The sequence below is a fragment of the Phycisphaerae bacterium genome (assembly GCA_018003015.1).
GTDB lineage: Bacteria > Planctomycetota > Phycisphaerae > UBA1845 > PWPN01 > JAGNEZ01.
Map to the genome: position 1 here is coordinate 57672 of JAGNEZ010000001.1, position 115343 is coordinate 173014.

Here is a 115343-nt window from a genome sequence, read left to right on the forward strand (position 1 = left end):
CTGCCCCGGTCGCGTCCGGGGGGTTCTGGGTGATGTCGAGCGGCTGATCGCCAAGGTACACCTCCAATCCGAGCCCCGTCGGCTTGTAGAAGGTCAAGCCCATACACGCCTCCGAAGTCAGCGACACCACTCCCAGAACGCCATCCGTGAAGGTCGGATCGATGGTGACGCGGTAGATGCTGGCTCGGGGCTGGGTGAGGCGGTATGTCACCTGGTTCTGGACCAGGCTATAACGCAGCATCCGCGAAAGCCCGGCCACGAAAATGCGCCCGGAGTGGTGGCGATCGGCCAGGCGGCGGAATCCTGCGTAGGAAGCCGCCAGCCGAGCGGGCGTGAAGCCAATGTAGCTCTCCATGCTCGGGTTGTAGGCATAGTACTCGAGGTGCGCATAGGCGATGGCCAGTGCCCCCCGAGCCTCCAGGTTCTCGAGGATTCGCTCGTCGAAGTAGTCGGCCATGTTCCAGAAACAAGAGGCGGAATCATAGCCGCACCGAATCAGGTAAAAGTGAACGTTCTGGGCGCTCTGGGTAATCCGGAACTGATTCTGAGGCCCAAGGGTCAGCGTCCAGACACCGCCAACATGCTTGGCATCAGCCAGGCAGGCATGGCCGACCTCATGTGTGCTGCTGGACCAGATCAGCACGCTATCGGCGGCTGACCAGGCATAGCCGGGCATCGCGGCATCGGACACCGTCAGTGTGGCGTAGGTGCCGGGCACAACGGCCGCGAGGCCATCGTCCGCGACCCTGCACAGAATCCGTGCGGCGAATCGAGGGAAGACGTAACCTCGTTGCCCGTCGTCATAGGTGTAAGGTTTGCACGGCGGGTTGCGGCTCTCCGACCAGTCTGGCACGGCGAAAAGATAGGCGGAGTTGAGTCCGCTGGGGTTGCCGGCGAACCAGCTCCAGATCCCGCTTCCAACCTGCCTGGTGAGGTGCCAATGATACTCCGGTGCGGGCGTCGTCCCTCCGTTGTCGCCCGCCTGAATCGTCGCGGGTCCGACGTTGTGGGTGTTCTCTCCGTCGCCGTGATTCACCCAGACCGGGGGCAGACTCAGGCCGTGCTGGGTCAGGTCCCCGATGAACGCGGAGGCGTACTCCGGCCGAAAGATGGGGCGATAGTCCGAAGTGCTCCCGAAATCGCCGTATCCATGCAGGCTGTCAATGAGGCCGTCCCAAATCAACTGGCGAATGACGGCGGCGTCGGCTGTCTTCTCCTTCAGCACGGGGGAGAAACGATCCAAAGGTTCGTAGTATGAGAAGGCATTCTCTTGTCCCCAGCCGGCCCGATAGCCCTTGCCCACGAAGGCCCAGATGCTGAATGTTGTTTCCATATCCAGCCCTGCTCCATGGACCGGATCGGTTTGGTCGGTGTTGAACCAGCGCAGTAAACGGATGTACTCCTCGCGGTTCAGCAGGCTATGGTTATCGTGAGCAATGGCGAAGGCCGCGGAATAAGGAAACGGCCAGGAGCGAGGAACAGGCCTGGACGCGCTGGTTCGCGGCGCCGAGAACGATATGGGCAGCCACGGGGCAAGATCGAAGACCGGATACCGGCCGGTGGAAGACTTGCACGCGGTCGCGGTCAGCAGTCGGCCGGAAGTGTCAGTGATTGCCACCGCGTTGTCTGCCCATTGATTGACTGATCGTCCGCTGAAGGCGAACCAGAACTGCAGATCGCCCGGAAGACCCAGGTCGGAGGGTATCCTGCCAACGTCTGACATGCCGGGCAGTAGTCCTTGGAAGTCGGTGGCGGTCACAAGGTAGTTGTGCCACAGGCACGGTGCCGCAATCCCGCCATCCCACATGTAGGTGCTGGCCGCGTTGGAGCCATGCCCGATCCTGGCTTCGTCACCGCCGGTCACCGGATTCGCCGCGGTTGTCAGGGTCTTTGTCTGGAGAGGGTAACTACTCGGTTGATAGGTGACCCCGTCCGGCCCGGTGAGCCGTTGATGAAAAAACGTCGCCCGGTGGGCCGTCGCGTCATAGGCAACTGCGACCGCGATCCAAGCGTTGTCCTCGACCGGGATGCCCGAATCAAGCGCGGTGACCGAGTCGAGCCAGAAAGTCAGTCGCCGCGTGGAACTGGATTGGCCCATCGCATAGCGATAGCAACTGGGACCGCCGGTGGACAGTACATAGCTTCCGCTGCCGCTGTTGGCGAACCGCCGCACGATAGCGAACATGCTCACGTTGGTGTACGGACTCGAGGGTCCCTGTGGGCCCAACGACAGATAGTTGCAGTTCGAATTGCTCAGCAGGATGGACGCGTCGGCTGGCTCCACCGGGTCACCCTGTGCCGGTGAGACCACGGTCATGGCGAACGCTAGCCAGGTGCCCAGGACTGCAGCCCGCAAGCGACACCGGAGGTGGCCAAGATCGCGAGTAGGAATCACCGCGCAGGTACAGAATGCCATAGAGGGTACCCCTCATGCCTATCTCACTAAGATGTGGCGCAGGACAGCCACTTGAATGAGATGTGTCGCGAGATGCTGTCCGGCGTCGACCCGCCAAGCCTCGTTCATTGTACGAACTCTCCCCCTATCGCGTCTAGTGTCCAGTGCCCAAACCACATGCCCAACGAACCGCCGGGTGTCCTCCTCAAACGAGGCGTTCTCTGCAACGCTGCCCCAGCGCCCGAGAGTGTGATGCTAGTGTTCGCGAGCCCCTCGAGTTCGTTTCCGGCAACGAGCCTGGTGGAGTTGGGATGGGCCAGGCTGGCTGCCCGTTTCCGGGAGGATTCAGCGCGTGCCTGTCACGGCATCTCCGAACAGTCTGATCAGCCGCCGAGAGTTGGACGCGCGGCGAAGGGCCTGGGGACGGCCCCAATGGTCACAGGGCGCCGGGATATCCGTGCGGCCCCTTCTTCTCCCAGGTGGCCAGATAGAGGCGGATGAAGTCCCGGTCGCCTCGCAGGGGGCCGGGATCAGTGCATTGTTCCCAGGTCTCACCCGCGGCGGCTCTCATCTTCTTGGTTGTCCATCGCCAGTACTCGGAGTGGCCGTCGGCAAAAGCCATGACCGTGCCTTTGGTGTGGCGACCGGGGATCGGGTTCCACAGTTGAGGAGCATCATAGTAGATCGCCCAGAGGAAGTCGGCATCCTCGGGGAAATGGTCCAGAAAGACGATGCGCGACGACGGCCTCGCGATGTGGCCGATATTGCGGGGAATCCGCCCGTCAGCGTATGCCCCCGTCCAGGCGGTCCAGTTCTCAAAGGTGTTGGTCGGCGTCGACGGGTTCATCGCGATGGTCGTGCTGTAGGTGAGGGTCTCATAGCCCTTCTTGACGGCCGGGCAATGATAGGAGTCTACGTTGCGGACGTACTTGAACAGGGCGCCTTCCCTGATGCCCTTCGTGAAAGCAGCCGCCGAAAAGGTGGCGGGATTGCGCTGGTCCCAATTCCCGTATTGCTTGACCCAGCCCTGGTTGTCCACCCAGTAGGCGGCCACCCCACTCACCAGGTTACCCCTGAAATCCGCAGCATAGATCGTCCAACCCAGGCCTAACTGGTGCGTGTTACTCTGGCAGACGGCACGCATGGAGAGCTCTCGGGCACGAGCCAAGGACGGTATCAGGACGGCGATCAACAAAGCGATGATCGTGACCACCACCAGTACCTCGATGAGAGTGAAAGCCCGGCGTCTCATGGTATGCACCTCCAAGACCGGATATCGGCTATCATAAGGCGGAGGCGGAGGATCTGAAACCCCCCACCTCCCGAAGGGCATAAAGCCAACACCGCGTTTTTCACAACTCCTTCCAGATCCTGCACTTACGAAGCCGCGGCGGCGGAGTTCGCGGCGAGAACGGGAATCGGCCAACCCCCAGCAGCCGAAGGAGGCCAAGGGTGGCTCATCTGGCCCCGTGGCGGAGCCAAACCAGGGCTCAGATGGGCGACCGCACTGTGCTCGGCCGCGCCTGTTCGCCGAAAACCACTGAAGGTGAGCTTCCGTTTCCCCATCAACGACCGGCCGAGTCCGTGCATGTCGCGATGGGCGGCAAGCGCTTCCAAGGCACGGCCCGAGGCGACAGGCCAAGACGACCGGAATGGCTGGGCATACCCATACAGCAGCGGCCTGATCGTCGGTGAGCCGGTCAAGACGAGCCGGGAATCGGCTGAGCCTGCATCTCGAGCATCTGCCGGTATCGACCGCTCCGATGCATCAGATCCTGGTGGGTACCCTGCTCGACCACCCGGCCGTGATCGAGGACGACGATCCGGTCGGCGTGCACGATCGTGCTGAGACGGTGGGCAATCACAAAGCTCGTCCGGTCGGCCAGCAAAGTCTCCAGCCCTGTCTGGATCAGACGCTCGCTGTGCGTGTCGAGGTTGCTGGTGGCTTCGTCGAGGATGAGAATGCGCGGGTCGGCCAGCAGGGCCCGGGCGATGGCAATCCGCTGGCGCTGCCCGCCGCTGAGTTTCACACCGCGCTCCCCGATCAGTGTCTGGTAGGAATCCTTCATCGCCGTAATGAACTCGTGGGCATTCGCGAGCCGGGCCGCCTCCTCAATCCCTGCAGGACCGGCGCCGCGGCGACCGTAGCCGATGTTGTCCGCAATGGTCCCGTCAAACAGGAACGTGTCTTGTTCGACAATGCCGAGCAAGCGACGGTAGCTCTCCACCTCGATCTCGCGGAGGTCCACACCGTCCAATTCGATCGCTCCGTTCACCGGATCGTAGAACCGGGCAATGAGATTGCACAGCGTGGTCTTGCCGGCACCGCTGGGACCGATCAGGGCGACGATTTCCCCTGGAGCCGCATCCAGACTCACGTCACTGAGCACCAGCTTGGCCTGGCCGGGGTAGGCGAAGCAGACCCGGCGCAGCGTGAGGCGTCCTCGCACCCTGTCCCGCGGCACCAGGATGGCGCCGGGACGAGCGGGCATCTCGGTCGGTTCGGCCATGAGATCCAGGACCCGATCGAGTCCAGCGAGATTGTTCTGGATACCGGTGGCGCTTTCGGCCAGCGTCTCCAGCGGCGAGAGCAGGGCAACGAGGTAGCCGAGAAACATGACCAGATCGCCCACCGTGAAGGCGTCCACCAGGGCCAGCGTGCTGGCCTGGACACGCTCCATGTCGTCCAGGATTCGCATGCCGCCGTACCACAGCAGAACCGCGGAAGCGGCCGGGATGAGCATCGCCCACACCAGCTGGACGCCGCGCATCCACCACCACGCCAGCAGCTCCTGCCGGATCATCATGTTGGTGTTGCGAACGAAGTGGCCCGACTCGGTTCGTTGGCGGGAGAAACTGCGCACCACACGCATGCCGCCGAACGTCTCCGTGGCGTGGCTGTCGATGTGCTGGCGCGCAGCCCGGACCCCGCGGTAAAGCGGCCGGATGCGGTTGAGCCACGCACTTTGCGTCGCCAGCACGATGGGGATAAGGGTCATGGACCCGAGCAGCAACCGCCAATCCACCCACACCAGAATGACCAGACTTCCGAGCAGCTGAATGACCGCCCGCCAGGGATTGTAGAGCATGGCGAAGATGAGATCGGCAACCCCCCCGGCGTCCTCGCGGAGCATGCTGGCCACGCCTCCGGATTTGAGTTCGTAAACGCGATGCAGGGGCAGGCGGGCGGCGTGATCGAACACCCTGCGGCGAACGGACACCTGCACGCGCTTGGTGACCCGTGTCGCTTGCCACCGGCTCCAGGTGTTGATGACCAGCGCCAGCACGGAAATGACCACCGTGGCGATCGCGACCACGGTCAGCAACATCCGGCGATCAGCAGGCAACTGCAGCCAGGACGGCCACGTCGGCGGGAGAGGATGACCCGCCAGGACATTGTCCAGCACGATCTTCGTGCTGTACAACGGGATCAGCTTGAGCAGGGTCCCCGCCGTCAGGGCGGCCACGGCCAGCCCGATGGTCAGCCTGTGCCCGCGCAGCAGAGAAAGGAACTCGGCGAACAACCGGCCGAAAGACCGATTCCTCTGGTTCGAGCCCCTGCCCGAGAGAAGGACCCTGCGGCTCCGGCGGGATTCCTTGAGCTGCCGGGTGTACTCCTGGTAGCGTCGTCGGCTGGAGTCCATCGCCTCATCATAGCACCGCGCGAACCGAAACCGAACCCGTGCAGCGTCACCACGATCTGGATACCTCTGACACCGCTTCGCGGATGACTCATCTCCAGGGTCTTCACCGCCAAGGCGGAGGGCTTGAACGCGCCCACCGGCGACCACCAGTGGATTAGGTCACATCGCCTTCAAGAGGCCAAGGGTCCGCGAGCCAGACAATGAACGGCCTGGAAACGGTTCTTCCACCGGCGGGCTGCTTCACGGACGCAGTCTCGCCATGGGCGGTCACCGGCCCGTCCTTTCCATTGCCCCATGGCCAGGCCGCCTGACCGCCCCCCACAGAAAACGCACTCCGCCCTGTCGGACCGAGTGCGTGATGGTTCAAACCGCGGCCACGGACACGCTGGGTTGCGGCCCCAGGCAGCGGAGTCGCCACGACCGTCGCCCATGTTCAGCGCCGACGAACCATGGCGCACCACGAGGCCCCGCTCGATGGTCAACGCTCCTTCTGTCAGACGATGTGGGCCGATAGCTCGGAACCATCCCGACGTGACCGGACTAGCCCCCGGCGACGATGGATCTCGTATGCCTCCCGGTCCCAGCCTGTTCAAGGCCGAGACTCAGATCGTCTCGTTTAAAGGTCAGGTTTCCACCGGCCCGACTGGGCCAGCCCAGGTCCTCAAAGACAGCACATTGACAGCCCCACCCATCGACAGCTAGCATGGTGCGGGTACGAACTTCGTGACCGGAGACGGCCGGACACGTGCGTGCGGTTCTGCCCTGATCCGACGGACGTACCGGCCGAGGCGAGCGGCAGTCCACACCGTAGGGGTCCCGCAGGGGTTGGCCCGCCGATGGGTAGCCGTCAGGGGTAACGTCGCTATTGAAGTGCCGGGCGATCGCGCCTGCGTCGACGCGCGACCGGTCGCGCTGTATTCGCAGCCGACGATCTGTACCTAGGAGATACTGTCATGGGCACCGGGGCATTGGGGAGCAAGCTTGACGCCATCTTCTGTCCGAAGTCGATCGCCGTGGTCGGAGCATCGACCCGGCCGGGCACGGTGGGCAACGACATCTTCCGGAACCTGCTTCTGAGCGGTTTCGACGGTTCGGTGTACCCGGTGAACCCGAAGAGCCCGCACGTGTTGGGCGTCCACGCCTACAGGTCGCTGAGCGAAATCCCAGGTGGTGTGGACCTGGCCGTCATGATTGTCCCCTCCAAGGCGGTGATGGACACGACCGAGGAAGCCATCTCCCTGGGCATCAAGGGACTGGTGGTTATCTCCGCAGGTTTCAAGGAAGTCGGCGCCAAGGGCGCGGCGTTGGAGGCCAAACTGACCGAGCGGGTACGTCGGGCGGATGTCCCGCTGGTCGGACCGAACTGCCTGGGCGTGATCAACACCGATCCGAGGATCAAGATGAATGCCGCCTTCGGGCGGAAGATGCCCGCGCACGGCAACCTGGCCTTCGTGTCCCAGAGCGGGGCTCTCTGCTGTTCGGTGCTGGACTACGCCGAGGAACGGCACATGGGCTTCAGCAAGTTCATCAGCTTCGGCAACAAGGCCGACGTGAACGAGATTGACCTCCTCGCTTACTTGGCGAACGATCCTCAGACCGCGGTCATCGCCATGTACCTGGAGGACATCACCCACGGTCGGCCGTTCATCGAAACCGCCCGGGACATCTTCTGGGAGACACGCAAGCCGATGCTGTGCCTCAAGTCCGGTCGTTCACCGGAAGGGGCCAAGGCGGCCAGCAGTCACACCGGCTCCTTGGCCGGCTCCGACTCGGTTTACGACGCGCTGCTCGCTCAGAGCGGTGTGCAGCGGGTCGATACCATCGCGGAGCTGTTCGACTACGCGGCCCTCTACACCACCCAGCCGCTGCCCAAGGGCAAGCGGATTGCGATCATCACCAACGCGGGCGGGCCCGGCATCATGGCCACAGACGCGGCCGTCAAGTGCGGACTCAAGCTCGCCGAAATCACCGAGGAGACCCGCGAGAAGCTCAAGGGCGCCCTGCCCGACTCCGCCTCGCTGCGAAACCCGATCGACGTGATCGGAGACGCCCGCTCCGACCGCTACAAGACTGCGGCTCACGAGGTCCTCAATGACCCCGGGGTAGACATGGGCCTCGTCATCCTGACCCCGCAGTCGGTCACCGAGGTCGAGGAGACCGCGTCGGTCCTCCCGGGCATCCTCAAGGGTATCGACAAGCCAGTGGTCTGCTCGTTCATGGGCGCCCGCGACGTCGCCCCGGGCGTGGCGATCCTGCGGGCGGCGGGTGTACCCAATTACGCCTTCCCCGAAGATGGAGTGAAGAGCCTGGCGGCGGCCGTGCGGCTGGTCGAAAACATGGATATCCCGCGGCGCGAGATGCCCACCTTCACCAACCTCAAGGTGGAGAAGGCCAGGGAACTGGTCGCCGGATGCCTCGATGGCCACCAGGAGCGCTACCTGACTCAGGCCGAATGCCGCCCAATCCTGGAGTGCTACGGACTGCCTCTGCTCAAGAGCGGGACGGCCCGGTCGTCGAGGGAAGCGGCCACGATCGCCACCAGCATCGGCAAGCCGGTAGTCATGAAGGTCATGTCCGCCGACGTGGTCCACAAGTTCGACGCGGGCGGCGTGATCCTGAACGTCAACGGGCCGGACGAGGCCAGGACCACCTACGATAAGATCCACGCCAACGTGAAAAAGGCCGTGCCGAACGCCAGGATCGACGGCGTCCTCGTCGAGGAGATGGCCGGCAAGGGCGTCGAGGTCATCCTGGGTGCCAGCCGGGACGCTCGGTTCGGCCCCCTGATGATGTTCGGCCTGGGCGGCACGATGGTCGAGGTGCTCAAGGACGTCTCCTTCCGGCTGGCTCCGATGTGGCGAATCTCCGCCGAACGCATGGTCCATCACATCCGCTCGTTCCAGGTCCTGGACGGCTTCCGCGGCCAGCCGAAGGCGGACATCGAAGGCATCGTGGACACACTGCTGAGGCTCTCAACCCTGGTGTGCAACCATCCGGAGATCTCGGAAATGGACATCAACCCGCTCATCGTCCATCCCAAGGGCTGCGGCTGCTCGGTAGCCGACAGCCGTATCATGCTCCGCAAGCCGGCGTGAGCCTTGACGAGCCCGTGACGCCACCAGCCTTCCGGCCTCCGACGGGTCGGAAGGCTCTTCCTTGCGCTCGACCGGCCGGTGACCGGATGCTAACATCCGCTTGACGCATGACCCACAAAGACCGGCAGGCGCTGGATTCAACGACATCCGGAGCGAGGCATGAAGAACACGCCGAGTCATTCGCCATCAGCCCTCTGGGATTACCTGATCGTCACCGCCTCGAACGAAATGCAGGCGGCGGCCTACCGGACACAGTTGGCCCTGCGCGGGAGACTGGGCCTGCTCGCCGGCGTCCGAGAAGTCTTGGTCGTTCCGGACCCCGGCGGCAAGCGGGTCGGAAGCGGCGGTAGCACCTTGTACTGCCTCCTTGAGGTGCTGAACCGGTCCATTCCAGGCCCGGCGAGCGGACCTGGAACTTCGCTGTGCGGAGCAGGCACCGAGGATCCGTGCCGCGTGTTCGAGCGGCTGCGGGTGTTGATCGTCCACGCGGGGGGTGATTCCCGCCGGCTGCCGGCCTACGGAGTCTGCGGAAAACTGTTCATCCCCGTGCCGGCAGGCAGCGACTCGTGCCTGCCCGCAACCCTGTTCGACCGGCAGCTGTCGACCTACCTGGCTCTGCCCACGGCGGTCGACGAGGCCGGGCAGATCGTCATCACCTCCGGGGACGTGCTGTTGCGGTTCGATCCCAGCGAAGTCACCCTCGCCGCATCGGGAATGACCGGCCTGGGCTGCTTCACCACGCCGGAGCAGGCGACCGGGCACGGCGTCTTCTGCCGGGACGAGGGCAATGGCGTACGACGATTCCTGCAGAAACCCTCGCTCGCCGAGCAGCAGGCCGAAGGGGCCATCGATACCTACGGTCAAACCGTGCTCGACATCGGCGTCACCCATCTTGACGCCCGAACGGCCGTGAGACTCCTGTCGGTTTTCGGACTGGCCGTCGCCGGCGGTCGGGCACACCTCGCAGCCGACCTGACCGAGATCATCGAGAACCACGGGCTGGACTTCTACCGAGAGATCTGCTGCGCATTGGGCCAGGCAACCCGCTGCGAACAGTACCTGGATTCCGTCCGCCGAGCGGGATCGACCTGGGACATCGAGAGCCTGAAACGGATCTTCGAAGGGCTGCACGAAGTGCCCTTCCGCGTCAACGTCCTGCCGCGATGCGGATTCCTGCACTTCGGGACCAGCCGCCAGATCATCTACAGTGGACAGGCCCTCCTGCAGCATGACCAGGGTACACCCGTCCCCCACACGATTCTCGATGTCACCACCGAGACCGTCGCTGACGGGCAAATGATCGGCGGGAATGCCTGGGTCGAGGGCTGCCGCATCCGGGCCCCGCTGACTCTCGGCGGCGACAACCTGGTCACCGGCGTGGACGTCGACACTCCGCTCTCGCTGCCAGCCGGAGCGTGCCTGGACGTGCTCAGCGGACGCAACGCCGAAGGCCGGGTCGGGTGGTTCGTCCGCTGCTACGGCATCGCGGACACGTTCAAGGAATCGATGGCCGCCGGAGCCACGTTCTGCGGGCGTCCGGCATCGGAATGGCTGGCGGCCGTCGGGACCGGCGCTGACGAGGTCTGGGAGCCCGGCTTGCCGGACAGCCAGCGAACGTTGTGGAACGCGCGCGTCTTTCCCGCCGAGACCGACCCGCAGGGCTGGCAAAACTGGCTGTGGATGTTCGAACCGACCCGAGCGTCCGCCGAACAGAAGGCTCGATGGCGAACAGCGGATCGCTACAGCCTGACCCAGATGGCAAATCTGGCCGACCCGGAAGCGTTCCTCCAACGGCGACTCGACATCCGGGCGGCGCGAATTCGCGGCTCGCTGCGCAGGACGTTCCGCCTGGACAGCGGTTTCTCCGCATCGGACCTGGCCGCCATCCTGCGGAAATCACGCGATCCGGCGGCGTGGGTTGCGGCCGTGCTGGCCGAGGCCCAATGGCATCACGACGGGGCCTCACGCGGGTCGGGCGGCCTCGAGTCGCTCGTCTTCCCGCGCGTCGTTCACACCCTGGGCAGCGCCCTGGAGCAAGCGACCGCCGACCCTGGAATCCCGCTGGCGACCGCCCTCCCTTCCCTCGAACAGCAGCTGACGCCTTACCAGCAGGCATGGCTGCAGTCCGTCGGGATGGAGCCGGGGCCGCAGCAGCCGGTTCGCGCGTGGTCCGAGCGCCTGCAGGCCGCGGCGTTCAGGGGTCTGGGCCGGACCATCCTCGCCAGCGGAGGCGAACTGCCACCCCCTCCGCGCCAGGCACTACGCAGCGATGAGATCGTCTGGGGCCGCGTGCCCGCAAGGCTGGACGTCGCCGGCGGCTGGAGCGATACTCCCCCCTACTCGCTCGAACACGGCGGGTGCGTGGTCAACACGGCCGTCAACCTGAACGGACAGCCGCCAATCCAGGCGTATGCCCGCGTGATCCCACGGCCGATGATCCGCATCTCGTCCATCGATCTGGGGGTCACCCTCGAGGTCAGCGACTTGGCGACCCTGCTGGACTACCGCCAGCCGGGCAGCGAGTTCGCCCTGGCGAAGGCGGCCCTGGCCCTCTCCGGATTCTCGCCGGACGCGGCGGCCTGGCCGCCGGGCATCACCCTGCCGGAGATGCTGCGGCAATTCGGCGGCGGGATCGAATTGACCACCCTGGCCGCTATCCCCAAGGGCAGTGGGCTGGGGACATCGAGCATCATGGGAGCAGTGACGCTCGCCGTCATCCAACGCGTGCTGGGCAAGACGCCCACCGAGCGTAACCTGTTCCACGACGTCCTTCGACTGGAGCAGGCTCTGACTACCGGCGGCGGCTGGCAGGACCAGATCGGCGGCTCCGTGGGCGGAGCCAAGATCATCCGCAGCCGAGCCGGCCTGATCCCCGACGCCGCCATCCACTTCCTGCCGCCCGATGTGCTCGACCCGCATCTCAACGGCCGAACCACCCTCCTGTACTACACCGGGATCACCCGCCTGGCCAAGAACATCCTCGAGCAGGTCGTCGGCCGGTATCTGGACCGCAACCGCCACGCCATGGCCACGCTGCACCGGATCCACGCCCTGGCTCCGAGCATGGCCGACGCCGTGTCACGCAAGGACCGGGCGGCGTTCGGCCGGCTGGTCACGACCGCATGGGAGCTGAACAAGGAACTCGACCCGAACTCGACGAATGCCGAGGTCGAGTCCCTGATGGCCCGCGTTCGAAACCACGTGCACGGGGCGAAACTGATCGGAGCGGGCGGCGGCGGATTCATGCTCCTGGTCTGCCGCTCGGCGGGAGACGCGGTCCATCTGCGTCGCGATCTCGAGGACGCGCCCCCTAACCCCCGTGCCCGGTTCTTCGACTTCGCGGTCAATCCCGAGGGCTTGGTCGTGACCGTCTGCTGACCGGCTACAGCCATCTCCGCCGCCGAAAAACGGCAAGCAGAATCACGCTCAGCACGATCATCCCCCCAATGACGATCCAGAACCCGAAAGGATGGTCGACGGGCGGCCAGAGCCGCTTGAAGTTCATCCCGTAGATCCCGGATACCAGCGTCAACGGCAACATGATCGACGCAAAGATGGTCATCAGCTTCACCGTCTCGTTGGTTCTTTGGGACATCGAGGACATGAACAGTTCGCGGGCGCTGACGATCTGCTCGCGGTAGAGATCGATTTCCTCCGCCAGCCGTGTCAGGTGGTCGAGCACATCGCGGAAATACGGCCGGATGTTCTTGCCGATGAAGGAGTATTCACCCCGAGCCAGCTGACCAACGGCCTCGCGCTGGGGGGAGAGGTAACGGCGAACCTGCATGAGCTGCCCGCGAAAATCGGAGATCCGTTCGAGGATGTCGTCCTGGGGATCGAACAGGGCCTCGTCCTCCAGCTTGCCGGCCTCGCTCTCCAGCCGCTCCAGCAGGGGTTGATAGCCGTCAATCAGGCCATCCACGATCATGTGGAGCAAATGGTCCATACCGCGCCCGAGGACGTTCTCCGGATCACGCTGGCAGCGGCTTTGAACAACCTTCAGGGCTTCGAGAGCCTCATGGTGAATCGTGACCACGAAGAGCGAAGATGCGAACAGGGCCAGTTCCCGCGTGCCCAGGAACTCCTTGTCCTCGTTGAGAATCGGGGCGTGCACGACCATGAATATGTAGCCGTCGTAGGGATCGATGTGCGGCCGCTGCTCGCCGTGGAGGCAGTCTTCAATGGCCAGGGGGTGGAGGGAGAAGGCCTCGCCCAGCAGGGCCAGAGTCCACTCATCCGGCTCCTCGATATCCAGCCAGATCTGAGCCTCGGCTTCGCGCAGGGACCTCGCTGCCTCGATCAGCGAGTTGTAAACGTCCGAGGTACCGTCGACATGTCGCACGTGGGCGACGATCATGGTCCCATTGTAGAAAACCCCGGCCGTCCGTAAAGGGCCGACGCGCAGCTTTGACGACCTTGCCCCCCCTGGTTAGAATCGAGCCAACGAGTGTCCATTTCCCTCAAGACAAGGAAGTAGTATGGCTGCCGAATCCGCGTCACGATCGCCGGAAAATGACTCCGGCCCCATCTCCCCCGGGGGATCCGATTTTTCCGCATCCGCGGACGCCAGGAGCGGCGACACCGCTGCCGGCCAGGGCGGAACCGATCTCCGAATCACCGAGCAGAACGCCCGCGCGGTCTTCGAGATGCTCCTCCGCAATATGGAGGCCGCCCCCGGCCGCCCCAAGGCCACCGACCTGCACCTGAACCCCGGCCGTCCCCCAGACTACCGCATCGAGCGGGTCATCCGGAGTGTGAAGTCCAAGCCACTGACCCCCAACGACCTCGGCCTCATCACGACCGCGATGATGAACGAGAACCAGCGGCAACGGTTCAACCGCAACCATTGTATCGACATGTCCTACCACCTGGACCGTAACCGCTTCCGCGTCAACATCGTCGAGTCATTCATCGGACGCAGCATCTCGCTCCGCCGGTTCGACGAGATCAAGGACTTCTCGGCCTACAACCTGCCCAACAACTACATCGATATCGCCGAGGGCCACCGCGGCTTCGTGGTCATGTCCGGATCGACCGGCAGCGGCAAGACCACCTCGATCGCGGCCATGCTCGACCACATCAACCGCAACTTCCACCGCAAGGTGGTCACGATCGAAGACCCCATCGAGTACGTCTACACCGCGAAGAAATCGATTGTGGTTCAAATCGAGATCGGCGAGGACGGCATCCCCAACGAGGATATCGCCCTGCGTAACCTGGTCCGCATGGACCCCGACGTGGGCTTGGCCGGCGAAATGCGCGACCGGGCCTCGCTCGAGGCCGCTCTCAAGACCGCCCAGGCCGGTCACCTGATCTACGGCACCCTCCACTGCGAAGGCGCCGGACAGGCCTTCGACCGCATCCTGGCCTATTACGATGTGACCGAACAGCAGCGAATCCTCGGCACCCTGGCCGACAACCTGGCCGCGATCATTAACCAGCGGCTTCTGCCTTGCCTCAAGCCTGGGATCGACGTCGTTCCGGCCTACGAGATCTTCATGCCGAACCCCCTGACCCGGCGGTACATCCGCGAACGCCGTTACGTCGACGCGATCGCCGAGATGGACAAACCGGCGATGAAGGAAATCGGCTGTGTCACATATGTGGACTCACTCCACCGGCTGGTCACGGAGGAGTGGGTTGACTTCCATCTCGCCCTCGAGCACGCCGGCGACCAGGCCGAGAAGCTCAAGAGCCGGCTCAAGGGAATCGAACTCAAGTAAACCTTCGAGGCCTCATGCAAGCATCGTGCATACTGACTCTGGTGTGGGCGGTCGCCGCTCCGATGCCGGGCGATCGGCTCCCCCCCGCCTCTGCGCCGTCGACTCCGGCCGACGTCCGGATCATGACCTTCAACATCCGCTACGGCACGGCAAATGACGGTGAGAACCGCTGGGAGAATCGCCGAGAGATGGCGTTCGAGATCATCCGCAGGCACAAGCCGGACATCCTCGGCCTGCAGGAGGCCCTGCGGTTCCAGATCGACGAGATTCGCGAGGCGGTACCGGGCCTCGAGGAGGTCGGCGTCGGCCGGGACGACGGCAAGGCGAAGGGCGAGTTCAGCGTCATTCTCTACCGGCGAGACCGCTTCAAGCTAGGCGAGCACGGCACGTTCTGGCTGTCGGATACGCCCGAGGTGCCCGGTTCCAAGCATTGGGGCAACAGCATCACCCGCGTCTGTACCTGGGCCAGATTCCTCGAGGCGAAGGGCGAGAACGCCGACCGGGCCGCCTTGCCCCCGGGACCGGGCTTCTACGTGTTCAACACCCACCTCGACCACCAATCACAACCGGCCCGCGAAAAAGGAATCCGGCTGATCCTGAAGCGAATCGGGGCCCGCTCTCATCCCGAACCGTTCGTTCTGACGGGCGACTTCAACGCGGGCGAGGACAATCCAACCCTCGCCTTTGCCAAGGGCATGATGACCAGCACCGCCCCCGCGGCAGGGCTCTCCGCAACGAGCGCCCAGGCTCGGCTCTGGCCACGACTGGTCGACACGTTTCGCGTCGCCTACCCCGACGAGAAGGTCGTCGGCACGTTCAACGGTTTCGAGGGTCGTACCACCGGAGATAAGATCGACTACATCCTGGTGCCGCCCGGCATCAAAGTCCGCGAGGCAGAAATCATCCGCGACCATCGCGGGGACCGGTATCCATCGGACCATTTCCCGCTCATTGCGACGCTGGAGCTGCGTCCATCCGCCACCCAGCCGGGTGGACGCTAACCGCAAGGCCATTTAGAATCCCGAGGCACGAGTGGGCCTCCGTGCCACCCGATCGAAGCGCCACCCCAACCAGGGGAGACCGTGGCCGCGCCATGCTGAGGCCCCCGGACCGTCGTTTCCTCATAGAGGTCTTCATGCCAGAGAAACTCGTCATCATCGGATCCGGACCCGCGGGTTGGACGGCGGCCATCTATGCCGCCCGGGCCAATCTCGAGCCCCTGGTCTTCGCCGGACGTCCCAAACAGGACCCCGCCACCATCCTGCCGGGCGGGCAACTCATGCTCACCACCGAGGTGGACAACTTCCCGGGTTTCCCAAGAGGCGTCACCGGCCCCACACTCATGAGCTCCCTCGAGCAGCAAGCGGTCCGTTTCGGTACCCGCATCCAGACGGACGAAGGGCAGACGCCGGATGTCTCCAACCCCGACGACGGACATACCTACAAGTACCATGACTGCAAGCGGGTGGATCTGTTCCGCCGGCCGTTCAAGGTCATCGGCGAGGACAACTCCGTCATCGAGACGCACACCCTCATCGTGGCCACCGGGGCAACCGCCAACTGGCTGGGGCTCGAGAATGAGATGCGGCTCGCCCGGACCGGCGGCGGCGTCAGCGCCTGCGCCATCTGCGACGGAGCCCTGCCAATCTTTCGCGGCAAGGAGGTTGCTGTCGTTGGCGGCGGCGACTCGGCCGTCGAGGAGGCGAGCTACCTCACCAAGTTCGCCGGCAAGGTCTACATGATCCATCGCCGTGATCAGCTCCGGGCCAGCAAGATCATGGCCCAGCGCGCATTGAGCAACCCCAAGATCCAGATCCTCTGGAACAAGATCCCGATCGATGTCCTCGGGCAGGACCGGATCAGGGCCCTCAAACTCAAGGACACCGTCACCGGCCAAGTGAGCGATCTGCCCGTCGGCGGCCTGTTCATGGCCATCGGGCACACCCCGGCTACGGCGTTTCTCGAGGGACAACTCGAGCTGGACAAGAAGGGCTACATCAAGCTGGCGGACTCGTACCGCACGACGACCAGCGTCGACGGCGTGTTCGCGGCGGGCGATGTCGTGGACAGCGTCTATCGCCAGGCGATCACCGCGGCCGGCATGGGCTGCAAGGCCGCAATCGACGCGGAGCGATGGCTGGTCGAACACGAGATCGAGTGAAACCCGCAACCATGGACGAACAACTTCCGAATACTGGCCTGAGCCGAACAGTCGACCGCGATAGGGGCAAGCGGTTCCTGCTCGTGGTCGGGCTAATCCTCGAACTGATCATGATGGCGGCCGGCTTGTGGCCGGCCATCTGGCTGATCCTTCGGTTCGGGGTCGGCAGCTCGTCAGTAGCCGTCTGGATCCTGGTTCTCCTGGCGGCCGTCTTCGCCTTCAACTATGGCTATCTCCTGGCACTGCTGGGGTTTCGCATCATCATCCCGTACCCGACCCCCGGACTGCACCAACTGGGTCCGGACGGTCGTCCGCCTCTGGTCTTGCTGGTGTTCTTGCTCAACACCCTGCTGTCAAAAGCCCGATTCGATCCGCCGTGGGCGGCCATGTTCTCATCCGTACTCACCAGGGTCTGGCCCCTCCGCCCTCTCTTCCGCCGGTACTTCGGACCGCATACCTCCTCGACCACGCTCGGCGATACGGTGAAGTTGCTCGATCCCTACCTCGTCGAAGCAGGCAGCAATGTGCAGTTCGGCTTCGACTGCATGATCGCCTGTCACCATTTCGACCATCGCGGCTTCTATCTCGCCAAGGTCACGATCGGCGACAACGCCGTGATCGGGGGGCAGGCCCTGCTGACCGCCGGCGTGGAGGTCGGCCCTCATGCGGTCATCGCGGCCAGATCCTTTGTCCTGCCGGACACGAAGATCGGCGCTCACGAATACTGGGGAGGTTCGCCCGCCCGGAGAGTCCGCGATGTGACCGCCAAGAGCAGTTCCGGCGTCCGGCCACCCGCTCGGCCGGATTCAACTCCACCGTCACCCTGAGCTTCTTCGAGGAGATCATCAATGATCCCGAGAATCGGCGGCTGGCACACCATTCGCAATCTGGCCACGATCGCCACTCTGGCGTGGGTGGCTACCGGCTGCACCGAGCCATTCATCAACAACCTGGACTGGCAAAACAGCCGGCTTCGAGCCACGTGGACGCGCGGCGAGTCCGCCCTGACCCTGTCCAACCGGCAAACCGGCCAGAGACTGGCCATCCCCATCGGCCCTACAGAGCTGGAAATCGACTCGGGCAAGGTCTCGGGATTCGACGGCTCCTCCGCTCGCCCGATGGTGATCCCCGCGATCGTCGGCGAGGTCTGGCGGTTCAGCTGGCCGGCCAAGCCGCTCCCGGGCTCGGGTGCGGCCGTGCGCTGCCGGACCAGCATCGAGCTCGACCGCTCCTCACCCCGGATCGGCAAGCGCGTGGTCATCGAGATCGAACGATCCGACCGGCCGGTCTTGCTGAAGGAGGTCGTAATCGATGCCCTGAGTCTCAAGGGGCTGAATGCCCGCCAGCCGTTCGAGGGCTGGCAAAGCTATCCAGTACTGTGTGATTCGTTCTACGCGGGCGTCGAGTTCCCCGCTGCCCAGGCCGTGGTGCGGAACGACATCGCGAGCCTGTCCTGTAAGCCAGGTGTCCGATTGGCGGCCGGACAGAGCTATCACGCCAAGCCCACCGTCTATGGCGTCTGCCCCTCCGGCCGGAGCCGCGAAGCATTCGAATCCTACATCGCCTCCTTGCGCCCGCTGTCGCCACCCATGCACATCCAGTACAACAGCTGGTGGTCGGCGCCGTATCCCTTCACCGAGCAGCACATGCTGGACATCATCCGTGTGTTCCAGCAACAGTACTACGGACCCCATGGCGGCCCGCTGGACAGCTTCTGCCTGGACATGGGCTGGGCACGCAGTCAGTCGATGTGGCAGATCGACAGCGCCAACTTCCCGCAAGGCTTCCGACCGCTGGCCCGCGAGTTGGGCAGGATGGGAGCCTCCGTAGCCCTCTGGACATCGCCCAGCAGCTGCTACCCCCACGCCGGCGGCCTGGACAGCGAGTGGGCCATGCGAAACGGGTACGAGACGTTCAAGACCGCCAAGGTCGGCGGTATTCGCTATGCCTGCCTGGCCGGCCCAAAATACGCCGCAGGATTCCGCGACGCCCTTGTCAGACACGTTCGCAAGTACCGGATCGCCCACTACAAATTCGACGGCTACCAGCCGATGTGTCCCGAGCGTGACCACGGCCACGAGCCAGGCGAGCTGTCCGCTGAGAAGATGGCCGAGGGCTTCATCGCCACCTGCCAGGCCCTGCGAAAGAGCAACCCGAGCATCTGGATGGAAGCCACGTGCTTCGGATTCAAGCCCAGCCCCTGGTGGCTGGCCCACGTCAACACCGTCATTGGCACCTTCGGCGACGACGCCCCGGGTGGCCGGGTCGCCTGCCCGGTCTACCGCGAGAGCTACACCACCGCCCGCGACTTCTTCAACCTCCAGGGCGCCCGCGACATCCTCATGCCCATCTACGCCCAGGAAGTGCTGGGCATCATCCACCAGACCGCCGAGCCGCTCCAGAACGACGCCGTGGTCTCCGTCCTGCGCGGGCACAGTTTTATCCCACTCTACATCAATCCGAAGCACATGACGCCCAGGCGATGGCGATTCCTTGCCCATTTGATGACCTGGTCCCGCCGAAACGCCGACCTCCTGGCCCACACCAAACCCATCCTGACCGGCGACTGGAACGACGAGAGGAAAACCCGGGTCTGGGAGCAGGATATCCCTCGCGATCCCTACGGCTACGCTCATTTCGATCGTGGTCGGGGCCTGCTCATGGTACGCAATCCCTGGGCCAAACCTCGCCAGGTGGAACTCAAACTGGACGAGTCGCTCGGCGTCGACAAGAACCTCGCCAACGCTCCCATGGCGTGCCTCTATCCCCAATTCGGCCGCTTGGCGGGCTACTTCTCATACGGCCACACCCTGACACTCGAACTGCGACCGTACGAGACTCGCTTGATCGCTCTCGGCGGCTACCAGGAAGCACCGGCCCTGCCGGAAGCCCGCTCGAAGGTGACCGCGGATGCCCTTCAGTCCGAGATCTCCCCGGATCACAGAGTACGCCTGGCGTTCACCGCCGGTGGCCATGCGCCGGACAAACAACTCTGGCTGCTCTGCGAGGCCAAGACGCCTTTCCAGATGCCTGAGTCTCGGGTCACAGCCGGGGGCAGGACGATCGAGGCTCAAGTCAGCGAGTCAGCCGCCGGATGGCGAGCCGGGCGTTCGGCGCCGGGGGGATGGACTTGGGCGATCTTCGATCTGCCCGCCGGCACCACCCGGGTGGAGGCCGAGTTCCAGCCGCAGGATGATGTGCGCGCCTCCGCCTGGCTGATCGGCAAGGAAGCCGTGGACGACGAGCCCAAGACATCCGGACCAATCCCGCCCCCCGAAGAGCGGATTCTTGACGCCGTGGAGATCCTGGCCCCGGTCGCCCTCAGCTGGAACGAGCCAGCCAACAAGGTCAACGTCGCCCTCACGGCAGAGGGCGCCAAGGCCACCGCTTCATCCGTGTGGGCGGCGGAACACACCCCGGACAAGGCGATCGACGGCAACCCAGAAACGAGATGGAACAGCGCCAAGGGGGAGACGGCCGGTGCATGGCTGTCCGTGGACTTCGGCAAACCATTTACCATCAGCACGATCAACTTCAAGGAAGCAGCCGGCGGCCGAATCACCAGCTACAAACTGCAAGTCGGAAGCGGCAATGAATGGAAAGACCTGATCACCGCGGTCAAACCGGCAAAGAGGACGATCGTTCGCCATCGCTTCCCTGCGGTCGAGACAAGCAGAATCCGCCTGCTGGTCGTCGCCGCCACCGAAGTGCCTACCATCTACGAGATCGAAGCGAAATAGCCCGCCCTGGAAGCATCTTGACGCTCAGACCTTTTCCTCCCCGTCTCCAGGAAGGAAACAAAGAGGGCGTCATTCCACCTTTCGGCGTTTCGGCTTTGTCCTTGCTGATTGATGACCACTACCCCTCAGCTCCCGCAGTCTGAATCAACCAAGACGTTCGGGCCGCCAAAACAGCGCTGGAGGAAGCCGAAATCGGATTGATCGACGTCGCCGTCGTTGTCGAAATCTCTGTGCATGCAGCCAGATGCCGCCGGGACTGCCGGACCACTCAGGCACGCCACAAAGTGCTCCACATCATTCCGGTCCACCCGGCCGTCGCAGTCGATATCCCACGGCGGGCAAATCCGCGTAACTGCCAGCCTAGCGACGCCCTCATTGCCGGCCGCATCTCGGGCGGTGATCGTAATCATGTTGCGTCCCGGTTGCAGAGGAATACCTGCGGCGGACCAATCCGTCGTCCCCACGCATGCTCCGCCAAGCGGCCCGCTGGCCCACTCGACCCACGCCGCGCCGACGTCGTCCAAGGCTGTGCCTGACAAATCCACGGCGGCCAAACCGGTCGTGTATTCCGAGTAGACCGTCGGGCTGTCGATGGCGACGGTCGGCGAGATCTGATCCCCGCCCGGATCGATCACCGTCAGAACCACGCGAGCCGGCTCGTACGTGAGCGAGTAACTGCCCGGCCCGGTAACTTGGTCAAATTGACCCGAAATGCCGGCCGCACTCACCACAATGTACCGCTCGCCGGCCAGCTGCGGGGCGGTATGGATCACGTTCAGCGTTCCCGCCAGAACGGCCTGGCCGGTCACCACGACTTGGTCGGCCTGCTGCGTCGGATACAGAATCTCCCCATCGCCCTGCAGCAGATGAATTTGGATCGTGCCATTGCTCCCCTGAGTGAGACTGCCGACAACCAGTCGGCCGATCGAGCTGCCAAACCACCACCCACCGGGGAAGCCGGGGGCAACAATGCCGCCGCTGTTGTTGACATGCCCGGTGATGGGCCCTTCGCCGCAGACCATACCGCCCTGGATATCGAGCGGCTGGAAGTTGCTCAGGCTCGTGGAGTAGCTGGAACCGTTAACTAGTAGCGTCCCGGCCTTCTGGGTGAAGGTGTTTCGCAAGGTAACGCTGGAGGCCATGCTCCAGAGCGATCCGGCGTTGGTGACCGGCAGATCGGTATCGAAAGACTCCGAATCGATGAAGCCCGCGCCGGAATTCGTCAGGCCCTCGCTTCCAGCCCCGCCGTGCCAGATGCCGCTGATGTACATGCGGCCGGTGTTCTTGATGGATCCGGTGAACGCGATCGCCTCGTCCGGGTTCATGTAACCGTCGAGCTCGCCCTGATTGATGACGGTCGCGTTGAGACTGCATCCTGCGTAGAGGCTGAGCATGCAGCTGACCGGAACGACCACGGGAGCCGCAACACTCAAGTCGGCGTACACACCCAGGTGACCCTTCCAGCCCATGTCTAGCGTGGCGATGGAGACGTTGCAGTCTGGATACCCACAACCCCGGTACAGGTTCACGTTGTAGCCGCTCCCCAGGAAAGCCTGATCGGACGGCCCATGGGGGTACGGCAGGTACGTGCAGCCGCAACAGCTCCGCTGCCAGTAGTTGGCCTTCGTGTAAATGGAATATCCTTTGGAATCACGCCCGCATGGCCGGTCGGGAAAGCCATCGACGTAGTCGCCGCCGACCCAGGGGCCCTCGTTATAGGGCTGGACCGCGTTCCAGAAGAAGTCCTCCCCCCGTGCGGGGCCCGCGAGGAGCGAACTCAGAATCAGAAGACCAACTGCCAATGGCGTGCGAAAGGCAAATCGAGCCCGGCATGCGAAGAGCTTGCCCTCGAACGAATACCCCGCCCTTCCCCCCAATGTGCTTCTCATCGACCTCTCCTGTGCTACACCGCTCGCCCCCCGCGCAAGCGTCCTCTCCCACCTATTGTAGTAATTTCCATAGCGAAAAGAAACAAGCCCAGGCTTCGACTTCGACCGACCACATGAAGTACGGCATCGGCAAAACGTGCGTCCAGCGACAGCGGGCTGAATGCTAAACACTAGTCGCTGCCCAGCTCAGCGGAGGCTTCGGAAGAAACGGCTCGACCGGCCGTGGACTGCCGGCACGGTCACGAACTGAGCCGCCATGTTGCCGATCTCGATTACCGAGGCAATGGTGAAAGGCAGAGCGTGGTGCCGTGTGGGTTTGCAGAACCCTCTATCCTCACGCGAGGTGGCCGAGAACGCAGAAGCCAGACGAGGCCGACTCCCATCACGAGGCCATACGCGGTTGCATCCTCACCAGAGTTAACGCGGAAGCAGATCCAAGCCGCGTCGGTCAGCATCCATCCCACAACGCTGAGCAAGATCCAGAGGCTTGCGTGGTGTAGGCGCCGACGGAAAAACCACCACTGCGGCACGCCTATGGACAGCCCGAATCCGCTCAGCCTCACGTTCACACGCCTGTCATCTGAAACCGGCCACCCGCCGCCACATGCGACCGGCAAAGCGCTCGCGCAACGTCGTCTCGTACTTGTCCTGGCGGTACGACTCCGAATCCGGATCGTCCAGCACATACGGAGCATGCCGCAACGGGAACGCCATCGGTTCGGTCGCCATGTCCGCAAACGGTGACGAGGGATCGGCGGTATGCGTCGATCGGCTGCAGTACCCGATGTTGCTGATCAGGTTCACATTCGGCACTGCCGAGAGCCCGTTCTGAACCATGCAGCAAAACGACCACTGGTAGTCCCATGTGTGCGGCACCGGTTCTCTGCACAGCCGATCCATGTGCTCGGCGAAAACGCCATAGGCCCGCCCGGTACGAAAACAGCTCTCCACCAGCCCCAGCCGGCGCATCTCCGGCCATAGCGAAGGGCGAAGATCATAGTGCTGCCACGCCCGCTTCCAAGTCGCCCAACCATGGATCCGGATATTCCGCGAGAAGTGATAGCTGTAGTCGCGGCGCCCGCGACCGAACTGGTAATTGCTGCCTGCGATCTGCATCACCCGGGAATCGTCGGCGTATCTCGACAAGAGCTCGTCACAGAACGGGAAGAAGGAAGGATCCGGTAGGCAATCGTCCTCCAAGATGATCCCCTGCTCGGTGTGGCTGAAGAAGCTCGAGATCGCCCGCCCGATCTTGGGGCCGCATCCGACATTCTCCTCGGCGAAGTCGCGCACCAGATCGCATTTCCAGTCGATTGCCTCCACGACCTTCCGCGTCTCGCGGCAGGCCTCGGCTTCGCCGGCCACGCCGGCCCTCGGACCATCGGCCGAGACGCACAGCATCGGCGGGCGGGCGGCGCGGATTCGGTCGAATACCCTCGCCGCCAGATCCGGGCGATTGAAAACCAGGAACAGGACCGGAGTCCGAGTGGTCATTGCACACCTCATCCACGAACCACACGGCCGATTACCGGGATGTCGCCCGGCTCGGGTGCTCCGACCGGGACACGACGTCCTCATACCAGCCCAGGTAGTCACCCACCTGCCGGTCCAGGGAGAACCGTCGCCGGGCATCGGCCACAGCCTCGGACCCCATCCGAAAACGCAGGCTCTCATCGGCGAGCAACCGGCGCGCCGCCGCGGCCATCGCATCGGCATCACCCGGCGGGGTGAGCAAACCGGTGCGATTCTCGATAATCTGCTCCGGAATCCCGCCGACGGCGGTTGCGGCGACCGGGGTTCCACAGGCCAAGGCCTCCAGGACGACATTCGGAAAGGTATCGACCTTGGCCGCGTGAAGATACACGTCGGCCGCCTGGTAATAGCAGGCCACTCTGGCGGGATCCGACTCAAAAGGCACGAAGCGGATTTCCGCTTGCCCGACCCGGTCGCCGGGTGCCGTCTCACCCAGGGCAACGAACAGAAGGTCTTCGCCCCGATGCCGTTCGGCGAGGGCGGCGACCGCGGCTCGCATCGTGCGGTAGTCCTTCCACGGGTTGGCCCGGATGCCATTGGCCGCAAACAGCAGCATCTTGGCGTCACGTGGCAGGCCGACAGCCGCCCGAGCAGCAGCCCGGTCCGCGGGATGGAAGTGGCGAAGATCCACACCGTTGGGAATGACCCGGGCCTCCACGACAGCCGGAGCCAGCATCGAAACCGACACTCTGTCCATCAGCCAGCGGCTCGGCGTCGCCACGTATACATGGCTGCGCCCGTAAATCTCGCGTTTGACGGCCCAGTTATGCGCCGTGGCGTCGCGCCGGACCGTCGGGTAGATACTGAGGTCGGGGCACTGCCCGCATCCTGCCTTCCACCGATCACAGGCAAAGGAATGGGCACAGTGTCCGGCCAGTAGCCAGGGATCGTGCAACGTCAGAAACGTCGGAACCTGACCGCTCAGCCAGGACAGGGCCCGCAGGTCGAAGTAATAGCCGTGGAGGTTGTGCAGGTGGAGAATGTCCGGGCGAGCCGGCGGGAGATCGAGCAGCCGCCACGTGGCCGGATGCTCGAAGCTCTCATACCCCCGAGCATCGTCCCGGATCGTCCTCGCCCAGCGAATCAGCCGCCGGGCGACCGGCCAGCGCTCCCGGCCGGCACGCGGACCTCCTGACATGGCCAGTACCGACGCGTCGCCGGTCAACTTGCGGCCGACGGCCAGCCACGCCTCCAGCCCCCGCTGGAGATAGGCCCGGTGCAAATCGAACCCCACCTTCTCGGCACCCCCGACCGAGTCCGCACTGTTAACCTGCAGTACCCGAAGCGCCATGCCCATGCCGTCCGGTCTCGTTTCGTCAGCCTCAGACCTCAGAAGTACGGGTGCGTCGACCACCGGAACCGATCGAAGCCATACAGCGGCCCCAGGCCGACCAGCAGGATCGTACGCATCATGTCGGTGCACGGAAGGCGAGACGGTCGGTGTACCCGCGAATCACGTCGACCGTGCCGTCGGAGGAACCGCCGTCCACGAGAATGGACTCGATTCCAGCCTCGGCCGGATCGAGCCCCGACCGCATCGCCCGCTCAATGGTTCCCGCGGAGTTGTAGCTCGGCGTCAGCAGGGACATTCGCGGTTCGTCCGTCATCCCTCTATCATACCGGGATGAGTGCCGACGCCAGCCCGCTACCGACCGTCAGCATCGTCATGGCCACCTACGCCCGCCTCGACCAGCTCAAACAGTGCCTCGGCGCGGTGCACACCAACGTGACCCTTCCCCACGAGACCATCGTGGTCGGCGGGGCCGCCAACGACGGCACCACCGAGTGGCTCCGCGAGCAGAGCGACGTCCGCTTCATCCCCGAAACAACCCGCGAGGGAGCCACGAAAGCCTACAACAAGGGCTTCAGGGCCGCCAGAGGCACCTACGTCATGTGGCTCAACGACGATTCGTACCCCCTTCCCGGCTCGGTCGAGGCCGCAGTGCGAACCATCGAGCGTCCCGACCTGACCGATGTGGGCATGATCGCCTTCTATCACATCATGGAGCAGCCACCCAACCAGCTGGACGAGGTCCGCCGAGAAGGTGTCGCCTACCGCATCTTCCACAGCCGCCTCCTGCCGTACGCCAACTTCGGCCTGCTTCGCCGGTCGTTGCTGGAGAGGGTCGGCTTCCTCGATGAACGATTCTACTTCTGCGGATGGGATCCCGACCTTTCGCTGACCATCCAACTCCGCGAGGGGCTCCGGGTCGTGGGCTGCCCGGACGCGCTCATCCACCATGAGGAACTCATGGACGATCGCAAGAAGGAGGATCTGGCCGTCTTCAAGGAAGACAACAAACGTCTGCATGCCAAGTGGCCGCTATGGCCCTGCCGGATTCGCCGGCGGCGCTGGCAGTGGAAGTATCGAGGCGGACCGCCGTATTGGAGAGCCTCCTGAGCCCGCCACCCGCCCCCGGGCCCCGCCTACCAGCACATCCTGGCAAACCGGGGGCTGCGGGGAACCAGCATACGACTCAGTTGGCGCAGCTCTCCTGGCTGCAGCTTTCACCGGCCACCCAGCCTCCTCGATAAACGCACTCCGCCGCAGACATCTCCTCGCACACTTCGTCGCACAGACAGCAGGCCACGAGCTGCTCGAAGACGCAATGGGCTTCGGCACAGGTCGAGCCGGCACCTTGAGGAACACCCTCCAGCGAAATGCACACCGAAAGCGGCAGCTCAGCGCACTCCCCAAACGTGCTGCAGCAGGCCTGGATATCGCACTCGTCGGGCCGACCGTTGCCGTCCAGATCCGAGCTCGTCGAGGCCTGAAGATCCTCGCAATCGTGGATGCCATTGCCATTGCAGTCCCGGAACGCGGGGATGGCCTCGCCGCTGAGGTAGCACCAGAACAGGGCAAGGTCCGCACCGTCGGTGAAGCCGTTCTGATCAAGGTCGGTCAACAGACAGCTGGGGTACTGCTGGGGCACACTTTCCTGCCCCAGGCAGCTCTGCAGCTTGGCAAAATCGCTCTGATCCACGTCCCCGTCGCCGTCGAAGTCGGCCTTTACCCGCGGCGTGGAGCATCCGTACTCGTCCACCTGCACGCCGGAGATGGTGTCCGGACAGTAGTCGACACAGTCGAAGACGCCGTCCCTGTCACTGTCGATGGCCACATCCGGCACACCGCAGCCGCAGACGCCCGGCTCGGTCTTATAGGGGTCTTCGGGGCAGTAATCGAACTCATCGCAGCCCGGGGTGTCAACCTTGCCACAGCCGCACAGGCCGGGCGAGGTCTTGTTCCGATCGCTCGGGCATCCGTCATGGCAGTCGCGAACGCCGTCACCATCCGAATCACGATCCGAGACGCCGCAGCCACAACTGCCAGGCGCGGTCTTCTTGGGATCATCCGGGCAGCCATCCAGGCAATCCAGAGTGCCGTCCCGGTCGCGATCGAGATCTGAAACGCCGCAGCCGCACGCGCCGGGCGCCGTCTTGTCCTTGTCGAGCGGACAACCGTCCAGGCAGTCGAGGATGCCGTCCCCGTCGGTGTCGATGTCCGCGAGGCCACAGCCGCAGACGCCAGGCGCCGTCTTGCCCGAGTCCTGCAGACATGCGTCGATGCAGTCGGGAGTCCCATCGGCATCGGTGTCGGTATCGGCCACACCACAGCCGCAGATCCCCGCCTCGCGCTTGTCGGGATCGTCCGGACAGGTATCGAGCGCATCCGGAATGATGTACTCCTTGACCTGGCCGGACTCGAAATCCCGGCCGGCAAGGAAATCCGCACTCGGCGTCGGACCGCCCTCGACGTACGATCCTTCGACGGTGATCCGGGTCGCCAGGTCCGGCCCGATGGCCCGCATCGTGGACCGAGCCGGCACACGGAGATCCGTGCGGTGGACCTCGACCGGGCCGACGAAGAAGAGCACATGCACGTCCGCGTCCACGTAGCTCTCGCTGATGATGGACACGCTGACCGGCGTACCAAGCTCGGGCACGGGCGAGCCCGTGCTCCAATCGCCGACCGGGTTGGAATCGTCGGGTAGGCTGCCGACACAGCCTGCCCAAGCCGCAACCACCACAACCATTACGCCGACTGTCAAACCAAGCTTCATGTGACTTCAGTCCCCGTTGCTCCCGCCGGGAGCCGATACGCGATCCTCAGACCGTGAAGTCCACCTTGAACACTCCATTATATCGCCAGATCGCCCGGATAGCGCGTCCATCATCCCACGATCCGAGACTACCGATCCCCGCTGCACTCACCCGCGAGGCAGACCGCCCGCCGCCACTCGCCCGTCCCGGGCCACCCGGCCCCGCCGGCGCTTCAGAAAAGCCCCATAACCTTGCCGTCCGGATCGACGTCCATGTCCAGGGCGGCCGGATGACGCCCGAAGGCCGGCATGGTCTGGATCGTCCCGACCAGGGGAGTGAGAAAACCCGCGCCACCGGCCAGACGAATGTCGCGAACCGGCAACGTGAAGCCGGTCGGCCGCCCGTGCAGCAACGGGTTGTGGGAGAAGGAGTACTGCGTCTTGGCCATGCAGATCGGCAGCTTGGCGAAACCGAGGCGGGTCAGGGACTCGGCGGCCGCGTTCGCCGCCGCTTCATAGGAAACGCCGGCCGCTCCGTACACCTCCGTGGCAATGGTCTCAATCTTCTTCTTGATCGGCCACTCCAGGTCGTAGAGGAACCGGAAGCCCTCGGCCAGGCCGGACTCGGCCGCACGAACCACGCCGTCGGCCAGGGCCTCGCCGCCTGCACCGCCCCGGGTGTGAACCTCGCTGATCGCGACGTCGAAAGCCCCCGCCGCCCGGGCGGCCTCGGCCACAGCCCTCAGTTCATCCTCCGTGTCGGTCGGAAACCGGTTGATTGCCACCACGCAGGGCAGGCCGAACTTGGACACATTCTCCAGGTGCTTGAGCAGGTTGGGCAGACCGGACCGGACCGCACCAAGGTCCGGTTGGTGGATCCGCGAGTCGATCGGCCAGCCGGGCACGACCCTGAATTGCCCGCTGTGGGCCTTGAGAGCCCGCACCGTGACCACCAGGACGGCCGCGTCCGGGCGTCGACCGGAGGTACGACACTTGATGTGGCAGAACTTCTCGAAGCCCATGTCCGCCCCGAAACCGGCTTCGGTCACCACGTAATCGCAGCAGCGCAGGGCGATTTCGTCCGCCAGAACGGAGCTGTTGCCGTGGGCGATGTTGGCGAACGGACCCGCGTGCACGAACGCCGGCACACCCTCCAACGTCTGGAGCAGGTTGGGCATCAGCGCTTCCTTGAGCAGGACGGTCATGGCCCCGGCTCCGCGAATCGCCTCGGCGAAAACCGGCATCTCCTGGTGGGTGTAGCCAATGACGATCCTGCCCAGCCGCTGGCGAAGATCCTTGAGCGAGATGGCCAAGGCAAGAACGGCCATGACCTCGCTGGCAGAGGTCAGGTCAAAGCCAGTCTCCCGCGGGAAGCCGTGCCCCCCCAGGCCGATCACGATGTCACGCAAGGCGGCGTCGTTCATGTCCACGCACCGGCGCCAGACGACTTTCATCGGATCGAGCCGGCCGGGGTTGCCCTTGACCATCAGCGTGTCAATCAGGGCGCTGAGCAAGGCATGAGCGCTGGACACCGCGTGCATGTCGCCGGTCAGGTGGAGGTTGAGATCCTCCATCGGCAGGACCTGCGAGTACCCTCCCCCGGACGCACCCCCCTTGATGCCGAAAACCGGACCCATCGACGGCTGGCGAATGCAGCACGCCGCCCGCTTGCCGATCCGGGCGAGACCCTGGGACAGCCCCACCGTCGTCACCGTCTTGCCTTCGCCAAGCGGAGTCGGCGTCATACCGGTCACGACGATGTACCTGCCGAAACAGGCATCGCCGAGGCGCTGGATGGCCTCCAGACGAACCTTGGCCTTGTGCCTGCCGTGCAGTTCGATCTCGTCAGCCGCAAGCCCCAGCCGATCAGCGATCTCCTGGATGGGCCGCAAGGCCACCTGCTGGGCTATTTGAAGGTCGGAAAGCATAGCCACAATCGAAACGCCCAATCGCACACCGAAAGCCGAAACGCTGCTCCGCTACCTTCGGCAACTCAGGTCGGAACCGGCCGAAGCGAACCCCCCGAGGTCACTTGAGCCGCCCCAGCGGCCGGGCCCTTCGGCACCCTGCCCATGACTCACCCACGGCTCGGTGCCGACACGGTGATCACCTTCGTCCGGGGCTGGTAGCCGAGCTTGAGCACACGCCAGTACTCGCTGCCGTCGACGCCCTTCTCCCGGGCCATCTCGATAACCAGCGTCACGCTCTGAGCCTTGGCCGGATCCTCCTCCTGCGAATCGTGAGCCACATCCACATAGACCCTGCCGGTTCGGCCGTCCGCAGCCAGAACCTCGGTCATCTTGGTCATCGCCGCCTGCTCATCGGCTTCGAAGCTGCGGATGTAGTGCCCGACAATCGGCGCCCAGTGGTCGACGGCATCATAGATGTGGCGGGCTGCGACGTCGGCCTCGCCGCCCTTCCGGGCGGTCAGGATCGCCGGGTTGTCCATCAGGCGACGGCTCATGGCCTGAAACGCGGCCAGAGCGAAGCTGGTCTGAAAAGCCCGCTTCTTCTTGGCCTTGTCCCAGGCCTGGGAGGCCTCCACGTCGTCCCGCAACGATCGGAGCAGAACATACACGACCTGCTTCGGCGACGCGGCGGCGTCGAGCTTCACCCCGTACGCCTCCACCACCTTGACTTCCATCGGCGGAATATCGAGATCGCGGCGGCAACCTCCCAGCATGACAAGGGCCAGACCCACCAGGCCGACCATGCAGGCTCTCCACGATGGTCCCGCCAGGACGATGATGCCTCCGTAGCTCATATGGGCAAAGGAGTCTAAAGCACCCAGCCGGTTCGTGCAACCGGCGACTGCTTGCCGGGAAACCGACCGGCCAGTAGACTCCGCGATACAACACCCATGGCAGAAACCAACAAGAACCTGTGGGCACCTTGGCGTATGGTCTACATCCGCAGCCTGTCCGACCAGGACCAGGGCGGCTGCTTCCTGTGCCGCTACGCCGCCTGCCCCGAACAGGACGCGACCAACCACGTCATCTGGCGCGGCCCGTCCTGCCTGACCACATTCAACACCTTCCCGTACAGCAGCGGCCATCTCCTGGTCACCCCCCAGACCCATCTGGCCGACATCGATGACCTCGACGAGAGAACCCTCCACGAACTGATGGGCCAGGTGAAAGACGCCAAGCGACTGCTCAAGGAAGTCGTCAAGGCCCAGGGTTTCAATATCGGCATGAACTTCGGGCGCTGCGCCGGTGCCGGCCTGCCCGGCCACCTCCACGTCCACGTCGTGCCCCGATGGGAGGGAGACAACAACTTCATGGCCGTGGTCGGCGACGTCCGGGTCGTCTCCCAGAGCATCGACGACTTGCGCGCGGAGATGAAGCGAACCGCTGCGGAGCTGGGCCTGCCTGAAATAAGAGGATAAAAGTGGTATATGCGCGGCGAGCCACGAGCAAAGGAGGATGGGTGAAGGTGATGAATTGACCGTGCCGGGTGCCCCGTGCAGACGATCCCGGGCCTGCCTCCACCTTTCAGTTCTCCGCGTTCCGGCTTTCGGCTTGTTCTCCCCATGTCAGCCAGCCAACCCAGTTTGAAGCCCTACGCCACGACGGCAGCCAATTCACGCGGCCGCGAGCACGCCGAGTCCTTCCCCAGGAACGCCGACCCGTTCGCCATCGACCGGCAACGCGTGCTACACTCCGCGGCCTTTCGCCGGCTGGAGCGCAAGACCCAGGTCTTCGTCACCAGCGAGCACGACCACTTCCGGACCCGCCTGACCCACACCCTCGAAGTGGCCAGCATCGCCCGGCGCCTCTGCACCGCCCTGCAGGTCAACGGCAGGGTCGGCGAGCTCATCGCCCTGACCCACGACCTCGGCCACCCACCCTTCGGCCACGCCGGAGAAAAGGCCCTCGCGGAACTGATGGCCGACCACGGCGGCTTCGAACACAACAGCCAGTCCCTCCGGGTCATCGAGTACCTCGAACACCCCTACCCCCCCTTCCGCGGCCTGAACGCCAGTTACGAGGTCCGCGAGTCCCTCGCCAAGCACTGCACGCTCTATGACCAACCCGGCCGGCACCCGCTGGCAGACGGCACCCACGCACCAATCGAAGGCCAGATCGCCAATCTGGCCGACCGGCTCGCCTACGACTGCCACGATCTCGAGGACGCCCTCGGAGCCGGACTCATCGACGAGGACCGGCTGGCCACGGTGACCCTCTGGGCGGAGGCCGCGACCGGACCCCGACATCACTATCCCGATCTGCCGCTCGCCGCCATCCGCCGCCCCATCCTGGACAACCTCGAGGGGACCATGCTCGACGACATCGTGGCCTACTCACGCCGCCAGATCGCCTCCGGCATCCAGACCCTCGACCAGGTTCGCACTTGCGGCCGGCTCCTGGTCGACTTCTCCCCGGCCATGGAATCACGCGTGGCCGAGCTCGAGGCGTTCCTCAAGGAACACGTCTACCGCCACCCTCGACTGGTCCGCATGGACCACAAGGCCAAGAGGTTCGTCCACACCCTGTTCGAGGCCTACTTGGCCGAACCCAGACTGCTCCCGCCGCGCTTCGTCGACCGGATCGCCGAATCGGGTGCCCACCGCGTGATCTGCGACTATGTGGCCGGTATGACCGACCGGTTCGCCCAGAACGAGCACAAGCGGCTCTTCGAGCCCTTTGAGCCCGCGTAAACCACCGCCCACGGCCACCTTCCCGAAAGTCGCCCTCGAGCGGTCCACCCAGGATCCCCTGGGGCCTCTTGGCCAAGTGTCGGCGGCGGCGATAAGGTATGCCGTCCGCCCGAGGAGCCAGGAGAATGCCCGGACAGACGCGGCTGAACAGGAGTACCCCGCACATGTGCCTGAAGATGGCCTTCGTTGCTCGTCCGGCTCGCGGCTGGCGCCGGCCCGGGAATTGGAAAGGGATTGCCCTCCTGGCAATACTCTATGCCTCTTGTTCCCGGCCGGTGAGCAGCCCACCCGTGGCCGAGGATATCCGCGAGCCCTTCACCATCGCAGTCCTGCCGGATACCCAGCATTACAGCCGCAAGTACCCGGACCGCTTCTACGCCCAGACTGCCTGGATACACGAACACGCCCGAACCGAGAACATCGTCTTCGCGACCCAACTGGGCGACATCGTGAACGACGGGGCCAAGGACATGAAGCAGTGGCAGGTGGCCGCCAACGCCATGTCCCTGCTGGACGGCGTCGTACCCTGGGGTGTGGCCATCGGCAATCACGATTTCGACAAGCCCAGCGATCGGTCCGACGGAGCATCCACCTTCATCAAGCACTTCGGCCCCGACCGGTTCAAGAACGCGCCCTGGTACGTCGGCGCCGCACCCAGCCAACTCAGCAGCTGCCAACTGTTCAGCGGTGCCGGCCGATCGTTCATCTTCCTACACCTGCAACTCGATGCCCCCAAGAAGGACCTCGCCTGGGCGGAGGAAATGCTCCGTCGCTACCCGGACCGGCCCGCAATCGTCAGTACCCACTCGTATCTCAAGGGCCGGGACGGCATCGCCCGCAATCCGGAGCCGGTCCTCAAACACGGCAACTCCGGAGAGGACCTCTGGAACAAGCTCATCCGCAAGAACCCCCAGATCTTCATGGTTCTCTGCGGCCACCAAGGGCGAACCGTACACTACCGGCAGATCTCGACCAACGACGCGGGCAAGCCCGTCCTCGAACTGCTGGCCGACTACCAGAGACAGCCTCTGGGAGGAGACGCCACCCTGCGCCTGCTTCGCTTCGAGCCGACGCGGCAGCGCATCCACGTCCGCACCTACTCGCCATTCCGCAACGCCTACGATCCCGACGACGACAGCGATTTCACCCTGCCCTGGTCGCCACCCGCCCCGCGATGAGCAGCCCGCGAGCGCGACCGCCGCCAACCTCGCCGCGGCAACCGATCTCCCGCGCCTCGCCCCACCCCCCCCTCGGCCGCTGACACCGCATTGCCGCCCTCCGCTGCCAGGCATAGAATCACCCCTCGGAATCGACCCCGTACTCGACAAGCGAAAAGGACCCTCGTATGGCGGCATTCAACGGCCTGGGCATGAACATGGGCACCCTCTCCTGGTGCTCACGGGCTCAAACCCGCTCGATCAGCCCGGAAAACTTCGCCGGCGAGAAGGGCAGAGGCGGCATGGCTGCCGAAGGCATCGCGGCCAAGGCGGCTCGCGATCTCGGCCGGACCTGGAAGATCTCACCGGCCATCACCATCGCTCCAGGCGAGTGCCGCGAACTCGCCAATATCTCCGGCCAAGGCGCAATCCAGCAGATCTGGATGACGCCAACCGGACACTGGCGGTTCAGCATCCTGCGGATCTACTGGGACGATCAGACCACCCCCTCGGTCGAATGCCCGGTGGGCGATTTCTTCGGTTGCGGCTGGAACAAGCACGCCCAGATCAGCTCTCTGCCGGTCTGTGTCAACCCGGGCAGCGCATTCAACTGCTACTGGGAAATGCCCTTCCGCAAACGCTGCCGGATCACCTTCACCAACATCGCCGAGCAGGAGATGACGCTGTTCTACCAGATCAACTACACCCTGACCGAGGTGCCCGAGCAGGCGGCCTACTTCCATGCCCAGTTCCGCCGAACTAACCCCCTGCCCTACAAGCAGGACTTCGTGATCCTCGACGGTGTCCGCGGCTGGGGCCAGTATGTCGGCACCTACATGGCCTGGGGTACCAACAACAACGGCTGGTGGGGCGAGGGCGAGATCAAGTTCTTCATGGATGGAGACGACGCCTACCCCACCATCTGTGGCACCGGAACCGAAGACTACTTCTGCGGCTCGTATTGCTTCACCGACGGCGAGGGCGGTAAGGGCACTTATCGCGAATTCACCACCCCTTACTCCGGCCTGCCCCAGGTCATCCGCCCGGACGGCACGTACCTCTCCCAGACCCGCTTCGGCATGTACCGCTGGCACATCGCTGACCCGATCCGCTTTGAGACCGAACTCCGGGTCACCCTGCAGGCCCTCGGCTGGCGAAGCGGCGGGCGATATCTGCCGTTGCAGGACGACATCGCCTCGGTAGCCTATTGGTACCAGACGCTGCCCACCACCCCGTTTCCACCACTGCCGGACAAGGACTACCTGGAAGTGATTTAGCGCCCCTCGTCACCCCATCCGTGTCTTCCGGCGTGGCCCCGGCAAGCACGCCTTGGGCGAGCCCCCCATCGTCGCCGCTTACCGTCCGGCCGGTGGGGGCCGAACGTCTTGCCCGACCTGCCGGCTCGGACACGAGAGGAGTGGCCGGCAATACCGGAGGACCTCCAATTCCGTCAATCGATGATCTTCCGCTCCTTCAACAGCGAGAGGATGACGTCGATCGCCTCACGACTCGACACCCGCTCGATGTTGATCAGCAAGTCGAACCGGGCGGGATCATTGATCTCCCTGTGGAAGTGCTTCTGGATGAACCTGGCTCTGGCCCGTTCAATGACGCCCACATCCCTGGCCGCGACCTTCAGGGTCAGTCCGTTCGCTCGTGCGAAGTTGGCGATCCGGTGCTCCAGCGAGGCGACGATCTTGACCCGCACCCCCTTGGTCGTCGGGAGTATCAGGTCCGAGGCCCGCCCGACAAAGACCGCCGGTCCCTTGCGAGCGAGGAAGAGAATCGTCTCGGTCAGGCGATGGAAGTAGTCCTCCCGCTTGAGGTCGCTGTGAAGGAAGGACCGCATCGCACTCTCGAACCAGTTCAGGTCCCGCTCGTCCATGGCCTTGTAGAGACGCGACCGGAGTTCGTCGTTGCCGGCCATTTCCGTGAGAATGTCGCGGTCGAACAGCGGCCAGTGGAGTCTTTTCGCCAGTTGTGCGGCCAGCTCGCCACCGCCTCCACCGACATTGTTGGCGACGGTCACGAAGTCGAACACGGTCGCGCCGGAACCGGAGGACCGTAAGGGCTGCTGGGACTGGGTGAGCTCCCAATTGCGAAGCTGCCGCTCCGCGAGCTTGGCCGCCGCCGGTTTCTGGGACGCAGGTTTCTCGATCATGGTCGACCTCCTTGCTGGAATTGCCGGAAAGAGCCAGTCCATTGCACCGTCGGATGCTTCGATCGGTCCGCCACGACCCGTCACAGCTTTGCCACGAACGGCACTCTCCATTCTATCACGGCGAGAGGAAACCAGGGAGTGTGCCCAAAACGCCCGCGAGTATAATCGGCCCGATGGGCTACAACGAGATCATCTTCCTGAGCCATCTGACGGTCGCCGGCGCGGTCCTGCTGGCCGCAGCCCGACTCGGACGAATGTGGGTCACGGGCCTGATCGTCACCTACACCCTGCTCATGAACATCACCGTGATGAAGAACATGACCATCCTCGGTATGCCCGTAACCGACGGCAACGTCCAATTCGCCACCGTCTTCCTGGCCAGCAACGTTCTCAACGAACACTACGGCCGGCCGGCCGCCAGGGAAGCAGTCTGGATCGCATTCTTCTGCGGCTTCGCGGCCGTGGCCATCATGCACTTCGATCTCTGGTACGCACCCAATGCCGACGATACCGCCCAGACGCACCTGGAGTACTTCTTCAACGTGTGGGCCTTCCCGCGCATCATGATCGTCTCAATGATCAGCTACCTGCTCTCCCAGTTGCTCGATGTCCAACTCTACCATCTTATACGCCGCCGCACCGGCCTGAAACTCATGTGGCTGCGTAGCAACGGTTCCACCTGGATCTCCCAGGCCTTTGACACCGTCTTCTTCACCACCGCCGCCCTGGTCGGCACAACAATCAACACCTGGCCGGACTGGGCGGGGGCCGTGGTTTTCGCCTACCTGGTCAAAATCCTGACCGCAGCCCTCAACACCCCTTTCCTCTACCTGACCACGTGGCGTCCACTCGTGCCCATCGGGTCCCAGCGCTCGCCCACGCCGGGCGGCTTGCCCGATTCACCCCCCGCATCCCTGGTTGTGCCGGTCGAATCGAAGCGAGCGGCTACCGCATCCGGCCAACCCGACCCGACCCAGCAGTGAAGAACCCGCCTGCACCCAAGCCGCAAAACGCCGCGGGGACCAGCGACACACCGCCCGGTCCAATAACGCTGGTATCAGGATCAAAGCACCATTGACGAATCCCGCCCCCACCAGGCCCATCTCCGCCCCGCACGCACCATCGGGCCACCCGCACACATTGGTCCCGAACATCGGGGCAGCCTTTTGTGACGGAAAACCGCCCCTCCGATTGACCGAGCGTATCGAGCGGGATAGTATATGTGACTGAGGGCGAGCAGGGCATCTGCATATCAATTGGCCTTGTGTCACCTTGCAGTTAGGAGGCGGGGAGGTCCCGTCTTGACGCTACCCAGTTTGGACAAAGCACAGGGGGTGCGTTTCGGCATAACGAGTCCGATCCGCAACCTGGGGAAGAGTGTTCTTTTGAGGAGGGTCTGATGAAGCGTATCACGGTCTCAATCACCATCGTTTTGGCTTGCGCCCTGGCAGCCCAGGCGGCGTTCATCGTGGAGCCGGCCGCGGGCGGCAAGGCTACTGCCAATTTCACCGGGACTGCCCGGTTCTCCGACACCAAGGGCTTGGCTGTGGGTTTGAGCGGGGTCAAATCCGCCTACGGCAGCACGGCAGCCCCACACACCTACGTGGTCTCCTATACCCCAGGCGTGGACGCGGACAACACCGTCTTGGCCCCCGGCACGCTGCTGGGTAAGCAGACCCTGGATCCTGCGGCCGCCCCTGCGGTTTCGCCCGTAAACGGAGACCTGCTCGCGTCCGGCCTGACTGGCGGTCAAACCGGCCTGTACAACGTCTACCTGACCTGGCCAGCCTCGACCAACGTCAGCACAACCGGCACGGCGATCACCGTGACCTACTCCCCCGCCCTTGATGGCGTTGGCGCGATCACGTTCAATCCCGTGATCCAGAATACCGGCAGCACCGGGACACCCGGCGGCAACGACAGCTGGTTGCTCGTGGCCTCCAATGTTCCCCTCGACGCGGGTACCAAGTACACGGTCACGCTGGCAGCCAATTCCACGGCCTGGACGTCGCAGCGGCTGGCCGGTGTGATGTGGGAAGCCGTTCCCGAGCCCGCCACCCTGGCCCTGCTCGGCATCGGCGGACTTGTCCTGCGTCGGCGCCAGACCGCCTGACGCATTGGATGAGGAGGCCGGCTCGGCTCCCCGGTCGGCCTGCAATCCTCTTCCAGCTCGTATCGACTCTGCCACCAAGCCTCCGGCCTGAATCGGGCCGGAGGCTCTCTTTTTCACCTCCACTGTACTACCTCCTGGACGAAATGACCATTGACATTTCTCGCCCCTGGACTTATTATGTAATTCGATCGCATCGGAGGAGGACGAGGGAGCCACTTCTGCGGTTTCCTTCTCTGCGAGCTGGGTGGGGCGCGAAGGATGAGCCTATGACTAGCGGTAACGCCTTTCCTGTTCGATGGGAAAGGCCCACAAGTGCATGTCGAGCCGGGTGCTGATTCAGTGCAACGGGTTGGTCGGGAAGGTCCTGGCCGCACGAGTCTGCTTGGCTTCAACTCATGAAGGAGTGTGGGAATGAAACGCAAGCTTCACATTCTGGCGACGGCCGCCGTGGTGCTGGCCATCGCAGGTGTCGTGGCCGACGCCGCCTCACTGAAGGTATCCCTTGGAACGCGGGAAACCAACAAGCCGGATGTCCCGATCGGCGGGGACGGCGGCGGATCCGGCGGCACCGGCATCGAGTGGGTCGCCCCGGTTGACTCCCTGGACCTGCCGATGGACGGCCAGTGGCGCCAGTACTCGTTCTCGATGAACGCATTCAACTCAACGTCCTTCACCGGGAACGGCAACGTGGACGGGACCGCCGGAGCGCTCGAGCATCTGCGGTTTGTCCCGGACGGCGTCTACGCCGGCCCCTACAAGATCTGGATTGACGATGTGGCCGAGACGCTCGCCACCGGCGCCGAGACGGTCATCACCAGCTTCGCCGGCTCCGCGGACGACGCTCAGGTCATGTTCCGGCAGCCCAGCTTCTCGGGATCGACCTCAGGCAACTTGCTCACACCGCCGAATTTCACCGGCGTGGACAACACCGTGGGGCACACGGACAACTCCTCCCTTCGGGTCGAGTTCCAGTTCAAAGGCGCCACGCCGCATGTTCCCGGCGTCGCCGGCGGACATTGGCTGCGCCTGACGACCAATGGGGCTCCATCGCTGCCGAATCCCAACCTCTATTACGGCGAAGGGAATGTCGTCACGGTATGGATGAAGGCCGTTCCCGAGCCCGCCACGCTTTCGCTGCTGGCCCTCGGCGCCCTCTTCATTCGTCGCCGTCGAGCCTGAGTGCACTCGGCGTTCGACTCGGTCATACACGCAGGTGGCTCGACCCTCGGGCCGGTCACCTGAAAGTGAGATGTATTCCAAGACTCGGCTTACGACGCCATCATGCGCCGTAAGCCGGGTCTTGTCTTATCTGCCTTCCACCCCATCATCACATCCGCCCATCGACCGCCGTCATGACTTGGCGCCTCACGTCAGACCTCACCCAAGCGCCGGCGGAAGCCCGTCTACCCTTTGACGCACACCCCGTTGCCCCGATAGAGTGGTAAGCGGATAGTCGGTGATCAGTCGCTTGCCGACAACGTGATTTCGTCCCTTGCCCGGGTACCGGCGATGGCCGGCAGCATGCCAAGGTGGAGATAATGGCGGGGAATCCGGAACGTCTTGCTCTAGCCGTGCTCACCTTCGTCACGCTGCTCAATCTGGCCGGAGCCGTCGAGGCGAGCCCCGCCGATCTCGCTCCGATCGCACTGACCGCGAACCGCAGCGGCACGTTCTTGTTCGTGGCCGAGGCTAACGCCCGCCAGGTCGCCGTCTTTGACCTGACCGCTCGGAATGTCCGACAGACCGTCGACACCTCCGGCCAACCCACCGGCCTGACCCTATCCCCGGACGAGCGATGCCTGTACGTCACCTGTGAGGGACCCGAAGGCATCATCGACGTGATCGATCCGACCACCGGCCGCAAGACTCGGCAGCTTCGCGCCGGCCACACGCCCATGGCCCCGCTCCTTAGCGCCGACGGCAAGCTGCTCTTTGTGTGCAGCCGTTTCCACAACAGCCTCCAGGTCGTTGATCTGGAGACCGGCCAAATCGCCGCCCAGATTCCCGTCCTGCGCGAGCCCGTCGCGGCCGTGCTCACCTTGAACGGCACGCGCCTACTGGTCGGCAACCACCTTCCGAATGGCCCGGCCGACGGGGCCTTCATGGCCGCCGCCGTATCGGTGATCGACGTCGGAACCCGGAACACCACCGGCCTCATCCAACTCCCCAACGGCAGCATGAGCCTGCGTGGCATGTGCCTCTCGCCGGATGGCAAGCAGGCCTACGTGACTCACTTACTGGCCCGCTATCAAGTGCCCACGACCCAGCTTGATCGCGGCTGGATGTCCACCAACGCCCTGAGCATCATCGATGTGGCCGAGGCCCGGCTGGTCAACACCGTTCTGCTGGATGACATCGACTTGGGAGCGGCCAATCCCTGGGGAGTCACCTGCACCGCCGACGGGCGATACCTCTGTGTCGCCCACGCCGGAACCCACGAGATCAGCATCATCGACCGGGCCGGCCTGCTCGATCGACTGGCCAGGCTCGCCGCGGGGGAACGCGTCTCCGAGGTCTCCGTCACCCCGGCGGATGTACCCGACGATCTCTCCTTCCTCACCGGCCTGCGCCGCCGGTTCCCGCTGGCCGGTAACGGACCGCGGGGCCTGATCGCCGTCGGCACGAGACTCTACGCCGCCGAGTACTTCAGCGACTCGCTGGGCGAAATCGACGTGAACACCATGGCCAAGGCCGGCTCGGGCGCGCCGCTCCGGAAATCCACGGATGCGACTCGAACGCCGCCCGGACCCGCCGATTCGCACCAGGCCGGCGCGCTCCGGGGCCTCTCCCTGGCCCTGAAAGCAACTGACGCGGACGGGCAGGTCAGGCAGGGTGGCCTGTGGTCGGCAGCCGTCAAGCGACTCGGCCGGAGTGATACGCCGCCGCCCGGGCAGGCCCACAGAGGCGAAATGCTCTTCAACGATGCCACGCTGAGTTTCCAGCATTGGCAGAGTTGCGCGAGTTGTCATCCCGACGGGCGAGCCGACGGGCCAAATTGGGATCTGCTCAACGACGGGATCGGCAATCCGAAGAACACCCGAAGCCTGCTGATGTCCCCCCACACGCCCCCGGTCATGTCCCTGGGTGTCCGCGCAAACACGAAGGTGGCGATCGCGGCCGGATTCCGCTTCATCCTCTTCACCGACCGCCCCAAGGAGGATGTCGACGCCGTCGACGACTATCTCCGCTCAATGAAGCCGGTCCCGAGTCCCTACCTGGCCGACGGCCGGCTGAGCCCTGCGGCCGAACGCGGGCGCCAGGTCTTCGCGTCGGCCGGCTGCGCAGATTGCCATCCGTCGCCGCTCTACACCAACAACCGGTCGTACAACGTGGGCACCGGCCTCGGGACCCAGAAGGACCGCCTCTTCGACACGCCCACCCTGCTCGAGGTCTGGCGAACCGCTCCGTACCTGCACGACGGGCGAGCCGCCACCATGGAAGAACTGTTCAAGAAACACAACCCCGACGACCGCCACGGCCGCACGTCGGGCTTGTCGCCCGAAGACCTCGCCGCCATGGTGGAGTACGTGCTGTCGTTGTGACCGCCCGCGACGCGCCCCCTGGCTCACATGCCCCGCATGCCCCCCATGCCTCGGATTCGCCGCTCATCCCGCTGGCGAACGGTCGGCCGTTCCTGGGCCGCAATCCACTCCGCGATGTTCCGTTGCTCCTCCTCCTGCATGCGCTTCCGCTTGGCCAGAAAGTGCCCGTACTTGGCTACCTCCTCGTCGGACCAGGCGTTGGCCTCGAGGTAGTCGCCGCAGAAGGGAACCAGCAGGTCGATCCAGCAGGCGATCTTGTCCCGTTCCTCGCGGGACAGCTGCACCCCGTTGTGCCCTTCCTCCAGCAGGGTCATCAGCCCGCTCCTGGCGGCTCCGGCCGAGTAAGGCGGCTGCATGGATGGCTCCGACTGGGCGCTGACCCAGTTCACCAGGTCGCTCGGCTGGCCCGCCCAGGTGTCCGCGCAATCCAGCGTGCTCTGCGGCTTGATCCGGGTCAGGGCCAGGTAAGACTCGGCCCACTTCCGCTTGGCGGTGGTATCCAGGATCTCGTCGCCACGCAGACTGAAGGCCCGCTTGGCCACGTCATCTGCGGCCGCCGAACCCTCAATGATACCACCTAAAACCTCTCCTCGCCAGGGCGACGGCGAGACCAGGTTGTGGCACCGGATGCAGTGACGGTCCAGAATGGGCTGGATCTCCTTGCGGTAACTGAAGCCCCGCGGCGGTCCATAGAAGCCCGTCAACCGCTCCAGGCCCGCCTTGATCGCCGCCGACGCGCCCGAAGCCCTCGCCCCAGCCACGGAGTTCTTCGACTCGTGGCAACCCACGCAGCCCAGCCGCTCGCCCGGCTGAAGCGTTGACCAGCTCCGCATCGTCTGAACCACGTACCCCCGGTCGTCCACCGCCTGAAAGTACACCGGCGTCCGCGCCGGAACGGCGAACATGGCCGAGCCGTCCTCGTGAACCCGGGCCTCGCCGAGCACCGTCTTGGTATCCCACGAGCCGTTACCGATCGATACCGGCGTGCAGACCAGCGCTTCGCCCGCCGGGCCCCGATTGCAGTTGTGGGCAATGCCCGCCGCACGGTACTCCAGCCCTACCACCCTCAACTTTTTCACCGTCCCCCGCGGAATACCGGCCAGACCCTGACCGGCATAAACATCCTGCAGGAAGAAAAAGCCCTCGGGGGCGCGATAATCCACGGCGCTCGGCCGCACGTGCGGCACCGGCCGAGCGACCAGCGGCACCGGCTGGTTGCAGGAGATCGCCCCATCCCAGGCCAGCAACTCGCGCCGGCCGTCCACGTCGATCCAGTAGATCGCAAAAGGCACATCCACCCCCGCCGGCTTGAAACCCACCAGGAACTCGGTCTCCCCGAGCGGATAGGGATACTGGAACTGGTCGCCATCCTGGCCATAGCCGTCCACCCGGACCGCTTCGGTCGCCCGGACCGGGGCGATCAACTGGGCCCCCGCGTTCTCCTGACGCCCCTTGGCCGGATCGAGAATGCCCAGCCAGCCCTTCTGAAGCGTGTGATGCCCGCTAAAGATGGCCACCATCCGACCGCTACCCTTCGATCCGCCCCCGGCGGCCGAAATCGCCCGGGCATGCAGGATCGAGGTCGGAAACCACGAGTTGTTCCCGTACACCTCGGTCTGACCCGTCCCGTCCGGATACATCTGGAACAGACCCTGCGGATAGATCTGCCCGCGGTCGTTGTAGTCCCAGCGGGTGTACAGGATCCGACCGTCCGGCGCAACCGTCGGATAGTTGTCGTGAACCTGGTCGAAGGTCAGCCGGCGGAGATACCGCCCGTCACGATCACAGGTGTACAGGTTGCTCACCTCGGTCCACCAGCAATCGACCGTCTGCACCCCGCGCGTCGAATTGAAGATGAGGTCGCCGTTCGGAGCGTAGACGCCCTCGTAGTCCGCGAAACCCAGCCCGAAGGTGAGCTGCCGGCTCTGGCCCTCGGCCAGATCCATCTCGTAAAGATGGTAGTCATCTTCCCGGTCCGACTTCTTCCAGGAGAACAGCACGCGGCGGCCGTCCCAGGAGACGTCCGGATCGCGAATGACACCCTCCGGCTCGTCGAGCAGCGTCTCAACCTCACCATATAGCCCCTTCATGGTGAGCAGGCAGAGACTCGAGCCGGGTACGAACTGCCGCTCGTTCTGGGCGTCCGACTGGCCCTCGGTATAGGCGTAGAAGGAGCCGCCGAGATCGCAGTGCTTGGTGAAGATGATCCGCGGCATCACGGCGAGCAGGGTCCTGAGTCGCCCTGAACGCCGCCGGGCACAGGCCTGGAGATAGAGTTCATCCCATCGCGGATCGCTCGCGGAAGCGCCGGCCAGACCCTCGAGGGCGGCCCGCAATACCGCGCCATCCGATCCGAGCTCGACCAGAACGGCCGCGATGGCCTCTCGCCGGGAGCGACCCGAATCGATCCCGTCCTGCCGCCGCCAGTCGGCCGCGACCTCGGCAGGCGCCGCCTCCACAGCCAGGGATCCCCGAACCCCGGAGATCGCCCCGGCCGCCAGCAGGAACACCAAAACCCCAGTGAAACGCCGCCGGATTGAACCCATGGATGAACCCGCCAGCCGTGTACCCCTCAGAAAGCTCAAACACCTCCATCATAACGCCCAACCACTCCTGCGTGAAGCCCCACCTGGAAACGACCACGCTCCAACCTCGCTGACCACGGCCGAGCCGGCCCGAAAGAGTCCTATGCCTCCAGATTGAGCCACATGAGGTCGTCCACGCTCAACTCAATGTCCAGGGCGGGCAACGATGTGCGGGTCTCGGCCAGCGTCCGCGGCCCGATCAGGGCGAACGTCGGAAACGGCTGACAGAGCACGTAGGCCAGGGCAACGTTGATCACCGGAACCTTCAGCTTCTCGGCCAGCCGCCGGGCGCGCCTCAGCCGTTCAAAGTTGTCCTCGCAATACCAGCAGCGAACCAGCTCACGGTCACTAAGGTCCTCGGGCCGGGCGCGATGGAAAAACCCTCTCGCCTGGCTCGACCAGGCCATCAGCGGCGTCTGCGTGGCCGAGTGCCAGGTCCTTGCGGCCAGATCCGAGGCCGACAGGCAACCCGGCCAGACCGGCTGCACCATGCGGGCCAGACTGAACTGGTTGCTGATCACGGAGATGCCGTCCAGGTCTCGATCGTTGGCGTAGTCGTTGGCTGCGTCGACCCGCTCAATCGACCAGTTGGACACGCCGAAGACCCGGAGGTGCCCGGCAGCCTTGTGCTCGTTCAATACCCCGATGAACTCGTCTACCCCTACATCCGCATTGTCGCGGTGGAGCATGTAGACATCGATGTAGTCCGTCTGCAGCCGCTCCAGGCTCTCGACGATCTGCCGGCCGATGTCCTTGGGCGTGCACCAGGGAGTGTGGCCACCCTTGTCCAGGATCACCACCTCCTCTCGAACGCCGCGATGACGCAGCCAGCAGCCCAGCAGGCGTTCACACATCCCGCCCCCGTAGCCGTGTGCGGTGTCGAAACTGTTGCCGCCCCGCTCGAAGAAGTCGTCAAACATGACCGCCGCATGAGGCATGGTCGTCTGGTGGTCAACCCCCATGACCAGCCGGGAGACCGGGCCGTCCACACCGGAAACGTGCCCGTACTTCATGTTGTGGACCTCGCGGCGCTTCAGCGACCGCCGATGAACCGGATGCTTGCCGGCCTCCGGCTGCTCCGACTGATAGACCAGCCCGATCGACGCCCGCCAGCGGTCCAGGGTCTTCATGTTGCCCAGCGTGTCCTCCCAGGTCATGGCCGGGCCGGGCGCCTGGCGACGACGGAGATGCTCCGCCACGGTGTCCGCCTCAATGGCATAGAGCCAGCGCGGCGTCTCAACGCGGATCTCCTGCGGGCTCGGCTCACCATCCCGGTGCAGGATTAGACGGGAGGTTCCACCCTCTAGACTGATGACCCAGGGCTGGGGCACGAGAATGTGCCCCTCCGAGCCAAAGACCCGAACAACGCTCTCCTGGTTCACCAGGATGCCCGTCGCCAGGCTGGCCAGAATGCCCCCCGGGAAGCTCAGCGACGCCAACGCCCACGCGTCCGTGCCGGTCTCACACAGATGGCCGGTGCCCTTGACCTCGACCGGCTCGGCAAAACCCTGCCCGCCGGCCACACCGGCGATCAGGCGGGCCATCGACGTGCAGTAGCAGCCCACGTCGAGAATGCCGCCGCCACCCAGCTCGTTCGCACAAATCCGGCCGGTGTCGTCGAAGTCGGCTTTGAAGCTGAAGGTGGCCTGAATCAGGCGGACCTCGCCAATCGCCTCCGAGCGGATCAGTTCGATCAGCTTGGCGGTCTGCGGATGGCAGCGGTACATGAACGCTTCCATGAGGAAAACATCGTGCTCGCGAGCCGCCTCGATGACCGCCATGGCCTCGGCATGGTTGAGGGTCAACGGCTTCTCGCAGAGAATGTGCTTGCCCGCTTCGGCGGCCTTGATCGCCCACTCGGCATGCATGGGATGAGGCGTGGCAATGTACACGGCCTGCACGTCCGGATCGGCCAGCAGGGCCTCGTAACTGCCGTGCCGATGCGGAACATGATGTTGCTCGCCGAAATGCTCGGCCGCGGATGGGGTGCGGCTGCCGACGGCGACCAAGACGCCGGTTTCCGAATGAGCCAGGGCCCTGGCAAAGATCCCCGCGATTCGACCGGTGCTGAGGATGCCCCAGGCAAGTCTGTCCGCCATGATCTCGGCTCCCAACAAAGTCGCCCCCAGACATCCTACCAGGTGGACCATCCGCTGCCAGGGGTCAACTTGGCCCGCGCCCGGCCCCGGCGGAGCGGGCCCCGCTCGGGCGCCGACCGCGCTACGCCCCAACCTCGCCGCTGACCCGCCCACTCGTGGGTCAGCCACCGCGTTGATCCGGCGGCAACCCCGCGTTACCATCAGGGAATCCGACCGCGGCGGTGGATGACTCCGTCTTCCGAGGTCGGCCGTGCCATGAAATTTCCTCGCGGACAGAAGGCTCAAGACCCAAAGTACGCGGGCGCACGGCAGGCACCGCAGTCTACCGGCCAAAACCGGAGGGGAAGCGACATCCGTGCCGCCGACTGACGACCAGGAAACCCCCGTGTCTGTGCACAAACCGCATAATCAAACCTCAACCACGTTTCGCGGTCGCAAGCCGGCTGTCGACGAGACGACGCTGGCACGGTGGCAAAGACTCGTCGAGTGGGTGGCTGACATTATCCGCATGCCTGCAGCCCTGATCACCCAGGTCAATCCGTCCCGACTGACCATCTGCGCGGCCAACCGCGGCCCGGACAGCCCCTACCAGGTTGGACAAGCCGTCGATCCCAACACCGGTCGGTACTGCCAGGCGGTCATGGCCCGACGAGCCCCGCTGTCCGTTCCCGATGCACGGAGAGATCCGGCCTGGGCATCCACTCCCGGCGCCGACCCGGGAATGGTGTGCTACCTGGGCCTGCCCCTCCAGTGGCCCGACGGCGAACTCTTCGGCACCCTCTGCGTGCTGGACAGACAAGGGCACCCCGACCTGCTCCGTAACCAGGAACTGCTGGCCCATTTCTCGACCGTCGTCGAAGCCGATCTGAAGCTCCTGCTCGTGGGCGAGCAGTATCGGGTCGCCAACCGGCGACTCAATCTGATTGCCAAGACGGCGACCGTCGTCGTCGGAGCGGCGCCACTGGCCGAGCAGGCCGAAGAACTGGCCCGGCAAGTCCGCACCGTTCTGGACGCCGATGCCTGCGTGATCCGGGTGCTCGAGAACCAGGACTTGACCCTGCTGGCCAACGTCGGCGTGCCGGTGGAGGACATCCACCCACGCATGGATCCCTCCCTCGGCATTGCGGGCGAAGTCATCGGCCACCGCCGCCAGATCTTCATCCCCGATGTGCGCGCCCACAAAGTGACCGCGCCGGTCGTGGATCAGCTTCCACACTCCTACCATTTCACGTCCTACGCCGGCGTGCCCCTGCTGGTCGGCAATCGCGCCATCGGTATTCTAGGCCTCTTCTGGAAAACGGAATGCCGCCACTTCGGGCCCGACGATCTGAACCACCTCCAGATCCTCGCCGACAACATCGCCGTTTCAATCGCCAATGCCCGCCTCCACGCACAAGTGGAACATCAGCGCGACCGGCTCGAGGCGGACATCAGCGAACGCACTCGCGTGGAGGCAGCACTCATGGCCTCCGAGGCCAAGTACCGCCGATTACACGAGAGCATGATGGATGCGTTCGTCAGTGCGCGAATCTCGGGGCGGATCCAGGAATCCAACCGGGCCTTCCGCGAGATGCTCGGATACACCGAACAGGAACTCTCTCAGCTCACCTCCGCGGATCTGACCCCCACTCGGTGGCACGCCGTCGAGGCTCGAATCGTCCGCGAACAGGTGCTGAAGCGAGGCTTCTCCGACGTCTATGAGAAGGAGTATCAAAGGAAGGACGGCACCGTCATCCCCGTCGAGCTCCGCACCTACCTGATCTCGGACGACCGGGGCCGACCCTCCGGAATGTGGGCCATCGTCCGCGACATCACCGATCGAAAACGCGCTGAAGAGGAACTCCTTCGCCACCGCGACCGCCTCGCCGAACTGGTCGAAGCCCGGACCCGGGAATTGGACCACTCGCGGGCGCAGTTGCGGCGCACCGAACGGCTCGCATCCATCGGCACCCTGGCCGCGGGAATCGCCCACGAAATCAACAACCCCCTGGGCATGATGATGCTGAGCGCCGATCTCGCCCTGGGCAAAACCGACCAGCCGGATGTCGTCTGTGAACTGCTGCATCAGCTGAAGAACAACATCACCCGCTGCTCCCAGATCGTCCGCGACGTGCTGGAATTCGCCCGCGACCGCTCCCCCCGCAAGGGCCCGGTCGATCTCAACGGGGCAGTCAACAGAGCCCTGGACTTTACCCGGGAGTACGCCAGGCAGCACGGCGTGGCCATCGACACCCGATTGGGCGAGAACATCGCCCCCCTTCTCTCACAGTCGACCGAGATAGAGCAGCTCGTGGTCAACCTGGTCCACAACGCCGTCCAGGCCTGCCGCGGCACAGGGCACGTGACCCTCGAAACCCGCGACAACGGCAACGCGGCCCACCTGACCGTCCGTGATAATGGCTGCGGCATGGGCCCGGAGGCAATCGAACACGCTTTCGACCCGTTCTTCACTACACGGCTGGGCCAAGGCGGTACCGGGCTGGGACTCAGCATCGTTCACGGAATCGTCACCAGCTACGGCGGAACCGTGAGAATCGAAAGCTCCATCGGAAAGGGAACCACGTTCTTCGTCGAACTGCCCCACCAGCTCCCCGCCGATCCCGTGAGCACCGATCCCACCCAACCTTGATCGTCCCCGCAGCCTCTACGTCAGAAGGACATCCAGATCCCCCAGGAACGACTCGAGAACCGAAAACTCAAACACGCCACAATCAGGCCGGCTCCATCGAAGTGAGTCCAGGCCTCGACGCCCCCGGGTCATCACCGCTCCCCATCTCAAACCGACCTGCCGCCCAGCCGGCCATCCCCTGTGGCCGAACAGCCTCCCATCGGGTACACTCAGCGGTTGGACCGTGGGGAATGTGACGGCACATCGATATGGACCTGTTCAGCCAACAGAGGCAGGCGGCCTTCAACCGGGTGCAACCCTTGCCTGTGCGAATGCGCCCCCGCACCCTGGACGAGTTCCTCGGCCAACAGCATTTCGTCGGCGAGGGCAAGCTCCTGCGCCGGCTCCTGACGGCCGACCGACTGTCCAGCGCGATCTTCTACGGCCCCCCGGGTACAGGCAAGACCACCCTGGCCCACATCATCGCCCACCACACCCAGGCAGCCTTTGAGGAACTGAACGCGGCCGGAGCCAGCGTCAAGGACGTCCGCGAAGTGATCGCCCAGGCCAAGAACCGCTTGGCCGTCACCAGTCAACGCACCGTCCTGTTCCTGGACGAAATCCATCGGTTCAACCGCGCTCAACAGGACGTCCTGCTCAACGACGTCGAGAATGGCCTGATCATTCTGATCGGGGCCACTACCGAAAACCCCTTCTTCAGCGTCAACTCGCCCCTGGTCTCTCGGAGCCAAATCTTCCAGTTCGAACCCCTCAGCACGGCCGACATCAAAACCGCGCTGGAACGGGCCGTGACCGACAAGCAGCGCGGTTTGGGCAACCACCCCATCCGAATCACGCCCGACGCGGTCGACCATCTGGCCGTCACCTGCGACGGCGACGCCCGGCGAGCGCTCATCGCCCTCGAGGTCGCCGCCCTGTCCCAGCTTGATGCCCAGAAGAACGCCGCCCGCAGGCAAGGCCCCCCCGCCACCCCCGTGGCCGCCCCGCCGCTCGAAGAGCCCAAACCGCCCGCGCCCGCCAGCGAGATCCTCATCGATCTGGCCGTGGCCGAAGAGTCCATCCAGCGGAAGGCCATCGTCTATGACGGGGTCGGCGACGAGCATTACGACGCCGCCAGTGCCTTGATCAAGAGCATGCGGGGCAGCGATCCGGATGCGGCGGTCTACTGGCTGGCCCGCATGCTCGAGGCTGGCGAGGATCCCCGGTTCATCGCTCGGCGGGTGGCCATCTGTGCGGCCGAGGACGTGGGCAACGCCAACCCTATGGCCTTGGTAGTTGCCAACGCCGCCGCCGAGGTTACCATGCTGGTGGGAATGCCGGAGTGCCAACTCCCATTGAGCCAGGCAGTGATCTACCTGGCCTGTTCGCCGAAATCAAACGCCTCGGCCATGGCGATCTGGAACGCGGCGAAGGATGTACGCGAGGGCCGAACGATTCCCGTCCCGCGTCACCTCCGCGACAGCCATTACCCCGGCGCCGCCCAAATGGGCCACGGCGAGGGCTACAAGTATGCCCATAGCTACGAAGGCGGATTCGTGCAGCAGGATTATCTCGGTGTCGATAAACACTACTACGTCCCGACCGATCGAGGACAGGAGGTCCGCTTGGCCGAGTACCTGAGGCAGATCCGCCAGCTCGCCGAGCAGCAGGATCAGCACGCCCCCGGGCCGCCACCAGAAACGCGTTCAAAGAATGTGCCCAGGGATCGTGCTTCGGGCACTGACAAAGGAGCGGCAAACTCGCGGTGAGCACCAAGAAGGACCTACGCCACTATCTCCGAGAAATACTCTCGACCACGAGCCCGGAGGAGTTGCGGGAACGCTCGCTGGCGGCTTGCGCTCGCCTGGCCGAGACCCGCGAATACGCCCGGGCCGAAATCATCATGGTCTTCCTGTCCCTCCCGACCGAGATCGACACCACCCCACTGGTGTTCCGAGCATGGCGAGACCGCAAACGAGTCCTCGCTCCAAAAGTGAGCTGGGAACAGCGGCGAATGCTGCCCATGGAGATTCGCTCCCTGTCCGACGATGTCCACGAGTCCACCCTCGGAATCCGCGAGCCGGTCCAGGGCATGCCCTTCCCGGTCGCCAACATCGACATGGTGATCGTCCCAGGCCTGGGCTTCGACCGGACCGGAAACCGCATCGGGCGCGGACGAGGCTTCTACGACCACTTCCTCGCCCACCGCGACTGGAAAGGCGTCGCCTGCGGATTCGCCCTCGATTCCCAACTGGTCGATCAGGTTCCGATAACCGAACACGACATGCAGGTGGACATGCTCGTCACTGATAAGGAAGTCCTCCGCTTCGGCCCATAACCAACGCCCTTCTTCGCGAAATCAGCCCATCCGCCCACCCCCCGCCGGGCGAACCGGCCGCCGAGGCAAATGCGTCAGCATCAACGCGTGACCCGGTATCGACAACCCGCGACCCTCCTTGCTCCGAATCAGACTGTTCGCCGCACGCCCTCACGCTCCCGCTCCCTTCTCCGCTGTCAATTCCTCATCCGCGCGTTCCGACTTCGTACTCCAGATTCCGAGCCGCCAACCCCGCATCCTCCACCATGCTCCTGTACCCGAGTCTCGCAGCTCCGTTGTCAACCTGGATGCCGCCCCCCGCACGCTTCGCACACGCGACTCCCGCGTTCGGTTGCATTACCCTGCCGGCGCGGTATCCTTGTACCCGCCGTCAACCCACGAGCGTAAGGAGTGTTCTGGTGTACTCGATGCGGCGCCGTCGTCGGAACATGCGAAAGGTCGTCGGAGTTCTCCTCCTCGCCGGAGCAGGAGCCGTGGCATGGAACTGGCCCATGATCCGCGAGAGCGCCCGCCAGGGGTCGCTCAGCCCGCTGGCCGGCCTCGTCGCGTCCAGCGATCCGCAACCCGCCCTGCGGAAGGTGGACACCCCCGCCAATCCCTCATCACCCCCGAGCCCGCGGCCCACCCTCGAGCCACCCAGACTGTCCATCCCCTCGACGCTTCCTGCCAAGAAGAGCCCGGACGGCTCCACGGTCAGCAACCCAAGCACCACCCTTCCGCCCTCGACCATCTTCAGGATCACCGCACCCACCAGCCAGCCCTCGAGCATCCCGCCCCCCGCGATCGATCCCGCCAAGGCCGCGGCCGATTTCCAGGCCGGGATGGAAGCCCTGAAGAGTGAACATATCCTCGAGGCCCGCGAGCGACTGAACCGGGCCCTGCACGAGGGCCTGACCCTGGCCGACGCCAAGGCTGCCCGCCAGGCCCTGACCGATCTGGCCAACAAGACCGTGCTCAGCAAGACCGTCGTCAAGGGCGATACCCTCTGCTCCTGGCACAGCGTTAAGGCCGGCGACACCCTCGGCAAACTCGCCCGGCGATGCAAGATCTCGGAACCACTGCTGGCCGATATCAACACCTTGGGCAACCGCAACCTGATCCGCGAAGGCTCCCGCATCAAGCTCATCGACGGCCCATTCCACGCGAACATCAACAAGCGCGATCATGAAATGCACGTCTACCTTCAGGGACTCTACGTGAGGACCATACCCGTCGCCCTGGGCGAAGGCGGGAGCACGCCCGCCGGAACGTGGAAGGTCGCCAACCAACTGGCCAACCCCGGCTGGACCGACCCGAGAACCGGCAAACGCTGGCACCCGGACGATCCGGCCAATCCGATCGGCGAGTACTGGATCGGCCTGCAGGGGATCGACGGCGAGGCCGCCGGTCAGCCCGGCTACGGCATCCACGGCACCATCGAACCCGATACCATCGGAAAGGACGTCTCCATGGGCTGCATTCGCCTCGGAACGGCAGACGTCGCCTGGACCTACAAGCTCCTGCTACCCAACCAGTCGATCGTCACCATCACCGAGTGACGAGGTGAGAAGTGAGAAGTGACACCGCGACAGGGAATCGCATTGCCGAAACACCCAGAATCTCCCTTCGCCCTCTCCGCTCCCCGGCTCGCCAGGAGGCGTCTCTTGCCCACTGACGCCGACACCACCGTCGCCGAGCTTCGCAGGCTGATCGCCAACTTCATCCGCGAACGCGACTGGGAGCAGTTCCATGACCCAAAGAATCTTTCAATGGCAATTGCTACCGAAGCAGCGGAGCTGATGGAGCATTTCCGCTGGGCCAGAAACGAGGCGTCGCGGGAGCAGGTCCGCGATCCCGCCCGCCTGGCACCCGTGGCCGAAGAAGTGGCCGACATCATGGCCTTCCTGCTGTCGTTCGCCAACGCCGCGGAAATCGACGTGACCACCGCCCTCCAGGCCAAAATGGCCAAGAACGCCCGCAAGTACCCGGCCGACCAGTACCAGGGACGTTACTGAGGGCAACCGACGGAAACACGGCCGCGCCCGAAGACCGCGAGCAGGCGGCATGCCTTCGGCCTCCAGAAGGCACAATGCCATGAAAAAACCACCCGCCGGCGGAAGACCACAAGCAGCCACCGCGGCAGAAACGGAACCCAGGACAACCATGGCGCGGAGATTCAATCACCATCGGGACCCCCTCCTTCTCGCCATCATCGCTGCGACCGCCGCATGCTCACCCCAGGCCCGCGCCGCGACCCTCGAAGTCGGGCCCGGCAAGGCCTTCTTCCGAATCGAGAAGGCGTGCGGGCAGGCCCGAACCGGCGATACCATTCTGGTCTACCCTCTCGCCGGCAACGCAGCCTATGAGCAAGTGGCCGTGACCGTCCGCGAGAAAGACCTCACCTTCCGCGCGGCGCCCACCGAAAAGGGCAAACACATTCGCCTCTCCGGCCTGGGATTCAACTACACCGGCGAGGGCAACACACCACGGGCCATCTTCCAGTTCTCACCCGGGGCCGACGGCAGCGTACTCGAAGGCTTTGAATTGACCGGCGCCCACAACAACAGCCACAACGGCGCGGCCGTCCGAATCCACCAGGCCAACCACGTCACCATCCGCCGTTGCTCGATCCATCATAACGACATGGGCATCATGTCCAACGGCGACGGCACGCCCGCAACCGCCGTCGACCAGCGCATCGAGTTCTGCGAAATCCACCACAACGGAGACCCCGCCGAGCCAGGCTATAACCACAACCTCTATCTCGGCGGCACCAGCGTCACCCTGAGCTACTGCCAAATCCACCACAGCCTCACCGGCCACAACATCAAAAGCCGAACTCACCACACCCGCGTTCAGTACTGCTATGTCCACCACTCTGCCAACCGCGAACTCGACCTGGTCGACTCCGTCGATACCGCCCGACCGGACAGCCACGCCGTGCTCCTCGCCAACATCATCGTCAAGGACCCCCAGTCCAAGGGCAACCGCGGCGTCATTCACTTCGGACACGACGGCGACCAGCCACGCGACGGCACCCTGTTCCTGACGTTCAACACCATCCTGACGCCGTTCATCGCCCCGATCGTGGATCTCTCCTCACCCAAGACCCGGGCAAACCTGACCGGCAACCTCATAACCGACGGCGGAGCAAGACAAAACCGCCAGGTCATGGCCGCCGCCCGCGACGGAGCCCGGCTCGGCAACGTCATCGGCACGCACAACTGGTTCAGCGGCAGCTTCTCTTGCGACGACACCGGTCTCGATGCCAAAACCAACCGGTTGAACGACACCATGGCGAACCTGTTCACCAACCCGGCGGCACACGACTTCCACCTCGCCAGATCGGCCCCCCCCAACTTCGCCTCTTCCTTCTCGATCGACCAGTTGACCCTCCCGTCCGTCCCCGGCATGCCGGACACAGATGCCCAACCCGCACTGAAATGGCAGTATCGCCACCCCGCCGATCGGGAGGTACGACCCCCCGACAAGGAACTCACCTATGGCGCCCTCGCTCGCTGACCAGGCAGTCCCCACGCCACCCAACAACGCGGCGGCTCCGCCCACGCCCCAAAACCCAGACCCTTGGCCATCCGCCTCCAACGCAGGTAACATGCCGCCCATGCCCAAGGCACTGACCCTCCCTGAAACGCTGATCGCGGGGTCGATCCTCAGTGCCGTCCTGCTGGCCTTTGCCCTCGGTGTGGCCAATGTCCGTAGCGGCTTGAAGGAACGCCAGGTCAAGGAAGTGCTCGCCTTGCTGAATCAGGCGGTGGGTGCCTACCACAAGGCGACCGGCACGTGGCCCTCCGACACCAGGCCGCCCACCCACACGCCCACATCCGATCACGACCAGGGCAGCGCCGATAGAGTGATCGCCCTCCTGGCGGGCGTGCCCCCCGCCCGTATGCAGCTCGACCGGATCCGGCCGGTCTTCCGCGTACCCCTCAAGCAGCCCCCGCTGCCCGCAACCACCGCCCCCGCCTGGGGCACAATCCAGGACGCCTGGGGCCGCCGCCTTCGCTGCTTGACCACCGCCAGCCCGGCACCCAGCGACCAGGAAGCCGTCGCCGCCAATGCCGGCCGCCCAGTCTTCGTCAGCGCTGGCCCCGACGGCGATTTCGGAACCCTCGACATCGCCGCAACCGCGGACAATATCCGCAGTGATGGACGCTGAGGCCCCCTTTTCCATTACAATGGTCAGCTGATGGTCGCCGCCCCCAATGACCCCTTCAGCTTCGCCCTGACCGCGATGATCACCGTCGCGGCTCCGACGCTCCTCTGGGGAACCCTCGCCGCCGCCGCCCCAATCATCATTCATCTGGTCCTGCGCCAGAAATCACGCCACGCGTGGTTCCCGGCCCTGCGGTTGCTGACCCCCAAGGCGGCTGCCGGCCGGCAGGCCCAACGACTCCGCTACCTGCTCCTGCTCGCCGCCCGCATCACCATCCTGCTGCTCATCGTCACCCTGCTCATGGAAATCCGCTGCCAGCCGAACCAAGTCGCCGGACTGGCCTCGCGAACAACCGGCGAACCCGTCTCCGCAGTCATCTGCGTGGACGATTCGGCCAGCATGAGCTACCGATTCCAGGGCCGTACACGCCTCGAAGCGGCCTGCAACCTGGCCCGGACAGTCATCGAAGACCGCGGTCGCTTTGGCCCGGGCTGCGAGTTCGCCATCGTGACCGGCTCGGAAGAAAACCACGACAAGGAGAACTCGATTAGACAGGTCGCGACAACAGGCCTGTGGACCACCGATCGGGGACGAGCCGCCCAGACACTCCACCACCTGTCACCCGCGTGGCATGGCCGGGGAGCAGGCACCCTCCTTCAACTCGCCTACCGGCAGCTCGCCCAAGCCCGCAACCCGCGCTGCGAGGTATACCTGGTTACCGACCTGACCGAACACGCTTGGCGCGGTGCCCTGCCAACGCCTCCCAAAGATCTGTCCGCAGTCTGCGTGCTCGACGCCGGACACCAGGAGAACCTCAACCTGACCCTCGGCTGGCCGTCAGCCGGCGAACACGTCCTCCCCGCAGAGGTGAGCAACGCGATCGTCTGCCAACTGCGAACCGCCGATACGCCCGGGGAAACGTTCCTGGAACTGACTCTGGACGGCCAGCCCCGCGGCCGACAGGCCCTCGGACTACTGGAGGCAAACAGCGAACGGGAAGTCACCCTGAGCATCCCCCCGCTGCCAAAAGGAACCCACACCATCACCATCGAGCTCAAGCCCGACGATGCCCTGCCCGCCGATAACCACCGCTTCGCCTGCGTCCTGGCAGGCGATCTGCCGCGCGTGACCGTCCTCGCCGACCGACCCGACAACGAGGTGGCGGCCATGGTCGCAGCCATGATCGCCCCCACTGCCTTGACCTCCGTAGAGAGGCGCTATGTGGTGGACGGCATCGGCCCCGAAACCCTGGAAGCCAGCCAACTCGACGGCCGGGTGGCCGTGATCCTGGCCGACGCCGCACGAACGACAACCCAGGGGTGGATCACCCTCGGCAAGTACCTCGAGACCGGAGGAACGCTCATCATCATCCCGGGACCGAGCACGACACCGTCCGCACTCGCTCCCGCCACCCGGCTCCTGCCCGCCCCCATCGAGAACATCATCTCCCGCGATCCGCCGGTCCGTGTCGCCGCCACAGAACTCAGCCACCCCTACCTCCGGCCATTCGCCGATACCGGCATCGACTCCGTCAACGACCGCCCCGTGTTCCGCCACCTGCGTCTGGGACCGCCGGTCGCCGACGCCCAGGTCCTCGCACCCTTCTCCGACGGCAGCCCCGCGATCCTCGCTCGGACAGTCGGCAAGGGCCGAGTCCTCCAGATGGCGTTCTCCCCAGCCAGGGAGTGGAGCCTCTTCGGCTCCCAGGCCGCTCCCATGATCGTCCTCCTCCAGAGCATCCTGGCCGACCTCGCCCCACGCAGCGACCACGTCGCAACCTTCGCTGCCGGCGATACCGTCCGCCGCTGGCTGGACACGGCCGCCGGTCCGCTCACCCTCATCCAACCCGGTGAAACCCAACCGCGGCCCATGCTCACTCACAGCACGCAAGTCAAACTGCCAACAGCACTTCCGGGAAACTACCGCGTGCTGTCCGGCCAGGATACCCCACACGCCCTGCTGGACTACAGCGTCAACGTGCCCGAGGCCGAATCCGACATGACCCGCACCAGCCCCACCGCCATCACCGCACGGTTTCCGCCCGGCATGGCCACCGTCACCACCGACGTCGAGATCGTGGCCGGCAACCGAACCGGACAGGCCACCGTCCGCTGGACAGTCCCCGTCGCCCTCGCCCTACTCACCCTGCTGATCGCTGAAAGTCTTTTCGCCAACAGGTTTTACGGATACCGCGAGCCGCCCCGTGCCGGGCGGTGAGAACCACCTGACATCCCACGCTCGGCCAACGCCCCAGCCCCCCGAGGACTCCGACATCGTACCGCTCCCCCCTCCAAACGCCCCGAAACCGCGTTTTCTGGCTTTGCAAGCAGGGTCGGCTCTGGTACACTCCCGGACGCGTCGGGCTTGCCAAGATTTTGGAATCTGCATGGCGCGGCAGGAGTCCTTGAGCCCGACCAACGGAATCACCGGGAGTGAACGAGTATGGAAGAGTACAAGAAGTTGAGAGAATTGGTTGAGGCTGCCGCTGACGATGTGGACAAGGCCATCGGCGGCAACAAGGCCGCCGGTACCCGCGTCCGCAAGGCGATGCAGGATATCAAGGCCGCCGCCCAAGAGGTACGCAAGAAAATCCTTGAAGCCCGTTCCGCGCCCCAGTAGCCGAAGCCCGATCCTGCCGGCGGACTGGACCGGCCTGCCTTTGTCCTGCCCCCTCGACTTGCATGGTACCGTACCCAGGAGGAGACGATCGTACATGCGCGGGCACCGGCAACCAGGATCCCGCGGTGCGGCCGGATTACCCCGCTCGGCCAGGACTTCAGCCTCCCCATAGCACCCAGACCCGATTGGAGAATCACGTTCAATGGCTGCTCCACCTTTCGTCGATCTCGCCAAATTGGATCCCACCAGACTCCAGGTCACCAGGGAGCAGATCTATCAGCACCTGCCCCAGCGTTACGAATTCATGCAGTTGGACGGTATCGTGACCATCGATCTGGAGACCAACGTCGCCGTCGGCCTCCGCCTGGTTCGCGAGGACGAGTTCTGGGTGAAAGGCCATATCCCGGGCCGGCCCCTCCTGCCCGGCGTCCTCATGCTCGAGTCCGCCGCCCAGATGGCCGCGTACATGTCCCACGTCTTCCAGCCCGACAACCGCTTCCTCGGCTTTGGCGGACTGGACAACGTCAAATTCCGCGGCACCGTCACCCCGCCCGCCACCATGTTCATCACCCTCAAGCTGGTCGAGGCTCGCAGCCGACGCACCGTCTGCGACTCCCAAGGTTGGGTCGACAACCGCCTCATCTTCGAAGGCCGATTCACCGGAATGCCCGTCTAAACCGGTCCACACAATAGACGGGAAAACGGGACAGGTCCATTTATTTCGGAACGGGAAGCGGGACACGAAAAGGGGAAAGGGGGCCTCGTCTATTTCCAAAGCTCGAAACTCGCAGGACAGGACCCCGTCTATTTCGAAAGCCTGCTCTCCGCCAAACCGTCATCCTTCTGCTTGCGCGGCCGGCCCCGAGGGCGAAGCGAGCTCTCCAGGCCCAGCTTTCGCACCGTCCTGGCCATCCAGTCCGGCGTTCCGAACGGCCGGCCACGGGCTATCGATACCCGCAGGCAATCAAGCTCCGACTGCTTCTCCGCCCGGTTCACCCGCCGGAGCCAGTCATCCGGCCGGTCCACCACCCACTCGCTCAGCAACGACCGGGCTTTCTCGTCACCACGCTCCCGCCGCCACAGGCTCGACCACTGCCAATCCTCCGCTCGCCTCGTCAGGCCCGCCCGCAACGCGTTCCGCTCGACGTACCGGCACACCTTCAGGAAATGGGGGCCATCCTGGACTGGAAACGACTTGTACCGGCCTTGATAGATGTGCCCCGTGCCCACCTCCTGCCGGTGCTCCTGCCGGCAGCGCACGTGGGTGATGGTCAACCGCTGCATGAATGCGGCCAGTTCCCCGTCCCGCCGCGGCCACAGGACCATGTGCCAGTGGTTCGGCATGACGCAGTAGGCACAAATCCGCATCGGCCGCAGTTCCAGCGTCTCGGCCAACACCCGCTCGAACGCCTCGTAGTCCCCCGGCTTGTCAAACAGCCGCATCCGTCCAACCCCGCGGTTGAGCACGTGGTAGACCATCCCGCCCGGAGCTTGTCTCGCCGTTCGTGGCATGATGGACACCATAGCCCGGTCTCATCGCTCAGTCCACAACACACCCGTGATCCGGCTCCCTCGCGTTCAGGAACCATCCCATGCCACCCCACGCCCTTGACACGCCCCATCCCAACCGCTAGAATCCCACTAAGTTAGTGTTTACTAGTTAAGCACCTCCCAGGACCGGAGAGCTTGGGGACGTGCCTTGTCAGGGTACAACGCCGGCCGAAGCCCGGCACAAAAGGCCACGAACGATGAGAATCCACTTGGGTTTGGACATCGGCGCCGTTGGCATCAAGGCGGCCATCCTGGCGGACCGCACCGCGGCAAATGACCTCCCCAGCCCCACCGGGGCGGCCCACCTGCTCCGCTCCGTTGAAGTGCCCCCAGGGCAGGATACCGCCGTCCTGGTCACCCACTACCGCCGTACCAAGGGACGCCCCTCGGAGGCGGTCCAGTCACTCCTCAAGGACATCCTCAACGACATCCCCGCCGACCAGATCGCCGGCCTCATGCTCACCGGATCCGGCAGCGACCTCGTCGCCAAGGCCGCCAGCACCCCACGCTGCAACGAGTTCCAGGCCATCGCCCGGGCCGTCGACCTGCTCCACCCCGAAGTCCGCACCGTCTTCGAGATGGGCGGCGAGACCAGCAAGTACCTGAAACTGGGACCGGACCCCGCCAGCGGCACACTCGGCATCATCGACTACAGCACCAACGGTGACTGTGCGGCCGGAACCGGAGCCTTCCTCGATCAACAGGCCAGCCGGCTCAAATTCGCCGTCGAGGACATCGGCTCCCTCGTCGCTCAGGCCCAGCGGGCCGCCCAGATCGCCGGGCGATGCAGCGTCTTCGCCAAGAGCGACATGATCCACGCCCAGCAGAAGGGCTTCGCCCCCCCCGAGGTCCTCCGCGGCCTGTGCAAGGCCGTGGCCGTCAACTACAAGGCCGCCGTCGTCAAAGGCCGTGCCCCCGAGGCACCGGTCATCCTCATCGGCGGCGTCTCCGCAAACGCGGCCGTGGTCAACGAGCTCCGCGGCGTCTTCGACCTGGACGAAAACACCCTCACCGTCCCCGAGGCGGCCGAGTCACTCGCCGCGATCGGCGCCGCCGTCATCTCCGCGGCCTCCAATCAAGCCGACACACAAGCGGTCCGCGAACAACTCGCCCGACTGACCGGCAACCATCGCGACGCCGCCTGCGACTTCGCGACCTCCCCGCCTCTGACCCTCGACCGAGTCAAGCTGCTCCGCAACCAGGTGAAACCCTACCAAATCCCGGAGAACGGCTACCTCATCGACGCCTATCTCGGCCTGGACATCGGCTCCGTCGGCACCAAGCTGGTCGTCATCGACGAGCAGGGCGACGTCGTCCATTCAATCTTCACCCGCACCGACGGACGACCTATCGAGGTCGTCACCCGCCACATGCGCGAACTCGAACAGGCCGTCGGGGCCAAGGTCCGCATCCTGGCAGTGGGCACCACCGGCAGCGGCCGCGAGCTCATCGGCGAACTCGTCGGCGCCGACGCCATCACCGACGAGATCACCTGCCACAAGACCGGGGCCACCTTCGTCGGCGATCGGCTCTTGGGCAAGCGGCCCCAGACCATCTTCGAAATCGGCGGCCAGGACAGCAAGTTCATCAGCCTCGAGTCCGAAGGCGACGGCTCCGGCGACACCATCGTCGTCGATTTCACGATGAACGAAGCATGCGCCGCGGGCACCGGCAGCTTCCTCGAAGAGCGAGCCGAAGAACTCGGCGTCTCCATCAAGAACGAATTCTCGGCCGAGGCGTTCAAGTCCAAGGCCCCCATCAAGCTCGGCGAACGCTGCACCGTCTTCATGGAACGCGACGTCAACACCTGCATGCAGCGCGGCGCCAAGCGCGAGGACGTCATCGCCGGGCTCGCTTACTCCGTGGTCTACAACTACATCAACCGCGTGGTCCGCGGCCGCCCCATAGGCGACTGCGTCTTCTTCCAGGGCGGCACCGCCTACAACGACGCCGTCGCGGCCGCTTTCAGCGCCGTCACCGGCAAGGAGATCATCGTCCCCCCCCACAACGCCGTGCTCGGAGCCATCGGGGCCGCCTTGCTCGCCCGCGAGAAAATCGCAACCACCGGCCAGACGACCCGGTTCCGCGGATACCACCTCGACGAGGTCGACTACGCCATCCGCGAATTCACCTGCAAGGGCTGCGGCAACCACTGCTCAGTCCAGGAATTCACCGTCGAGGGCGAGAAGACCTTCTGGGGCGACAAGTGCTCCGACCGGTACCGCAAGCGGGCCAAATCCGACCGCAAGCCGATCATCACCGACCTCGTCGCCCTCCGAAAGGAACTGCTCTACGCCGACGACCGGGGCGACCCAGCCGACGCGACCCTCACCGTCGGCGTGCCCCTGGCCATGTACGCCCACGACCTGCTGCCGCTGTACCGCCGGTTCTTCCGCGACTGCGGCTTCAAGTTCGTCCTGTCCGACGAAACCAACCGCCAAACGATCCGCATGGGCTACGACTGCGTCGTGGCCGAACCGTGCTTCCCGATCATCGTGGCTCACGGCCACGTCGCCGACCTGATCGAGAAGAAGGTCGATTACATCTGGCTCCCCAACATCCTCTCCGCCCAGACCAAGTTCGCAGCCCGCGAATCACATGTCTGCGCCTGGGGCCAGACGCTGCCCTTCGTCATCCGCCAGGCCCCGGCATTCAAAACCTGGCAGGGCCGCATCCTCTGCCCAACGATCCGAATGCAACACGGCCCGGCCGAGATGCGCGAACAAATGGTCGCAACCGCCGCGGCGCTGGGCGTCAAACGCCGCACCGCCGATAAGGCCTTCAGCACCGGCTGGGCCGCCCTCGAAACCTTCCGCGACAAGTACCTGGAGGCCGGCCGAGAGGCCCTCGATGTCCTCCGGGATACCGGCGAAAACGGCGTCGTCCTCGTCGGACGCCCATACAACCTCCACGACCCGGGCGTCACCCTGGCAACCGCCCGAAAGCTCCGCGAACTCTACGGCGTCAATCTCATCCCGATCGACGCACTCCCCCTGGACACCGACATCAGCGACGTGAACGCCAATATGTACTGGGAGTACGGCCGCCGCATCCTCGCGGCCGGCAAGCTGATCGCCGACTACCCCAACCTGCACATGATCTACATCACCAACTTCAAGTGCGGGCCAGATTCGTTTGTGAAAACTTTCGTGCGCCCGGCGTCGGGCAAGCCGTTCCTCTCACTCCAGTTCGACGGCCACTCCAACGACGCGGGCATGATGACACGCTGCGAGGCCTATCTCGACAGCAAGGGGATCCTGCGATGGTGGCGAACCTGCAAAACCGAAATCGCGGCCACAGCCTCGCTGGCCGACGACTCTACATCCCACAAATGGCTTACGCCGGCTGCCGACTCGTGGCCGCCTGCTTCCGATCGATCGGCATCGACGCCCAGCCGGCACCCGACTCCGACGCCGAAACCCTAGAACTCGGCGGCCTCCACGTCAGCGGCGAGGAATGCCTCCCCCATAAGGTCACCGTCGGCGATTTCATGAAGATCTGCCGCCAGCCCGACTTCGAGCCCGCCAAGACCGCCTTCATGATGCCCACCGCCCACGGCCCCTGCCGATTCGGGCAGTACGCCCCCTACCTGCGCAACATGCTCGACCAGATGGGCCTCCAGGACGTCATGGTCTTCTCCCCAACCAGCGCCGACGGCTACGACGGATTCGGCGAAAACGCCCGCGAACTGACCAAGAACCTGTGGATGGGCGTTATCGTCGGCGACCTGGCCCTCAAGTTCCTGCTCAAAACCCGCCCCTACGAAACTCAGCCCGGAACCAGCGACCAGGTCTTCCAGGAATCCGTCGCCAGCTTCGCCCAGGTCCTCTCCACCCCCGGCCTCAAGACCAAAACCCGGCTCAACGAACTGGTCAAACGCATCGGGCAAATGCGCGACCAGTTCCGCGCCGTCCCCGCCAGGTACCTCAAGGGACGCCCGCTCATCGGCCTGGTCGGCGAGATCTTCTGCCGACTCAACACCTTCAGCAACGACGACGTCGCCCGCCGAATCGAAAAATTCGGCGGCGAATGCTGGCTCTCCGACGTCGCCGAGTGGGTCTGGTACGTCAACTGGTACGTCGAGCACAAGCTGGTACGCAACCGGGGACGGCTCAACGCCACCATGCTCACCCACAAAATCAAGACCCACCTGCAGCACAAGTACGAGCAGATCCTCCTCGCCCCCGTCCTGGAGGATCTCCGCGGCTACGAAGAACCTCACGACATCCGCGATGTGCTCCGCCAGGCCGAACCCTATCTGCCCCCCACCGGCTGCATCGGCGAGATGGTCCTCAGCGTCGGCAAGTCCATATACCTCCACGAGAAGGGCGCAGATGGCATCATCGACATCAGCCCGTTCACCTGCATGAACGGCATCGTCTGCGAGGCGGTCTACCCCGCGGTCAGTAAGGCCCACGAGGACCTGCCCATCCGCATCTGCTACTTCGACGGAGTCAACACCCACATCGACCGCGACCTGGAAATCTTCCTCGACCTGGCCAGAGCCTACCAGCGCCGCAAACGCCGGCCACGGGTCTACCCGGCGTATTTCGAGTGAGCCCCCTCAACGCACCTTGTCGTATGGCCACATCTCGATCCCGCCGTCCATCACCCGCACTTGGCGGAACCCGGCATGGCGAAGAATGATCGACGCCTCGTAGGCCCGCAACGAGAGCTTGCTGAAAACCACAATCTCCCGGTCACGCGGCAGCTCGTCGAGGCGGCCGCGAAGCGCACCCAGCGAAATGAACGTCGAACCCGCCAGGTGAATCTGCTCGTGTTCGCCCGGAGTGCGCACGTCGAGAAAAACAAACTCCCGCTTCTCGTCAAGCATCCCGCGGACCTCGGCGGGGGAAACGCCCACCATGTGGCCATCAAGCTTGTTCCGGGCCACATTCGCCGCGGTGATCAGGTTGTCCATGACCGACGAGTAAGGCGGCGCGTAAGTGAGATCCAGGCAGGCAATCTGATCCACGGTCATCCCCCCAATGATCGCCGTCGCCGCCAGATCGATCCGCTTCTCGCCCAGCCCCGGCCCCACCGCCTGAGCCCCAAGCAGCCGCCGCGTCGCCCGATCCACCACCAGCTTGAGCAGCAGCATCTTCGCGTTGGGCATGAACGGCTCCCGGTCCGGCCCGGGAACCAGCACGCTGACCACATCGAAACCACATTCACGGGCCAGGTACTCCGAAAGCCCCGTCCGGGCCACGCAGTACTCGAACACCTTGCACACCGCGCTCGCCAACACCCCCGGAAAACGATCCGAGCCGCCACACACGTTCACCGCCGCCACCCGCCCCTGCTTGCTGGCCACCGAACCGTACGGCACGTACCGCGCTTTCCCCGTGATCAGCCCTCGCGTCTCGACGCAGTCGCCGGCCGCGTAAATGTCCGGATCCGACGTCCGCATCATCTCGTCCACCTTGATCGCCCCCGTCGTCCCAATCACCAGCCCGGCATTCTCGGCCAACTTGACGTTCGGCCGAAACCCGATCGCCAGAATGACCAGATCGGCCGGAAGAAGCCCCCTGTCGGTCAAAACCTCCCGAACCTTCCCGTCACCCTTGAACGCCTGGACCGCCGTCCTCGTCATCATCCGAACACCCTTGGACTCCAGGTGCTGCTCGACCAGCGCGGCCATCTCGGCATCCAGGATCGGAAGCGGCTGCGGCCGACGCTCGACAATCGTCACCCGGCACCCCTTCTCCACCAGGTTCTGCGTGATCTCAACGCCCAGAATGCCGCCCCCGACAATGACCACGTCCCGAGCCTTGCCCCCGGCCAGCGCCGACTTGATCCGCTCCGCGTTCTTCAGCCCGTGCAGCGTGACCACATTGTGCAGATTCGAACCCGGAATGGGCGGAATCGTCGGAACCGAACCCGTGGTCAGAATCAGCTTATCATAAACCAGCGCCGACTCCGCCCCGGACACGCCATCCCGCACCCGAACGGTACGCTCGGCCCGATCAATGGCCAACGCCTCGGTCTGATTCATCACCCGCACGTTCTTGATGCTCTGAAAAAACACCGGATCCCGAACCGCACCCGCCGGCGTGCTCAGCAGCCCGCGAGGATCACCCACCACCCCGGACATGTAGTACGGAAGCCCGCACCCGGCGCAGGCAAGAAACTGGCTCTGCTCCACAATCGTCACCTCGGCGTCAGGCATGAGGCGGATAATCTTGGACGCCGCCTTGGGCCCGGCGACCGAACCGCCGACAATGACCACCCGCAAACGTGCAGGCATGGGCGTTCCTCCCGCCTGGGCAGCCGGAGCGTGATCCGGCCGCGGCAGGCACAGAACAATGCGCGCCCCCCCAAACTCCGATGGCTCGGCCCACACCCTCCCGCCAGCCGCTTCCACCACCGACTTCACAAACGCCAGGCCAAGCCCCGTCCCCGACCGGGCCGAACCCGTCGCCCTCGCCGTGCGATGAAACGGCTCAAACACCTTCTCCCGGTCATCGGCCGCAATCCCCACCCCCGAATCCGACACCGCCAGCAACACCCCACCACCACCTGCATCCGGCGAAAGACTGACCACCACCCGCCCGTGCTCCGGCGTGTACTTGAAGGCATTGCTCAACAGGGCATCGAGAACCTCAGTCATCGCCGGCTCGTAGCCCCGCACCACCGCCAACTCGTCCCCCATGTCCAGCGCTAGGCTCACGTGCGCCCGGCGAGACTCCTCGACATGACGCGGCCAGACCTTCCGAATCAGGGCGGCGAGATCGGCCGTGCTCGTCACCGCCAGATGCGAGTCGCTCGCCCGGGCAATGGCCAGCATGCGCTCCGCCGCCCCAAGCGCCTGCTCGCACCGGGCCAGGGCCTTGCTCACCAGGTCCTTCTGCTGGTCATTGAGCGGGCCGGCAAACTCGCCGAGCAACGTCTTGAGCAACATCGCGGCCGTGGCCACCGGCCCCTTCAACTGATGGGCAACCAGCGACGCATACTTCAATCGCTCAAACTGACTCTCCTCGGCAGACATGCCCGCCTCTCCTCGGCCGAAAGAACGAGCCCATTGTAGCGGCCGACGTGAACTGAAGGCAAAAGAGGAAAACGCGGCAATCAGGGATCATAGTTGACTGCTACACGCTCACCCCAGACCCTTGCCCCCCATGCCCAGTCCCTTGCTTTTCTCCCCCCCTTCCGTTACCAAGATCAGTTTTTGAGCTTAGGCTCAAGGGAGTGAAATCGCATGGCCAAAACCGTCCTGGCTTTCATGGCCCACCCGGATGACGTCGAATTCAAGTGCGCCGGCACCCTCGCCCGCCTTAAACAGGAGGCCGGCTGCCGAATCGTCATCGCCACCGCGACCAGCGGCGACTGCGGCTCCGTCCAGTACCCGCCACAAGAAATCGCCCGGATCCGCAACCAGGAGGCCAAACAATCGGCCGCCATCCTCGACGCCGACTACTACTGCGCCGGGTCGGTCGACCTGCTGATCGTCTACAACGAGAACACCATCCGCCGCTTTACCGAAGTCGTTCGTAAGGCCCAACCGGATATCGTCATCACCGCTCCACCGGCCGACTACCTCATCGACCACGAAATGACCAGCCACCTGGTCCGCACCGCCTGTTTCGCCGCCCCCGCCCCCAACTTCCTCACCTACGACATCGACCCGGCCAAGCCCATCCCGGCCGTCCCTCACCTCTACTACTGCGACGCCGTCGATCACAAGGACATCCACGGCCAGCCGTTCCAGAGCACCTTCGTCGTCGATATCACCGCCGTGCAGCCAATCAAGGAGAAAATGCTCGCCTGCCACGCCTCCCAGCGCGACTGGCTCCGGGCCCACCATGGAATCGACGAGTATTTGGACATGATGCACCGCGCCGACGAAACCAACGGCCGGCTGATCAACCGACCTGCCGGCGAAGCCTTCCGCATGCACGCCGGTCACGGCTACCCGCAGGACAACATCATCACCACATTGCTGAAGACGTGAACAAGAACCGGAGATTGCGGCCAGCAATCAGCAGTCAACACGCGGCAGGCACTCGGCTATCCGCACCTTGCCGACCGCCTCTCCTCCCCCTCTCAGTCGTCCACCGTGTTATAGTACCCGATCGGAGCCGTCTCCGTGATCCGCTCCGGCAAGTCATTGCTGTACAGGCACCGCGTCCGGTCCACGGTCACCTGCGTCCGGAGCCAGATCGGCTGGCCCGCAGAGGTGTCTCCGATCACCGCGTAGATCGTGAACACGTGGCTCTTCACCGTCGCCCAGTCCTGAAGCCGAACCAGAGGCGCGATCCACTGCAGGTATCCCAGGTACGTGAACGGCCGCTGAACGCTCGTGGGATCGTCCGTGGTCGTCTCGTACTGGTAGGAACGGAAGCCCCCCATCGTCAGCGTCTCGTTGGTCCCACCATCCTTCTTGGTACTGACTTCCACCTTGATACTGCTGATCAGATCACACAGCGAGCCGACGGACGCGAAACCCGGCGCACCACTGCTGTTCGCCACCAGCGTCCGGACGTTGCCATCACCCCATTGCACCGACCGGTTCTCGCGATAGCTGACCATCGACCGGGCCCATTCCGCCGAAACACTGGGCAGCCCTACCCCGGTCTTCCTGAAAGCCAGCGGGTCAGCCGGCTTGACGGCGTAATGCTCATCAACCAACGCCCCCATGAACACCGCCCCAGGCCGGCTCTTCAGCTGCTTGAAGCTCGCCGGATCCAGCCGCCAGCTCTCCAACTCGGCCACCGGCAACCCCGAGAGCGGACCACCGTCCATATTCGGAATCGCATTGTCCGAAGCCACCGAGGTCGAGAACGAAGGGATGGCGTCCGGCAGAACCGGCAGACCGTCGAGCACCCACCACGGGGCCAGGTTCACATTGACCCGCCCGCTGACCTTCGGACCCAGCGGCGAGGCGGCATCCTCCACCGGCTCCACCCGCGGATAGCTGCACCTCAAGACGCCGGTCGCATCGTACGCCGCAAACGCATAAGCCCCACCGTACGCCGCAGCGTAGTCCAGCGAGTCAACCATCCCCATACTGTCGGCAGCAGCTCCCGTCAGAGCCTTGGGCAGAGGCCGGACCAACTCCTCCAGGGGCAGCGCCGTGAAGTAGTCGTACACCAGCTGGCCCCACGGCCCGCTGAACCGGCCCTTCTGGCCATCAAGATCCATGGCCCTTTGATCAGTGTCAAAAACAGGTAGATGCCCGTTATCGACCTGCACCAGCTGGCCGAAGACCTGACGCCCCGTCCCCGGCGGCGACTGCGTGGCCGCCACGGTGGCAGGTGTCTGAATGCCGCTGGCAACGTCCTGCCGGTGCGCATAACGAGTCACCAGCAGCAGCGTGCCCGTGGTCGGGAACGCAATGCAGCCACCAGTGTACGGGTCGATGCCGCGATCCGAGGTCACAATCGGGAACGGCGCCAAGGGAGCCTTCGCGGGAAGGTAAACCTTGACCGCGTTGTCCGGTGGCTTGACGAACGGACTGAAGGCCAGAGCACCGCTCGCACTCGCCTCACCAAGCTGGATGCCCAGCGCCTCACGCCAGGCAAGCCACTGGTTGTCGCAGACCACCTTCTTCGGCGCCGGACTGTAGGGCAGCGAGTCCCGCTCGCTGAGCTTGGGCAGGAAACCGGCGGCGGACATGGGATGCGAATTCAGAAGATTGTGCTGCATGCGGCCCTCGCCCACGCCCAGCCGGGTCAGCGGGTCTGCATCATAGTTCAGCGGGAACAAGACCTGGCGCCCCAGCGTGAAATACCAGTGTTGCGGCGGCTCCCCCGCGGGCTCCTTCGGACGCTGGAGCGAAGTGTCCAGCACCAGCAGATCACTGGCCCCCGTCGGAGACTTGATCTTCGCGTCGCTGGTGTCCCACTCACCCGCCCATCGCGTCGCCGGCAGCTGCGGAACCCCGGCAGGGATGACACCCGCTCCCGGATCCGTCGGCATCATCTCGTCGATCACGACTCTCAAGCTACCCCCGCCCACCCCGGAAACGTCCACGATCCGCAGCCCGTTGCGAACCAGCTGCACCGGCTGTCCCGCTCCAATCTTGAAGCCGGTGGCCTGGAACACGTTCTTGTTGACGACCGCGGGAACGGCGAGATTCGGGTCACCGTTGATCGAGTTGATCACCTTCACGGCTTGGTCGGACGCGGTCGAACTCATGATCACCAGGTAGCTGCGCGGGGCAATCGTCTTGGACGGCGTGGTGACCACGTCAACCAGCTTGATGGCACCGGCTACATCGTTGTTGACCTGAAGCTCGAGCCCGCTGAGACTGAGCTCCTCGTCATACGGATTGTAAATCTCAACGGCATAGACCGATCTGCCGTCATCCCGGTTCGCGTTCCAGGCCAGGGGGATCTGCGTCGTGTCCACCGTGATCACCACCCTGGCGTACGCCTCGGTCAGGTATGGCTGCTTCTCAACCCCGAAGACCTTGACCACAGGGGCACCCGCGGGCCACTCAAAGTAGGTGCTCGCCTGGAGCTTGTAGGCGTAGGGAACCGCGGCACCCGCACCCCACTCACTCACGGCCAGCAACGCGGTGTCATCATCAGCGAAATCAACCGTGTTCACCGCCAACTGAGCGGCCAAGTGAATCTGCTGCCGCAGCTGGGCCTCCGTCGGATCAACGTGGGTGCCCGGCACCGTGGTGTGCTGAATCATCGCCAGGTAATAGGCCATCAACTGCTCGACCCGGCGATAGCTCGGAGTCTCAACGAAAGTGGACCCGCTGTAAACCGGAACGAGCACGTCCCGCAGACTGAAGGCCGTGCGGAGCCCGGCTGTATTGAACTCCAGCGAATTGCCCGGGACGCCGTCCAATACACTCCCAACCCGCCCGACCGCGTTCGCCGGGAAGTTGACCGCGTTGGCCGGATCCGGGTTCAGAATGTAGTAAAGGCCGCGGTAGAAGTCCCTGTACGTCGGATCAGCGACATTGACCCCCTTCTCGAATCGCCCTTGCTCATCCCGGTTGGGCCGCAGGATATCATCACTGCTGAAGGCCGTCACCAGATGCCGCCGGTCGTAAGTGTCCTTGCTCGCCGTGTAAGTGCTCTCCGCCCGCCCCTCATCCGAGGGCGTCAGCCGCAGCTGGCACCAGTCGCTGTCCGCCGGATCTCCCCCGGCCGGACTGTTGTCCAGAGGCCAGTAATGAGGCGTCCGCCCCGTGATGACGCTCGACGCACCACTCGGAGCTTCATACCCCAGAGTCACCGGCAACCAGTGAATCACATTGTTCAACGCCAGCTGGCTGGGCGTCACATCCGTACCATTCGCGTTCTTGCCCAGGCTCTTCGGCAGCATGAACCGCCTGCGAATCGCGGCTTCGTCCGTCGCCCCGAGAACAACCTTCTTGTCCAGAAACAGCGAGGATGGGTTCGCACCAAAACCATCCTCCGCGTGGAACACCTGATCCAGCAGCGTCGGAGCGGTCTGCCGGTCCAACAGAACCATGCCTCCGTGCGGAAGAACACGAAGATCAGCCTCGTACGAATCACCAAACAACCCGACCGAGTTGACGTCCCCGGTCTTCATCGAGTCCTGGAGACCGTCCCCGTCCGCGTCCCGCACCGGACCCCGGGTCAGCCCCACGCCAGTGATCTTGTTGGCCCCGGGTCGCAAACCGGAAGTGGCCTGCAGCGTCGCGATGTCAACGTTGTCAACCGGCCAGGAGGAGGCAAACAGGGCCCAGATCTTGCCGTTGCTGCCAAGCCCCGCCAGATACGGCTCCGCACTGCTCAGCAGAAGATCACCTTCACGTACCAGCGTTTGAGCGTTGACCGAAGAACCTGACCACAACCCGGCCAGATCCCCGTAGTCCTCGATCACCGAGGTCTCAGCACCCCAGCCGCGGTTATAGGGCGTTCCATCCTTGCCGACCACGTCCTCACGAAGCGCCGAAATCGCCGGCTCCAGAATCGTCTTGGCCACCGCATCAATGCTCTTGCCCACCTCGGCCGTACGAGCCGTCTGCCGCTCAAACCGGGAAACGATCAACAACGTCGAGCCAACGATGAAGAGCATCGCCAGCACACCCACCACCAGGATCATGACTGTCCCGCGTCGCCGCGTTCGCTCAGTTTGTCTTGTTCGGGGCACCATGGTCAGGTCTCCATTACTACATCCAACCCCTTTTACGACTGGACCAGGTGACAAGTCCAGAAGATAGGGACAAGTCCAGATGGAATCGAACGATCGGCAAACACAGGCCTATCGGCCGGTTCAAGCCAAAACGAGAAATGGTAACCGAAAACCGAGACGACCGAAACACCACCCGAAACTCACGCCCACCGTCGCTTCAACGCCCCCCCCATCCCCAACCCGCCTACTCCCAGGCATGCACGATGGTCTGAACAACCGGGTCGGTCAGCCGGCGGCTGGCGTCGAAAAGCCGAATGGTGATCCGAACCGCCTTGGGCCAGCGGAAGGGATTGCTCTTGTCGCGAAGATCGACATCGTTCGTGTTCGCCTCCGGATAGTCACCCGGACTCGTCGATAGCTTCGACCAGACCACCACCTGACCGCTCGGAACGGCCTGCCAGCGAATCGGCTGCGGCTTGGGGTAATACTCCTCCGCCGTGCCCTTGGCATCCTTGTCCTGATCAAGCCATGTGGCCACGTCCGGTTCGTTGGTGGAGGGGTTCAACGCGATCTCCCGCGGATCGTCGTAAGTGTACTCGACCTTGAAGTCGGCACAACCCGGCAGGAAATAAGCCGCTAGCCGCTTCTCCATGCCCAGCGGCGGATTCGGGTCAATGAAAGAGCGGCTGGAACCGGGGCGGCTCGGATCGTGCACATAGAACCACTGGGGCCAGTACGCCGGCGAACCCGAAGACCCGAAAGTGGGAAACACCGTCGTCGTCGGAACATACGTCGTATACCCCGCGTCCAGCGCACCCTTTCGCCGCCAGATGTTCCCGGCACGGGTATACCACTTCTTGTCCGCCAATACGAAAGATCCGCCCGGGCTGAAATACCGGTTGGGATCCCAGAGGAACTTCTCGCCCGCCCCAACAAAAAACGAAAAATCCAGATTGGCCTCATCGTAGTGGAAGTGGCCCGGCCAGACACCACTATCGAACGCGGACCACGCCTCACGGTAGACGTCCGCGTAGGTGTCCGGGGTGCCGGTCTCGCCGGTGAACGCCACGCTGGTCAAAGGCCAGACACCAGTGTTGGCCCCCGCGATGCCCAACTTGGTGAAACCAACAATCCGCCGGGCCAGATGCCACTGCGAAGCCGGAATCGCCGAGGGCGACCCCTCAACCATCCGCGTCGTGCCCGGCAGCCAGCTCCCATTGGTCGGGTTGAGCCGGGCAAGGTTCGCATGACCGTAGACCACTTGCCGGTACTGCTCGAAGGTCGGACCCGAAGGACCGGGATCGAAGACAAACGGGTCGAAGTCCTGCTTGTTGAGCAGCATCAGGACATCCGCTTGATGCGGCGCCGGCGAGACCCCATTGGTCCGGTCATCGGCGGTCAAATGGGCACTCACCGTCACCCCCGCGATCGCCAGGACGCCATCCGTCGGTACCACGGCCTGCAAATCCTGCTGGATACTGTCCGTGATCTGACGAAGCTGGCGATACAACGCCGTCGTCGCCTGGGCCGTCCCGCTGGCCTTCCCGGCCGTCGAGAAGATCATCCCAATCATCGCCATCAAAGCCAGCAGAATCGCCACCGACACGATCAACTCAACCAGGGTAAACGCCCGACGCGTCGATCCCCTCTGACTGACCGCCACCCGCCGACCGCTGATCGCTCGGTACTCCGTCACGGCGCCACCACCTTTCGCAGGGCGACGCCCACCACCGGCGAGCGGCTCTGGAAGCTCACCCCCGTCGTGCTCCGCTCCACCGCCGGCGGAATGACCCACGCCAGCACGTCCTGCGCCGACCCCTTGCCTCGGGCCACCGTCAGGCGCGACCAATCGTTCACCGTCGCGGTGTAGGTGTACTCGTCCCAGGCCTTCGGCGAACTCAGTACCTTGACCTCCGACGCCAGTACCCTCTGAAAAGTCCCCGCCCGGAGCTGCCCCTTCCCTTGGGCAATGATGAAATACGATCCCGCAGGCAGCAGCCGGGCAACCTCCGTGGTACAGTACACCTCGCCGCTCTCCAGATTCACCGCCATCAACTTCACCAGCCACGGAACCGGAAAAACCGAGTCCTCCTCCGCCGCCGGATCGGCCTGCGGCTGCCAGCAGGCATCCAGGTGATCCGCGCTGTTCGATGCGAAGTCAAAATCCACGTTGTACCCGCCGCCCCCCGCGATGCTCTTCTGCCGGGCAAACCTCGCATTGGCATCCCCACGATACAGCGTCACCACCGTCACCAGCATCTCCGCGTGCTTGGGATCGGCCAACATCCGGTGGCTGAACGCCAGCCAGGAATACCGCCGCGAGGCCAGGTCCCGAAGAACATCGGTCAGCGTGTTGATGCCCACGTCCTTGGGACGCCACACCGAGGCCGAGTAAGCCGAGTAACCCGTCGAACTGGACATCCCATACAACTCCGCCGTCGGAAACGGCGGATACACCTGATCAAGCAGGTGGATGCGAGGCAGTGTCACCACCGGCTGTGGGTGATTGTTGTCCGAGCGAAAGGTCGGCAGAACCATGGTCCTGACCACGGCGTCGATCGTCTTCTCTGGAGCCTTCTGGGCGACATCGCGGTAGTCGGCCGGCAGGTTCTGGGCCGGAACCACGGAAACGGCATCTTCGGGAGCGAGCTCGCTCGGCCAGCCAGTCTGCTCGGTGAAGACCCGGCACTTGGCAATGAACTCCGGCACCGTCTGCTGTACCGGAACCAGGCCCGGCCAGTTCTTCGGCGCCCAGACATACGGCGGCCCCACCTGAACCCCGTAGCTCGCCTTCAGCGAGCCAACCGATCCCACTAGGAGGTCAATGACCTCCTGCTGCTGCAGACTGATCTGGCCATTGGCACTCATGTCCGTCCGAAGGATATCCGGAACCAGAACCCGGGCAGCGGCAGGAACGGCAGCCGTGTCCGCAATCTTGTCCAGCTGTTTGTATCCCGGCACCTTGACCGTCAGCATCGCCATGCCGACATCCGTCACCGCCTGCGAAATGTCCATCTGCACCGTGTCACGGGTCAGGTCCAGACCCACCGGGAAGATCGTCGCCACCATCACGATCCCGATCCCCAGGATCATGATCGCGATCATCAGCTCCAGCAGCGAAAAACCCTTGCGTCTGGTCATGGCTGGGCACCCTCCACCAGGGTCCCCGTCGCCCGATTGACGAACAGGACCCGGGCGCTGTCTCGCAGGAACGCCACCCGCGCCTGGCTGTCCTCGGACGGAATGCTCTCCCATTTCTTGCGGTCGTACAACAACAGACTACGGGCGGATTCCATCGGATGAGTCACATACCGAGCCCAGATGTAGCCGGTACCTGCTTCTATGTAGGGCTGGGTCATGTCGGCGTAGGAGTTGTCACTGGCCTTGAACCGCGTCAGCTCGCCATTGGAGCCGATGACCACAAAAAACGTCTCAATGGAATTGTAGGGCACCGGCGGGCTCGGCGCCCCCAACGCCGCCGGTATATAACTCAGCTTGCTCCCGGCCAGCGAGACCAGACTCAGGGCACTGGACGGAGCAACCCAGAACCCGCGAGGCAGGTTGAAAACCTTCGATTGCGGATCGTGCCGGAAGGCCGCATCCTTGAGCGGAGCGTAGGTGAGAATCCTGGCTCGCTGGTGGTCCAGCCATACCACCCCCTGGAAACCCGAGTTCGTTCGATCCTGCCCGGCCACGTCAACCATCAGCCCATGGTCGTTGACCTTGTAGGCCCGCTCAAACCGGATCGCCACCGGCAAGCCCGTGGCCTGGGCCGTGGCCTGGGCCGCAGTCAGCAAACCGTTGATCGTGCTCACCGCCTGCGATTCCTCGTTCGACGACAGCATCGGCCCGATCGCCGGACCCGTCAGCGAAACCAGCAATACGATGATGCCAACCACAACCATCAGCTCGATGAGCGTGAAACCACCCCTCATCGCTGACCCCTGACCGCCGATCGCTGACCGCTGAAAGCTACTCTTCATCATCACGGACCCTTCAGGATCACATCATCACTGACATCCTCGGACGAAAACGGACCGGCGAACACGCCATCCGGCCCCGCCGACCGCAACTCCCACGAGGCCTGGTACGCGTACTTGTCCGCAATCGGATCCCACCCCACAGGCTCCTTCACCGAGTAACGCAGCGGACGCTTCCAGGCATCGATGATCTCAGTCAGGTCCACCATCTTCTCGGTCCTCTCCGGAACAATGACCCCACCAGCACCATACGACACGTCGGGAAGATGGGCTTTCCCGTTGATCGTGTTCTCGAAGGCAATGTCCTTGTCTTCGTTGGCCTTCGACGCGGCCGGCAACTGGTTGAGGATCAACCTGGATTCCGCACACAGTTCGTTGAGGCAGAACACCAGGCACTCAATGCTGGCCGCGTCTCTGCCAGGATCGGGAGCCACCCAGGCCCAGCTCCCAGGGTTGGTCGGATCCCGCCGCAGGTGCTCCCAGGGACCATTCTTGACCGCCCCCAGCAGAAAGCCATACTTCACCACCGTCTCCCCTGTCGTCTCCCCCGTCCAGATCTCCGAGCTGCTCCACGCCGGAAGCACGACCCTGAGATCAACCGGATCCAAACGAGGATCCAGAATCCTGCCCGTCGGCGTCGGGGGCAACGTGCCGAAAACATCGGACAGCCGCTCCGCCCTCCAGTCGTTGGGCGCAGGCTGCCCGGTGGGACGCAAACGCACATAACCCGACCTCGCCAGCGGCCGAGCGTTCGAGAACGCCGTAATCCCCTGCTCCAGCACCTTCATCGTCGCCAACGTCTGGCTCCGTTTGTTGCGTTCCAGCAAACTCGCAGTCACCGGGGCAATGATCGCGATTAATAAGGCGAGGATGCCAACAACGACCATCATCTCGATCAACGTGAAACCCACACGCAACCACAAATGCTGCGCGCTCACCGCCGATCGCCCCCGCCGCCCGGTCGAATGGCCAACGGCGCACCACTCCCGTCCAACCCGCGATGTATGCAAGGTTTTCATGACGCCATCCATTCTCGCCATCCCCAGGTGTCGAGCCCTCCGCCACGATCGACCCACCCACACCCAGCCCGACTTTAACGTCAGTATAGAGGATGACTTACGATCTGTCGAGATGAAAGACCGCCTTCCGCGTTCAACCTCAGCATTCACCCCTCATCCCCCCCCCCACGAGCCAGGAGAACACGCCAACCCTTGGCTTCGTTTGGCGCTCAGCCTTCTCCCGGCAATCGACACCCCCAACCCGGCACAACCCCCATTGGCTTCGTTTGGCGCCCGACATTCTCCCAAAACCAACACGCCAGCCCCCGACCACGACCCCCATTGGCTTCGTTTGGCGCTCCACCGTCACCTCGACCGGCCACCCCATCCGCCCTCCCCTCGGCGTCAGTCCTTCCGCTCGCACACAATGCTCACCAGATCGATTCCCAATCCCGTGGAACTGGAGTTATTACCAACCAGCTTCATCATCAGGTCGTTGTTCCCTTCGACCAGATCCATGACCCCCAGCGGGATCACCTCGCTCTTGACCCGGCTCTCCGCGTACATGTCCACCGGCTCGCCCACCGGGGCTTCGTTGTCAAACAACTGCACCTTCGCCTGGGCGGGCCCTTTCACCACCTCGACCGAGACCGCGTACCGACCCGTGGCCGGCAAATCAACCGTCAGGCACAGGAACGGCGGGCCGAACCAGTCATGCTCCTTGGCCGCCTGCAGCGAGGTGAACCGCACGTCGTGGCCACCCACCTTCTCGCCCTTCTTGGTCAGCGTCGCCCCGTCAAAGGAGAACCCCTTCACCGGAATGTTCCACCCCGCGGCAAACGTGATCCGCTTGGGATCCACCACCACCCGCCGACCCGCTTCCGGAACCGTGCCGCAACCGGCTGGCGTGTTCTCCGAGTAGAGCAAGGTCAGGCCCGCGTAGTCGCCCTGCTCGCTGTTCTTGTCCCCGCCATGCTCGATGCACTGGCGAAGGCTCTTCCGGTAGGCGTAGGCGTCGGTGAGCATGAAACGATAGGCCCCGGTCCGCCCGAGGTGCTTCATATAGTCCAGGCAACCACTCAACGGGAACGATCGCCGCTGATCCCACCGGCCGGGTACGTCATACCACCCGCCGTTGAAAAAGTCCTCCGAGCCGGTCCCGTGGATGGTCAGCTCACCGTCGAGCCAGGTCTGGTCGTCTCCTTCGAAGAACAGCGTCCCCCCCGGCCGCTCACCCTGGGCCTGGATCAGGCAGGCAACCAGGTGACCCCGGCCCGGTGTGTCGATGAAGGTGAACGGCTCACCCCGGGTCGTCGGGTTCTCACGCCGCCACAGGGCGTAGAATCGGCCCTCGTCGGCCGCCCGCGCGACGGCCGAAACCACCACCTGCCCGGTCACGCCAATGGCCCCGCCGTCCTTCCGCTCGGAGACCAGCTCAAGCTTCGCCGACTTCTCGAACGGCATGGGGAAGTAACAGTAGCCCTCGTCATTCCTGGTACCGAGCATCAGCCCGGTCATGGCCGGCCGACCCCACGCCGAGCCGAAGAAATCCCCCACCGGGCAGAGGATCGCTGGCCCCGAAGCCCCATCCCAGGTCACCTTGAGCAGCACGTCGCGGGCCTTGCCGCCCAGTTGACTCATCGGCCCGATCCGCAAACCGACAATCCGGCCACCCTGGTCGGTCTCGAACAGGGTCGCGCTCGCCCCCGGCTTGAGCACCGCGGAAACGGCATGGTCCGCCGCGACCGCCCCCGCCGGACTGCCGAACGGGCTGATGTCTCGACCGCTCGAGCCGAACAGCCTGCAGGCCTTCTCCTGGTGGGCGAGATACTCCGGCGACGACTGGGGATCGAAGCTCTTGATCGGCGCATCGTCCGGGTAGGTGGCGTAGTTGATCTGGTAAAACTGGATCTTCTGAGCCTTGGCCAGCACCTTGAGCGACTTCTGGTACGGCAGGGGCACGTAGCAGTAGAACCCTCCCGCCCCGAATCCGACCAGCGGCGAGACAAACGGAGCCTGTTTGCCCATGAAGATCTCCCGGAACTTCACCTCGATCCGCGGAACCTCCTCGCCGTCGAAGTAGAACCCGAAAACGTCGTCGGTGGGCGTGGGCGTCCACAGACGGTACACGATCCCCGGCCCTTTCAGGTCCGCCAGGACCAGGCCGTCCGCCTCCTTGCGCACAAAAGAGTACTTGCCGGAGAAACCGTCGTCGTTGCCGCCGCTGCGGTCGTAGCTCGAGATCGACGCCACCTTGACCGAGTCCTTGAACATCGGCAGCCGATCAAGCCGGTACAGCTCCTCGATGCCCAGAACCCACCGGTCCGGCGCGGCCGACGCCGGGGCCGCAATCCCGGCCAACATCGCCACCGCGAACAAGGCATAGCCCGCACCATGCATGACCACTCTCCTTCGAAACGGCAAAACCGCCTTCCGGCGGTCGAACGCATCCACCGGCCGGCACCCTTCTCCACGCCCCACGCCCCATCCTCAACTCCCCGAGCCGCGGCCCCGCCGCAACGCCGGGTCCGCTCAAACCTTCAGGAAGACCTTCTTGCGATACAGGAAATACAGGAACAGCCAGACCAGCAGGAACTCGCCGGCCTGCATCAGCACCGGCCAGGCAGCCTCCGCCGCCCAGCGATGAACCGCCCCCTGAAAAAAGAAATCCGCCGCCGCCCGGAAATCAATGAACCGCTGCCCCACGTAAATGGTGATCGGATTGAGCCCGATGACGATGAACACAAACGACCACCGCCACAACCCGATCACGTCGATCACCAGGTAGAAGAGCCCTAGCAGTAAAAGGCTCCATCCGCCGGCATAAAGAACGAACGAGCTGCTCCAGAGGTTCTTGTTGATCGGGAACAGCGGCTTCCACTGCCGGCAAAACTCGGGCAGCCCGGCCATCGCCTGCCGCCAGGACTCGGGCAGACCGCTGAACAGGCCACCCCAAAACTCGGTCAGCCCCGGCAGGTCCCCGCCACCAATCACCAGACCCAGCAACAGACTCACCAGCCCCGCCGCCAACAGCCCCAACGCCTTGACCACCCCTCCGGGCCACGCCCCCCGCAGCCAACGCCCGGCCATCGCCCCCAGCAACGCCGTCGAAACCGCCGGAACCGTCGACAGCAGCCCTTCAGGATCGTGGTCCCCCCGGTAAAGCGCACCCGGAACCAGAAGCCGATCCACATACCCCGCCAGGCAGGTGGACTGGTCGTCCCATTGGCCCGCACCAACCCCAGGCACCGGGATGTACCTCAGGGCCGCCCAGTACGCCACCAGCAACCCAACGAATGACAGCAGCTGAACGCGAACCCCCGCGTTGATCACGATCACCGCCGCCAGGCCATACGCCAGGCCGATCCGACCCAGTACGCTGCAGTACCGCTGATGGGCGAAATCACACTTGAACAGGCCGTTCACCACCATCCCCAGGAACACCAGCAGCACGACCCGACGCGCGATTCGCCAGTAAAGACCCCCTTTGCCCTCGCCCCGCTCGAGCCGGGATACCAGGGCGAACGGCATGGTCACCCCGGAGATGAACAGGAACAGCGGGAAGATCAGATCCTCGAACTGGAAGCCGTGCCACTTCACATGCTCCAGCTGGCTGGTCACCGCCTTGAGACCCGGCGTCGACCAGTACCCGGCGATCGCCTCGATCAACGCCCCCCCGCCGATGATCCAGAACATGTCAAACCCGCGAAGAGCATCCAGCGACCGCAGCCGCGGCGACCGGCCCGCGGCCAACGCCGGAACCGGCGGCTTGACCCCCGCGACCGAGCCTCCAGACACGCCCTCCAGCGGAACGCTCGCCGTGATATCCTCTGGGTGCATCGCCAGAGACCCGGATGGATCAGTCGACATCGTCCCTCCTATCGGGAAAAGGCAACGGGCGCCGCAAACGGATGACCAAAGTCCGCCCGCGGCGCCCGCTACCATAGGAGAGACAGGCTCCCAAGTCCACCTCAAGGGGCGGTCACGATCACGTTGTCGTACACCACATAGCTCGCCGCCTGCGAGATGGAGGTGAACATGTCCATGTACCCGATCAGAATCTTGCCGCTGGGATACGAGGACGCGGCCCGAGCGGCAAGGATCGTGTCGTTGATCCGCCAGGTGACCAGCCCCCCCGCGTGAACAACATCAACCCGAGCCCAACCCCAACCGTTGCCCCCAGTGTTGCCCGGCGACCCCGCAATGAAAGACCTCGGGGCCGGGAACAACGCCGTGTACAACGCCGCCGCGGAATCCTGGCTCCCGCTGGCCGCCTGGAAACCGGCCGCCGTGGCGATCAGCTCAGTCACCCCATCATAAGCCCGGTAGTCCCGCACCGTGCCCCCGTCACCGGTCACCGCGAAAAGGTAGCCGGCCAACGTCGGCCCGGTCCCCGCTACCGCCGGGGGACCGTTCACACCCAGCGTCGGTACCACGATCGAACTGCCGTCACCGTTGATGCCGAACACCGCAAACTCGGTCGTGTTCCCCGTGCCATAATTGAGCCACAGGTCGAACGACAGCGTGTAGTCGCCGCTCAAGTCGGCGGAATCGGCATAGGCGATCGCCGCCTCGGTCGTCCCCGTGCCGTCGTCATTCACCGACATGAACACGCCCTTCCTGGATCCGCTCATGCTCCGCGGGGCCGAGGGAATCCCAAGCCCGCCATAGTCGAAGTCGAAGTTGACGGTGCTGTCGGCACTGGTCGTCTTCAGCGTCCACCGACCGGCCGACGCGCCGCTGTCAAAGTCGTCCCGGTAGAGAACGTGGGCCCCGCATACCGCGTCGGCGGGAACGTCCGGCCCGCTGCCGTCCGCACAGGCCACGAACAGGGCCAGGTCGCCATGGTCGATGTTGCCGTTCCTGTCCCGATCGAAGCAGCCGCAGGCTTCGGCGTCGTAGCCGCCTTCGGCACCCGTGTAGCAGAGCTGGAAGGCGCCAAAATCGACCTGATCGACATCGCCGTCGTCGTCGCCATCCGCCCACGGGAAGTTGCACAACTTGGGCAGAATGTTGAGCGTGATCGTGTCGCTGGTCGTGGTGTTGCCGCACCAATCTGTGACCTCGCACAGATACTGGACGCCGTGGTCCGCCGCCTTCGCCGTCCCCAGCTCAAGGGTGGGCGAGTCCGTGCCCACCGGCGTCGTGGTCCCGTTGAAAACCCTCTTCCACTGGTAACTGAGCACCGGGTCCGTCGTCACGCCGCTGGCCGCGACCAGAGTGAGCGGAACAATGGCGTCCCCCGCGCGATACCCGGCGCCCAGCGGTTGGGTGCTGATCGTCGGAACCCCGAAAATGGTCAGGACCGCCGGCTGACTGACAGTCACGCCGTTGTCGTCACAGACGTTCACGGTGATCTGGGCGTTGTGGTCGCTCGCAGTCACGCCGGTCAGCGCCAGGGTGGGCGAACCGTTCCCGCTCTGACCGGGAAGCTCCGTGCCATTCTTGTTCCAGCGGTACTTGAGCGTGCCAGAGCCGGTGGCACTCACGGCGAACGAGGCGCTGCCGTTCGAGCAAATGCTGACGCCGGCCGGCTGCTGATGGATGGTCGGCCCGCCGGCCCCGGCACCGGACAGCCGGAACACCGGGGAGGTGGTGGTGAAGCTGTGGACCCCCGTGGGCGGCGACCAGACGCGGACACGCTCCTTGCTGCGGTTGGCCACGTAGACGTTCCCGGCGGCGTCGAAAGCAGAGTCGGTGTTGGTGGTGGAGGAGGCGGTATCAAAGAAGAACGAGGCCTCAATGCTCCGGGAATCGGTGTTGAAGATGATGATCAGACCCTGAGCCGCGGTCGGCGTGGTCTGGGCCCGGTTGGTGGCCAGAACCAGTCGGCGGGCCGCCGGGTCGAACGCGATGCTCTGCGTTCCACGCAGCGGATCGGTCAGCGAGTCCGCAGCCAGTTCGGGCACGGAACTCCAGAGAATGGCCCCGCTGGCATCCAACTGCATGAGACTGGGATAGAGCTCCCCGGCAATGCCGGAACGATACTGACTGACCCAGAAGGTGCCGTCAGCGGCTTTCACCAGCGCCGCGGTGTAGTTCACGATCCTGTTCTGGGCAACCTCGTCATCGTAGAATACCGTGGGGGGTGTGGAAGTCATGGCCGCCGTGCCGATCGGGTACATCCAGATGCTCCCGGCTCGATCGGCCGTGCCTCCGCCCAGGAAGTCCTCGTCGATCGTGTAGATCACCCGCTCGGCCCCCGTCCCCAACACGATCATGTCCGAGATGCTGCCGTGAACACCATTCAGCCCGGTACTGCTCCGATCCGTACTGTCCAGGACCTCCGTCGCCACGATGACGTCCGGGTCGGCCACCCACAACCCGGCGTGGGCATCGGACCAGTCGCCGATGTACAGCCGGTCCTCACCGTCCAGGGCCAGTCGGAGCGGGCTGTTCGACGAGCTCGTACCCCAGTCAACCCCGCCGGTCAACGCGGTATCCCCCTGCCCCACGGCATCAGAGAAGTCGGCGTTCATCACGTAGACGCCGTCGTTCATGGGCCGCAGGGCGACCGTCTTGGTGGCGTTGCCCTGCGATACGTAAATCCGTCCATAGTACGGACTCGCCGGGTTGGTGTTGACCGCCACACCCATCGGGACACCAAAGTTGTTCTGCACCGAATCCGTGCTGATCAGCGTCCACGCGGCGTAGCCGTCGTCCGCGGTGACAATGTCGACCTTGTAGTCGCCGTCCGGCACCAGCTGGCCGAGATCATCCTTCTTGTCCCAGATGAAAACCTGCATGCCCTTGGCCTGGCTGACAATGGCCACGGTTCGCACCACCGTGCCGTCACCCGCCCGGCGAATCTTGACGGTCACACCGGGGTTGACCCCGTCGCCGTCGGCGTTCTCGTTGAGCACGTAGCGGATGGCCACCGGATCGCAGGTCAAAATGTTGAGATCGTCGTCCAGGACCTTGAGCCCGGACGGATAAACGTTGGCCCGGGCGGGCGCCGAAACCATGGCCGCACAGAGGGCTAAAACCATTGAAAACAGGTATAAAGCTCTATAAAGAGTTACCACGGCGGTGCTCCTTTCCAGCTCGAGAGATGCCCGGATGTGTCCACACGGTGGGCACGGCCGGCTTCCCTCGAAGCCTCCCGACCACGGGTCGATCCGGTCCCTTCAGTGTAGTGGGACCGGCGCGGCGGGTCAACGCAAAACGCCCGCCCCGCGCCCGGAAGAACGCGTCCCCGGGAAACCGCATCCCGGCCTTGCCCCCCGGCAACGGCTCAGGCCGGGACGCCCGCCGACTGGTTGTCCACGAACACGTTGATCTCCCGCGGAGTGACGAAGACCGTCTGGCTGACCGCCAAGCCGAGTTCCCGGTAGCGGTCGTGGGGAAGCTCGACATGAACGCTCTGGCCGGTGTCGGAGAGGAGTTCGATCTTGACCTGCGGGGCGGCGGCGTTGATATGCAGGATAGTGGCTCGGAAGCCGGGCTTGCCTCCGGCCTCCAGGGCGAGGTCGAAATGATAGGGCCGAACCAGACCTCGTGCCGGCAGAACAACGTCGGTCGGGCTGTCGGAGTACTCCACCTCCAGCGGCCCGAAAATGGCCTTGTCGCCCTCGATCCGACCGTGAAAGATGTTGACGTGACCGAGAAACTCAATGACGAACTCGCTGCACGGGCGGTGAAAGACCTCTTCCGGTGTACCGGTCTGTTCGATGCGGCCCTCGTTCATGATCACCACGCGATCGGCAACCTCGAGGGCCTCCTCCTGGTCGTGAGTGACGAACACACTGGTCACATGCAACTCGTCGTGCAGGCGGCGCAGCCAGCGGCGGAGTTCCTCCCGGATCCGGGCGTCCAGAGCCCCGAACGGCTCGTCCAGCAGCAGGAGCTTGGGCTCGATGGCCAGGGCCCGGGCCAGGGCGACTCGCTGGCGCTGGCCGCCGGACAACTGCCCGGGGTATCGGTCGGCCAACCAATCGAGCTGCACCAGCCTGAGCAGCCGCATCACCCGCTGGCGAATCTCAGTCTTGCTCGGCCGCTGCCGGGCAGGTCGAACCCGCAGCCCAAAGGCCACGTTCTCGAAGACCGTCATGTGCCGGAAGAGGGCATAGTGCTGGAACACGAAGCCGACCTGCCGCGAACCCGCGTGACTGACGGTCACATCCTCGCCGTTGAGCAGGATCAGCCCCTCGCCGGGATCGGGAACTTCGAGACCGGCGATGATTCTCAGCAGCGTGGTCTTGCCCGAGCCGGACGGCCCGAGCAAGGCGACCAGTTCGCCGGTCCTGACTTCCAGGCTGACATGCTTGAGCGCCCCGAAGTCACCGAAGTGCTTGGTCACGTTGCGAACTTCAATACTCATGGCTCGGCCCTCGCTCGGCTGATTCCTGGGCCAGCTGCTGCTTGAACCGCCACTCCGCGAGGCTCTTGAGCGCCAGGGTCACCAGAGCCAGACAGGCCAGGAGTGACGCCACGGCGAAGGCCCCGACAAAGTTGTACTCGTTGTAGAGGATCTCTACGTGCAGAGGCATGGTGTTGGTGACGCCCCGAACGTGCCCGGAGACGACCGAGACCGCCCCGAACTCGCCCATCGCCCGGGCGTTGCACAGAATGACGCCGTACAGCAGCCCCCACTTGATGTTCGGCAGGGTCACCCGGAAGAAGGTCTGCCACCCGCTGGCCCCCAGCGAGACCGCCGCCTCTTCCTCCTCCGTGCCCTGAGCCTGCATCAACGGGATCAGCTCGCGGGCGACGAAGGGAAAGGTCACGAACACCGTGGCCAGGATGATCCCGGGCACGGCGAAGATGATCTCCACGTTGTGCCGGGCCAGCCAGGGGCCAAAGTAACCCTGCATGCCGAAGAGAATCACGTAGATCACCCCGGACACCACCGGCGAAACCGCAAACGGGAGATCAATCAGCGTAATCAGCACGCTTTTGCCGACGAACTCGAACTTGGCGATGGCCCAGCTGGCGGCCACCCCGAAGACCAGATTCAGGGGCACGGCAATGGCCGCGGTCAGCAGGGTCAGCCGGATGGCGGCCAGGGCATCCGCGTGGGCCAGGGCACCGAAATATGCGTGGACACCCTTGGCCAGAGCCTGGCTGAAAACCGCGGCCAGGGGGACGAGCAGGAAAAGCCCGACGAAACCCATGGCAATACTGGTGAGCAGCACCCGGACCCAGAGCGGCTCCGTCGTCGCCCGGTCAGGGAGCTGAGTCGGTCTCATCGCGTTGGCGAGTTGTCCGATCTGCACGCTTCGCTCCACCCGCGTCCGAGGACGCCGCCTAGTGCCCCTGCCCGGAATGCCGCCGAACGCTCCATCGCTGCAGGCCGTTAATTACTAAAAGGAGGCTAAAAGAAGCAAAGAGGATCAGTACCGCGATGGCCGTCGCCCCGGCGTAGTCAAACTGCTCGAGCTTCATGACGATCAGCAGGGGCACGATTTCGGTCTTCATCGGCATGTTGCCGGAAATGAAGATGATCGACCCGTACTCGCCCAGGGCCCGGGCCAGGGCGAGGGTGTAGCCGGTCAGCAGGGCCGGCCAGAGTTCGGGGAGGATCACCCGCCAGAGGGTCTGCCAGCGGCGAGCCCCCAGGCTGGCGGCCGCCTCCTCAAGCTCCGGTTCGAGGTCTTCCAACAACGGCTCGATGGTTCGCACCACGAACGGCAAGCTCACGAAGGTCATCGCCACGATGACGCCGAGCGGGGCGAAGGCGACCTTGATACCGACCGCTTCCAGGAAATGCCCCAGGACACCGTTGCGGGAGTACACCGCGGTCAAGGCGATGCCGGCCACCGCCGTCGGCAGGGCAAACGGCAGATCGATCAGCGCGTCCACCAGCCGCCGGCCGGGGAAACGATAACGCACCAGCACCCAGGCCACGATCAAGCCGAAAACCAGGTTGACCGTGGCCGAGATCGCCGCGGCTCCGAAGCTCAGGCGAAACGCGGCCAGCACGCGGGAATCGGTGACCGTTTCCCAGAAGGAGCTCCAACCCGCGGTCGAGGTCTTCAGGAACAGCCCGGCCAACGGAATGAGCACGATGAGGCTGAGGTAGGCGATGGTGAATCCCAGGGTCAGGCCGAAACCCGGCAGCACGCTTCGCTGCTTGAGCGTCGGCCAGGAGGAGCAGGAGGCGATGCCAGGTCCGTCGGGCCAGGGCGCTCCTCCCGTCATGCCAACGGTCCCGACAGCTCCGCCTTCACCGTTCACGTTTCGGGCCTCACTTGGACGGCTGATAGATCTGGTCGAAGATGCCCTTGTCCGCGAAGTGGATTCTCTGTGCCTCCGCCCACCCGCCGAAATCACCGTCGATGGTCAGCAGGGTGAGGCTGGGGAATCGACTGGCGTACTTCTCGGCCACGGCCTTGTCCCGCGGGCGGTAGTAGTGCTTCGCGGCGATCTCCTGGCCCTCAGTCGAATACAGGTACTCGAGATAAGCCTTGGCCACTTCCGCCGTGCCATGGCGCTCGATGTTCTTGTCCACGAAGGCCACCGGCGGCTCGGCCAGGATGCTGATCGACGGGGTCACCAACTCGACCTTGTCCTTGCCCAGTTCATCGATGGCCAGGAAGGCTTCATTCTCCCAGGTGATGAGCACATCGCCGATCTCCCGTTGCACGAAAGTGGTGGTCGAACCGCGGGCCCCGGAGTCGAGCACCGGCACGTTCTTGAAGATCCGAGAGACGAGTTCGCGGGCCCTGGCCTCGTTACCACCCGGCTGCCGGAGTGCGTAGCCCCAGGCGGCCAGGTAGTTCCACCGGGCCCCGCCCGAGGTCTTGGGGTTGGGGGTGATGACCGAGATCCCCTCCTTCGCGAGGTCATCCCAGTCCTTGATGCCCCTGGGGTTGCCCTTGCGTACCAGGAAAACGACCGTGGAGGTGTAAGGGCAGCTATTGTCCGGGAGTCGTTTCTGCCAACCGGCGGGCAGGAGCCTCGCCCGAGCGGCGATCTCATCGATGTCGTAGGCCAGAGCCAGCGTGACCACGTCGGCCTGCTGGCCATCGATGACCGCCCGAGCCTGCTTACCCGACCCCCCGTGCGACTGGCGCAGGGCGACCGTCTGGCCGGTCTTGGCCTTCCACATGCGGGTGAAGGCCCCGTTGAACTCCTGGTAGAGCTCTCGGGTGGGGTCATAGGACACGTTCAGGAGGACCGCTTCCCCGGCAGCCGGTCCGGGTTGACTGGCGGCCGGCTCGGCGTTGTCGTCGCAACCGGCGAGGGTGCCTGCCACCACGGCCCAGAAGGCCAAAGCAATGTACCCTCTTCCGATCGACATTCATCGACTCCTTAGGCCACAGGGCGGGCATCAGGACCAGGGTCTCGCCGCGCCGGGGCGTACTCGTCTGGTCGTCGGGCATATGGCACTGCAATTGCCATACCACGACGGCAGATGGCGATGTTATCGCAACCTAGGGGCAAACGCAAGAGGCAGAGTCGAGAGACGCCCTTGACAACTCCAGCTTATTTGATAGGTTGTGATGATATATGATAGATAATCAATCATATAATATGGGATGATCTGCGATGCGTAAGTTCATGCCGTTGTTGCTCGACATCTGGCGGGAAGCGTGTCGGCACATTGAGATTAGCGAGTCGGTCGATCGTATTACGCCGATACTTGCTCAGCGGGTGCCGGTGAATCGGGTGGTCGTCCGGCGGCTCGATTTGCAGCGATGCTGTGTGGAGACGGTGGCCGTCGGACAGGCCGTGTCGGACGCCGCTGCGGAGTCAACGCGGAGTGAGGGTACCAGCGAGCGGTTCGAGGGGGTTGTGAACTGGTGTCGGCGGGGCGAGGTGCTGCGTGGCCCGGTGGATGAGGTGGAGGGTCTTCTGCCGGGGCTGCTGCCGGCCGGACTGGAGGGCGAGGTTCTGGCCGGTGGGTTGCGGATTGACGCCGAGCCGGTTGGAGTTCTGATTCTGGTGGGTGGAACGGTAGGCATTTTCCGCGGCGAGCATGAGAGCATCATGCGGGCGCTGCTTGAGCCGTTTGCCATGTCGTTGGAGAACGACCACCAGCTTCGAGAGTTGACCCGTCTCCGGGAAGCCGCGGAAGCCGATCGCCGATCGCTTTTGTCCCGGCTGGGTCGCCAGGACATCAGTGACTCGGTGGTGGGCGCGGAGACCGGACTTCGCGGCGTTTTGGAGCGGGTTGAGCTGGTCGCCCATTCGGACGTGCCGGTGCTGATCCTGGGCGAGACCGGTTCCGGCAAGGAGGTGGTTGCTCGGGCGATCCACAATCGGTCGCGGCGGACGGGTGGTCCGTTTCTGCGTGTAAACTGTGGAGCGTTGCCGCCGGAGCTGATCGACTCGGAGCTGTTCGGCCACGAGCGCGGCAGCTTCACGGGGGCGGTGGCCATGCGTAAGGGTTGGTTTGAGCGGGCCGACGGCGGGACGTTGTTCCTGGATGAGATGGGTGAACTGCCCGCCGCCGCGCAAGTTCGGCTGCTGCGTATTCTTCAGGACGGTTCTTACGAGCGGGTTGGCGGCCAGCGTCAGCTCCATGTTGATGTGCGGGTCGTGGCGGCCACGAATCGTGACCTGCACCAGATGGTGGCCGACGGCCTGTTCCGTGAGGATCTCTGGTACCGGATTGCGGTATTTCCGATCCGCATTCCCCCGCTTCGCGAGCGGATCGAGGATATTCCCGCCCTGGCGGCCCATTTCGCGCTGCGGGCCGCCCAGCGGCTAGGGACGCCCTCGCTGGTACCCGCGCCCGAGGACAACAATCTGCTGGTGGCGTATCCGTGGCCGGGGAATGTGCGTGAACTGGCCGCGGTGATCGAGCGAGCGGCGATCCTGGGGAACGGGCATCGGCTGGAAGTGGCCAAGGCGTTGGGCGTGGGGATGTCCCTGCCCTCGCCGCGGGCGGCCGTCGCCGGGGAGTCGGCCACACGATGGTCACATCGAGGGGAACTGGCCACGCTGGACGCGGCCATGAAGACTCACATCGAGCAGGCCTTGCTTCGCACGCGGGGACGGATCGAAGGGCCGCATGGCGCCGCCCGTCTGCTAGACATCAATCCGCACACGCTCCGGGCGCGCATGCGCAAACTCCAGGTCGACTGGAGCCACTTCAGGCCACTGGAAGCATCATAATCCAGAGGGTTTATGGCTCATCCAGGCCGGCGGACGGGCACAGCTTCGCCAGACCGCAAGCCCCGCAGTTCGGCTTGCGAGCCGAACAGACTCGACGTCCATGCCAGATCAGGGCATGGGATGTGTAGGTCCATTCCGCGCGGGGCAGAACCTGCATCAAGTCCTGCTCGATCTTGACGGCGTCCTTCTCATCTCTGCTCGACCAAGTCAGTCTTAAGCGATGGGCCAGCCGGCCAACGTGGGTATCGACGACCACGCCTTCCTCTTTGTGGAACCACGTGCCCAACACGACGTTGGCCGTCTTGCGGGCCACGCCGGGCAACTGGGTCAGCTCGTCCATGGTCTGGGGCACCTGGCCGCCGAACCGCTCGACGATTCTGCGGCAGGCCCCAATGATGCTCTTGGTCTTCTGCCGGAAGAAGCCGGTGGAGTGCACCACGCGTTCGATGTCGGCGGGATCGGCGGCGGCCAGCGTCTCCGCGTTGGGATAGGCGGCGAAGAGAACGGGCGTGACCTTGTTGACCATCTCGTCAGTGGACTGGGCTGAGAGGATCGTGGCGATGAGCAGCCGCAGGGCGGAGTCGTGCTGAAGGGCGCACTCGGCGTGCGGGTAGAGTTGCCTGAGGCGTTCGAGGATCTTGGCCGTCCGCTTTTTCCGAGCCTCGAGGCTCTCGGCCGTGTTGCCTCGCCCGAGGCTGGCCTTGCCCGACCGGGCCTTGACCTTGGAGGTTGGGGTTCGTTTGCGGCTTCGCGGAACCGATCGGCTCATCTTATCCTGCTCCTTGAGGCGATCCTGCCCTCATGAGGTTCCAACGTCCGCCGGGGCGACGCTTGGTGCGTCCGGTGCCTTGGCCGCCCGGCGAGTCCGCCCACCGCCCGGCGCGTGCCGCGGGATCATCCATTCGTATTCGGTGCTCCGAGCACTCTAGCAGGTCAAGGATTGGATTTCGAGGACCCCGGCGGGCAGATGTTGGGTGTCAGACCGGGCATCGGCCGCAGCGGCTCAGGCCGAGCTGCCTCCTGGGCTACCAGCTCCAACGGATGAAGTACAAAAGAGAGATGGACCTGGCACGGGGTAAGAACCACGTCCGATAAGCCCCCCGCGAGCACCGTCCGTTCTGTATTGCTTTTCCACGGAAACGCTTTAACGATTGTATTGAGAACCACTTACATTCACCGATCGTATTGCAGGTATGAAACGTGGTAGCCTGGGTTCGGAATGGGACGTCCGAATTGTACAACTTTTTTTGGAGAGCCCTTGTAACCGTACCGAAATGGTGCTATATTTAATCGTACCAAAGTGGTCCTAGATTCTTGAGGACTGAGCTGTCTTGAAAGGTACAGGCGAGACTATGGTACACACGAAAGCCCCAGCCAAGAGTGCGTCGGGTCGTCATCCGGGGTCGAACGAACCCGAGGCTCGACCTCTGTGGTATGCCGCGAACGCGATGATTCGCACCAAGGCCGCTTGCGAAGACACGATCCGGTTGGCGGATCGAATTTGTTCGACGGAGTTGGGTCCGGTCCCGGACGAGCAGGAGTTGTTCATTGCCCTCCACACTGCGGCCTATCAAGCCTCTCGACCGGTGAACCAGCGTCGTTCGGCCAGGTTGGAGCGCGAGGCCTGGACTGAGCGATGGGAGGCCATCCGGGAGTTCATCGTTGAGCAGAACCTGGGGCTGGTTTATTCGATGATTGGGCGATTCGGTTCCCGGCACATGGACGAGGACGATCTTCAGAGCGAGGCCATGTTTGCCCTATCGAGGGCGGTGGACCGCTTCAATCCGTGGCGGGGGTACAAGTTCAGCACCTACGCGTGCAACGTCATTGCCCGGGCGCTGATGCGTCGGGGGAAGCAGGAGACTCACTACCGGCGGCTGTTCCCCGTTCAGCACGATCTGAGTTTCGAGCGGCCGGAAGGCATGCCCGACCTTGACGCGGGGTTGTACGTCGAGCGGTTGCAGCGCGTTCTGGACAGGAATTTGGGTGAGCTGACCGACCTGGAAACGCAGATTCTCTCGCATCGTTTCCCGCCGGAAGAGGAGTCGCGACTGACGTTTCAAGAGATCGGGGAAGTGATCGGTTTGAGCAAGGAGCGTGTCCGGCAGATTCAGAACATCGCCCTGATCAAGCTGCGGGGCGTACTGGATCTAGATCCGGTGCTGCAATAAACGCCGGGATGGTCGGAGGGCGCGGGTTATGATCCGTGCCCGAAGCGGAGTTCCGGGGAGGAGTAGCGGGCGACCGAGGAGTTGGCCGCTACTCGCGGTTTTTACAGGAGAGATACGGGGTCCACATCGATGAGCACATGCCTGGTGGAGATCTTGATGACACCCTCCTTGCGGAGCCGATCGACCACTTCCATGAGCCGGTTGGCGTTGGCCGCTCGAATGAGCAGGTCGTATCGATAGCGGTTTTTGAGTCGGGACAAGGGGGCGCTCTGGGGTCCCAGAACCTCAGCAGCCATCTGAAGGTTGACGAGGAATTGGCGGAGGGTTTCAGCGGCTTCCATGGCGAGTTGAGCCGCCTGGCTCTGGCTCGGGTCAGAGACGACCAAGCGAGCGAGGCGGGTGAACGGAGGCCACCCGAGGGCCTGGCGGATGCCGAGTTCGTGCCGAGCGAACGCCGGGTAGTCGTGTGTCGTCGCGAACTGAAGGGCGGGCGTTCCGGTCATGAACGTCTGAACGATGACCCGGCCGCCGGCCTCTGCCCGCCCAGCGCGTCCGGCCACCTGGGTAACCAGTTGGAAGGTTCGTTCTGCCGCCCGGAAATCAGGGATTGCCAGTGACGTGTCCGCGTTGACGACGCCCACGAAGGCCACGGATGGGAAGTCCAGGCCCTTGGCGATCATCTGCGTGCCGAGCAGGATGTCGAGCTGATGCTCGGCAAAGGCTTTCAGCACGCGTTTGTATTCCTCGAAATGGGTCATCGTATCGCTATCGGCGCGGGCGATCCGGGCGGTAGGGAATTTGCGGTGCAGTTCTTCTTCGACGCGTTGCGTGCCCATTCCGAAGCGTACCAGTGTTCCGCCGCAGGACGCGTCGCCGCAGCGCCTGGGGACCACGATGCGGGTATTGCAGTAATGGCAGACCGCCTTCTCGGTGGTCTGATGGAAGACCATGTTGACCCGGCATTGTGGGCAGACGATCGGGCGGCGGCAGCGAGTGCAGACCAGGTAGTTCGCATATCCACGACGGTTGAGCAGCAGGACCGCCTGCTGTCCGGCGTCGAGCGTCTCGGCCAACAGCGATTCCATGCGTGGAGAAAGAAGGTGGATGCCTTTGCGTTCGCGCTGGGCCAGGCGCATGTCGGCCAGTTCGACCGCGGGCATCGGCAGGCCGGAGATACGTGCGGGCAGGAAGATGCGCTCGAAGTGGGCGAACCGATCGCAGTTGTACCAGGTTTCGAGCGACGGCGTCGCCGAGCCGAGCACGACGGGAATGGAGGTCATCTGCGCGCGTTTGATGGCCACGTCGCGGGTATGGAACCTCGGTGACTGCTGGTTCTTGTAGCTACCCTCCTGTTCCTCGTCGAGGATGATCAAACCGAGATCGGGACAAGGGGCGAAGACGGCGCTCCGGGTACCGATGATCACTCGCTTGAGTCCCCGGGCGATGGCCGACCAGGTCAACGAACGCTGCACGCCGGTCAAGCCGCTGTGAATGACCGCGACATCGCGGAACCGGCTCACCAGGCGATCGACGAGATGCGTGGTCAAGGCGATTTCGGGCACCAAGAGGATGGCCTGCCGCCCGGCGGCCAGGACTGAGCGGATGGAGTGGATGTAGACCTCGGTCTTGCCGCTGCCGCTCACGCCGTAGAGCAGGACGGTCTTGAACTGACGTGTGCCGGCCAGAGCGGAGACCCGCTGGATGGCCTCCTTCTGGGGGGTGTTGAGTTGGAAATCCGGTTCCGCGCCCGGCCGGTCGAAGTTCGGGGCCGGAGCTGGTTCACGCCGGGTCTCGACGGCCAGGAGGCCGGCCTTGACCATGGCGGTCAGGATTCCCCGGGTCACGTTCGCTCGGGTGCAGAGGGTCTCCTCGTCCATGGGTTCCTCTTGGCTGGCGAGGGCCTTGATGACTTCCTGGCGCCGGGTCGAACGAAGGGCCTTGTGGGGTGGCGAGCTGGCGTCGTCGTGGAGTGGCCGATAGCCTCGGACGGTGTGGAAGCCGCTCTGGTCGCGGATCGAGGCCGGCACCATGGCGGACAAGGTTCGGCCCAGGGGGCAGGCGTAGTAGCGTGAGATCCACTGGCCCAGTTCAAGAAGTCGGTCGCTGAGCAATCGCTGGTCGTCCAGGACCTCGATGACCGGCTTGAGGGTGCTGGTCCACGGCTCGGGTGCGACGGAGACACAGAAGGCGGTTGCGGGGCGGGCTTTCCTGCCGAAGGGGACGGTGAGGCGTTTGCCGGGCATGATCTGGGCGGCGAGGGTGTCGGGCACGCTGAAGCTGTAGAGCTTGTCGACGGCCGCCAGCATCGCGACCCGGGCGACGGGGCCGATGCGCACCTCGGGCGACTCGGTCCAAAGACGGGCTTGAGCATCGGGGGCCGGCGTCACTAGCTTGATCCTCGAATCATCGTGCGTCTGGCAGTATAAGAGAGAGGTTGCCCCACAGGTAGGTGGCAGGCCGGGGAGCGAAGCCGATGGCCGGCCTGATTCGTGGCGTGGGCCGTTTGGGGTGCCGTACGGCCGGGCCGGGCAGCCGTGCGGGCGACCGCCGGCTGGGCTACTGGGCGGAATCGGGAGTCCGCATCTTGAGTCATGTTGAAGTGCGCGATCTGGTCAAGAGCTTTCCGACCGTGGACGGTCAGGAGAAGCTGGCGGTGGCCGGGATCAGTTTCCAGGTGTCGGCCGGTGAGATTTACGGACTTCTGGGTCCCAACGGAGCAGGCAAGACCACCACGCTGCGCATTTTGGCAGGCCTGATGCGGCCGACGAGCGGTCAGGTACTGATCAACGGTCACGACGTATGCGTTGACTCGTTCTCCGCGAAGAAGTGCATCGGTTTCCTCACTGCCAACGCGGGGCTGTATCAGCGGCTGAGTCCCCGCGAACTGCTCCCCTATTTCGGACTGCTCAACGGCATGGAGATGCCGCTCATTGAGGAGCGGGTCAACAAGCTGATCGGCTGGCTGGATATGGATGAGTTTGCCGACACGCGCTGCGGGGCTTTGTCCACCGGTCAGAAGCAGCGGACCCACATCGCCCGGGCGCTGATCGCCGATCCGCTGATTCTGATTCTGGACGAGCCGACACTCGGGCTGGATGTACTCACGAACCGGATCATCCTCGACTTCATCCGACAGGAGCGGCAGCTCGGCAAAGCCATTCTGCTGAGCACCCATTATCTGGACGAGGCCGAGCGACTCTGTGACCGGATCGGTCTTCTCCACCAGGGCCGTCTGATTGCCGAGGGCGACATGCCCGCCCTGCGGGCGCTGAGCGGCTGCCAGCGGCTGACGGACATCTTCCTCAAGTTGGTGGACCACAAGTCGGAGATTGCCCCTCGGGCGGTCGAAGGCGCGGCGGCCACCGATGCCCTCCGCGTGGCCCAGGCGGAGCCTCTCTCGCAGACCGCCCCATCACAGGAATCCGCCTCATGAGCCGCATCCAGCAGTTCCGGGTCATCTACCGCAAGGAACTCACGGACATCCTCCGCGATCGGCGGACGCTGATGGCCATGATCCTGATCCCGGTGGTGCTCTACCCGGTACTGATGCTTGGTTTTGTCTGGGCGGCTCAAGCGGAGCGGGCGTCGCTCCGGACCCAGCAGTACACGATTGCTGCCGGCGATGCGGTGACTGCGGAGCATTTGAGGGAGCTGATCCACAGGGCTCAGGAGGCTCGCCCGCCATCGGAGGAGAAGCGAGCGACCTTCGTGGTCGAGGTGCAGGACACCCCGGACGAGAAGCTCGGTGATATCATCCAGGCTCGTGTGGACCTCGATTTCCCGGAAGGGCCTCACGCTCAGCCCGCGGTACTGAACATCCGTATCCGTTACAGTGAGGTCAACGTCCGCAGCCGAGCGGCCATGGAGGAACTCAGCCACCTGCTCGGCCAACTCCGCGAGGTTCTTGCCCGCGACTCGATCCAGGAACTGCTCGACAAGATGGTCCCTTCGCTGCCGGGCTCGGTCAATGCCCAGACCATCCTCAAGCCAATCGAGATCACGGCGAGTTCGACGGCCACCGACCAGCAGCGGGGTGGGTGGGCTCTCGGGCAGATCATTCCCATCATTCTGGTGCTCATGACCATCACTGGGGCGGTCTATCCGGCCATCGACCTGACCGCGGGCGAACGCGAGCGCGGCACGTTGGAAACGCTCATGGCCACGCCCACGTCGCCGCTCACGCTCATCGTCGGCAAGTTCCTGGTGGTAGCTACCATCGGGCTGGCCACGGCGACGCTGAATCTGGCCAGCGTCGGAGCGACGATGCACTTCGGCGGTCTGACCCATGCCTTGACCTCGGAGATGCCGGTTCGTTTCCCGATCGGGATCTTGCCAGTTGTTCTGCTGTGCATGGTACCGTTTGCCCTGCTGTTCTCGGCGATCCTGGTGGCGGTGTGCAGTTTCGCTCGGACCTTTAAGGAGGCCCAGAATTACGTCATGCCGGTGATCATCGGGGCGTTGATTCCGAGTGCCGCCGTGACCCTCCCTTCGGTTCGACTCGAAGGTCCGATGCTGGTCCTGCCGGTGGGCAACATGGTGCTGCTGGCTCGCGAGCTGTTCCAGCAGACCTACGCCTGGAGCAGCGTGGCCGTGGTCATGCTCTCGACCACGCTCTATGCGGCGGCCGCGATCGCCCTGGCCGCCCGGCTGTTTGGCCAGGAAGCGGTGCTGTTCGTCGATGTCGGCTCGTACAAGACGCTGATCCGCCGGCGGTTTATGCGGCCGTCGCCGGCTCCGAGCATGTCTCAGGCGTTGGTGCTGGTGGCCTTGTTGTTTCCGGTTTCTTTTTATGCCCAGAACGTTCTTTTTGGCTCTTCGGTAGAGAACCTGCTGCACAAGCTGAAAGTCCTTGCCGTCATGCAGTTCGCCGGGCTTTTCGCGGTTTTGCCGTTAGCGGTCTGCGGCTACCTCAAGATCGATGTGGTCAATACGTTCCGGCTGCGTTTTCCGCCGGCCAAGGCGTGGCTGGGCGTGATTCTGCTGGGATCATCGAGCTACCTGCTGGCCCACCGCTTCGTCCAGGCCCAATCCTGGCTGACGCCGCCATCGGACGCGTTGAGACAGTACGAACAGCAGATCAATGCCCAGCTGGGGGCCGCTCCGCTCTGGCTCATGGTTCTCCTGCTGAGCCTGACTCCGGCGATCACGGAGGAACTGCTGTTTCGTGGTTTTCTGCTTCGCGGACTGTCAGCCGGGCTTCGCAAGTGGTCCGCGATCGTCGTGGCGGCGGTCATCTTCGGTGTGTTCCACTTCATGGTGGAGCGTATGCCGCTGGCCACGCTGCTGGGCGTTGTTCTGGGATACGTCTGCTGGCAGACGCGGTCCGTTCTGCCGGGCATGCTGATGCACGCGATGCACAACGCCTGGCCGCTGGTCGTGTCGTCCCTCGACGAGCGGGTGCCGCGTTTCCTGGGGATGGCCGAGGGCCACCATCCGTCGTGGGCCGTCAGCCTCACCGTGCTGCTCGGCGCCCTGCTGGCCTTCGTCGCGGGCATCTTGATCGTGCGGAGTGCTGCAAGGACGGAGGCCGTCGATCAGCACCCGGCGTGGTGAAGTCTCTCAGCCGAGGCCGGCGTGGCGGTGAGGCCCCGAGCCTGCCGCGGGGCGGACGGCAGCGGGAGGACGATCCTGCCCGGAGCGTGGTGCATGCCGTACCGTCAGCCCACCGGTCTGGGCAGCGGACGCACCTGATCGCATGTCGGATGTAGGCGAACGAGGGTGCGGGTGGTGACGCGTCGAGCAGCGTGGCGGCCCGAGTGGCCCCCCGAGGATCCTCATTCCCGGCAGAACGGATTCGATTTGGAGCACTCAGCTTGGCCGGACGCTGTTGACTTCGGAGATGAAGTCCTTGCAGGCCTGCTCGATGCACTTGTCCCACTCGGAGGTGAAGCGCTCGACGTACTTCATGTTCTCGTAGGCGTAGATCACGCTTCGGGAGGCGGTGATGAGGGCGCCGGTGCCGTCCAGCTTGAAACAGGGCACGATGTCCTCGGCCTTGCCGCCCTGGGCGCCGTATCCTGGCACGAGGAAGATGGACTTGGGCAGCATGCTTCGGAGCCGCAGAGTCTGCTCGCGATCCTTGGCGGCGACCACCGCACCGAGGCAGCTGTAGCCGCACTTGCCGATGAGGCTCGGGTCGCTTGCCCACAGGGTGACCTGTTGGGCGATCAGTTCGGCCACGCTCTGGCCGTTCTCGAACCGAGCGTTCTGGATGACATCGGCCGACTCATTGGTCGTGCGAACCAGGGCGAAAACGCCCTTTTGCTGCTCGCGGGCCACATCCAGGAAGGGCTTGACGCCGTCCAGACCGAAGTACGAGGCCACGGTCACGGCGTCTGGGCCGGTCAGGCTGTCCATATCGGTGAAATCGGGCTCGGCCAGGGCGGAATGGGCGTACAGTTCCGCCGTCGAGCCGATGTCCCCGCGCTTGCAGTCGCCAATAACCAGAAGCTTGGCGTCGCTGGCTTCCTGGATCAACTCATAGTAGGCCTCGACCCCTTCCCAGTAATAGCGCTCGAAGAAAGCACTGTTGATCTTGACGGCGGGAACCAACGGGGTCACGATCTTGATGACACGGCGGCAGAACTCCAGGACGGCGTCTAGAGCGGCCTCGGAGTCGGTCTCATCGTTCAGGTCTTTCTGTTCGGTGATTTCGGCCGGCAGCTTGCTGTACACCGGATCGATGCCCACGCAGACAGGGGCGTTCTTGGCCTTGATGGCCGCCAGGAGTCGGTCCGCAAAGTTATCCGGCACGGCAGTGTCCTTTCGTGTGTTGACTTTCCCCTGCCAACTGCAGCCAGTTCGTCAGACTGGGCAGTCTAGCCTCGCCCTCCCCGACCCGCAAGCGGCAAACAGGCGGAATTGTGGCGCGTTTCCGACCGTGGTGCGGGTGTTGGCCGGACTTCGATCACACCTTGGAGTCTGCCGCGAGTCAGCGGACTCCCGTTCGACGGTGAGCAGGAGGTTCAGGGTTGTCGAGCGTGCCCGGAGGGGTCGCCGTACGCACCGGGTCCATTGAGGTGTTCGTTAACCTCTTCCTGGTCAAAAGGTTGAGGTTGGTCCCAGGTGCGGTCGTTTGGTCCTGCTGATCTGAAGGGCAGGCTGACCGCTCGCTCATCGCTCTCGAATCCGGACGCTACCGACGGCGACGATGGCCCGGGTGTTGGGCGTACTGGACGGCAAGAGGACGGGATACTGAGCGCGCAAGCTGGTACCGCGATGGGTGCGGTGTCTTGGAGTGGTCGATGGAGCGGCTCGATACCACCCATTGGGCCATTGTGGGCGGTTCCCTATTCACATTCCCGGCGGGCGAGTATCATGGTGGCTTACGGCTGGGGCCGCGTGGGCGGCTCAGCGGCCGGCGGCAAGGTTACTGTTCGCTTTCAGCGGAGCTTCCATGCGAGTGCCCTCAAGCAAGCCGACCAGGGGATGGTGGGCAGGCGTGGTCCTGGGTGCATGGCTGGTAGGCCAGGACACGGCCTTGGCTGCTGGCCCCTTGGCCGAATTGCCCGAACCCGGCGGGTACACCAGTTGGATTCGCATCCTCGTCATTCTGGTCATGATGGTGCCCTGGCTGCTTTTCTGCCAGTGGGTGGACAAGGACGCGCTCTTTGTCCGGCGGGTGAACCAGACGATGTGGAACGTCATTGTTCTGGCCGGCGGTGTGATCGGGCTGATCGTCTGGCTGTTCCTGCCCTGGCGGACCGCAGGCCTGTTCGCGGCCGGATTCGGCTTGTGGCTGGTCATCACAGCCACGAGTTGTGCCATGTACGTGGTGGTACGGAACGGGGTGGTCGATCCCAGCGCCCGGGTCTTTACTCCCAAGCACATCAAGTCCTGGTTTGCGAATCTCGGCAAGAAGCAGGCTGACAGGCATGCGGTTGAGGAGCGAGTCAAGCTGGTAGCCTGCGACGGGCGGAAGATTCCGGTCCCGGACGATCCGGCCAAAGCCGAGCCCTACGAGGCCGCTCAGATTCTGCTTCACGACGCTCTCTGGCGGCGGGCCACGGAGGCGGAACTGGTGGTGACGGCCAAGGGTGTGAAGCTGGCCTATCGCATTGACGGGGTGGCCACGCCGCGAAGCGATCTGATCGACCGGGACAACGCCGAGCGGGCTCTCTTGTTCATCAAGCAGATCGCCGGGCTGGACATTACCGAACGGCGGAAGCCGCAGACCGGCGAGATCCGGGCCTCGATCGGCGGCGACCGCGGGATGACTGAAGTCGACGTCCAGACCAGCGGGACCACCCAGCATGAGCGACTCAGCCTGAAGATTGTCGGTGAGGAGACCAAGCTGCGGCTTCACGATCTGGGCATGTCGCCTTCGGACCTGGAGAAGTTTGAGAGCCAGGTGAGGCAGCCCGGGGGGGGGCTGTTCCTGATCAGCGGTCCGGCGGGCAGCGGCGTAACCTCCACGCTCTACGCCGCCCTGCGATCCCATGACGTCTTCATGCAGAACCTGCTGACTCTTGAGCGTGAGCCGCTCATGGAGTTGGAGAACATCACTCAGAACATCTATGACTCGACCAAGCACGAAGGCAGCTATGCCCGGCAGCTCCAGACCGTGCTTCGCCGCGAACCGGATGTGGTCATGGTCAGTGACTGTCTGGACCGTGAGACGGCCCATTTGGCGGCCAAGGCAGCCAAGGATGGCAAGCGCATCTATCTGGGGATCCAGGCGAAGGACAGTTTTGACGCGCTGAAGAAGCTGGTCAGCCTGGCCGGCGATACCGACACCGTGGCCTCGGTGATCAAGATGGTCACCAGCCAGCGACTCATCCGCAAGCTGTGCATCGCCTGTCGGGTGGCCTACAAGCCGGACCCACAACTCCTCCAGAAGGCCAATCTGGCGGTCGGCAAGACCCAGCAGTTCTTCCGCCAACCCAAGCCGGAGGAACTGGTGGACGAGAAGGGCAAGCCCCGAATGTGCGCCAACTGCCAGAACAGCGCCTATTACGGCCGGACCGGTCTATTCGAGGTCCTCACGATCGACGACACCATGAGGGACCTGATCAGCCGGGGCCAGTCGATCAACGAACTCCGAGCCCAGGCCCGCAAGAACGGGATGCTGTATCTCCAGGAAGTCGGCCTGCAGAAAGTGATCGAGGGAATCACGGGCATGAACGAGATGCTTCGAGTGATGAGAGACGAGGAGAACTCGCCACCTCCCGCCGCTCCGGCGGCCGGCAAGGGCGGGGACAATCCTCCGGCGGCCCCCGCGGCCCCCAAGAAGGGAGCGTGAGCCAGTATGTGGTTTTCGCTATTCGCTGTGGTCCTGATCCTGACGATCACTTTCTTCCAGGGGCTGCAGGGCCTGTTCAGCGCCGTGATCTCCTGCTTCCTCACCATCATGGCCGTGGCCCTGGCGTTCGGGCTCTACGAGGACATCTACTACGCTTTTCTCCTGGAGCGCCAACCGGATCACGGGCGGGCCTTTGCCCTGATGGCGGTATTCATCTTGTCGCTGCTGATCCTTCGAACCGTGTTCGACATGCTGATCACCGGCAACATGCGCTTTCCGATCCTGGTGGACCGGATCGGAGGCGGCGTGGTGGGCCTCTTCACCGCGATGCTGATCGTCGGCACGCTGGCCGTCGGGCTGCAGATGCTGCCGTTCGGCACGACTTTCCTGGGCTTCAGCCGGTACCAGCCCGTCGACAAGAGTACCGGCCAGATCCTGGCCTCGACTTCTGACAAACCCGAGGAGGTTCGCAGCTACCCGACCAAGATCAACTGGAGCACGACCGAACTGCGACCACGAAGCATGTGGCTCAGTCCCGACGGACTCACGGTATCGGTGGCCTCGCACTTGTCGGGCAACGCCCTCCACGGCCGTACATCCATGGCCACCATCTACCCCAACCTGCTCCACAGCCTGTACGCCGCCCGATCGGGCTATTTCCGCGAGACCCGGCATGCGGTACCGGCCGGCGTGGTCCGGGTCGAGCGGTATGACAATCTGCCGCCCCGGTCTCTCTACCTCCGGGAGAGCCCCAAGGAGGGATCCAGATCGAACGAGACCCCGATCACGCTGAAGCTCAGCACCGAACAGCCGGCCCCCGGTCACAAGTGGGTCGTCGTTCGAGTGACGATCGATTCCGCCGCTCGAGACGAAGACAACGTGCATCGGTTCACCACCGAGCAGGTCCGGCTGGTGGGCGGTGACAAGGCGGACGGCCCGGCCAAGGAGTACTTCCTCGTCGGGGTCAACCTTCCGCATCTGCCGCGATGGGTCAGGTTGTACCGCGGGGAGCAAGTCACCCGCGACAGCGATCAACTGAAGGTTGACTGGATCTTCGAGGTGCCGGACAACCCGGGCTTCCAGCCGCGCTTCGTGGAGTTCAAGCAGAACGCCCGGGCGGAGATTCCGGTCCAGGTCGTCGATCCGAAGAAGCCCAAGGCGGCACTGACCCCGCTGTCACCGGCCGTCAAGAAGACCGGACCGGAGGGTGATGACCACAAGGAGGGGGTGGCGCCCGAAGGTGGGGCTGACACCGGGTCGGGAGGCGGATCGAACACCGCCCCACCGCCTCCGCCGGGAGGGGACCGCATCTCCGGCCTCGGAGCCGCCCGAAAGGAATCGACCTTCAGTGATCAGCTGCCTTTCGCGCTGGTCAACTACAACGGACAGGATCTCCAGTTGTCCAACGGAACCCTGAACGGCGGGCGGGTCAGAGCGACGCTCAATCCCGATTGGACGCCCAAGGCAGGCAGCGAACCGTCCATCGAGAGGTTCCAGGTACCCGAAGGCAAGGTCATGCTCCAGCTCAGCGTGGAGAAGCTGCAGCCGCAGAGCTGGCTGGGGAGCATTTACGGCGGCATGATCGACAACATCGGTGACTTCTACATGATCGATGCCAAGGGTACCAACTACCGGCCGGCGGGAAGCTACGCCATGGCAGTGGTCGGCGGCCAGGCCCGATTCGAGCTGATCTACCTGGATGACGTCGCCCGAGACATGGCTCGTCTGCCCAAGTTCGAAACCATCAAAGCATCCCACATGGTGGGCAACTACTCCGTCTACTACCTGTTTCATGTCCCCCCCGGGACCCAGCCGGCCAAGCTGCACACCGGGCGAACGAACGTTGACCTGAGCGCCCTCAATCTCGTCGCCCCAGGATGATGGCGTGCCCTGGGTAGAGTGGCCGGCCGAACAAGTCTGATTCCTCCTCTCCTGAGCGACCGGTCTGCAGCTTGGTCTGCCCTGCTTCGCTCTCTTCACTTGTGATGTTCGACCGCTCGCTGTTGCCTTTCTCCTCGCCCGGTCGTCCTGTGCGGTGGATCCCGAAGAGGCTGAACCGCTGTGGACGGAGGGGAACGCGAGCTTTGCCCCCACGGGCCCACTCCCTCCCGCACCGGATGGGCGATTGTCCCAACGCGAGCGGCTCAGTTGCGTCGGCCGGGTGAGTCGGTGACCGCCGGTGGCCGAAGACGGTGACAGGCGGGTGCCTGGTTTCCGGAGGGAGAGCGCGGACGAGCCCGCCCGGGTGTCGGGCTGCGCGAGTCCCCCCGGGGGCGAGCACGATCTGGTCGCCCTGCGCCGCGAATCGACAACCTTGCTTCCAGGGGCTACATTCCACCGCGTGGTTTGTCTCTTCGGGAGGATCGCGCCATGTTAGGACACGGGTGGTTGACTTCAACGGCCTTGGTCGGCCTGATGATCGCCTGGGGGTGTGCAGCGGTGGCCGAGGAAGTGTCGCCGGCTTCGCTGGAGAGACAGTTCCGCGAGTTGCCGATGGAGGCCCGGCGATGGACCGGCCCGCTTTTCTGGTTGCACGGCGACGAGAGCAAGGAGCGGCTGGAGATGTACGTCGGCAAGGTCGCCGAGGGTGGGAACGGCTGCTTCACAGCGGAATCGCGCCCCCACGTCGGCTGGCTGGAGGAGAGCTGGTTCCGCGACCTGGCCATCTGCCTCGACGCGGCCAAGAAGAACCACCTCAAGATGTGGATCTTCGACGAGAAGTGGTGGCCCAGTGGCGAGGTCGGGGGGAAGGTTCCGGCGGAGCACGGCGGCAAACGGCTGGTAACCACGACCGCCGAGTTTGACGGTCCGGGCGTATTCAAGACCGACGGCTGCGGGGGGCCGAATTTCATCGCCGCGGTGGCCGGAGAAGACGGCCCGGACGGCATTGAGGGTGCCAGCCTCATCGACCTGGCTTCCTCGATTCGCCAAGGCCAGTTGACCTGGGAAGCGCCGGCGGGACACTGGAAGATCATCAAGTTCATGTGGAAGAACCAGCCCGTGGGCGACCGCTATCTCATCGACGGGGCCAGTCAGGCCAGCGTCGACTGGTACATCCGTACCGTGTATCAGCCACACTACGATCGCTTCAAGGGGGATTTCGGCAAGGACATCCTGGGCTTCTTCTACGACGAGCCGGAGATCAAGGCCGACTGGGGCACCGAAGTCCCGAAGGTCCTGGCGGAACGCGGGGTGGACTGGAAGAAGGCCCTGGTCGCTTTCAAGTTCAAGCTGGCCGGCGACGAACAGGCCGCGGCCAAGTACCAGTACATGGACGCCTTCGCCGAAGCCTGGGGCCGGACCATGTACGGCGGCATTTCGCGTTGGTGTCGCGAACACGGCGTGCTGTCGATCGGCCACTTCCTCGAGCATGGAGGCACCTATGCCCACTTCGACCTCTGCGCCGGGGACATGTTCAAGCTCCAGAAGTACAGCGACATGGGCGGCATCGACCTGGTCTTCTCACAGCTCAAGCCCGGCCAGCGGGCGGCGTACGACGCACCGTGCTGGCAGGTCCCCAAGATTGGCAGCTCGCTCACCCATGTCTACGGCAAGCCCGACGACGTGACCATGGTGGAGATCTTCGGAGCCCGTGGCCAGGATCTGAGTTACCCGGAGATGAAATGGTGGACCGACCATGTCCAGGTGTCGGGCGTCAACTTCCTCATCCCGCACTCGTTCAACCCGCGTGCGCCGCGCGACACCGACTGCCCGCCCTACTTCTACAACGGCGGCTTCGAACCCCGCTGGCCGCTGTATCGCGTATTTGCCGACTACACCAGCCGGCTGACCCTGATGCTCACAGGTGGGCGACACGTTTGCCCGGTGGCCCTGCTCTATGTCGGCCAGAGCGCCCATGTCGGCAAGTGCATTCTGCCCGACCAGATGAGCGAGACCCTGCAGGACGCCCTTTTCGACTGCGATTGGATGCCCTACGAGGTGTTCGAAGGCTCGACGGAACTGATCGGCAAGACCATCCAGATGGGCCAGGAGTCGTTCCGAGTGTTAGTCGTGCCGCCGGTCGAGGTGATCCCATACGCCACGCTCGCGAAGGCGAAGGACTTCTTCGATCGCGGCGGTGTGATCGTGGGTTATGGTTTTCTGCCCAGCAAGTCGGCCACGCTGGGTAAGACGGCGGCGGATATCGCCCGGCTGCGCGAAGCCGTTTGGGGCGATGCCCAGCCCGGGCTGGCGGTCTGCAAGACGAGCGCCGCCGGAGGCCGCAGCTACCTGCTACCCGGGAAGCCGACCCCGGAGCAGTTGCAGAAGGTGCTGGCCGAGGACGCGGGCGTTCATCCAACGCTCGAAGTGGTCGAGGGCACGACCGATCACTGGCTGCACGTGCTGCACCGGGTCAAGGCGGACTGCGACCTGTTCTTCATCACCAACCAGAATCACCTCGGCGATGCCCGGCGGTTCAAGTTCCGCATCACCGCGGACGGCGAACCGGAATGCTGGGACGCGATGCGCAACGAGATCACCCGTGTGTCCCATATTCGTCAGGGCAAGCAGGTCGAACTCGATCTGACGCTCGAACCGTCGGAAAGCGTGCTGCTGGTTTTCCAGCCGAAGAAGCGCCCTCTACCGATGCGACTGGAACCGGACGCTGCGAAGCCCACGACGTCGATCACCCTGGTTCGCGATGCGACCCCGCCAGGACTCGCCCCGAAACTGGATGCCGCGTCGGATCCGGCCGCGGGCCTGGAGGGCTGCTCCTGGGTCTGGTATCCCGAGGGCGACCCGGTGGCCAACGCCCCGGCGGGCCAGTGCTTCTTCCGCAGACAGATCAACCTGCCCGAGGGCCGGAGCATCAAGGCGGCCGTATTCCATGCGACGGCCGACAACGGCTTCACCCTGTACCTGAACGGCAAGGATGCCGGCCGTGGTGACGACAGCGGCGACGGCTGGCGGAACCCCGTGCGACTTGACGTCAAGCCCCTGTTGCGTGCCGGGGCGAACGTACTGGCGATTGCCGCGGCAAATGCCCAGGCGACCATGGGTGCCAACCCCGCAGGTCTCATCGGCCGGCTGTCGATCACGTTCGAGGATGGCGGGCCTCTGGATGTGAAAGTCGATGCGAGCTGGAAGACGTCGCGCGAAACAGGTGGCAACTGGCTGGGGCGAGGATTTGACGATGCCTCCTGGAAGACGGCCATGGAGATCGCGCGGTTCGGCGATGCCCCTTGGGGGCGGCTGAACTCCAAGCTCACGCTCAGTCCGGTCAAGGCGGATCCGTTCGTCGGCCACTGCGAGATCGCGGCGACTGCGGATCTGGCTCAGTCGCGGGTCTGGCTGGAGATGGACTCGCTAGCCCCGGAGGAGGCCGCTCGTGTCGTCGTCAACGATCAGGACGCTGGCGGCTTCATCGGCCGTCCGCTGCGGCTCGAGGTCACGGCGTATCTCCGGAGCGGTCGGAACGTGGTGAAGATCGAGCCGTTCGCGCCGACCTCCGCCCGGCTGGTGTTGCGGCCTCGATAGCAGGTCCACACGGGGCGGACCTGATCCGTCAAGCCGGTGACGGCGGGAAGACCCGGCATTTGGCGGCGTCTTGCGATCTGCTGCGCCCCGAATGTAGAATCGCGGCCGGCAGAGGTCACGATCAGCGTTGCAGCGGTGAGGGTTCTTGTTGCACACCACGCAGACCGATCTTCTCCGGGCAGTCCGTGACACCCAGAACCGTGAGGCCTGGGGCCAGTTTTACCGCATTTACACGCCGATGCTCTGCAACTTCGCCCGGCGGCTGGGACTGTCCGACGCGGACACGGACGATCTCAGCCAGGAAGTGCTCATGATCGCCCACCGTTCGCTGCGCGACAGTCTGTACGACCCCAAGCGCGGCTCGTTCCGCAAGTACCTGTACGGGATCGCCCACCGGCAGGCCCTGGCGACGTTTCGGGCCCGCGGGCGGCGGACGCGGGTTCAGTCGGTCACTCCGGAGAGCGGCGTCAACCTGCTCGACCAGCTGGAGGACCATCGCAGCGAGGAGACGGTCCGTGAGATCTGGGACCAGGAATGGCGCTACGCCATGCTCGATGAGGCCCTCCGTCACGTCCGCTCGGAGGTCGGCGAGAAGCCGTACCAGTCTTTCACTCTTTTTGCCATTGATCGCCGCCCGGTGCAGGAGGTCGCGAACCAGGTGGGCATCGCGGTGGCCAGCGTGTACGTCTACAAGAGCCGGGTCCTGGATGCCATCCGGCGATGGATCGCCCAGTTCGAGGATCGCGATTGACTCTTCGGAATCCCGGCCGCATCGGTGCGGTCATCTTGCACAATTCGAGTCGACCAGTGCATTGGTTCCGCTGAAGCAGCGTTGCAGGACGGCAAAGTCGTCGAGATCCACGTCTTGGTCGGCGTCGAGGTCGGCTGCTGCGCAGGTGTTGGATGGGGGGATGGCCATGCCGGTCAGGCAGGTTCTGAGGGCGGTCAAGTCGGTAGCGTCCACATCGGCGTCGTGGTCGAGGTCCGCACGGCAGGAGACGAGCGGTCCGGCGGCCAGCGGCGTATCGGTATTCGCGAAGTAGAGCCAAGTCGTGGGGGCCAGGCCGGACCAGGTGGTCAGCCAGACGCCGTCGCCGGACCAGGCGACCTGATTCGGGAGGCTGGCCGGCAGCGGTGGTGTTCCGGGCATGCTCCCATCGGGCCGCTGGGCGGGGTTGAGCACGTGATCGAGCAGCCATTGGGCGCCGGGCCCGCGGGCGCAGACATACTGGGCAGTGCCTTCGTACCAGACGGAGAACGGTCCCTGGCCGTCGAAGGCCTCGACGGTACGGGTGAAGTCCCAGGTCCGCAGGGCCTCTGTGGCAAAGCCGAGCGCGGCCAGGGCGTCCTGCTGTTGGCCGATCGCCACGTGGATCGGGCTACCCCAGTTCTGGCAATCGAGTGAGTTCCACCAGCCTCCGGTCCGGCCACCGATCCAGCGGCGCTGGGCGGGGTCCCAGACGCAGTTCAGGAGATAGGCGAGCATCTGGTCGGCCTCGGCGTGGTAAGCGGTGGCCTGGAATGCCCACCAGCTGTCGATGTTGCCTTCCGTGACCCAGTGGATGGACATGCCGCGGCAGTCGTCCTGGAGCCGACCGACGAGGTAGGCGGCGCCGCGAAGGGCGGACCGGGCGTAAGCCAGGCTCGCGGTGTGCTGGGCGTAGCGGGCCAGGGCGTAGGTCATCCAGGCGATATCACCAACCCAGAACTCGGCGTCGAGGGTATCCATGGGAACGACCTGTTTCGTGGCCGCGTCGTAGCGGCGGTGCCAGGAACCGTCGGGAAGCTGCAGCGAAAGCAGGGTGGCGGCGAGTTGGGCGGCCTCCTGCGGATGGGTGTGCATCAGGACCATGAGGGCCAGGGCGTCGTCATAGAGATAGGCCCACGGGCCGAAATCACCCGCCCAGGAGGGGATCAGGCCGGTGGTTGCATTTCGGCGGCCGGCGATCCATCCGGCGGCGGCGGCGGCGACGTCCGGGCTGCCCGAGAATCGCTCGAAGCCGGCGGGAGTCGCCCGGACCTTGCTGTTGCAGGAGGTGATCAGGTCAACGTCGAACGTGCCGGAATAGGTGGGTGGCTGTTGGGAGTAGTCGGTCGGGTCGCCGCGTGAGATAGCGACGAGGATTTCGCGAATGTCGGACCAGTCGAGGACCCCGTCGCCGACAGTGGCGTCCTGGTCGTTGAACAGACGGTGATCGATGTAGAGGTGAACGTAGGCAGGGACGTGAGCCACGCGTGGGACGTGGACAATGAACTCGTCATCAGCGTCCTTCAGTTTGATTTCCAGGCGGTGCTCGGAGGCAAGCGGCGTGCCGCGGTACCAGAGCCCAATGAAGTCATCACTCGACAGATTGACTGCTTGGGGAAACCGACAGTTGGCGATCACCCAGTTGTCGCCGGAGAGGTCATAGTTGAGGCGGAGGCCGCTGTGATGCATGCCGTCCGTGGCCGTGAGGGTGATCGACGCGCCGGCGGGGTGGATCGTGCTCCACTGGGCGGGGCTTTCGCAATCCTGGATCGTCCTTGAGGACCAGAGTAACCGGGGAAACCCGGCGGCCGGTTCAATCGTGGGCGTCCAGTTCAGCTCTGCGGCGACGATGGGCAGGAGCAGAGGAGACTGAACTACCGCCCAGGCCATGAGGATGGATCGACAGGAGCCCATTCGCACCTCCGCTTTCATTATACCGGATGGGCTCGTCCTGCCAGGGCCGCGCCATCTTGTCGTCCGGGACGCTCGCCCGTGGCAGGTTCACTGCTTCATGGCGAAGGTCCACGTCAGGGTGGCTCGATTGGATTGCCGGGCAGGCGAGATCATTGACCGCGTTTGGTTTTATCGGGACGATAGGCCTTCGGTCGGCGGTTACGATGGGGGAGGAGCATCAGGGAGATACTCATGGCGAGCAAGCGCGTTGAACACCCAGGCAAGTCCGGGGGCGGTGCGAACGGCGGGGAGTACAGCGGTTCTTTCGGTGGCTCGCGGACTCGATCTCGCGTCGATCCGGGGGGGGGGAACAGGGCGAGGCAGGCGAGCGACCCTCAGCCGTCGACCGAAAACCGGGGGAGACGCCGGAAACGAGCGGCTCTGGCCGGTCTGAATCTGGCCAGGCTCAAGCTGCATTCGGTCCATGACCGGCGGCATCTGGCCCAGGTGGCGGCCTTCGCGGGAACGCCCGAGGCGGGGGTTTCGTTCGCGGCGTGGATGGATTCGCTGCCGGCGTTTCTGGGGGTGAAGCGGCTCCGGGCGGCGGTGGCAGCGATCGTGGCTGCGCGTCGGGCAGAGCGGCCGGTGGCCATGGCCATGGGTGGACACGTGGTCAAGGTTGGCTGCGGGCCGGTGGTGATCGACTTGTGTCGAAGGGAGATCGTGACCGCAGTCGTCTGCCACGGGGCGACGGCGATTCATGACGTCGAGATTGCCATGATTGGAGCCACCAGCGAAGACGTCGGCGACACGATCCGTGACGGGCGTTTTGGCATGGTTCGAGAGACGGCCGAGTTCTTCGCCGCGGCGGCCAAGGTGGCCGAGCGATCGCGAATCGGCTACGGTCGGGCCATCGGGCAGCTCGTTCTCAAGCGCCGCCTGCCACACGCCTCACGCAGCATCCTCGCGGTGGCTGCCGAACTGGACCTACCCGCGACGGTACACGTGGCCATCGGCACCGATACCGTGCACATGCCGACCATGGCTGATGGAGCCCGGATCGGCCGGGCGAGCATGGCCGACTTTCGCCGGCTTTGTGGCGTGGTTCATGACATGGGGGCGGCCGGCAAGGGCGGCGTCTGCGGCGTCTGGTGCAACGTTGGATCCGCGGTCATCCTGCCGGAGGTGTTCCTCAAGACCGTGGCCGTCGCCCGCAACCTCGGGGCCAGGCTCGATGACCTGACCACGGTCAATCTCGACATGCTCCGCCAGTACCGCACCGGGCAGAACGTAGTCGGGCGGCCGGTCAGCCCCGGCCATGGTCACGACATTGCCGGCCACCACGAGATCATGCTGCCGCTCCTGCGTCAGGCGGTTATTGAGGCCTGGAGTCGCCGGACGATGCGGGAGCTGTAGGCGGGCTGCGACGGAGGATGCGGAACTGAAGAATCAGGTTGGGGATCTGAAATCCGAGATATCTCGGCGACCGCGCGGTTGGGACCAACGGGGGAGGTGACCGCCAGCCGACGTCCGGCGCATCTGGCACCGTTCCAGTTCGCAGTACTCGCAAGGCAGACCGTGGGCGATGACTTCGGAGGCCGCCCCGATGCCGGCCAGACCGGAGATACTCTTGACCGGGGACATCATCATCGAGGGCAGGAGTCTGACGCCGATGGGCGAGGCATCCACAATCGAGAAGAGCGTCTTCTGCTGCTCGATGGATATGCCGCAGAAACCGGGGCTGAACGGCGGGGTCACGCCCTCGTCGGGCCCGGCCTCGTGCTGCCACAAGTAGTCGACGAAAGCATCCGAAGCAGCGTCCGCAGCGCTGGAGCCGATGGACTGGAGGATGTACCCCTCCAGCGGCTTGCCGTCCAGCCGGCGCTCGTTGGCGATCCGCTCCAGATCACTGCCGATCGTCACCGCGAAGACGGCCACGCGCCCGGCTGGTCTGAGGAACGCCGCGATCGGCCCGTGAAAGCTGCCCGCTCCCTTGAGGGCGAGTTCCCTATCCGTCAAACGCTCGACATTCCAGACCCCGTAAACCCCTCGCGTCCTCAGATAGGGAATCGACTCCTCCAGCAGGCGGTTGACCATCTCGAGGAGTTCCGGGCGCACCGCTTCCTGGTGGGCTCCACCCATCATCCGCAGGACCTCGCGGAGGGCCAAGTCGAGTTTCAGCTCAATGACGTGCTGATGGTTGGCCATGTACCGCCGTAAACTGATGTGCGTCCCGACAACCCGAGACGCGCCCGGCGAGATGCCGGTGCCACACGACTCTTCGGACGCTCCCTAGCGCTTCCTGGCCCGCGCGGCGTCGACCATGGCCTTCACGTTGGCCGTCGGGCTGAATGAGTCGATCTCACAGCCCGGCATGACGCACGCGGTCGTGTGCGGCAAGGTCGAATCGATGAACTCGCGGACCATCCGGGTCACCTGCTCCGACGTGCCGTGACACGCCAACTGAGTCGTCGGCGCGTTGGCCGCGCACTGCTTGCCCTTGAGCATTTTGGCGACCTGCTCGAACCACTGCGGCCAAGGCATCTCCTGCCCGTAGTAGGGCATGTCGTACTGTACGGCCTTGATGCCCTGCCAGCCCGAAACCATTTGTAGCGCGTGCGGCAGGTTGTGGCCACAAATGTGCCAGAAAAGGTAGGGGAAGATCGTGCGAGCCTTTTCGACCCAGATGCGGTCCACGTCGCCAAACTTATCCAGGTGCCTGGGCCCCCAAGTACGGGCTCCGCCGAACGCGCAGCAGAACTGGGCACCGTTCTTGGCCGCGAACTCGGCATAGAAGTCCAGGGCCGCAAGCCGCTCCTTGAGGCACAGATCGAGATAGTATCGGATCTTGCGCTCCGGTTCGGTCACCATCCACTTGAGGAATCGCTGGACCTCGACGACGGTTTCAGCGTAGTTCGTCGGGGTGCCGATGCCCACGATAATGGGCACCTGGCGGTCCATTTTCTCCTGGAACTCCAGCAGTTGGAGCATATGGGGCGTGTAGTGCGTGGCCGCGCGCGAGTCGGGGCCATACTTTTCCCAGACCTTCTGTTCGAACATGGCAATGGCATCGTCGAGCGTCTCGGCCACCGGCTTGAAGAGCAGGTAGTCCTTGTCCCCGCGGAGGATGAAATGCTCGGCCCGCTTCTCGGGCGGGACGAAACTCTCGAGCTGATGACCGATGTCCACGTACATCCAGATCGCGTCGGTGCGGATGTCCGCCCAGGTCTTGATGCAGGCATCGGTGGTCTTGTCGACGTCGTTGTAGATCTCCCGGTGGCTGTAACCGGCATAGGTGATCTGCCAGTAGTCGAGTTCCGGGGCGGCGGGCACGTAGTCGGTCCGCTTGAGGTCGAAGGCGTCGGCCATGCGTTGCCAGTGGGTCATTTCGCCGACGGGGGGCAATTTCCCCTTGAGACGCTTCACCCATTGATCCACGATCGTGCTCATCGCGATTCACTCCATCCCACGTGCCGCGGGCGTGGGGCCCACGGTCGAGCCAGCCTCTGGTGTCGTCAGGTGGGAGTCCCACATCAGAGACTGAATGCCGGGGGGGACGCCCGGGCCTCGCCAGCGCGAAGCCGGTGCTACACAGGTTGATCGATACACTTTCACTTGCCCAGCAGCTTCTTGATCTTGTCCACGGCCTTCCAGGCATCGTCGCTGGCGTCGTCGGCGCCCATCCGGCGGGCGGCCTCGGGGTCGACCGCCGGTCCTCCGCAGATAATCTTCACCTGGCTGCGGAGTCCCGCCTTGGCGATGGCCGCCACGGTTTCCCCAGTGTGCATGAAGGTCGACGTCATGTAGGTCCCGAGTCCGACAATCTGGGGCTTGTGTTTGCGGATCGCGTCGACGAACACCTGGTCATCCAGACTCTCGCCAACGTCGATCACGCGCAGGCCATTCGCCTCGAAGACCGGAATGGCCACGTTCTTCCCGACGGTATGGATGTCACCGTGGATGTTCCCGAGGACCATGGTTCCGAGCCTGTTCTCAGCTCCGGAGGCGGCCAGCAGCGGGCGAACGACCTCGAGACCGGCGAAGTAGACATCGCAGGCGACCAGGACCTCGGGCATGAACATGTCACCGGCGTTGAACTTCTGCCCGACCCGGCGCATGCCCAGGGACAGGCCTTCGTTCAACACGGTCGCGGGCGACAAACCGGCCGCCAGGGCATCCTGAGCCAGAGACTTGACTGCGTTGGCGTCCATTCCCTCGATAGCGCCGGCCAGACGTTCAAGAAGCGGGGAATCACTCATTGCCGAGGCTCCTCCGGAGGCTGTATATTCCCAAATGGGCGATGCTCACCAACACTCGCCCATGCTACTGTCGACCAAGGCCGGTGGCAAGGAACGGCTGACTCGCCGAAGCGATCCCCGGGGCGTAGAATGCCACCTGCTGATGGGAGGTGTTCATGACGCCGCGCCAACGGTTCATCGCCGCCCTGGAAGGTTGCCCTTTGACCGGGCGGGTGCCGCATTTCGAGCTGGTCTTCTTCCTGACCATGGAGGCCTTCGGGCGAATCCACCCCACCCATCGTTCCTTCGGGCAGTGGCGGCAGATGACCGAGTCCGAACGGCGCCTGCATCGCCACGACGCCGCCGAGACGTACGTGCTGACCGCTCGGCACTATGAGCACTCGGCCATCTTCCTTCACGGATTCGGGGCCCCCGGCGAGGAAGAGGAACTCCGGCTGATCGACGAGGTCCGCCGGTTGTCCGGAGACGAGTTCTTCCTGATGATGCACGGCGACGCGACCTACGCGATCCCTTCCGGCGGGGACATGACCGAGTTCTGCAGCGCCCTGGCCGACCACCCTGAGCAGGCCAAGGAGAAGGCCCGCCGACAGGTAGACGAGGCTCTGGCCCGCGGGGAACGGTTCCAGCGACATGGCGGCCTGGACGGCTGGGCCCTCTGCTCCGATTACTGCTTCAACACCGGCCCGTTCTTCAGTCCGGCCTGGTTCGACGAGTTTGTGACCCCCTACCTGGCCGACCTGTGCCGCGGCTATCGCGGGCAGGGCTTCTACACGGTCAAGCACACCGATGGGAACATCATGCCGATTCTCGACCGGTTACTGCTGGGTGAGCCGCACGCGCTGCACTCGCTCGATCCGCAGGGCGGCGTGGACATCGCCGAAGTCAAGCGGCGGGTCGGTGATCGCGTCTGCCTCATCGGCAACGTCAATTGCGGCCTGCTCGATACCGGCACCGATGAGCAGTGTGTGGCCTCCGCCCGCTACGCGCTCAAACACGGCATGCCCGGCGGGCGGTATGTTTTCTCCACGAGCAACTGCGTGTATACCGGCATGAGGCTGGAGAGATACCATCTGATCCTGGATGTGTGGCGGAAGGAAGGAGAGTATCCCGGGGAGTCGCTTGTGGAGAAGGCAGGAGGTAAGTGAGTAGGGAGGCCATGGGAGGATCGCCCTCCGCCGGCGAGCGGAGCCGAGCCGCCCTTGCGGCACCTGATCCCCCGGACGCTCGTTTCCTCCTTTCTCTTCTCGATTCCCCGCTTTCAGTGCGCACCGTATCGTCCTCGATAGATTGGGAGGAGACTGATCATGCACACCGCACTTGTTCTGTTGGCTGTCAGCGCCCTGGTGGGGGCCACGGAGCCTGCCCCGTCGTTTGTTTCCGCCAAGCCGATCTGGCCCGAAGGCCGGGACACGGAGATGAACCTCCTAATCGGATTCCGGGCCGGCTTCGAGGCTCCCGAGTCGGGCCGGACCGTCCTGCGCGTCACCGGTGCAAGCCTCTACCGGGCCTTTGTCAACGGTGAGTTTGCCGGTCACGGCCCGGCCCGCAGCCCGCACGGCTGGTTCCGGGTCGACGAGTGGGACATCTCCAGGCTGGTGGAGCAAGGCCGCAATAACGTCGCCATCGAGGTGGCCGGCTACAACGTCA

General features: G+C 64.4%; 75 protein-coding genes (2 of these 75 cut by a window edge). 40 read left to right on the forward strand and 35 right to left on the reverse strand.

Features of this window, described 5'->3' with window-relative positions; translation table 11 throughout:
• From KA354_00220 to KA354_00230, 3 genes are all read right to left on the reverse strand, one after another.
• Window positions 1-2416: the 5' portion of an SUMF1/EgtB/PvdO family nonheme iron enzyme gene (locus KA354_00220; GenBank protein ID MBP7933041.1), read on the reverse strand. Its footprint begins 2042 nt before the window's first position; the window shows 2416 of its 4458 coding nt (coding positions 1-2416); its start codon is at window positions 2414-2416; the stop codon falls past the left edge of the window.
• 415 nt (window positions 2417-2831) lie between these two features.
• Complete coding sequence (locus KA354_00225; protein ID MBP7933042.1) at window positions 2832-3647, reverse strand: prepilin-type N-terminal cleavage/methylation domain-containing protein; 816 nt, start codon at window positions 3645-3647, stop codon at window positions 2832-2834.
• A 448-nt stretch (window positions 3648-4095) separates the two neighbouring features.
• The gene (locus KA354_00230; protein ID MBP7933043.1) at window positions 4096-6039 is read right to left on the reverse strand and encodes an ABC transporter ATP-binding protein; all 1944 of its coding nucleotides are present in this window, start codon (window positions 6037-6039) and stop codon (window positions 4096-4098) included.
• Window positions 6040-6992: 953 nt separating this feature from the next.
• Here KA354_00230 and KA354_00235 point away from each other — a divergent pair.
• Window positions 6993-9134: an acetate--CoA ligase family protein gene (locus KA354_00235; protein ID MBP7933044.1), complete on the forward strand. Its 2142-nt coding sequence runs from the start codon at window positions 6993-6995 to the stop codon at window positions 9132-9134.
• Between the two features lie 159 nt (window positions 9135-9293).
• On the forward strand, window positions 9294-12512 hold the full coding sequence (locus tag KA354_00240) for a hypothetical protein (GenBank protein ID MBP7933045.1): 3219 nt from the start codon (window positions 9294-9296) through the stop codon (window positions 12510-12512).
• A gap of 4 nt (window positions 12513-12516) precedes the next feature.
• On the opposite strand, the gene corA is transcribed toward KA354_00240, so the two are convergent.
• The gene (gene corA, locus KA354_00245; protein ID MBP7933046.1) at window positions 12517-13491 is read right to left on the reverse strand and encodes a magnesium/cobalt transporter CorA; all 975 of its coding nucleotides are present in this window, start codon (window positions 13489-13491) and stop codon (window positions 12517-12519) included.
• 121 nt (window positions 13492-13612) lie between these two features.
• On the opposite strand from corA, the gene tadA (KA354_00250) reads away from it, so the two are divergent.
• From tadA (KA354_00250) to KA354_00270, 5 genes are all read left to right on the forward strand, one after another.
• Window positions 13613-14857, forward strand: a complete 1245-nt coding sequence (gene tadA / locus KA354_00250; GenBank protein ID MBP7933047.1) for a Flp pilus assembly complex ATPase component TadA — start codon at window positions 13613-13615, stop codon at window positions 14855-14857.
• 14 nt (window positions 14858-14871) lie between these two features.
• The gene (locus KA354_00255) at window positions 14872-15858 is read left to right on the forward strand and encodes an endonuclease/exonuclease/phosphatase family protein (GenBank protein ID MBP7933048.1); all 987 of its coding nucleotides are present in this window, start codon (window positions 14872-14874) and stop codon (window positions 15856-15858) included.
• Between the two features lie 134 nt (window positions 15859-15992).
• Complete coding sequence (locus KA354_00260) at window positions 15993-17018, forward strand: thioredoxin-disulfide reductase (GenBank protein MBP7933049.1); 1026 nt, start codon at window positions 15993-15995, stop codon at window positions 17016-17018.
• Window positions 17019-17029: 11 nt separating this feature from the next.
• Entirely contained in the window at window positions 17030-17845 is an 816-nt protein-coding gene (locus tag KA354_00265) for a hypothetical protein (protein MBP7933050.1), read from the forward strand.
• 21 nt (window positions 17846-17866) lie between these two features.
• Window positions 17867-20758 carry a discoidin domain-containing protein gene (locus KA354_00270; GenBank protein ID MBP7933051.1) on the forward strand — a complete coding sequence of 964 codons (2892 nt, stop codon included), beginning with the start codon at window positions 17867-17869 and terminating at the stop codon, window positions 20756-20758.
• Between the two features lie 125 nt (window positions 20759-20883).
• Here the strand turns inward: KA354_00270 and KA354_00275 are convergent, their stop codons facing one another.
• The 4 genes from KA354_00275 to KA354_00290 form a co-directional block, all read right to left on the reverse strand.
• On the reverse strand, window positions 20884-22647 hold the full coding sequence (locus KA354_00275) for a hypothetical protein (GenBank protein ID MBP7933052.1): 1764 nt from the start codon (window positions 22645-22647) through the stop codon (window positions 20884-20886).
• Window positions 22648-23223: 576 nt separating this feature from the next.
• Window positions 23224-24141 carry a glycosyltransferase family 2 protein gene (locus KA354_00280; GenBank protein ID MBP7933053.1) on the reverse strand — a complete coding sequence of 306 codons (918 nt, stop codon included), beginning with the start codon at window positions 24139-24141 and terminating at the stop codon, window positions 23224-23226.
• A gap of 31 nt (window positions 24142-24172) precedes the next feature.
• On the reverse strand, window positions 24173-25477 hold the full coding sequence (locus KA354_00285) for a glycosyltransferase (protein ID MBP7933054.1): 1305 nt from the start codon (window positions 25475-25477) through the stop codon (window positions 24173-24175).
• A 112-nt stretch (window positions 25478-25589) separates the two neighbouring features.
• A complete protein-coding gene (locus KA354_00290; protein MBP7933055.1) occupies window positions 25590-25787 on the reverse strand; it encodes a glycosyltransferase in 198 nt (65 codons plus the stop codon).
• Window positions 25788-25804: 17 nt separating this feature from the next.
• Between KA354_00290 and KA354_00295 the strand changes: the two genes are divergently transcribed.
• Window positions 25805-26581, forward strand: coding sequence for a glycosyltransferase (locus tag KA354_00295; GenBank protein MBP7933056.1), 777 nt, complete (start codon window positions 25805-25807; stop codon window positions 26579-26581).
• A 76-nt stretch (window positions 26582-26657) separates the two neighbouring features.
• On the opposite strand, the gene KA354_00300 is transcribed toward KA354_00295, so the two are convergent.
• From KA354_00300 to KA354_00310, 3 genes are all read right to left on the reverse strand, one after another.
• Window positions 26658-28241 (reverse strand): hypothetical protein, encoded by a 1584-nt coding sequence (locus KA354_00300; protein ID MBP7933057.1) that lies wholly within the window; start codon window positions 28239-28241, stop codon window positions 26658-26660.
• 212 nt (window positions 28242-28453) lie between these two features.
• Window positions 28454-30154 carry a formate--tetrahydrofolate ligase gene (locus KA354_00305; GenBank protein MBP7933058.1) on the reverse strand — a complete coding sequence of 567 codons (1701 nt, stop codon included), beginning with the start codon at window positions 30152-30154 and terminating at the stop codon, window positions 28454-28456.
• A 143-nt stretch (window positions 30155-30297) separates the two neighbouring features.
• Window positions 30298-30933: a hypothetical protein gene (locus tag KA354_00310; GenBank protein ID MBP7933059.1), complete on the reverse strand. Its 636-nt coding sequence runs from the start codon at window positions 30931-30933 to the stop codon at window positions 30298-30300.
• A 147-nt stretch (window positions 30934-31080) separates the two neighbouring features.
• Between KA354_00310 and KA354_00315 the strand changes: the two genes are divergently transcribed.
• From KA354_00315 to KA354_00330, 4 genes are all read left to right on the forward strand, one after another.
• The gene (locus tag KA354_00315) at window positions 31081-31608 is read left to right on the forward strand and encodes an HIT domain-containing protein (GenBank protein MBP7933060.1); all 528 of its coding nucleotides are present in this window, start codon (window positions 31081-31083) and stop codon (window positions 31606-31608) included.
• A gap of 144 nt (window positions 31609-31752) precedes the next feature.
• Complete coding sequence (locus KA354_00320; GenBank protein ID MBP7933061.1) at window positions 31753-32880, forward strand: deoxyguanosinetriphosphate triphosphohydrolase; 1128 nt, start codon at window positions 31753-31755, stop codon at window positions 32878-32880.
• Between the two features lie 125 nt (window positions 32881-33005).
• On the forward strand, window positions 33006-34058 hold the full coding sequence (locus KA354_00325) for a metallophosphoesterase (GenBank protein ID MBP7933062.1): 1053 nt from the start codon (window positions 33006-33008) through the stop codon (window positions 34056-34058).
• 167 nt (window positions 34059-34225) lie between these two features.
• Complete coding sequence (locus KA354_00330; GenBank protein ID MBP7933063.1) at window positions 34226-35314, forward strand: DUF2961 domain-containing protein; 1089 nt, start codon at window positions 34226-34228, stop codon at window positions 35312-35314.
• Between the two features lie 173 nt (window positions 35315-35487).
• On the opposite strand, the gene KA354_00335 is transcribed toward KA354_00330, so the two are convergent.
• Window positions 35488-36198 carry a cytidylate kinase-like family protein gene (locus tag KA354_00335; GenBank protein MBP7933064.1) on the reverse strand — a complete coding sequence of 237 codons (711 nt, stop codon included), beginning with the start codon at window positions 36196-36198 and terminating at the stop codon, window positions 35488-35490.
• Window positions 36199-36338: 140 nt separating this feature from the next.
• Here KA354_00335 and KA354_00340 point away from each other — a divergent pair, with 140 nt between their 5' ends.
• From KA354_00340 to KA354_00355, 4 genes are all read left to right on the forward strand, one after another.
• Window positions 36339-37181, forward strand: a complete 843-nt coding sequence (locus tag KA354_00340) for a queuosine precursor transporter (GenBank protein MBP7933065.1) — start codon at window positions 36339-36341, stop codon at window positions 37179-37181.
• Between the two features lie 416 nt (window positions 37182-37597).
• The gene (locus tag KA354_00345) at window positions 37598-38311 is read left to right on the forward strand and encodes a PEP-CTERM sorting domain-containing protein (GenBank protein ID MBP7933066.1); all 714 of its coding nucleotides are present in this window, start codon (window positions 37598-37600) and stop codon (window positions 38309-38311) included.
• Between the two features lie 411 nt (window positions 38312-38722).
• On the forward strand, window positions 38723-39490 hold the full coding sequence (locus tag KA354_00350) for a PEP-CTERM sorting domain-containing protein (protein ID MBP7933067.1): 768 nt from the start codon (window positions 38723-38725) through the stop codon (window positions 39488-39490).
• 359 nt (window positions 39491-39849) lie between these two features.
• Window positions 39850-41853: a cell surface protein gene (locus KA354_00355; protein MBP7933068.1), complete on the forward strand. Its 2004-nt coding sequence runs from the start codon at window positions 39850-39852 to the stop codon at window positions 41851-41853.
• A 23-nt stretch (window positions 41854-41876) separates the two neighbouring features.
• On the opposite strand, the gene KA354_00360 is transcribed toward KA354_00355, so the two are convergent.
• The gene (locus KA354_00360; protein ID MBP7933069.1) at window positions 41877-44399 is read right to left on the reverse strand and encodes a hypothetical protein; all 2523 of its coding nucleotides are present in this window, start codon (window positions 44397-44399) and stop codon (window positions 41877-41879) included.
• 140 nt (window positions 44400-44539) lie between these two features.
• Entirely contained in the window at window positions 44540-46537 is a 1998-nt protein-coding gene (locus KA354_00365; protein ID MBP7933070.1) for an aldo/keto reductase, read from the reverse strand.
• Window positions 46538-46922: 385 nt separating this feature from the next.
• Between KA354_00365 and KA354_00370 the strand changes: the two genes are divergently transcribed.
• From KA354_00370 to KA354_00415, 10 genes are all read left to right on the forward strand, one after another.
• The gene (locus tag KA354_00370) at window positions 46923-49166 is read left to right on the forward strand and encodes a PAS domain S-box protein (protein ID MBP7933071.1); all 2244 of its coding nucleotides are present in this window, start codon (window positions 46923-46925) and stop codon (window positions 49164-49166) included.
• A gap of 248 nt (window positions 49167-49414) precedes the next feature.
• Window positions 49415-50914, forward strand: coding sequence for a replication-associated recombination protein A (locus KA354_00375; GenBank protein MBP7933072.1), 1500 nt, complete (start codon window positions 49415-49417; stop codon window positions 50912-50914).
• Window positions 50911-51483 carry a 5-formyltetrahydrofolate cyclo-ligase gene (locus tag KA354_00380; GenBank protein MBP7933073.1) on the forward strand — a complete coding sequence of 191 codons (573 nt, stop codon included), beginning with the start codon at window positions 50911-50913 and terminating at the stop codon, window positions 51481-51483. The genes KA354_00375 and KA354_00380 overlap by 4 nt, the downstream gene beginning before the upstream one ends.
• 491 nt (window positions 51484-51974) lie before the next feature.
• The gene (locus KA354_00385; protein ID MBP7933074.1) at window positions 51975-53021 is read left to right on the forward strand and encodes a L,D-transpeptidase family protein; all 1047 of its coding nucleotides are present in this window, start codon (window positions 51975-51977) and stop codon (window positions 53019-53021) included.
• A gap of 105 nt (window positions 53022-53126) precedes the next feature.
• Complete coding sequence (locus KA354_00390) at window positions 53127-53477, forward strand: nucleotide pyrophosphohydrolase (protein MBP7933075.1); 351 nt, start codon at window positions 53127-53129, stop codon at window positions 53475-53477.
• A gap of 148 nt (window positions 53478-53625) precedes the next feature.
• A complete protein-coding gene (locus tag KA354_00395; GenBank protein ID MBP7933076.1) occupies window positions 53626-54984 on the forward strand; it encodes a right-handed parallel beta-helix repeat-containing protein in 1359 nt (452 codons plus the stop codon).
• Window positions 54965-55639 (forward strand): hypothetical protein, encoded by a 675-nt coding sequence (locus KA354_00400; protein MBP7933077.1) that lies wholly within the window; start codon window positions 54965-54967, stop codon window positions 55637-55639. The genes KA354_00395 and KA354_00400 overlap by 20 nt, the downstream gene beginning before the upstream one ends.
• A gap of 30 nt (window positions 55640-55669) precedes the next feature.
• Window positions 55670-57853 (forward strand): VWA domain-containing protein, encoded by a 2184-nt coding sequence (locus KA354_00405; protein ID MBP7933078.1) that lies wholly within the window; start codon window positions 55670-55672, stop codon window positions 57851-57853.
• A 225-nt stretch (window positions 57854-58078) separates the two neighbouring features.
• Window positions 58079-58255: a histone H1 gene (locus tag KA354_00410; protein ID MBP7933079.1), complete on the forward strand. Its 177-nt coding sequence runs from the start codon at window positions 58079-58081 to the stop codon at window positions 58253-58255.
• 202 nt (window positions 58256-58457) lie between these two features.
• The gene (locus KA354_00415; protein MBP7933080.1) at window positions 58458-58931 is read left to right on the forward strand and encodes a beta-hydroxyacyl-ACP dehydratase; all 474 of its coding nucleotides are present in this window, start codon (window positions 58458-58460) and stop codon (window positions 58929-58931) included.
• A 128-nt stretch (window positions 58932-59059) separates the two neighbouring features.
• On the opposite strand, the gene KA354_00420 is transcribed toward KA354_00415, so the two are convergent.
• On the reverse strand, window positions 59060-59767 hold the full coding sequence (locus KA354_00420; protein MBP7933081.1) for a transposase: 708 nt from the start codon (window positions 59765-59767) through the stop codon (window positions 59060-59062).
• 236 nt (window positions 59768-60003) lie between these two features.
• Between KA354_00420 and KA354_00425 the strand changes: the two genes are divergently transcribed.
• Both KA354_00425 and KA354_00430 read left to right on the forward strand, forming a co-directional pair.
• Window positions 60004-63231, forward strand: coding sequence for a hypothetical protein (locus tag KA354_00425; GenBank protein ID MBP7933082.1), 3228 nt, complete (start codon window positions 60004-60006; stop codon window positions 63229-63231).
• Entirely contained in the window at window positions 63162-64364 is a 1203-nt protein-coding gene (locus KA354_00430; protein ID MBP7933083.1) for a hypothetical protein, read from the forward strand. Before KA354_00425 ends, KA354_00430 begins: the two co-directional genes overlap by 70 nt.
• A gap of 6 nt (window positions 64365-64370) precedes the next feature.
• Here KA354_00430 and KA354_00435 read toward each other — a convergent pair whose 3' ends face one another.
• On the reverse strand, window positions 64371-66794 hold the full coding sequence (locus KA354_00435) for an FAD-dependent oxidoreductase (protein ID MBP7933084.1): 2424 nt from the start codon (window positions 66792-66794) through the stop codon (window positions 64371-64373).
• A 210-nt stretch (window positions 66795-67004) separates the two neighbouring features.
• On the opposite strand from KA354_00435, the gene KA354_00440 reads away from it, so the two are divergent.
• Window positions 67005-67757: a PIG-L family deacetylase gene (locus tag KA354_00440; GenBank protein ID MBP7933085.1), complete on the forward strand. Its 753-nt coding sequence runs from the start codon at window positions 67005-67007 to the stop codon at window positions 67755-67757.
• A 92-nt stretch (window positions 67758-67849) separates the two neighbouring features.
• Here KA354_00440 and KA354_00445 read toward each other — a convergent pair whose 3' ends face one another.
• The 12 genes from KA354_00445 to KA354_00500 form a co-directional block, all read right to left on the reverse strand.
• A complete protein-coding gene (locus tag KA354_00445; GenBank protein ID MBP7933086.1) occupies window positions 67850-71887 on the reverse strand; it encodes a hypothetical protein in 4038 nt (1345 codons plus the stop codon).
• Window positions 71888-72110: 223 nt separating this feature from the next.
• Window positions 72111-73562: a type II secretion system protein gene (locus KA354_00450; protein ID MBP7933087.1), complete on the reverse strand. Its 1452-nt coding sequence runs from the start codon at window positions 73560-73562 to the stop codon at window positions 72111-72113.
• Window positions 73559-75007, reverse strand: coding sequence for a prepilin-type N-terminal cleavage/methylation domain-containing protein (locus KA354_00455; GenBank protein ID MBP7933088.1), 1449 nt, complete (start codon window positions 75005-75007; stop codon window positions 73559-73561). The genes KA354_00450 and KA354_00455 overlap by 4 nt, the downstream gene beginning before the upstream one ends.
• Window positions 75004-75852 carry a prepilin-type N-terminal cleavage/methylation domain-containing protein gene (locus tag KA354_00460; GenBank protein ID MBP7933089.1) on the reverse strand — a complete coding sequence of 283 codons (849 nt, stop codon included), beginning with the start codon at window positions 75850-75852 and terminating at the stop codon, window positions 75004-75006. Before KA354_00460 ends, KA354_00455 begins: the two co-directional genes overlap by 4 nt.
• A complete protein-coding gene (locus KA354_00465; GenBank protein ID MBP7933090.1) occupies window positions 75852-76865 on the reverse strand; it encodes a prepilin-type N-terminal cleavage/methylation domain-containing protein in 1014 nt (337 codons plus the stop codon). The genes KA354_00460 and KA354_00465 overlap by 1 nt, the downstream gene beginning before the upstream one ends.
• 384 nt (window positions 76866-77249) lie before the next feature.
• Entirely contained in the window at window positions 77250-79244 is a 1995-nt protein-coding gene (locus KA354_00470; GenBank protein ID MBP7933091.1) for a DUF2961 domain-containing protein, read from the reverse strand.
• A gap of 132 nt (window positions 79245-79376) precedes the next feature.
• The gene (locus tag KA354_00475) at window positions 79377-80714 is read right to left on the reverse strand and encodes a DUF5009 domain-containing protein (protein ID MBP7933092.1); all 1338 of its coding nucleotides are present in this window, start codon (window positions 80712-80714) and stop codon (window positions 79377-79379) included.
• A 101-nt stretch (window positions 80715-80815) separates the two neighbouring features.
• Entirely contained in the window at window positions 80816-83869 is a 3054-nt protein-coding gene (locus tag KA354_00480; protein MBP7933093.1) for a hypothetical protein, read from the reverse strand.
• Between the two features lie 209 nt (window positions 83870-84078).
• Window positions 84079-85164 (reverse strand): sulfate ABC transporter ATP-binding protein, encoded by a 1086-nt coding sequence (locus KA354_00485; protein ID MBP7933094.1) that lies wholly within the window; start codon window positions 85162-85164, stop codon window positions 84079-84081.
• Window positions 85154-86032 (reverse strand): sulfate ABC transporter permease subunit CysW, encoded by an 879-nt coding sequence (cysW, locus tag KA354_00490; protein ID MBP7933095.1) that lies wholly within the window; start codon window positions 86030-86032, stop codon window positions 85154-85156. The genes KA354_00485 and cysW overlap by 11 nt, the downstream gene beginning before the upstream one ends.
• 58 nt (window positions 86033-86090) lie before the next feature.
• Complete coding sequence (gene cysT, locus KA354_00495; GenBank protein MBP7933096.1) at window positions 86091-86948, reverse strand: sulfate ABC transporter permease subunit CysT; 858 nt, start codon at window positions 86946-86948, stop codon at window positions 86091-86093.
• Window positions 86949-87030: 82 nt separating this feature from the next.
• Window positions 87031-88086: a sulfate ABC transporter substrate-binding protein gene (locus tag KA354_00500; GenBank protein ID MBP7933097.1), complete on the reverse strand. Its 1056-nt coding sequence runs from the start codon at window positions 88084-88086 to the stop codon at window positions 87031-87033.
• 248 nt (window positions 88087-88334) lie between these two features.
• Here KA354_00500 and KA354_00505 point away from each other — a divergent pair, with 248 nt between their 5' ends.
• The gene (locus KA354_00505) at window positions 88335-89906 is read left to right on the forward strand and encodes a sigma 54-interacting transcriptional regulator (GenBank protein MBP7933098.1); all 1572 of its coding nucleotides are present in this window, start codon (window positions 88335-88337) and stop codon (window positions 89904-89906) included.
• Between the two features lie 10 nt (window positions 89907-89916).
• On the opposite strand, the gene nth is transcribed toward KA354_00505, so the two are convergent.
• Window positions 89917-90675: an endonuclease III gene (gene nth, locus KA354_00510; protein MBP7933099.1), complete on the reverse strand. Its 759-nt coding sequence runs from the start codon at window positions 90673-90675 to the stop codon at window positions 89917-89919.
• 583 nt (window positions 90676-91258) lie between these two features.
• On the opposite strand from nth, the gene KA354_00515 reads away from it, so the two are divergent.
• Window positions 91259-92077, forward strand: coding sequence for a sigma-70 family RNA polymerase sigma factor (locus tag KA354_00515; protein ID MBP7933100.1), 819 nt, complete (start codon window positions 91259-91261; stop codon window positions 92075-92077).
• A 101-nt stretch (window positions 92078-92178) separates the two neighbouring features.
• On the opposite strand, the gene priA is transcribed toward KA354_00515, so the two are convergent.
• Window positions 92179-94464 carry a primosomal protein N' gene (priA, locus tag KA354_00520; GenBank protein MBP7933101.1) on the reverse strand — a complete coding sequence of 762 codons (2286 nt, stop codon included), beginning with the start codon at window positions 94462-94464 and terminating at the stop codon, window positions 92179-92181.
• Between the two features lie 86 nt (window positions 94465-94550).
• On the opposite strand from priA, the gene KA354_00525 reads away from it, so the two are divergent.
• Both KA354_00525 and KA354_00530 read left to right on the forward strand, forming a co-directional pair.
• Complete coding sequence (locus KA354_00525) at window positions 94551-95510, forward strand: ABC transporter ATP-binding protein (protein MBP7933102.1); 960 nt, start codon at window positions 94551-94553, stop codon at window positions 95508-95510.
• Window positions 95507-97630 (forward strand): CPBP family intramembrane metalloprotease, encoded by a 2124-nt coding sequence (locus KA354_00530; protein MBP7933103.1) that lies wholly within the window; start codon window positions 95507-95509, stop codon window positions 97628-97630. Before KA354_00525 ends, KA354_00530 begins: the two co-directional genes overlap by 4 nt.
• 255 nt (window positions 97631-97885) lie before the next feature.
• On the opposite strand, the gene pyrF is transcribed toward KA354_00530, so the two are convergent.
• Entirely contained in the window at window positions 97886-98830 is a 945-nt protein-coding gene (gene pyrF, locus KA354_00535; protein MBP7933104.1) for an orotidine-5'-phosphate decarboxylase, read from the reverse strand.
• A 643-nt stretch (window positions 98831-99473) separates the two neighbouring features.
• Here pyrF and tadA (KA354_00540) point away from each other — a divergent pair.
• From tadA (KA354_00540) to KA354_00555, 4 genes are all read left to right on the forward strand, one after another.
• Window positions 99474-101318 carry a Flp pilus assembly complex ATPase component TadA gene (gene tadA / locus KA354_00540; protein ID MBP7933105.1) on the forward strand — a complete coding sequence of 615 codons (1845 nt, stop codon included), beginning with the start codon at window positions 99474-99476 and terminating at the stop codon, window positions 101316-101318.
• A gap of 6 nt (window positions 101319-101324) precedes the next feature.
• Window positions 101325-103199 carry a CvpA family protein gene (locus tag KA354_00545; protein ID MBP7933106.1) on the forward strand — a complete coding sequence of 625 codons (1875 nt, stop codon included), beginning with the start codon at window positions 101325-101327 and terminating at the stop codon, window positions 103197-103199.
• 489 nt (window positions 103200-103688) lie between these two features.
• Window positions 103689-106796, forward strand: coding sequence for a hypothetical protein (locus KA354_00550; protein MBP7933107.1), 3108 nt, complete (start codon window positions 103689-103691; stop codon window positions 106794-106796).
• Window positions 106797-106941: 145 nt separating this feature from the next.
• Window positions 106942-107547: a sigma-70 family RNA polymerase sigma factor gene (locus KA354_00555; protein MBP7933108.1), complete on the forward strand. Its 606-nt coding sequence runs from the start codon at window positions 106942-106944 to the stop codon at window positions 107545-107547.
• Between the two features lie 30 nt (window positions 107548-107577).
• Here the strand turns inward: KA354_00555 and KA354_00560 are convergent, their stop codons facing one another.
• On the reverse strand, window positions 107578-109458 hold the full coding sequence (locus KA354_00560) for a hypothetical protein (protein MBP7933109.1): 1881 nt from the start codon (window positions 109456-109458) through the stop codon (window positions 107578-107580).
• A 231-nt stretch (window positions 109459-109689) separates the two neighbouring features.
• Here KA354_00560 and KA354_00565 point away from each other — a divergent pair, with 231 nt between their 5' ends.
• Window positions 109690-110853, forward strand: coding sequence for a hypothetical protein (locus tag KA354_00565; protein ID MBP7933110.1), 1164 nt, complete (start codon window positions 109690-109692; stop codon window positions 110851-110853).
• A 33-nt stretch (window positions 110854-110886) separates the two neighbouring features.
• Here the strand turns inward: KA354_00565 and KA354_00570 are convergent, their stop codons facing one another.
• The 3 genes from KA354_00570 to KA354_00580 all read right to left on the reverse strand — a co-directional run bounded on the left by KA354_00570 (window position 110887) and on the right by KA354_00580 (window position 113696).
• A complete protein-coding gene (locus KA354_00570; protein ID MBP7933111.1) occupies window positions 110887-111645 on the reverse strand; it encodes a hypothetical protein in 759 nt (252 codons plus the stop codon).
• Window positions 111646-111729: 84 nt separating this feature from the next.
• Window positions 111730-112887, reverse strand: a complete 1158-nt coding sequence (locus tag KA354_00575; GenBank protein MBP7933112.1) for a hypothetical protein — start codon at window positions 112885-112887, stop codon at window positions 111730-111732.
• A 161-nt stretch (window positions 112888-113048) separates the two neighbouring features.
• On the reverse strand, window positions 113049-113696 hold the full coding sequence (locus KA354_00580; protein MBP7933113.1) for a cobalamin-dependent protein: 648 nt from the start codon (window positions 113694-113696) through the stop codon (window positions 113049-113051).
• A gap of 155 nt (window positions 113697-113851) precedes the next feature.
• On the opposite strand from KA354_00580, the gene KA354_00585 reads away from it, so the two are divergent.
• A complete protein-coding gene (locus KA354_00585) occupies window positions 113852-114841 on the forward strand; it encodes a hypothetical protein (protein ID MBP7933114.1) in 990 nt (329 codons plus the stop codon).
• Between the two features lie 159 nt (window positions 114842-115000).
• Window positions 115001-115343: the 5' end (the start) of a hypothetical protein gene (locus KA354_00590; protein MBP7933115.1), read on the forward strand. It continues 2063 nt past the right edge of the window; only the first 343 of its 2406 coding nucleotides appear in the window; the start codon lies at window positions 115001-115003; its stop codon lies beyond the right edge, outside the window.

Bases quoted from the DNA above. Each gene is read 5' to 3' on its own strand.
- KA354_00225 (MBP7933042.1), bottom strand. From the start codon at position 3,647: ATGAGACGCCGGGCTTTCACTCTCATCGAGGTACTGGTGGTGGTCACG.
- KA354_00230 (MBP7933043.1), bottom strand. From the start codon at position 6,039: ATGGACTCCAGCCGACGACGCTACCAGGAGTACACCCGGCAGCTCAAG.
- KA354_00235 (MBP7933044.1), top strand. From the start codon at position 6,993: ATGGGCACCGGGGCATTGGGGAGCAAGCTTGACGCCATCTTCTGTCCG.
- KA354_00240 (MBP7933045.1), top strand. From the start codon at position 9,294: ATGAAGAACACGCCGAGTCATTCGCCATCAGCCCTCTGGGATTACCTG.
- corA (MBP7933046.1), bottom strand. From the start codon at position 13,491: ATGATCGTCGCCCACGTGCGACATGTCGACGGTACCTCGGACGTTTAC.
- tadA (MBP7933047.1), top strand. From the start codon at position 13,613: ATGGCTGCCGAATCCGCGTCACGATCGCCGGAAAATGACTCCGGCCCC.
- KA354_00255 (MBP7933048.1), top strand. From the start codon at position 14,872: ATGCAAGCATCGTGCATACTGACTCTGGTGTGGGCGGTCGCCGCTCCG.
- KA354_00260 (MBP7933049.1), top strand. From the start codon at position 15,993: ATGCCAGAGAAACTCGTCATCATCGGATCCGGACCCGCGGGTTGGACG.
- KA354_00265 (MBP7933050.1), top strand. From the start codon at position 17,030: ATGGACGAACAACTTCCGAATACTGGCCTGAGCCGAACAGTCGACCGC.
- KA354_00270 (MBP7933051.1), top strand. From the start codon at position 17,867: ATGATCCCGAGAATCGGCGGCTGGCACACCATTCGCAATCTGGCCACG.
- KA354_00275 (MBP7933052.1), bottom strand. From the start codon at position 22,647: ATGAGAAGCACATTGGGGGGAAGGGCGGGGTATTCGTTCGAGGGCAAG.
- KA354_00280 (MBP7933053.1), bottom strand. From the start codon at position 24,141: ATGACCACTCGGACTCCGGTCCTGTTCCTGGTTTTCAATCGCCCGGAT.
- KA354_00285 (MBP7933054.1), bottom strand. From the start codon at position 25,477: ATGGGCATGGCGCTTCGGGTACTGCAGGTTAACAGTGCGGACTCGGTC.
- KA354_00290 (MBP7933055.1), bottom strand. From the start codon at position 25,787: ATGACGGACGAACCGCGAATGTCCCTGCTGACGCCGAGCTACAACTCC.
- KA354_00295 (MBP7933056.1), top strand. From the start codon at position 25,805: ATGAGTGCCGACGCCAGCCCGCTACCGACCGTCAGCATCGTCATGGCC.
- KA354_00300 (MBP7933057.1), bottom strand. From the start codon at position 28,241: ATGAAGCTTGGTTTGACAGTCGGCGTAATGGTTGTGGTGGTTGCGGCT.
- KA354_00310 (MBP7933059.1), bottom strand. From the start codon at position 30,933: ATGGTCGGCCTGGTGGGTCTGGCCCTTGTCATGCTGGGAGGTTGCCGC.
- KA354_00315 (MBP7933060.1), top strand. From the start codon at position 31,081: ATGGCAGAAACCAACAAGAACCTGTGGGCACCTTGGCGTATGGTCTAC.
- KA354_00320 (MBP7933061.1), top strand. From the start codon at position 31,753: ATGTCAGCCAGCCAACCCAGTTTGAAGCCCTACGCCACGACGGCAGCC.
- KA354_00325 (MBP7933062.1), top strand. From the start codon at position 33,006: ATGCCCGGACAGACGCGGCTGAACAGGAGTACCCCGCACATGTGCCTG.
- KA354_00330 (MBP7933063.1), top strand. From the start codon at position 34,226: ATGGCGGCATTCAACGGCCTGGGCATGAACATGGGCACCCTCTCCTGG.
- KA354_00335 (MBP7933064.1), bottom strand. From the start codon at position 36,198: ATGATCGAGAAACCTGCGTCCCAGAAACCGGCGGCGGCCAAGCTCGCG.
- KA354_00345 (MBP7933066.1), top strand. From the start codon at position 37,598: ATGAAGCGTATCACGGTCTCAATCACCATCGTTTTGGCTTGCGCCCTG.
- KA354_00350 (MBP7933067.1), top strand. From the start codon at position 38,723: ATGAAACGCAAGCTTCACATTCTGGCGACGGCCGCCGTGGTGCTGGCC.
- KA354_00355 (MBP7933068.1), top strand. From the start codon at position 39,850: ATGGCGGGGAATCCGGAACGTCTTGCTCTAGCCGTGCTCACCTTCGTC.
- KA354_00360 (MBP7933069.1), bottom strand. From the start codon at position 44,399: ATGGGTTCAATCCGGCGGCGTTTCACTGGGGTTTTGGTGTTCCTGCTG.
- KA354_00365 (MBP7933070.1), bottom strand. From the start codon at position 46,537: ATGGCGGACAGACTTGCCTGGGGCATCCTCAGCACCGGTCGAATCGCG.
- KA354_00375 (MBP7933072.1), top strand. From the start codon at position 49,415: ATGGACCTGTTCAGCCAACAGAGGCAGGCGGCCTTCAACCGGGTGCAA.
- KA354_00385 (MBP7933074.1), top strand. From the start codon at position 51,975: ATGATCCGCGAGAGCGCCCGCCAGGGGTCGCTCAGCCCGCTGGCCGGC.
- KA354_00395 (MBP7933076.1), top strand. From the start codon at position 53,626: ATGGCGCGGAGATTCAATCACCATCGGGACCCCCTCCTTCTCGCCATC.
- KA354_00400 (MBP7933077.1), top strand. From the start codon at position 54,965: ATGGCGCCCTCGCTCGCTGACCAGGCAGTCCCCACGCCACCCAACAAC.
- KA354_00405 (MBP7933078.1), top strand. From the start codon at position 55,670: ATGGTCGCCGCCCCCAATGACCCCTTCAGCTTCGCCCTGACCGCGATG.
- KA354_00410 (MBP7933079.1), top strand. From the start codon at position 58,079: ATGGAAGAGTACAAGAAGTTGAGAGAATTGGTTGAGGCTGCCGCTGAC.
- KA354_00415 (MBP7933080.1), top strand. From the start codon at position 58,458: ATGGCTGCTCCACCTTTCGTCGATCTCGCCAAATTGGATCCCACCAGA.
- KA354_00420 (MBP7933081.1), bottom strand. From the start codon at position 59,767: ATGCCACGAACGGCGAGACAAGCTCCGGGCGGGATGGTCTACCACGTG.
- KA354_00425 (MBP7933082.1), top strand. From the start codon at position 60,004: ATGAGAATCCACTTGGGTTTGGACATCGGCGCCGTTGGCATCAAGGCG.
- KA354_00435 (MBP7933084.1), bottom strand. From the start codon at position 66,794: ATGTCTGCCGAGGAGAGTCAGTTTGAGCGATTGAAGTATGCGTCGCTG.
- KA354_00440 (MBP7933085.1), top strand. From the start codon at position 67,005: ATGGCCAAAACCGTCCTGGCTTTCATGGCCCACCCGGATGACGTCGAA.
- KA354_00445 (MBP7933086.1), bottom strand. From the start codon at position 71,887: ATGGTGCCCCGAACAAGACAAACTGAGCGAACGCGGCGACGCGGGACA.
- KA354_00455 (MBP7933088.1), bottom strand. From the start codon at position 75,007: ATGACCAGACGCAAGGGTTTTTCGCTGCTGGAGCTGATGATCGCGATC.
- KA354_00460 (MBP7933089.1), bottom strand. From the start codon at position 75,852: ATGATGAAGAGTAGCTTTCAGCGGTCAGCGATCGGCGGTCAGGGGTCA.
- KA354_00465 (MBP7933090.1), bottom strand. From the start codon at position 76,865: ATGAAAACCTTGCATACATCGCGGGTTGGACGGGAGTGGTGCGCCGTT.
- KA354_00470 (MBP7933091.1), bottom strand. From the start codon at position 79,244: ATGCATGGTGCGGGCTATGCCTTGTTCGCGGTGGCGATGTTGGCCGGG.
- KA354_00475 (MBP7933092.1), bottom strand. From the start codon at position 80,714: ATGTCGACTGATCCATCCGGGTCTCTGGCGATGCACCCAGAGGATATC.
- KA354_00485 (MBP7933094.1), bottom strand. From the start codon at position 85,164: ATGAGTATTGAAGTTCGCAACGTGACCAAGCACTTCGGTGACTTCGGG.
- cysW (MBP7933095.1), bottom strand. From the start codon at position 86,032: ATGAGACCGACTCAGCTCCCTGACCGGGCGACGACGGAGCCGCTCTGG.
- KA354_00500 (MBP7933097.1), bottom strand. From the start codon at position 88,086: ATGTCGATCGGAAGAGGGTACATTGCTTTGGCCTTCTGGGCCGTGGTG.
- KA354_00505 (MBP7933098.1), top strand. From the start codon at position 88,335: ATGCGTAAGTTCATGCCGTTGTTGCTCGACATCTGGCGGGAAGCGTGT.
- nth (MBP7933099.1), bottom strand. From the start codon at position 90,675: ATGAGCCGATCGGTTCCGCGAAGCCGCAAACGAACCCCAACCTCCAAG.
- KA354_00515 (MBP7933100.1), top strand. From the start codon at position 91,259: ATGGTACACACGAAAGCCCCAGCCAAGAGTGCGTCGGGTCGTCATCCG.
- KA354_00525 (MBP7933102.1), top strand. From the start codon at position 94,551: ATGGCCGGCCTGATTCGTGGCGTGGGCCGTTTGGGGTGCCGTACGGCC.
- KA354_00530 (MBP7933103.1), top strand. From the start codon at position 95,507: ATGAGCCGCATCCAGCAGTTCCGGGTCATCTACCGCAAGGAACTCACG.
- tadA (MBP7933105.1), top strand. From the start codon at position 99,474: ATGCGAGTGCCCTCAAGCAAGCCGACCAGGGGATGGTGGGCAGGCGTG.
- KA354_00545 (MBP7933106.1), top strand. From the start codon at position 101,325: ATGTGGTTTTCGCTATTCGCTGTGGTCCTGATCCTGACGATCACTTTC.
- KA354_00550 (MBP7933107.1), top strand. From the start codon at position 103,689: ATGTTAGGACACGGGTGGTTGACTTCAACGGCCTTGGTCGGCCTGATG.
- KA354_00560 (MBP7933109.1), bottom strand. From the start codon at position 109,458: ATGGGCTCCTGTCGATCCATCCTCATGGCCTGGGCGGTAGTTCAGTCT.
- KA354_00565 (MBP7933110.1), top strand. From the start codon at position 109,690: ATGGCGAGCAAGCGCGTTGAACACCCAGGCAAGTCCGGGGGCGGTGCG.
- KA354_00570 (MBP7933111.1), bottom strand. From the start codon at position 111,645: ATGGCCAACCATCAGCACGTCATTGAGCTGAAACTCGACTTGGCCCTC.
- KA354_00575 (MBP7933112.1), bottom strand. From the start codon at position 112,887: ATGAGCACGATCGTGGATCAATGGGTGAAGCGTCTCAAGGGGAAATTG.
- KA354_00580 (MBP7933113.1), bottom strand. From the start codon at position 113,696: ATGAGTGATTCCCCGCTTCTTGAACGTCTGGCCGGCGCTATCGAGGGA.
- KA354_00585 (MBP7933114.1), top strand. From the start codon at position 113,852: ATGACGCCGCGCCAACGGTTCATCGCCGCCCTGGAAGGTTGCCCTTTG.